Source organism: Pseudomonas sp. GL_135 (assembly GCF_057834665.1).
The window spans coordinates 5,053,700-5,169,042 of sequence record NZ_CM174408.1 but is presented as its reverse complement, the minus strand read 5'-3'; the positions used below and the strand labels follow the sequence as shown (position 1 = coordinate 5,169,042).

At 61.4% G+C, this 115,343-nt stretch carries 85 protein-coding genes (2 of these 85 running past the window's edge); 35 read left to right on the top strand and 50 right to left on the bottom strand.

All coding sequences use genetic code 11. The features are described 5' to 3' along the window. The 12 genes from AC3ISG_RS22800 to hemE form a co-directional block, all read left to right on the top strand. Positions 1-755 carry the 3' portion of a pilus assembly protein PilM gene (locus AC3ISG_RS22800; protein WP_074890782.1) on the top strand. Its footprint begins 310 nt before the window's first position, so only the last 755 of its 1,065 coding nucleotides appear in the window; its start codon lies beyond the left edge, outside the window; the stop codon is at positions 753-755. Beyond that, positions 755-1,324 carry a PilN domain-containing protein gene (locus AC3ISG_RS22795; RefSeq protein WP_122533931.1) on the top strand — a complete coding sequence of 190 codons (570 nt, stop codon included), beginning with the start codon at positions 755-757 and terminating at the stop codon, positions 1,322-1,324. The genes AC3ISG_RS22800 and AC3ISG_RS22795 overlap by 1 nt, the downstream gene beginning before the upstream one ends. Then, positions 1,321-1,968, top strand: a complete 648-nt coding sequence (gene pilO, locus AC3ISG_RS22790; protein ID WP_122533930.1) for a type 4a pilus biogenesis protein PilO — start codon at positions 1,321-1,323, stop codon at positions 1,966-1,968. The genes AC3ISG_RS22795 and pilO overlap by 4 nt, the downstream gene beginning before the upstream one ends. Further along, the gene (locus AC3ISG_RS22785) at positions 1,965-2,492 is read left to right on the top strand and encodes a pilus assembly protein PilP (RefSeq protein ID WP_122533929.1); all 528 of its coding nucleotides are present in this window, start codon (positions 1,965-1,967) and stop codon (positions 2,490-2,492) included. The genes pilO and AC3ISG_RS22785 overlap by 4 nt, the downstream gene beginning before the upstream one ends. Before the next feature lie 53 nt (positions 2,493-2,545). Then, entirely contained in the window at positions 2,546-4,630 is a 2,085-nt protein-coding gene (locus AC3ISG_RS22780; protein ID WP_122534361.1) for a type IV pilus secretin PilQ, read from the top strand. 4 nt (positions 4,631-4,634) lie between these two features. Then, positions 4,635-5,153 carry a shikimate kinase AroK gene (aroK, locus tag AC3ISG_RS22775; RefSeq protein WP_065986620.1) on the top strand — a complete coding sequence of 173 codons (519 nt, stop codon included), beginning with the start codon at positions 4,635-4,637 and terminating at the stop codon, positions 5,151-5,153. Positions 5,154-5,284: 131 nt separating this feature from the next. Next, positions 5,285-6,388 carry a 3-dehydroquinate synthase gene (gene aroB, locus AC3ISG_RS22770; protein WP_489298033.1) on the top strand — a complete coding sequence of 368 codons (1,104 nt, stop codon included), beginning with the start codon at positions 5,285-5,287 and terminating at the stop codon, positions 6,386-6,388. A gap of 10 nt (positions 6,389-6,398) precedes the next feature. Next, entirely contained in the window at positions 6,399-8,024 is a 1,626-nt protein-coding gene (locus AC3ISG_RS22765; RefSeq protein ID WP_122533927.1) for an AAA family ATPase, read from the top strand. Between the two features lie 358 nt (positions 8,025-8,382). Next, complete coding sequence (gene gltB / locus AC3ISG_RS22760) at positions 8,383-12,828, top strand: glutamate synthase large subunit (RefSeq protein WP_489298032.1); 4,446 nt, start codon at positions 8,383-8,385, stop codon at positions 12,826-12,828. 121 nt (positions 12,829-12,949) lie between these two features. After that, positions 12,950-14,368: an FAD-dependent oxidoreductase gene (locus tag AC3ISG_RS22755; protein ID WP_122533925.1), complete on the top strand. Its 1,419-nt coding sequence runs from the start codon at positions 12,950-12,952 to the stop codon at positions 14,366-14,368. A gap of 283 nt (positions 14,369-14,651) precedes the next feature. Then, entirely contained in the window at positions 14,652-15,416 is a 765-nt protein-coding gene (locus AC3ISG_RS22750; protein ID WP_489298031.1) for a S1 family peptidase, read from the top strand. A 132-nt stretch (positions 15,417-15,548) separates the two neighbouring features. Beyond that, positions 15,549-16,613 (top strand): uroporphyrinogen decarboxylase, encoded by a 1,065-nt coding sequence (gene hemE / locus AC3ISG_RS22745; RefSeq protein ID WP_489298030.1) that lies wholly within the window; start codon positions 15,549-15,551, stop codon positions 16,611-16,613. 251 nt (positions 16,614-16,864) lie between these two features. Here the strand turns inward: hemE and AC3ISG_RS22740 are convergent, their stop codons facing one another. Next, the gene (locus AC3ISG_RS22740) at positions 16,865-18,130 is read right to left on the bottom strand and encodes an MFS transporter (protein WP_489298029.1); all 1,266 of its coding nucleotides are present in this window, start codon (positions 18,128-18,130) and stop codon (positions 16,865-16,867) included. A gap of 115 nt (positions 18,131-18,245) precedes the next feature. Between AC3ISG_RS22740 and AC3ISG_RS22735 the strand changes: the two genes are divergently transcribed. Further along, entirely contained in the window at positions 18,246-19,136 is an 891-nt protein-coding gene (locus AC3ISG_RS22735; RefSeq protein WP_122625545.1) for a LysR family transcriptional regulator, read from the top strand. 356 nt (positions 19,137-19,492) lie between these two features. Here the strand turns inward: AC3ISG_RS22735 and AC3ISG_RS22730 are convergent, their stop codons facing one another. The 21 genes from AC3ISG_RS22730 to AC3ISG_RS22630 all read right to left on the bottom strand — a co-directional run bounded on the left by AC3ISG_RS22730 (position 19,493) and on the right by AC3ISG_RS22630 (position 38,095). Continuing rightward, the gene (locus AC3ISG_RS22730) at positions 19,493-19,939 is read right to left on the bottom strand and encodes an excinuclease (protein ID WP_122625546.1); all 447 of its coding nucleotides are present in this window, start codon (positions 19,937-19,939) and stop codon (positions 19,493-19,495) included. Between the two features lie 99 nt (positions 19,940-20,038). Further along, positions 20,039-21,265, bottom strand: coding sequence for a beta-ketoacyl-ACP synthase (locus AC3ISG_RS22725; protein ID WP_489298028.1), 1,227 nt, complete (start codon positions 21,263-21,265; stop codon positions 20,039-20,041). Further along, entirely contained in the window at positions 21,265-21,993 is a 729-nt protein-coding gene (gene fabG / locus AC3ISG_RS22720; RefSeq protein WP_489298027.1) for a 3-oxoacyl-ACP reductase FabG, read from the bottom strand. Before fabG ends, AC3ISG_RS22725 begins: the two co-directional genes overlap by 1 nt. Beyond that, entirely contained in the window at positions 21,986-22,459 is a 474-nt protein-coding gene (locus AC3ISG_RS22715; protein WP_205484997.1) for a hotdog family protein, read from the bottom strand. Before AC3ISG_RS22715 ends, fabG begins: the two co-directional genes overlap by 8 nt. Next, complete coding sequence (locus AC3ISG_RS22710; protein WP_489298026.1) at positions 22,456-23,652, bottom strand: beta-ketoacyl-[acyl-carrier-protein] synthase family protein; 1,197 nt, start codon at positions 23,650-23,652, stop codon at positions 22,456-22,458. The genes AC3ISG_RS22715 and AC3ISG_RS22710 overlap by 4 nt, the downstream gene beginning before the upstream one ends. After that, positions 23,649-24,137 carry a DUF3261 domain-containing protein gene (locus AC3ISG_RS22705; RefSeq protein ID WP_122533914.1) on the bottom strand — a complete coding sequence of 163 codons (489 nt, stop codon included), beginning with the start codon at positions 24,135-24,137 and terminating at the stop codon, positions 23,649-23,651. Before AC3ISG_RS22705 ends, AC3ISG_RS22710 begins: the two co-directional genes overlap by 4 nt. After that, positions 24,134-24,880, bottom strand: coding sequence for a class I SAM-dependent methyltransferase (locus AC3ISG_RS22700; RefSeq protein WP_489298025.1), 747 nt, complete (start codon positions 24,878-24,880; stop codon positions 24,134-24,136). Before AC3ISG_RS22700 ends, AC3ISG_RS22705 begins: the two co-directional genes overlap by 4 nt. Further along, entirely contained in the window at positions 24,877-26,124 is a 1,248-nt protein-coding gene (locus AC3ISG_RS22695) for an NAD(P)/FAD-dependent oxidoreductase (RefSeq protein WP_489298024.1), read from the bottom strand. The genes AC3ISG_RS22700 and AC3ISG_RS22695 overlap by 4 nt, the downstream gene beginning before the upstream one ends. Continuing rightward, a complete protein-coding gene (locus tag AC3ISG_RS22690) occupies positions 26,111-27,286 on the bottom strand; it encodes a cation:proton antiporter (protein WP_489298023.1) in 1,176 nt (391 codons plus the stop codon). Before AC3ISG_RS22690 ends, AC3ISG_RS22695 begins: the two co-directional genes overlap by 14 nt. Further along, positions 27,283-29,598, bottom strand: coding sequence for an MMPL family transporter (locus AC3ISG_RS22685; RefSeq protein ID WP_489298022.1), 2,316 nt, complete (start codon positions 29,596-29,598; stop codon positions 27,283-27,285). The genes AC3ISG_RS22690 and AC3ISG_RS22685 overlap by 4 nt, the downstream gene beginning before the upstream one ends. Next, positions 29,588-30,190, bottom strand: a complete 603-nt coding sequence (locus AC3ISG_RS22680; RefSeq protein ID WP_489298021.1) for an outer membrane lipoprotein carrier protein LolA — start codon at positions 30,188-30,190, stop codon at positions 29,588-29,590. The genes AC3ISG_RS22685 and AC3ISG_RS22680 overlap by 11 nt, the downstream gene beginning before the upstream one ends. Further along, positions 30,187-30,612: an acyl-CoA thioesterase gene (locus tag AC3ISG_RS22675; RefSeq protein ID WP_122533908.1), complete on the bottom strand. Its 426-nt coding sequence runs from the start codon at positions 30,610-30,612 to the stop codon at positions 30,187-30,189. The genes AC3ISG_RS22680 and AC3ISG_RS22675 overlap by 4 nt, the downstream gene beginning before the upstream one ends. Continuing rightward, positions 30,605-32,149 carry an HAL/PAL/TAL family ammonia-lyase gene (locus tag AC3ISG_RS22670; RefSeq protein ID WP_489298020.1) on the bottom strand — a complete coding sequence of 515 codons (1,545 nt, stop codon included), beginning with the start codon at positions 32,147-32,149 and terminating at the stop codon, positions 30,605-30,607. The genes AC3ISG_RS22675 and AC3ISG_RS22670 overlap by 8 nt, the downstream gene beginning before the upstream one ends. Next, positions 32,130-33,074, bottom strand: coding sequence for a lysophospholipid acyltransferase family protein (locus AC3ISG_RS22665; protein WP_489298019.1), 945 nt, complete (start codon positions 33,072-33,074; stop codon positions 32,130-32,132). The genes AC3ISG_RS22670 and AC3ISG_RS22665 overlap by 20 nt, the downstream gene beginning before the upstream one ends. Further along, positions 33,071-33,805: a glycosyltransferase family 2 protein gene (locus AC3ISG_RS22660; RefSeq protein ID WP_489298018.1), complete on the bottom strand. Its 735-nt coding sequence runs from the start codon at positions 33,803-33,805 to the stop codon at positions 33,071-33,073. Before AC3ISG_RS22660 ends, AC3ISG_RS22665 begins: the two co-directional genes overlap by 4 nt. 29 nt (positions 33,806-33,834) lie before the next feature. Further along, positions 33,835-35,514, bottom strand: coding sequence for an ApeI family dehydratase (locus AC3ISG_RS22655; RefSeq protein WP_489298017.1), 1,680 nt, complete (start codon positions 35,512-35,514; stop codon positions 33,835-33,837). After that, a complete protein-coding gene (locus AC3ISG_RS22650; RefSeq protein ID WP_122533903.1) occupies positions 35,511-36,056 on the bottom strand; it encodes a COG4648 family protein in 546 nt (181 codons plus the stop codon). The genes AC3ISG_RS22655 and AC3ISG_RS22650 overlap by 4 nt, the downstream gene beginning before the upstream one ends. Beyond that, complete coding sequence (locus tag AC3ISG_RS22645) at positions 36,053-36,307, bottom strand: acyl carrier protein (RefSeq protein WP_122533902.1); 255 nt, start codon at positions 36,305-36,307, stop codon at positions 36,053-36,055. The genes AC3ISG_RS22650 and AC3ISG_RS22645 overlap by 4 nt, the downstream gene beginning before the upstream one ends. 9 nt (positions 36,308-36,316) lie before the next feature. Further along, positions 36,317-36,577: a phosphopantetheine-binding protein gene (locus AC3ISG_RS22640; RefSeq protein ID WP_122533901.1), complete on the bottom strand. Its 261-nt coding sequence runs from the start codon at positions 36,575-36,577 to the stop codon at positions 36,317-36,319. Continuing rightward, the gene (locus AC3ISG_RS22635; RefSeq protein ID WP_489298016.1) at positions 36,552-37,364 is read right to left on the bottom strand and encodes a lysophospholipid acyltransferase family protein; all 813 of its coding nucleotides are present in this window, start codon (positions 37,362-37,364) and stop codon (positions 36,552-36,554) included. Before AC3ISG_RS22635 ends, AC3ISG_RS22640 begins: the two co-directional genes overlap by 26 nt. Further along, positions 37,340-38,095: a beta-ketoacyl synthase chain length factor gene (locus AC3ISG_RS22630; RefSeq protein ID WP_122625560.1), complete on the bottom strand. Its 756-nt coding sequence runs from the start codon at positions 38,093-38,095 to the stop codon at positions 37,340-37,342. The genes AC3ISG_RS22635 and AC3ISG_RS22630 overlap by 25 nt, the downstream gene beginning before the upstream one ends. Positions 38,096-38,415: 320 nt before the next feature. Between AC3ISG_RS22630 and AC3ISG_RS22625 the strand changes: the two genes are divergently transcribed. Next, positions 38,416-39,198: a ParA family protein gene (locus AC3ISG_RS22625; RefSeq protein ID WP_122533898.1), complete on the top strand. Its 783-nt coding sequence runs from the start codon at positions 38,416-38,418 to the stop codon at positions 39,196-39,198. A gap of 3 nt (positions 39,199-39,201) precedes the next feature. Here the strand turns inward: AC3ISG_RS22625 and AC3ISG_RS22620 are convergent, their stop codons facing one another. Continuing rightward, a complete protein-coding gene (locus tag AC3ISG_RS22620) occupies positions 39,202-39,579 on the bottom strand; it encodes a PAAR domain-containing protein (protein WP_122533897.1) in 378 nt (125 codons plus the stop codon). 136 nt (positions 39,580-39,715) lie between these two features. Continuing rightward, positions 39,716-40,150, bottom strand: a complete 435-nt coding sequence (gene trxC, locus AC3ISG_RS22615; RefSeq protein WP_122533896.1) for a thioredoxin TrxC — start codon at positions 40,148-40,150, stop codon at positions 39,716-39,718. A gap of 356 nt (positions 40,151-40,506) precedes the next feature. On the opposite strand from trxC, the gene AC3ISG_RS22610 reads away from it, so the two are divergent. The 3 genes from AC3ISG_RS22610 (at position 40,507) to AC3ISG_RS22600 (ending at position 42,263) form a co-directional block, all read left to right on the top strand. Then, positions 40,507-41,493 (top strand): hypothetical protein, encoded by a 987-nt coding sequence (locus AC3ISG_RS22610; protein WP_489298015.1) that lies wholly within the window; start codon positions 40,507-40,509, stop codon positions 41,491-41,493. 78 nt (positions 41,494-41,571) lie between these two features. Beyond that, positions 41,572-41,865: a type II toxin-antitoxin system HigB family toxin gene (locus AC3ISG_RS22605; RefSeq protein ID WP_489298014.1), complete on the top strand. Its 294-nt coding sequence runs from the start codon at positions 41,572-41,574 to the stop codon at positions 41,863-41,865. Then, entirely contained in the window at positions 41,862-42,263 is a 402-nt protein-coding gene (locus AC3ISG_RS22600; RefSeq protein WP_427683296.1) for a helix-turn-helix domain-containing protein, read from the top strand. Before AC3ISG_RS22605 ends, AC3ISG_RS22600 begins: the two co-directional genes overlap by 4 nt. A gap of 17 nt (positions 42,264-42,280) precedes the next feature. On the opposite strand, the gene selO is transcribed toward AC3ISG_RS22600, so the two are convergent. From selO to AC3ISG_RS22585, 3 genes are read right to left on the bottom strand one after another with little or no spacing between them, the layout of a single operon-like run. Next, positions 42,281-43,744 carry a protein adenylyltransferase SelO gene (selO, locus tag AC3ISG_RS22595; protein ID WP_489298013.1) on the bottom strand — a complete coding sequence of 488 codons (1,464 nt, stop codon included), beginning with the start codon at positions 43,742-43,744 and terminating at the stop codon, positions 42,281-42,283. 48 nt (positions 43,745-43,792) lie between these two features. Beyond that, positions 43,793-47,161 carry a mechanosensitive channel MscK gene (gene mscK / locus AC3ISG_RS22590; RefSeq protein WP_489298012.1) on the bottom strand — a complete coding sequence of 1,123 codons (3,369 nt, stop codon included), beginning with the start codon at positions 47,159-47,161 and terminating at the stop codon, positions 43,793-43,795. Between the two features lie 35 nt (positions 47,162-47,196). Continuing rightward, on the bottom strand, positions 47,197-48,939 hold the full coding sequence (locus tag AC3ISG_RS22585; RefSeq protein ID WP_122625568.1) for a potassium/proton antiporter: 1,743 nt from the start codon (positions 48,937-48,939) through the stop codon (positions 47,197-47,199). Between the two features lie 265 nt (positions 48,940-49,204). Here AC3ISG_RS22585 and AC3ISG_RS22580 point away from each other — a divergent pair, with 265 nt between their 5' ends. Together AC3ISG_RS22580 and AC3ISG_RS22575 are read left to right on the top strand one after the other, a co-directional pair. Beyond that, entirely contained in the window at positions 49,205-51,796 is a 2,592-nt protein-coding gene (locus tag AC3ISG_RS22580; protein WP_489298011.1) for a dermonecrotic toxin domain-containing protein, read from the top strand. A gap of 96 nt (positions 51,797-51,892) precedes the next feature. Continuing rightward, positions 51,893-55,276: a dermonecrotic toxin domain-containing protein gene (locus AC3ISG_RS22575; RefSeq protein WP_489298010.1), complete on the top strand. Its 3,384-nt coding sequence runs from the start codon at positions 51,893-51,895 to the stop codon at positions 55,274-55,276. A gap of 55 nt (positions 55,277-55,331) precedes the next feature. On the opposite strand, the gene AC3ISG_RS22570 is transcribed toward AC3ISG_RS22575, so the two are convergent. Both AC3ISG_RS22570 and putA read right to left on the bottom strand, forming a co-directional pair. Then, the gene (locus AC3ISG_RS22570; protein WP_489298009.1) at positions 55,332-57,134 is read right to left on the bottom strand and encodes an acyl-CoA dehydrogenase; all 1,803 of its coding nucleotides are present in this window, start codon (positions 57,132-57,134) and stop codon (positions 55,332-55,334) included. Between the two features lie 131 nt (positions 57,135-57,265). Then, entirely contained in the window at positions 57,266-61,219 is a 3,954-nt protein-coding gene (gene putA, locus AC3ISG_RS22565; protein WP_489298008.1) for a trifunctional transcriptional regulator/proline dehydrogenase/L-glutamate gamma-semialdehyde dehydrogenase, read from the bottom strand. A gap of 432 nt (positions 61,220-61,651) precedes the next feature. Here putA and putP point away from each other — a divergent pair, with 432 nt between their 5' ends. Further along, positions 61,652-63,136, top strand: a complete 1,485-nt coding sequence (putP, locus tag AC3ISG_RS22560; RefSeq protein ID WP_489298007.1) for a sodium/proline symporter PutP — start codon at positions 61,652-61,654, stop codon at positions 63,134-63,136. 61 nt (positions 63,137-63,197) lie between these two features. Here the strand turns inward: putP and AC3ISG_RS22555 are convergent, their stop codons facing one another. Further along, complete coding sequence (locus AC3ISG_RS22555) at positions 63,198-63,863, bottom strand: polysaccharide lyase family 7 protein (RefSeq protein ID WP_122533885.1); 666 nt, start codon at positions 63,861-63,863, stop codon at positions 63,198-63,200. Positions 63,864-64,179: 316 nt separating this feature from the next. Between AC3ISG_RS22555 and AC3ISG_RS22550 the strand changes: the two genes are divergently transcribed. Genes AC3ISG_RS22550 through AC3ISG_RS22540 form a run of 3 tightly spaced genes read left to right on the top strand, consistent with a single transcriptional unit; the run spans position 64,180 to position 67,206 of the window. Next, entirely contained in the window at positions 64,180-66,321 is a 2,142-nt protein-coding gene (locus tag AC3ISG_RS22550; protein ID WP_122625574.1) for a putative bifunctional diguanylate cyclase/phosphodiesterase, read from the top strand. Between the two features lie 39 nt (positions 66,322-66,360). After that, positions 66,361-66,879, top strand: a complete 519-nt coding sequence (locus AC3ISG_RS22545; RefSeq protein WP_122533883.1) for a YgjP-like metallopeptidase domain-containing protein — start codon at positions 66,361-66,363, stop codon at positions 66,877-66,879. Between the two features lie 30 nt (positions 66,880-66,909). Next, on the top strand, positions 66,910-67,206 hold the full coding sequence (locus tag AC3ISG_RS22540; protein WP_122533882.1) for a winged helix-turn-helix domain-containing protein: 297 nt from the start codon (positions 66,910-66,912) through the stop codon (positions 67,204-67,206). Between the two features lie 80 nt (positions 67,207-67,286). On the opposite strand, the gene AC3ISG_RS22535 is transcribed toward AC3ISG_RS22540, so the two are convergent. After that, on the bottom strand, positions 67,287-67,745 hold the full coding sequence (locus tag AC3ISG_RS22535) for a GNAT family N-acetyltransferase (protein ID WP_133774853.1): 459 nt from the start codon (positions 67,743-67,745) through the stop codon (positions 67,287-67,289). Positions 67,746-67,950: 205 nt separating this feature from the next. On the opposite strand from AC3ISG_RS22535, the gene AC3ISG_RS22530 reads away from it, so the two are divergent. Further along, positions 67,951-68,688 carry a substrate-binding periplasmic protein gene (locus AC3ISG_RS22530; RefSeq protein ID WP_489298006.1) on the top strand — a complete coding sequence of 246 codons (738 nt, stop codon included), beginning with the start codon at positions 67,951-67,953 and terminating at the stop codon, positions 68,686-68,688. Here the strand turns inward: AC3ISG_RS22530 and yccS are convergent. The 12 genes from yccS to AC3ISG_RS22470 form a co-directional block, all read right to left on the bottom strand. After that, entirely contained in the window at positions 68,669-70,876 is a 2,208-nt protein-coding gene (yccS, locus tag AC3ISG_RS22525) for a YccS family putative transporter (protein ID WP_122533880.1), read from the bottom strand. The genes AC3ISG_RS22530 and yccS overlap by 20 nt on opposite strands. Before the next feature lie 261 nt (positions 70,877-71,137). Then, on the bottom strand, positions 71,138-72,316 hold the full coding sequence (locus AC3ISG_RS22520) for a BaiN/RdsA family NAD(P)/FAD-dependent oxidoreductase (RefSeq protein WP_489298005.1): 1,179 nt from the start codon (positions 72,314-72,316) through the stop codon (positions 71,138-71,140). 216 nt (positions 72,317-72,532) lie between these two features. After that, positions 72,533-73,912 carry an ATP-dependent RNA helicase DbpA gene (gene dbpA, locus AC3ISG_RS22515; RefSeq protein WP_074893676.1) on the bottom strand — a complete coding sequence of 460 codons (1,380 nt, stop codon included), beginning with the start codon at positions 73,910-73,912 and terminating at the stop codon, positions 72,533-72,535. An 86-nt stretch (positions 73,913-73,998) separates the two neighbouring features. After that, positions 73,999-75,441: a multidrug transporter subunit MdtD gene (gene mdtD, locus AC3ISG_RS22510; protein ID WP_122533878.1), complete on the bottom strand. Its 1,443-nt coding sequence runs from the start codon at positions 75,439-75,441 to the stop codon at positions 73,999-74,001. A gap of 253 nt (positions 75,442-75,694) precedes the next feature. Beyond that, entirely contained in the window at positions 75,695-77,020 is a 1,326-nt protein-coding gene (locus AC3ISG_RS22505) for a TldD/PmbA family protein (protein WP_489299576.1), read from the bottom strand. Continuing rightward, positions 77,020-78,462: a TldD/PmbA family protein gene (locus AC3ISG_RS22500; protein WP_489298004.1), complete on the bottom strand. Its 1,443-nt coding sequence runs from the start codon at positions 78,460-78,462 to the stop codon at positions 77,020-77,022. The genes AC3ISG_RS22505 and AC3ISG_RS22500 overlap by 1 nt, the downstream gene beginning before the upstream one ends. A 394-nt stretch (positions 78,463-78,856) precedes the next feature. Next, on the bottom strand, positions 78,857-80,554 hold the full coding sequence (gene betA / locus AC3ISG_RS22495; protein ID WP_489298003.1) for a choline dehydrogenase: 1,698 nt from the start codon (positions 80,552-80,554) through the stop codon (positions 78,857-78,859). A 148-nt stretch (positions 80,555-80,702) separates the two neighbouring features. Continuing rightward, positions 80,703-82,175 carry a betaine-aldehyde dehydrogenase gene (gene betB / locus AC3ISG_RS22490; protein WP_489298002.1) on the bottom strand — a complete coding sequence of 491 codons (1,473 nt, stop codon included), beginning with the start codon at positions 82,173-82,175 and terminating at the stop codon, positions 80,703-80,705. Between the two features lie 74 nt (positions 82,176-82,249). Then, on the bottom strand, positions 82,250-82,843 hold the full coding sequence (betI, locus tag AC3ISG_RS22485; protein ID WP_122533875.1) for a transcriptional regulator BetI: 594 nt from the start codon (positions 82,841-82,843) through the stop codon (positions 82,250-82,252). Positions 82,844-83,041: 198 nt separating this feature from the next. Next, positions 83,042-84,223 (bottom strand): choline ABC transporter ATP-binding protein, encoded by a 1,182-nt coding sequence (gene choV / locus AC3ISG_RS22480; RefSeq protein ID WP_122625580.1) that lies wholly within the window; start codon positions 84,221-84,223, stop codon positions 83,042-83,044. Then, the gene (gene choW / locus AC3ISG_RS22475; protein WP_172613019.1) at positions 84,220-85,068 is read right to left on the bottom strand and encodes a choline ABC transporter permease subunit; all 849 of its coding nucleotides are present in this window, start codon (positions 85,066-85,068) and stop codon (positions 84,220-84,222) included. The genes choV and choW overlap by 4 nt, the downstream gene beginning before the upstream one ends. A gap of 65 nt (positions 85,069-85,133) precedes the next feature. Next, on the bottom strand, positions 85,134-86,081 hold the full coding sequence (locus tag AC3ISG_RS22470; RefSeq protein WP_122625581.1) for a choline ABC transporter substrate-binding protein: 948 nt from the start codon (positions 86,079-86,081) through the stop codon (positions 85,134-85,136). Between the two features lie 476 nt (positions 86,082-86,557). On the opposite strand from AC3ISG_RS22470, the gene AC3ISG_RS22465 reads away from it, so the two are divergent. Together AC3ISG_RS22465 and gbdR are read left to right on the top strand one after the other, a co-directional pair. Next, positions 86,558-87,934, top strand: coding sequence for an L-serine ammonia-lyase (locus AC3ISG_RS22465; RefSeq protein ID WP_489298001.1), 1,377 nt, complete (start codon positions 86,558-86,560; stop codon positions 87,932-87,934). Between the two features lie 457 nt (positions 87,935-88,391). Then, a complete protein-coding gene (gbdR, locus tag AC3ISG_RS22460; protein ID WP_122625583.1) occupies positions 88,392-89,495 on the top strand; it encodes a choline metabolism transcriptional regulator GbdR in 1,104 nt (367 codons plus the stop codon). Positions 89,496-89,615: 120 nt separating this feature from the next. On the opposite strand, the gene AC3ISG_RS22455 is transcribed toward gbdR, so the two are convergent. Continuing rightward, positions 89,616-89,873 carry a hypothetical protein gene (locus AC3ISG_RS22455; protein WP_489298000.1) on the bottom strand — a complete coding sequence of 86 codons (258 nt, stop codon included), beginning with the start codon at positions 89,871-89,873 and terminating at the stop codon, positions 89,616-89,618. 332 nt (positions 89,874-90,205) lie between these two features. Between AC3ISG_RS22455 and AC3ISG_RS22450 the strand changes: the two genes are divergently transcribed. Then, entirely contained in the window at positions 90,206-91,045 is an 840-nt protein-coding gene (locus tag AC3ISG_RS22450; protein ID WP_489297999.1) for a 23S rRNA (adenine(2030)-N(6))-methyltransferase RlmJ, read from the top strand. A 393-nt stretch (positions 91,046-91,438) separates the two neighbouring features. Here AC3ISG_RS22450 and AC3ISG_RS22445 read toward each other — a convergent pair whose 3' ends face one another. From AC3ISG_RS22445 to aceE, 5 genes are all read right to left on the bottom strand, one after another. After that, positions 91,439-91,903, bottom strand: a complete 465-nt coding sequence (locus tag AC3ISG_RS22445) for an REP-associated tyrosine transposase (RefSeq protein WP_489297998.1) — start codon at positions 91,901-91,903, stop codon at positions 91,439-91,441. A gap of 562 nt (positions 91,904-92,465) precedes the next feature. Further along, positions 92,466-93,128 (bottom strand): peptide-methionine (S)-S-oxide reductase MsrA, encoded by a 663-nt coding sequence (msrA, locus tag AC3ISG_RS22440; RefSeq protein WP_122625585.1) that lies wholly within the window; start codon positions 93,126-93,128, stop codon positions 92,466-92,468. Between the two features lie 130 nt (positions 93,129-93,258). After that, positions 93,259-95,952, bottom strand: coding sequence for a putative bifunctional diguanylate cyclase/phosphodiesterase (locus AC3ISG_RS22435; RefSeq protein ID WP_272633154.1), 2,694 nt, complete (start codon positions 95,950-95,952; stop codon positions 93,259-93,261). 367 nt (positions 95,953-96,319) lie between these two features. Then, positions 96,320-97,990: a dihydrolipoyllysine-residue acetyltransferase gene (gene aceF / locus AC3ISG_RS22430; protein WP_489297997.1), complete on the bottom strand. Its 1,671-nt coding sequence runs from the start codon at positions 97,988-97,990 to the stop codon at positions 96,320-96,322. Positions 97,991-98,136: 146 nt separating this feature from the next. Continuing rightward, positions 98,137-100,782: a pyruvate dehydrogenase (acetyl-transferring), homodimeric type gene (aceE, locus tag AC3ISG_RS22425; protein ID WP_108119093.1), complete on the bottom strand. Its 2,646-nt coding sequence runs from the start codon at positions 100,780-100,782 to the stop codon at positions 98,137-98,139. 384 nt (positions 100,783-101,166) lie between these two features. Here aceE and glnE point away from each other — a divergent pair, with 384 nt between their 5' ends. The 8 genes from glnE to AC3ISG_RS22385 all read left to right on the top strand — a co-directional run bounded on the left by glnE (position 101,167) and on the right by AC3ISG_RS22385 (position 111,288). Then, positions 101,167-104,118: a bifunctional [glutamate--ammonia ligase]-adenylyl-L-tyrosine phosphorylase/[glutamate--ammonia-ligase] adenylyltransferase gene (gene glnE / locus AC3ISG_RS22420; protein WP_489297996.1), complete on the top strand. Its 2,952-nt coding sequence runs from the start codon at positions 101,167-101,169 to the stop codon at positions 104,116-104,118. Positions 104,119-104,244: 126 nt separating this feature from the next. Further along, on the top strand, positions 104,245-105,279 hold the full coding sequence (waaF, locus tag AC3ISG_RS22415) for a lipopolysaccharide heptosyltransferase II (protein WP_489297995.1): 1,035 nt from the start codon (positions 104,245-104,247) through the stop codon (positions 105,277-105,279). A gap of 1 nt (position 105,280) precedes the next feature. Further along, on the top strand, positions 105,281-106,345 hold the full coding sequence (gene waaC / locus AC3ISG_RS22410) for a lipopolysaccharide heptosyltransferase I (RefSeq protein WP_489297994.1): 1,065 nt from the start codon (positions 105,281-105,283) through the stop codon (positions 106,343-106,345). After that, complete coding sequence (locus AC3ISG_RS22405) at positions 106,345-107,469, top strand: glycosyltransferase family 4 protein (RefSeq protein WP_489297993.1); 1,125 nt, start codon at positions 106,345-106,347, stop codon at positions 107,467-107,469. The genes waaC and AC3ISG_RS22405 overlap by 1 nt, the downstream gene beginning before the upstream one ends. Continuing rightward, positions 107,466-108,272, top strand: coding sequence for a lipopolysaccharide core heptose(I) kinase RfaP (gene rfaP / locus AC3ISG_RS22400; RefSeq protein WP_172610499.1), 807 nt, complete (start codon positions 107,466-107,468; stop codon positions 108,270-108,272). The genes AC3ISG_RS22405 and rfaP overlap by 4 nt, the downstream gene beginning before the upstream one ends. After that, on the top strand, positions 108,272-109,006 hold the full coding sequence (locus tag AC3ISG_RS22395; protein WP_122625592.1) for a lipopolysaccharide kinase InaA family protein: 735 nt from the start codon (positions 108,272-108,274) through the stop codon (positions 109,004-109,006). Before rfaP ends, AC3ISG_RS22395 begins: the two co-directional genes overlap by 1 nt. Beyond that, positions 109,003-109,758 carry a lipopolysaccharide kinase InaA family protein gene (locus AC3ISG_RS22390; RefSeq protein ID WP_122625593.1) on the top strand — a complete coding sequence of 252 codons (756 nt, stop codon included), beginning with the start codon at positions 109,003-109,005 and terminating at the stop codon, positions 109,756-109,758. The genes AC3ISG_RS22395 and AC3ISG_RS22390 overlap by 4 nt, the downstream gene beginning before the upstream one ends. A gap of 78 nt (positions 109,759-109,836) precedes the next feature. Further along, positions 109,837-111,288 (top strand): lipopolysaccharide kinase InaA family protein, encoded by a 1,452-nt coding sequence (locus tag AC3ISG_RS22385; RefSeq protein WP_489297992.1) that lies wholly within the window; start codon positions 109,837-109,839, stop codon positions 111,286-111,288. Positions 111,289-111,292: 4 nt separating this feature from the next. On the opposite strand, the gene AC3ISG_RS22380 is transcribed toward AC3ISG_RS22385, so the two are convergent. Next, positions 111,293-115,343, bottom strand: the 3' portion of a protein-coding gene (locus tag AC3ISG_RS22380) for a dermonecrotic toxin domain-containing protein (RefSeq protein ID WP_489297991.1). Its footprint extends 1,997 nt past the window's final position; only the last 4,051 of its 6,048 coding nucleotides appear in the window; its start codon lies beyond the right edge, outside the window; its stop codon occupies positions 111,293-111,295.

Sequence of the window (115,343 nt, the reverse complement as noted above, 5' to 3'; positions counted from 1 at the left end):
AAAACCAGCTCAAGATCGAGGCCGATCAGTACATTCCCTATCCGCTCGAAGAAGTCGCCATCGACTTCGAAGTCCAAGGCTATTCGGCGCGCAATCCCGAACGCGTTGAGGTATTGCTTGCCGCCTGCCGCAAGGAAAACGTAGAAGTGCGCGAAGCTGCGTTGGCACTGGCCGGGCTCACCGCTCGCGTGGTCGACGTCGAAGCCTATGCCTTGGAGCGCTCGTTCGGTCTGCTGTCGGCGCAATTGGGCCAGGACCACGAACAGTTGACCGTCGCCGTCATAGACATCGGCGCAACCATGACCACCCTCAGCGTGCTGCACAACGGCCGCATCATCTATACCCGCGAACAATTATTTGGCGGTCGCCAGTTAACCGAAGAAATCCAGCGCCGTTATGGCTTGTCGGTCAGCGAGGCCGGGCTTGCGAAAAAGCAGGGCGGACTCCCCGACGACTACGTTATGGAAGTCCTGCAGCCGTTCAAGGACGCCGTGGTGCAACAGGTGTCTCGTTCGCTGCAGTTTTTCTTCGCGGCCGGCCAGTACAACCGCGTCGACTACATCATGCTGGCCGGCGGCACCGCCTCTATTTCCGGTCTTGATCGGCTGATCCAGGAACGCCTGGGCACTCCGACGCTGGTGGCCAACCCCTTTGCTGACATGGCGCTGAGCGTCAAGGTCAACGCCGGCGCCCTCGCCAGCGATGCTCCCGCACTGATGATCGCTTGCGGTCTGGCCCTGAGGAGCTTCGACTAATGGCACGGATCAACTTACTTCCCTGGCGCGAGCAGCAACGCGAGGAGCGCAAGAAGCGCTTCATTCTGGCACTGGTTGGCGTGCTGGTGCTTGGCGTAGGCGCCATTCTTTTGGCTGATCAATATTTGAGCAGTGCCATCGCCCACCAAAACGCTCGCAATCAATTTGTCAGGACCGAAATCGTCCAGCTCGACGCGCGCATCAAAGAGATCAGCGAGCTCAAGGCACGTCGCAAGCAACTGCTGGAGCGGATGAAGATCATTCAGGACCTGCAAGGCAACCGGCCGATCATCGGGCGCATCTTCGATCAGATGGCCCGCACCCTTCCCGATGGCGTCTATTTCAACGACGTGAAGATGACCGGGCAGATGATCAGCATTTCCGGCGCTGCGGAATCCAATAACCGGGTGTCGGACCTGCTGCGGAATCTGGATGCGTCTGACTGGCTGGAGTCGCCGAGTCTGACCGAGGTCAAGGCAAACACTGCGGCGGGTGGCGTGGATCAGACCAATACCTTCCAGTTGACGGTGCGCCAGACGCAGCCAGCCGTTGAGGGGGTCAAGCCATGAACATGAATGACTGGCTCGATAGCCTGAAAAAGATCGACATCAACGACCTGGACGTCAATAACCTGGGTTCATGGCCTGCTGCGGTGAAGACCATTGCCGGCGCGCTGTTGCTGGCGCTGGTACTGGCCGGTGGGTACTTCTTCTATATCCAGGACATGCAGACTCAGCTCGATCAGGCCCGTGGCGAAGAGACGGCGCTGAAAGAGCAGTTCGCGACCAAGGCTTATCAGGCTGCCAACCTCGCGGCCTACAAGAGCCAGATGGTGGAGATGGAAAACACCTTCGGCGCCTTGTTGCGGCAGTTGCCCAGCGACACTGAGGTCCCCGGGCTGCTTGAAGACATTACCCGCACCGGACTGGGCAGTGGCCTGGAGTTCGAGGAAATCAAGCTGCTCCCCGAAGAGGCCCAGCAGTTTTATATCGAATTGCCGATCCAGATTACCGTGACAGGCAGTTACCACGACCTCGCGACCTTCGCCAGCGGCGTCGCCAGTCTGCCGCGAATCGTGACGCTGCATGACTTCGAGATCAAACCGCTGGACGTCAAGTCCCCCGGCAAGCTGCGCATGAGCATCCTTGCCAAGACCTATCGCTATAACGACAAAGGTCTTCAGAACGTCGACACGAAAGGGCCAGCGAAATGAGGGCGATGCGTTGGTTGTGCGTCGGCGTCACGCTGATGGGGCTCGCGGGCTGCGACAGCTCGAACGAATTTGACGATCTCAAGCAGTTCATGGCCGAGGTGCGCGCACGGCCTGTTGGCACTATCGAGCCGATGCCCAAGTTTCGGCCGTATGAAGCCTTTACGTATGCGGCGGCCAGTTTGCGCAGTCCGTTTCAGCCGCCGGTCAAGATCGATCTGGTCAACCGTCCAAAGGGCTCGCACCTGGTGCAGCCTGATCCGACGCGGGTGAAGCAGTTTCTCGAAGGCTTCAACATCGATTCCTTCGAAATGGTCGGCACGTTGAGCAATGAATCCGGCACGTTCGCGCTGCTTCGCGGGGCGGGTGGGGTGCATCGAGTGAAAGTGGGCGATTACCTGGGGCGTAACGATGGCCGGATCACGGCGATCACCGACTCGGCGGTGCAAGTGATGGAAATCGTTCCGGACGGAGAGGGGGCGTGGCTGGAGCGCCCGCTCAGCATCTCTCTCAAGGAGCGCTCATGAAGACGGCAAGCAAGCGAAGCACCTTCGGATCGGCACAGTGGTGGAATGTGAACATGAACAGGATTCTTTCGATTATCGGCCTGTCGCTAGGGATGGCGATGCTTTCACCGGTTATCCAGGCGGCTAACCTCAAGACGCTGGATGTCGCTGCATTGCCGGGGGATCGAGTCGAATTGAAACTGTCCTTCGACGGTCCGGTGGCGGCGCCGCGGGGCTACACCACCGAGCAGCCGGCGCGCATCGCGCTGGACTTGCCGGGCGTGACCAGCCAATTGGCGATCAAGAGCCGTGACCTGGGTTCAGGCAATGCCCACAGCGTAGTGGTCGTCGAAGCCAAGGATCGCACACGCGTGATCATCAACCTCACCACACTCGCGCCGTACAGCTCGCGTGTCGACGGCAACAACCTGTTTGTGGTCGTGGGGCAGGGCGCTGCCGCGGCTCAGGGCTCGCAGCCAAGTACTGCCACAGGCGCAGCGCGAGTGAGTGTGCCGAGCGGACCTGCAGCGCAATCGAAACCCGTTGCCCGCTCGTATGCGCCGGGCCCACGGTCGGTAAAAAACGTCGACTTCCAGCGTGGAGAGTTGGGTGAAGGCAACGTCATCATCGAATTGAGCGACACCGGCATTGCGCCCGATATTCAGGAGCAGGGGGGCAAGATCCGCGTTGATTTCGCCAAAACGCAACTGCCTGAACCGCTGCGCGTGCGCCTGGACGTGAAGGATTTCGCGACCCCGGTGCAGTTCGTCAATTCCAGCGCCACAGGTGACAAGGCCAGCATCTCCATCGAGCCGTCCGGTGCGTTTGATTACTCCGCGTACCAGACCGATAACAAGCTGACCATCAGCGTGCGTCCCCTCACCAACGAAGATCAGGAGCGCCGCAATTCGGAGAAACTGGTCTACACCGGCGAGAAACTGTCGCTGAACTTCCAGGACATCGACGTGCGTTCGGTGCTGCAACTGATCGCTGATTTCACCAACCTCAATCTGGTCGCCAGCGACACCGTTCAAGGCGGCATCACCCTGCGCCTGCAGAACGTGCCGTGGGATCAGGCGCTGGATCTGGTGCTCAAGACCAAAGGCCTGGATAAGCGCAAGATCGGTAACGTTTTGCTCGTCGGTCCTGCTGATGAGATCGCCGCCCGCGAGCGCCAGGAGCTGGAATCCCTGAAGCAGATTTCCGAGCTCGCCCCCCTGCGTCGCGAGTTGCTGCAAGTGAACTACGCGAAGGCTGCGGACATCGCCAAGCTGTTCCAGTCGGTGACCAGCGCTGAATCGAAGACCGACGAGCGCGGTTCGATCACCGTCGATGAGCGCACCAACAACATCATTGCCTACCAGACTCAGGATCGTCTCGACGAGTTGCGCCGCATCGTGTCGCAGTTGGACATCCCGGTGCGCCAGGTGATGATCGAGGCGCGTATCGTCGAAGCCAACGTCGATTACGACAAGGCCCTTGGCGTGCGCTGGGGCGGGTCGAGCAACAGAGGCAATTTCACCACCGGCGGCAGCGGCACCGTGACCGGCGCAGCAGCGACCAACGGTCCCTATGTCGACATGGGCGTGACCGATGCCACCTCGTCTATCGGTCTGGGCTTCCTGACCAACAACACGATTCTTGATCTTGAGCTGACCGCCATGGAGAAGAGCGGCAACGGCGAAGTAGTCTCGCAGCCGAAGGTCGTTACGTCGGACAAGGAAACCGCGAAAATTCTGAAAGGTACGGAAGTGCCTTACCAGGAAGCGAGTTCCAGCGGCGCGACGTCGGTGTCGTTCAAAGAGGCCTCGCTGTCGCTGGAAGTGACCCCGCAGATCACCCCTGACAACCGCATCATCATGGAGGTCAAGGTCACGAAGGATGAGCCGGACTACGTGAACACGGTGCTGGGTGTGCCGCCCATCAAGAAAAACGAAGTGAACGCCAAGGTGCTGGTGGCCGACGGCGAGACCATCGTAATTGGTGGCGTGTTCTCGAATACGCAGAGTAAAGTCGTCGACAAGGTGCCATTTTTAGGCGATGTGCCGTATGTTGGCCGCCTTTTCCGGCGCGATGTGGTTTCGGAGTCAAAATCCGAGCTGTTGGTGTTTCTCACTCCGCGTATCATGAATAACCAGGCGATTGCTGTGAGTCGTTGATTCTGTGCGAAATTTAATTCTTGTGGGGCCGATGGGGGCTGGCAAAAGCACCATCGGTCGCTTGCTGGCCAAAGAGCTTCGACTGCCGTTCAAGGATTCCGACAAGGAAATCGAGCTGCGTACGGGCGCCAATATTCCCTGGATCTTCGACAAGGAAGGCGAAGCGGGTTTTCGTGATCGAGAACAGGCGATGATCGCCGAGCTCTCTGCACTGGACGGCGTAGTTGTGGCCACCGGCGGCGGTGCAGTCATGCGCGAAGAGAACCGCCGCGCGCTCCACGCCGGTGGTCGGGTGGTGTATCTGCATGCATCCGTTGAGCAGCAGGTGGGCCGCACCTCGCGGGATCGCAATCGCCCCTTGCTGCGCACCGCTGACCCGGCGCGGGTGCTGCGCGAACTGTTGGCCATCCGCGATCCGCTGTACCGCGAGATCGCCGATGTCATCATCGAAACCGATGAGCGGCCGCCGCGAATGGTGGTTATCGACATCCTCGCCCTGCTGGCCGAGCTTCCTCCCCGTTAAAGCGCAGACGGAAATGCGCTATCCTCGGCGACCATAAAAAGTGGGGTCGCTACATGGCCTTGCGCCATAGCCGGTATCGGCGTTTTTTTCAGACGCCCGCAGGCAACCAATTGTTAACAGCGTGGGGACACATGCAGACACTCAAGGTCGAGCTTGGCGAACGCAGCTACCCGATCCATATCGGCGAAGGCTTGCTGGATCAGCCCGAGTTGCTCAAGCCGTACATTGCCGGAAAACAGGTGGCGATCGTTTCCAATGCCACCGTCGCGCCGCTGTACATGGACCGCCTCACCCGATCCCTTGCTGGTTACAGCGTTTTGCCGATCGTGCTTCCCGACGGTGAAGCCTTCAAGAACTGGGAAACCCTGCAAACCATCTTCGATGCGCTGCTCTCCGCACGCCACGACCGCCGCACCACTGTGATCGCATTGGGCGGAGGCGTTATCGGTGACATGGCCGGCTTTGCTGCGGCCTGTTACCAGCGCGGCGTTGAATTCATTCAAGTGCCGACCACGCTGCTGTCCCAGGTCGATTCGTCGGTCGGTGGCAAAACCGGCATCAATCATCCGTTGGGCAAAAACATGGTGGGCGCGTTCTACCAGCCCAATGCGGTGCTGATCGATACGTTGTCGCTGAACACCCTGCCTGAGCGCGAGCTGTCCGCCGGTCTAGCCGAGGTCATCAAATACGGTTTGATCTGTGACGAACCGTTCCTGACGTGGCTCGAAGAGAACGTGGACAAGCTGCGCGGGCTGGATCAGGCCGCCCTGACCACGGCGATCGAGCGTTCGTGCGCTGCCAAGGCTGCAGTCGTTGGCGCCGATGAGCGAGAGTCCGGCGTGCGTGCCACACTGAACCTAGGCCACACCTTCGGCCACGCCATCGAAACCCACATGGGCTACGGCGTGTGGCTGCACGGCGAGGCGGTGGCCGCAGGCACGGTGATGGCGCTGGAGATGTCGGCGCGTCTGGGCTGGATCAGCGAGCAGGAACGTGACCGCGGCATTCGTATTTTCCAGCGCGCCGGCTTGCCGGTGGTTCCGCCGGAAGACATGACGCCCGAGCACTTCCTCGAGCACATGGCGGTGGACAAGAAGGTCATTGACGGTCGACTGCGCCTGGTGCTGTTGCGTCGCATCGGTGAAGCAGTGGTAACTGACGAATATCCACAAGAAGTACTACAGGCCACACTGGTCGCGGACTACCGCGCCTTGGTGGATCAGCTTAGAGGTTAATGAGAAATCCATGACTAGTTTGCACGCCGATGAGGCCTTCCTCGGTCATTACCAGTTGAGTCATGACCCCTTTGCAACGCGGGTTCCCGGCTTCAAGTTCTTCCCGGCACAGCGCAAGCCCGTGCTGGGTCAGCTGCATCATCTCGCGCGCTACAGCCAGTTGCTGTTGGTCGTCACGGGGCCTCAGGGCAGCGGCAAGACGCTGTTGCGTCAGGCACTGGTGGCGAGCACCAACAAGCAGTCGGTGCAGAGCGTTGTGGTGTCCGCGCGTGGCGCAGGTGATGCGACGGGCGTGTTGCGTCAGGTTGCCCAGGCGCTGAACGTCGCTCAAGCGGAAATGCGCCCGATCCTGGCGCAAGTCGTGCAGTTGGCGCTGACCGGGCAGGAAGTCTACATCCTGGTGGACGATGCCGAACAACTGGGCGAATCCGCACTCGAAGCGTTGTTGGGATTGGCAGCAGGCACCCCGGAAGGGCGTCCGCATGTCTTCCTGTTCGGCGAGGCTTCGATCATTGATCGCCTGGATCAGCTGTGCGCCGAGAGCGGTACCGAGGAAGAGCGATTCCACGTTATCGAGCTGGCACCGTATACCGAAGAAGAAACCCGTGAGTATCTGGCTCAGCGTCTCGACGGCGCAGGGCAGGGCGTGGAGTTGTTCAGCGCCGCACAGATCACTGATATCCACGAGCAGTCCGGTGGATGGCCAGGTGCGATCAACCAGGTCGCGCGCGATTCGATGATCGAAGCCATGATTGCCAGCCGCTCTGCGGTCAAGCGTCCAAGTATGGGGTTCAAAATGCCTAAGAAACACGTGTTGGCTTTGGGTGGGGTTGTTGTTGCAGCCGTTCTCGCGGCTTGGCTGATTCCAGGCCGCAGCAACGCACCTGCCACTGCACCTGCCAACTCTCAGGCGCAACTGCCTCTGGGTCAGGGCCAGACGCCTGCGCAACAATCGAACAACGGTGGCCCGGCCATCGAGTTCGCGGGTAACTCGCAGCCTATGCCGTTGCCGATGAACGGCTCTCAACCCGCCACCCGCGCGCCGCTGGCTGAGGCCGCAGGCTCGGGCGAAGGTGATGGCGAAGATGGCGGCCCTGCGGCTAATCAGTCGCTGCAGCCACCGACCGTGACCACCACTGCGCCACCGGCGGGAGCGACGGCGAGTCCTGCTCCGACCATGGCTCAGCAGCCGGTTCCGGCAACGCGCCCTGCACCGGCGGCCAAGCCAACGCCTGCTCCGGCGCCTGCCGCGAAACCTGCGCCAGCGCCGACTCAGGTGGCCACCGCCAAACCTGCCCCGGCACCGGCGGCCAAACCAGCTGCGGCAGCTGCCGCGTCCGGCGCTGCGGGCAGTGGCTGGTACGCAGGTCAGGCACCGACGCATTATGTGGTGCAGATCCTCGGTACCAGCTCCGAAGCCACCGCGCAGAGCTACGTGAAAGAGCAGGGCGGTGAATACCGCTACTTCAAGAAAACCCTGCAGGGCAAGCCCCTGTTTGTGGTCACTTACGGCAGCTTCGCCGACCGCAACGCGGCACTGACCGCTATCAAGGCCTTGCCAGAGAAGGTTCAGGCTGGTAAACCTTGGCCTCGTACTGTCGGCAGCATCCAACAGGAACTCGCCGCCGCCCGCTGATGACGCAGGGACCTTATCCAGGTCCCTCGCTTGGCCCTCCCGATATCACGCATGAGCGTGCTGCCAATGAGCAGCGCGCCTTGCGGTGTCTGCGTCTCAGGCACGCATTGATCTTCGGGCTCTCGTTGGTCAGACTCGCAACAAAGCTCTGACTAGCACGAGAATCGATATAAAACCTTTCATGAATGCGACATAAATTTGCGACACTTCGTCGTCAAATTTGTGAGGACTTGTGTCGCTGTGTACAATGACCTCCCTTTTGCTCCCGCAAAGCCGGCATACGTTCGGCGTGGATGGTAAATGGTTGAATTGAAAAGAAATTTGTCCCGTTAAGGGGCAGCCTGGTGAGAATGTGTCTATGAAAGCAGGTCTGTACCATCCAGAAGAATTCAAGGATAACTGTGGTTTCGGCCTGATCGCCCATATGCAAGGCGAGCCCAGTCATCACCTGTTGCAGACGGCTATCGAAGCCCTGACCTGCATGACCCACCGTGGTGGTATCAACGCCGACGGCAAGACCGGTGACGGTTGCGGGCTGTTGATGCAAAAGCCTGACACCTTCCTGCGTGCGGTCGCCACCGAAGCTTTCGGCGTCGAGCTTCCGCGCCAGTATTGCGCAGGCATGGTCTTCCTCAATCAGGACGACGCGAAGGCTGAAGCCGCCCGCGAAAACATGAACCGTGAAATCCTCGCCGCCGGCCTGACCTTGATTGGCTGGCGCCAGGTGCCGATCGACACCAGCGTACTGGGCCGTCTGGCCCTTGAGCGCTTGCCGAAGATCGAACAGGTGTTCATCGGAGGCGAAGGCCTGAGCGATCAGGAATTCGCAATCAAGCTGTTTTGCGCACGTCGTCGCTCCTCGGTGGCCAACGCTGCCGACACCGACCACTACATCTGCAGCTTTTCCCACAAGACCATCATCTACAAAGGCCTGATGATGCCGCGTGACCTCACGGCATTCTTCCCGGACCTCAACGACGAACGCCTGCAAACCGCGATCTGCGTATTCCACCAGCGCTTCTCGACCAACACCCTGCCGAAATGGCCGCTGGCTCAGCCTTTCCGCTTCCTCGCCCACAACGGCGAAATCAACACCATCACCGGTAACCGCAATTGGGCCCAGGCCCGTCGCACCAAGTTCACCAATGATCTGATGGACCTCGACGAGCTGGGCCCGCTGGTCAACCGCGTGGGCTCTGACTCTTCGAGCATGGACAACATGCTCGAGCTGATGGTGACCGGCGGCATCGACCTGTTCCGTGGCGTACGTATGCTCGTGCCGCCGGCGTGGCAGAACGTCGAAACCATGGACCCGGATCTGCGCGCGTTCTACGAATTCAACTCCATGCACATGGAGCCGTGGGACGGCCCGGCCGGCATCGTCATGACCGAAGGTCGTCACGCCGTCTGCCTGCTTGACCGCAACGGCCTGCGTCCTGCGCGCTGGGTCACCACCAAGAACGGTTACATCACCCTCGCCTCGGAAATTGGCGTGTGGAACTACAAGCCGGAAGACGTGATTGCCAAGGGCCGTGTCGGTCCGGGTCAGATCTTCGCCGTGGACACCGAAACCGGCCAGATCCTCGACACCGATGCCATCGACAGCCGCTTGAAGTCGCGCCATCCGTACAAACAGTGGCTGCGCAAGAACGCCCTGCGTATTCAGGCGACGCTGGAAGACCACGACCACGGTTCGGCGTTCTACAACCCGGATCAGCTCAAGCAGTACATGAAGATGTTCCAAGTCACGTTCGAAGAGCGTGATCAGATCCTGCGCCCGCTGGGTGAGCAGGGTCAGGAAGCGGTCGGCTCCATGGGCGATGACACGCCGATGGCAGTGCTGTCCCGTCGTGTCCGCACGCCGTACGATTATTTCCGCCAGCAGTTCGCGCAGGTCACCAACCCGCCGATCGACCCGCTGCGTGAAGCCATCGTCATGTCGCTGGAAGTCTGCCTCGGCGCCGAGCGCAACATTTTCCAGGAGTCGCCAGAGCACGCTTCCCGCGTGATCCTCAGCTCGCCGGTCATTTCCCCGGCCAAGTGGCGCTCGCTGATGACCCTGGATCGTCCGGGCTTTGATCGTCAGATCATCGACCTGAACTACGACGAAGCCATGGGCCTGGAAGCGGCCGTGCGCAACATCGCCGATCAGGCTGAAGAGGCCGTGCGTTCGGGCAAGACCCAGATCGTCTTGAGCGACCGCCATATAGCGCCAGGCAAACTGCCGATTCACGCGTCGCTGGCCACCGGTGCGGTGCATCACCGTTTGACCGAAAAAGGCCTGCGCTGCGACAGCAACATTCTTGTCGAGACAGCAACGGCTCGCGACCCGCACCATTTCGCCGTGTTGATCGGCTTCGGTGCGTCGGCGGTGTACCCGTTCCTGGCCTACGAAGTGCTGGGCGACTTGATCCGTACCGGTGAAGTGCTGGGCGATCTGTACGAAGTCTTCAAGAACTACCGCAAGGGCATCACCAAAGGCCTGCTCAAGATCCTGTCGAAGATGGGCATTTCGACCGTCGCGTCCTACCGTGGCGCGCAGCTTTTCGAGGCCATCGGCCTGTCGGAAGAAGTCTGCGACCTGAGCTTCCGTGGCGTGCCGAGCCGCATCAAGGGCGCGCGTTTCGTCGACATCGAAGCCGAGCAAAAAGCCCTGGCCTTCGAAGCCTGGAGCGCACGCAAGCCGATCCAGCAGGGCGGTTTGCTGAAGTTTGTCTACGGCGGCGAATACCATGCGTACAACCCTGATGTGGTGGCGATGCTGCAAGCTGCCGTGCAACAGGGCGATTACAGCAAATTCAAGGAATACACGGCGCTGGTGGACAATCGTCCGGTGTCGATGATCCGTGACCTGTTGAAGGTGAAAGAGCTCGATACGCCGCTGGGCATCGATGAAATCGAGCCGCTGGAGGGCATTCTCAAGCGTTTTGACTCGGCGGGTATTTCACTCGGCGCGCTGTCGCCGGAAGCTCACGAAGCGCTGGCCGAGGCGATGAACCGTCTGGGTGCGCGCTCCAACTCCGGTGAGGGCGGCGAAGATCCGGCGCGCTACGGCACCATCCGCAGCTCCAAGATCAAACAGATCGCGACCGGCCGTTTTGGCGTGACGCCTGAGTACCTGGTCAACGCCGACGTGCTGCAGATCAAGGTCGCCCAGGGCGCCAAACCGGGCGAGGGCGGGCAACTGCCAGGCGGCAAGGTCAACGGCCTGATCGCTAAGCTGCGCTACGCAGTGCCGGGTGTGACGCTGATTTCGCCACCGCCGCACCACGACATCTACTCCATTGAAGACTTGTCGCAGCTGATCTTTGACCTCAAGCAGGTCAACCCGGCCGCGCTGGTCTCGGTCAAGCTGGTGGCCGAAGCGGGCGTGGGCACGATCGCAGCCGGTGTAGCCAAGGCCTACGCCGACCTGATTACGATTTCCGGCTATGACGGCGGCACCGGTGCGTCACCGCTGTCGTCGATCAAATACGCGGGCTCGCCATGGGAAATCGGCCTGGCCGAAACCCACCAGACCCTGCGTGGCAATGACCTGCGCGGCAAGGTTCGGGTGCAGACCGACGGTGGCCTGAAAACCGGGCTGGACGTGATCAAGGCGGCCATCCTCGGCGCCGAGAGCTTCGGTTTCGGCACCGCGCCGATGATCGCACTGGGCTGCAAATACCTGCGCATCTGCCACCTGAACAACTGCGCCACCGGCGTGGCGACCCAGAACGACAAGCTGCGCAAGGACCACTACATCGGCACCGTCGACATGGTGATCAACTTCTTCACCTACGTGGCTGAAGAAACCCGCGAGTGGCTGGCCAGGCTGGGCGTGCGTTCGCTGGAAGAACTGATCGGGCGTACCGATCTGCTGGACATCCTGCCGGGTGAAACCGCCAAGCAGCAGCATCTCGACCTGACGCCGTTGCTGGGCAGCGACCACATTCCGGCCGACAAACCGCAGTTCAGCCAGGTCGAGCGCAACCCGCCGTTCGACAAAGGCCTGCTGGCCGAGAAAATGGTTGAACTGGCGATCACCGCCATTCAGGCCAAGAGCGGCGGCGACTACGAACTGGACATCTGCAACTGCGACCGCTCCATCGGCGCGCGGATTTCCGGCGAGATCGCCAAGCTCCACGGCAACCAGGGCATGAACGACGCGCCGGTGACCTTCCGCTTCAAGGGCACGGCCGGGCAGAGCTTTGGCGTGTGGAACGCCGGCGGCCTGAACATGTACCTGGAAGGCGACGCCAACGACTACGTCGGCAAAGGCATGACCGCCGGCAAGCTGGTGATCGTGCCGCCCAAAGGCAGCCCTTTCAAAACCCAGGACAGTGCCATCATCGGCAACACCTGCCTGTACGGCGCGACCGGCGGCAAGCTGTTCGCGGCGGGCACGGCGGGCGAGCGTTTCGCGGTGCGTAACTCTGGCGCCCACACCGTTGTGGAAGGCACCGGCGACCACTGCTGCGAATACATGACCGGTGGTTTCGTCTGCGTGCTGGGCAAGACCGGCTACAACTTCGGCTCAGGCATGACCGGCGGCTTTGCTTACGTGCTCGATCAGGACAACACCTTCGTTGACCGGGTCAACCACGAGCTGGTCGAGATTCAGCGCATCAGCGGTGAAGCGATGGAAGCCTATCGCAGCCACCTCGAGCGTGTGCTGGCCGAATACGTGACCGAAACCGACAGCGAGTGGGGCCGCAATCTCTGGGAAAACCTCGACGACTACCTGCGCCGCTTCTGGCTGGTGAAGCCGAAGGCCGCGAGCTTGAAGTCGCTGTTGTCCAGCACCCGCGCGAATCCGCAGTAAAGCAGCTGCGAGCGGCAAGCTTCAAGCCGCAAGCTAACGGCAGCGCGCGAGTGCCTGCGAACATGATTTTCTTGCAGCTTCAAGCTTGGCGCTTGAGGCTGTAGTCAGGAGTTTTAACACCATGGCTGAACGTCTCAGTAACGACTTCCAGTTCATCGAAGTCGGGCGTAAAGATCCGAAGAAGAAACTGCTGCGTCAGCGCAAAAAAGAGTTCGTGGAAATCTACGAACCCTTCAAGCCTCAGCAGTCGGCCGATCAGGCGCACCGCTGCCTGGGTTGCGGCAACCCGTACTGTGAATGGAAATGCCCTGTGCATAACTTCATTCCCAACTGGCTGAAGCTGGTGGCCGAGGGCAACATCCTCGCGGCTGCCGAGCTGTCGCACCAGACCAACACCCTGCCGGAAGTCTGCGGCCGCGTGTGCCCGCAGGATCGTCTGTGTGAGGGCGCATGTACCCTGAACGACGGCTTTGGCGCCGTCACCATCGGCTCGGTCGAGAAGTACATCACCGACACGGCCTTCGCCATGGGCTGGCGCCCGGACATGTCCCGCGTGGTGCCAAACGGCAAGCGCGTGGCTATCATCGGCGCAGGCCCGGCAGGTCTGGGCTGCGCTGACATTCTGGTGCGCGGCGGCGTGAAGCCTGTGGTGTTCGACAAGAACCCGGAAATCGGCGGTCTGCTGACCTTCGGCATTCCCGAGTTCAAGCTTGAGAAGAGCGTGCTGAGCAATCGCCGCGAAGTGTTCACCGGCATGGGCATCGAGTTCCGCCTCAACACCGAGATCGGCAAGGACATCACCGTCGAGCAGTTGCTGGAAGAGTACGACGCGGTGTTCATGGGCATGGGCACGTACACGTACATGAAGGGCGGCTTCCCCGGTGAAGACCTGCCGGGTGTGCACGATGCGCTGGACTTCCTGATCGCCAACGTCAACCGCAACCTGGGCTTTGAAAAGTCGCCGGAAGATTTCGTCGACATGAAGGGCAAGAAGGTCGTGGTACTCGGCGGCGGCGATACGGCGATGGACTGCAACCGCACGTCGATCCGTCAGGGCGCCAAGTCAGTGACCTGCGCCTATCGCCGGGACGAAGAAAACATGCCGGGTTCGCGCAAGGAAGTGAAGAACGCCAAGGAAGAAGGCGTAAGGTTTCTGTACAACCGCCAGCCCATTGCCATCGTGGGTGAGGATCGTGTCGAAGGCGTGAAAGTCGTCGAAACGCGTCTGGGCGAGCCTGATGCGCGCGGCCGTCGCAGCCCCGAGCCGATTCCGGGCTCCGAAGAGATCATCCCGGCGGACGCCGTGGTCATCGCGTTCGGTTTCCGTCCAAGCCCGGCGTCGTGGTTCGATCCGCAAGGTATCCAGACCGACAGTCAGGGCCGCGTCGTGGCGCCGGAGCAGGGCCAGTTCAAGCACCAGACCAGCAACCCGAAGATCTTTGCCGGCGGCGACATGGTCCGCGGGTCCGATCTGGTGGTGACAGCCATCTTCGAAGGCCGCAATGCGGGTGAAGGGATTCTGGATTATCTAGGCGTCTAGTTGACGCCAGCGGCAAGCCTCAAGCTAGAAGCAGACGCAATCTGCTTCTAGCGGAAGCTTGCCGCTGCCCCATTCCGGCAACCTCTTTCTCATCTCTTTCGTTCCCTCCTCGACTCCTCCTTTTGTGAAGCGTCTGGCACTGCGTCGAGTGTCATTTCTGACAGTTCCCAATCCGACTCAATGGGCTTTTAATTCGGCAAGGTCTCGACGCTAGCGAGCCCTTCTCAAACCGAATGGAAGCCTGGGCCGGTGTCTGGCGGCCTGTTGGATCAGGGAGCGAAAAATGAACAGGTTAGTCTGCGGTCTTGGCCTCGCGGCTTTTTTGACCGGTTGCGGTGAATGGACCGGTGTGAATGAAAGCAAAAAAATCGTCGGAGGAGAGCCGGCGCCAAGTGGGCAGTACCCGTTCTATGCAGCGATCGTCGAAGAGGATGGCTCGCACCTCTGTGGCGCTGCATTGATTGCACCAAGGTGGGTACTGACTGCCGAACACTGCATCTACCGCCAGGCGCCTCACTCCGTCAGCATTGGCCTGGAACAATACCGGCCAACCGTCATCGAGAAGGACCGGGTCCAAATCCAGTCCACCTACGGGCATCCCCAGTTTGATGACAGCGGGCGGTACGATATTGCGTTGATCAAGCTGGAGCGTGCGGCGAACAGTGACGCTTTCCTGAAGCTCGACGGGGCGGAGTCTCAGATGGAGCCGGGCGTTGGCTACCCGGTGACGCTGATCGGATTCGGAAGAACCGAGACCGGATACGGGCCAGATGTGCTGTACGAAGGCCACGGCCAGACGCTGGAGGATAAGGCGTGCATCGAAGTGCCCCCCGGCTACCCGGAAACCCACTTCAATCCATTGGTCAACCTCTGCGCCGGATACAATCAGGCACCTGGCGATTCCGGAGGGCCGCTGCTCTACAAATCAGGCAGCGAATACCTGGAAATTGGACTGGTGAGCCGTTCGTTATGGATGAATGCCGGTCAGTACACCAGAGTGGCGTACTTTGCAGACTGGATTAAAGAGACGATGGCGGCCAACCCATAGGGTGCCGGTGTCAGAAAAACTGGCACGGCATTGATGCGACAAATCGCCCCGATAAATAAAAGGCACGGCACCGACCGTGCCTTTTAAGTTGGTGTCTGAGAAAATGCCCGCACTTTTTTTCCGGATGCCGACATGACTGCCCTGAAGAACGACCGTTTCCTTCGCGCCCTGCTCAAGCAGCCTGTTGACGTCACGCCTGTATGGATGATGCGCCAGGCAGGCCGCTATCTCCCGGAGTACCGCGCCAGTCGCGCCAAGGCCGGAGACTTCATGAGCTTGTGCATGAACCCGGCGTTCGCCTGTGAAGTTACCCTGCAGCCCCTTGAGCGCTATCCGCTCGACGCCGCCATTCTGTTCTCCGACATCCTCACCGTTCCCGACGCCATGGGCCTTGGCCTGTACTTCGAAACCGGCGAAGGCCCGCGCTTCCGCAAAACTGTCACCACCCTGGCTGACATCGAAGCGCTGCCGATCCCTGACGCCCAGAAAGACCTCGGCTATGTCATGGACGCGGTCAGCACCATTCGACGCGAACTTAACGGCCGCGTACCGCTGATCGGTTTCGCCGGGAGCCCGTGGACCCTCGCGACCTATATGGTTGAAGGCGGCTCGTCCAAGGACTTCCGCAAATCCAAGGCCATGCTCTACGACAACCCGCAGGCCATGCACTTGTTGCTCGACAAGCTCGCGCAATCAGTCACGGCGTACCTGAACGGCCAGATTCTCGCAGGCGCGCAAGCGGTGCAGATCTTCGACAGCTGGGGCGGGAGCCTTTCGGCCGCGGCGTATCAGGAATTCTCACTGACTTACATGCGCAAGATCGTCAACGGCCTGATCCGTGAGCGCGACGGGCGCAAAGTGCCGGTCATCCTGTTCACCAAGGGCGGCGGTATGTGGCTGGAAAGCATCGCCGACGCCGGCGCCGACGCGCTGGGCCTGGACTGGACCTGCGATATCGGCGAAGCCCGCCGTCGCGTTGGCAACAAAGTGGCGCTGCAGGGCAACATGGACCCAACCGTGCTCTACGCCAACCCAAACGCCATCCGCCAGGAAGTCTCGAACATCCTCGCCAGCTACGGCAGCGGCACCGGCCACGTCTTCAACCTCGGCCACGGCATCACCCCCGAAGTCGACCCGGCCAATGCCGGCGCTTTCATCGAAGCGGTGCACGAAATGTCGGCCAAGTACCACCAATAAGCGCTTTGCAGACATGAAAACGCCCGGCACATGCCGGGCGTTTTTGTGTGGGGTTCAGGCTGCGGTGAGCTTTGATCGCGAACAGATAGCGCTGCGGTCAGTGAGAGTGCCTGTGAACGCAGAGGTAGTACTGGCTTTAGCCGGGAAGACTTCAGGCGTCACGCTGCAAAATTGAGGGCGCACACAAGGTCGTCTTCCCGGCTGAAGCCAGTCCCACTAAAACAGCGGCGAATGCCCGATGTGCCCTTGGCTCAAACCTGCACATTCACTGCCAACGGCTTCACTTTCGCCAGTTTCAGCGCCACGGCGAGGGCTATCAGCAGTAGGGCGCCGATGAAGGCGCCGATGCCGTTCCAGCCGGCGTAGTGCCAGAACACACCGCCGCCGGTGCCAGCGACGCTGGAGCCTACGTAGTAACTGAACAGGTACAACGACGATGCCTGGCCTTTGGCTTTGATGGCGCGGCGGCCGATCCAGCTGCTGGCGACGGAGTGGGCGCCGAAGAAGCCGAAGGTGAACATCAATACGCCGACGATCACCACCACCAGTGGGGTGAAAATGGTCAGCGTCACGCCGACAAGCATCAGCACGATCACGGCCCACAACACGTTGCGTCGGCCCAGTTGGTCGGCCAGTGCGCCGATCTTCGCCGAGCTGTAGATGCCGGACAGGTACACCACCGAGAACAAGCCGACCACAGCCTGGCTCAAGTTGTATGGATCGGCCAACAGGCGGTAGCCGATGTAGTTGAACAGCGTCACGAACGCGCCCATCAGCAGGAAGCCTTCGAGGAACAGCCATGGCAGCCCGGCATCACGGAATTGCAGGACAAAACCTTCCAGCAGGCTGCGGCCATTGAGCGGACGGGCGCGGAAATTGCGCGACGGCGGCAGGATTTTCCAGAACACGCCGGCCGCGCCGAGCGCGATGATGCCCATGATCAACAGTGCCGTGTGCCAACTGACGTAATCGCTCAGGACCCCGGTGATCACCCGGCCGCTCATGCCGCCGATGGCATTGCCGCCGATGTACAGGCCCATCGCCAGGCCGATGTGCTGCGGGTGGATCTCCTCGCTGAGGTAGGTCATGGCGACGGCGGCGAGTCCGCTCAATGACAAGCCCACGAACGCCCGAGTGATCAGTACGCCCTCCCAAGTGGGCATCAGTGCGCTGGCGATGGTGAAAAGGGCAGCCGAGAACAACGAGAACACCATGACCGACTTGCGCCCGAGGCGGTCTGAGATGGGGCCGGTAATAAGCAATCCTATTGCCAGCATCGCAGTGGACACCGACAGGATCATGCTGCTCTGGGCGGCGTTGATGGCGAAGTCCCGCGACAGCACCGGCATCATCGGTTGCACGCAGTACAGCAGCGCAAACGTGGCGAAGCCGCCGGAGAACAGTGCCAGTACGGTACGGATGAAAGCGGGCGTGTCCTTCTCGATGTAGGTATCGCCCAAAGGGATGGCTGCTGTGGCGAACTCGGCAGGCGCGGCGGCGGATGCAGCAGTATTCACGATTGACCTCAGACGGGAGAGCGGACGCAGTGACGAAAGAATATAGCCGCCTAACGATTGCTTCCAATATATTGTTCGACCTGTTTGATAGGTTTAACGACCCAATGGAATCGCCATGGAATTGCGTCACCTGCGTTACTTCATCGCCGTTGCTGAGGAGCTGCATTTTGGACGCGCTGCGCAGGCGCTCGGTATCTCGCAACCGCCGTTGAGTCAGCAGATCCAGGCGCTGGAGCAAGAGCTCGGCGCGCGTCTGTTTGAACGCACCAATCGACGGGTGGAACTGAGCGAAGCGGGCCGGTTGTTCCTTGACGAAGCACGGCTGGTGCTGGCGCAGGTTGAGAAGGCTTCGGACGTGGCCCGGCGTGCGCAGCTGGGGGAGCTGGGCGAATTGAAGATCGGCTTCACGGCGTCCGCACCGTTCACCTCAAGCATCCCGCAGGCCATCTTCGCGTTTCGCCAGCGTTACCCCGCGGTGCATCTGGCGCTTCAGGAAATGAGCAGCCGGGAAGTTGCCGAGCGGCTTGAGAACGAGTCGATGCAAGTGGGCATCATGCGGCCCCTGCCGTTGCCGGATTCACTGGTCGCCGTGGAGCTGCTCCACGAACCGTTGGTGGCGATATTGCGCTCGGACCATCCACTGGCCGAAGGCTCGGAACGCGGCATTCATCTGCGTGAACTGGCCAGTGAGCCGTTTGTGTTCTTCCCGCGCAGCTACGGCAGCGGGCTTTACGCACAGTTGCTGGATCTGGCGCGGGAGGCGGGCTTCAGCCCGTTGTTTACTCAGGAGGCGGGTGAGGCGATGACCATCATTGGTCTGGTGGCAGCTGGGCTGGGCGTGACGGTGCTGCCGGCGTCGTATCAACGCATGCGCATCGACGGGGTGGTGTACCGAACCCTTCTGGATGCGCAGGCGACGTCAGCGGTATGGTTGGTGCAGCGCAAGGATCAGAAATCCCCGATGGCCAAGGCGTTTGTCGAACTGGTGACGCGCAAGGCGGGGTAACTGACCCAGAGCAAAGCAGATGGGTTGTGGGATTGTGCTTGCTGACGAACGTAGCCTTACAACTACTGAGGGATGGGTGAATGTACTGACCTCTTCGCGAGCAAGCTCGCTCCCACAGGGACTGCGTCGCCCAGTGATCCGTGACGAATGCAAATCTGATGACTCCCCATTGTTCTGACACCGCGCTGGGCTGCGGCAAACGGCGCTCATGTGGGAGTGAGCTTGCTCACGAAGACTCAGTTGGGTTCGCCGATGATTTGTCGGTTGAACGACCTCTTCGCAAGCAACCTCCGTTTCACAGCGCAGCCGTCCATGCCAGTGAGCGAGGCAAGACGCCTCAACTCACTGGCAAAAACTTACTGCACCTTCGCCAGATCACCCTTCAACGCAACGCCTGCCATGATGGCGCCGGCGTGGCACTCATAGGTGGCCGGGTCTTTGCGTTCGATCTTTTTGTAGTAGCTGGCGATGTTGACCACTGCGTTGGCGCCTGCGCCTTTTGCGGCCTCATTCAGTTGCAGGATCGCGGACTGCAAGACCCATTCGCAGGCGTCGTTGTCACTCTTGTTGAATGCGTTGGTTTTCTTGTTGGTCACCACATTCGGCGACAGCACGGACACCTTGCCTTTTGGCTGTACGCCAGCGAGGTAGAACTTCACGCTGCCGTCGAGTTTTTTCTCCTGGGTCATCTGCGCGACCACCTTGTCGAACGGTAGATACAGCGCCGTGTCCCGAGCCTGGCTGATGCCCGGCAGTGTGCACAAAACGACGGCGGCCGTTGCTGCCCAGACTTTCAATTTCATGGTTTCGCTCCTTGAGGTGGTTAACGGGTGTAGAAGATCAGTGATGTGCCCCGCCGGGAGCGTCTTCCGTTGCGCCGGCGGGTTGAACGAATTACGGGGTCAAGACCAACGCCGGAAGATCAGCGACGTGTTGACCCCGCCGAACGCAAAATTGTTGTTCATCACGAACTCGTGGCTCATGTGGCGGGGCTCGCCGCGCAGGTAGTCCAGCTCGCCGCAGCGACTGTCGACCTCGTCGAGGTTGAGCGTGTGGATGTAGCGGTCGCGGTTCATCATTTCGATGCTGAACCACGACTCCAGCGCACCGCAGGCGCCAAGGGTGTGGCCCAGGAAACTCTTCTGCGAACTGATCGGCATGCGCGAGCCGAACAGGCTCTGGGTGGCAAGCGTCTCGGCGATGTCGCCCTGTTCCGTCGCCGTACCGTGGCCGTTGACGTAACCGATGGCCTCGGGCTGCAGACCCGCGTCTTCCAGCGCCAGTTCCATGGCCCGGCGCATGGTGACCTGCTCGGGGCGGGTGGTGTGCACGCCATCGGCGTTGCTGCCGAAGCCGACGACCTCGGCGTGAATCTTCGCCCCCCGCGCCAGCGCATGTTCCAGCTCCTCAAGCACCAGCATGCCGCCGCCTTCGCCGATCACCAGGCCATCGCGCCCGCTGTCGTAAGGGCGAGGGCTGGTGTGCGGCGCATCGTTCTTCAGACTGGTCGCGTACAGCGCGTCGAACACCATGGCCTCGGTGGGACAAAGCTCTTCGGCACCGCCGGCCAGCATCAACGGCAGACGCCCGAACTTGATCGCTTCATAGGCATAGCCCACGCCCTGGCTGCCGCTGGTGCAGGCGCTGGAAGTCGGGATCAGGCGGCCGGTGAGGTTGAAGAAGATGCTGATATTCGCCGCCGTGGTGTGCGGCATCATGCGCACATACGAATTGGCATTGAGGCCTTCGGCCACGGAATTCAGCAGCATGTTGCCGAACGCCTTGATCTCGTCGGTGCTGCCGGTGGACGAGCCGCAGGCCACGCCCATGCGCCCGTCACGAATGTTCGGATCGCCCAGTAAGCCTGCGTCACGCAGTGCCTGTTCTGCGGCGCCGACCGCCAGTCGCGACACCCGGCCCATGCTGCGCAGCTGCTTGCGGGTCCAGTACGAAGGCACCGCGAAATCGTCGATGGGACCGGCCAGACGGGTGTTGAGTTCGGTGAAGCGATCCCATTCGTCCATGCGCCGGATGCCGCTGCGATTGCCGCTGAAATTGGCCTCGATGCTGGCCCAGTCGCTGCCCAGTGAGGTGATGCCGGCCATGCCGGTGACGACAACGCGTTTCATCAGCACAGGCCTCCATTGACGGCCAGCACCTGGCGGGTGATGTAGGACGCTTCCGCCGACATCAGGAAATTCACGGCGCCAGCGACTTCTTCCGGGGTGCCCATGCGCTGCGCGGGAATCATCTTCATCAGTTCATCGACCAGCACGTTTTCGTCGAGCATGGCCGTGTCGATCAGCCCCGGCGCGACGCAATTAACGGTGATCTTGCGTTTGCCCAGCTCGATGGCCAGCGCCTTGGCCGCGCCGATGACGCCAGCCTTCGAGGCGCTGTAGTTGACCTGGCCGCGATTGCCGATCAGCCCGGACACGGACGTGATACAGACGATGCGTCCGGCGGCGCGGCGACGGATCATCGGCATCATCACCGGGTGCAGCACGTTGTAGAAGCCGTCGAGGTTGGTGCGGATGACCATGTCCCAGTCGTCATCGGTGAGCGCCGGAAACGCGCCGTCCCGGGTCAGGCCGGCGTTGCAGACCACGCCGTAATAGGCGCCGTGGGTTTCGACGTCGGCTTCAAGGATGGCCTTGCACGCAGCACGGTCGGCGACGTCGAATTGCAGAACGCGCGCCTGACGCCCCAGCGCCTCGATTTCACGCTGCACGGCGTCAGCTTCGGCCCGGCCACTGCGGCAGTGCAGGACGATGTCGTAGCCGGCCCGGGCCAGGCGCAGCGCGATGGCGCGCCCGATACCGCGGCTTGAGCCTGTGACCAGAATTGAGTCAGTCATGTGCGGCTCCTTCGGCCAGATAGCTCGCCGATTGTGGCGGGCAGTAAACATTGAGTCGGGCGCTGAGCTGAATGCCGGCACCGCTCAGAGAACACTCGAACACGCCCATGCCGCTGTCATCCTGCAAGGACCGCCGCGCATGAATGGTCAGCTCGCTGCCGACCGGGAAGTGCTCGACATTGCATTCGAATTTGCGTGTGCCCAGCAGAAACCCCAGCTCAACCGGGTCACCCTTCACCCGGGCCTGACAGCCGGCAAACGCCGCGACGCTTTGCGCCATGAGTTCGATGCCGACCCAGGCCGGCATGCTCCCGTCAGGGCGATTGAACAGCCCGCCGGGCCGAACGATGACGCGGGTGTGAATCTGCTCTTCGTCGAACGACAGCACCTGGTCGATGAGTACCATGTCGCCGGCGTGGGGCAGTAAATCAGCCGGAGGCCACGGGCATGAAGGTGCAGCGGTCATGGGTGCTCCCCGATGATCAGGCTGACGTTGTTGCCGCCGAAGGCAAACGAGTTGCTCATCATCCGGCGCGGTGAATCAGGCTGAAGGGCTTCGTTTGACTTGACCCAGTTCAGCCCGGGCAGGCTTGTATCGGCCTCGCCATCCCACACATGAGGCGGCAGTTGCCCCTCGGTATTTTCAGGGGCGAGTGCCAGCCAGCAGAACGCCGCTTCCAAGGCCCCGGCGGCGCCCAGGGTGTGCCCGCTCATGGGTTTGGTGGACGAGCACGCCACGCCATCGGGGAAGACGGCGTTGACCGCGAGACTTTCCATCGCATCGTTGTGCTGGGTCGCGGTGCCGTGCAGATTGAGATACGCGATGTCCGTGGGCGCCAGGCCGGCGCTGGTCAGCGCCTTGGTCATGGCGTCTCGCGCACCGCGGCCGCTGGGCTCGGGGGCGGAAATATGGTGCGCATCCGAACTGGCCCCGGCGCCCAGCAAGGCAATGCGGTGGTCGTTCGCGGGCTCGCGGGTCATCAGAAACAGCACGGCCGCTTCGCCGATATTGATGCCGTTGCGATTGCGCGAGAACGGGTTGCAGCGCTCGTTCGCCACCGCTTCAAGGGACGAGAAGCCATTGATGGTCAGCTTGCACAGGCTGTCGACGCCCCCGCACAGAACCGCGTCGCACAGGTTCATGTCGAGCAGCCGACGCGCACTGAGCAGGGCGCGGGCGCTGGAGGTGCAGGCGGTGGAAATCACGTAGGCCGGGCTGCTGAGGTCCAGCCACGACGCGAGGAAGTTGGCCGGAGCGCTGAGCTCCTGCTGGCGATAGTCGTAGCTGTCCGGAAAGGTCTGATCGGCCAGGTAGCTGGCGATCCCGCGGCTCGCTTCGTCGATGCCCGAGGTGCTGGTGCCCAGAATCACGCCGATGCGGCCACGACCATAGCGGGTGATCGCCTGCTGAATGTCAGGCTCGATCTGGAGGGCGGCGGCGAGCAGCAGCTGGTTGTTGCGGCTGCTTTGTTGACCGAGGGTCGCAGGGATCGTCGGCAGCAGGCTTTTCACGCCGGCCACGGGCAGCGAGCGTTCGGGTATCCAGCCGCTTTCCGAGCGCATGCATGAGGTGTCCCCGGCGAACAGCGTCCGGGCCACGCTCTGGCGGTCGTCCCCTAGCGCGCAGATCAACCCCAGGGCATTGAGGTATGCCGTCATTGACTCGCCTTGCCTTCGAGCGGGCTGACGACGTATTTCAGTTCGCCGCTTTCCATGCTGATCTTGAACACGCCCTCGGAGGCGTAATCGACGAACCAGCGATCATCCAGGCTGCGCCCATACGGACGCAGCTCGACGCCGGGGTATTCAAAGCGCACTTCTTTCAGTGACGTCAGGGCAAACAGCACGGCCGCGAACAACTCGCGCGCTTCAGGATTCGGCGGCAGCAGACCGTCGGCCTTCCAGCGATCCTCGCGAAGCTGCTGGCGCGCAACGGGAATACCGAGAGGGTCCATCAACGAGAAGCGCAGGCCGTGGCGTTCCTTCTGGATCACCATCAGCCAGTCCTGGCGCTGGCCGGCCTGTTCGCGCTGCACATGCAGCTGCACCGGGAATTTGATGTGGGGCGTTTGCGCAGGGAGCGGCGCATGGCTGGCGCAGCCACTCACCAACAGGACGCAGAGCAGCAGAAAGGCGCGAATCATGAGGCGTTACCTTCTATGGGGGCCGAGAGAGGTTTGCGTGCGACGACATTGATCAGCGTCTCTTCACGTTCCCCAAAGGGCTTGGGTTTGACCAGTTTCAAACGTTCCAGCAGACCGAAGTCTTTGGCCCGGCTCCACCAGAGGTAGGGATACGAAACGTTGTGCGCAGTGAAATGAAAACCTTCATTGCCCAGCATGTCCAGGTATTGCGCGGCGCTTTTCTGCACATGCATCGGATGGCGGAAGAGCCAGCGAATCACCCATGTGTCGATGTAGGCCTCGGTGGACTCGGCAAACAGCAGATAACCCCCGGGCTTGAGCACCCGATAAAACTCGGCAAGGGATTTTTCCTGCTCGACCAGATGATGGAACGTCTGGTGGCAGAAAACCATGTCGACGCTCGCGTCCGCCAGGGGCAAGGCTGCGCAATCGCTGCCAATCAACTCGACGTTCAACCCGCGACGCCCCGCCTCTTCAGCGCTGAGTTGAAGACTGAGTGGGTCGGCGTCGATGCCAAAAATCTTCGCCGGGTTGAAAGCAGTGTGCAGGTACTGAAACGACTTGCCCTGCCCGCAACCGGCGTCCAGCAACACCGGACTCTGCGGCAGCGGCTCACCGAACAGGCTGCGCAGGTCGTCGATGGCCACCCGCAAAACGCGGTGCTGCCACGTGTGACTGCGCAGAAAAAGAAAGCCCAGGCGCGTCTCTTCGACGTAGCTGTCGCTGAAATACTGGCCGCTCATGGCTGTGGGCTCGCGCAGATTTCGGCAAGCATGCGCAGGCGACGCTTGGGCTCGGCGACGAACGGGTTGCGCTCATCCCACGCGTACCCGGCCAGGATCGAACTGATCATGCGGCGTATGTCGGGTCGGCTGTCCGGATAGAAAATCACGTCCTGAAAACTGCCCTCGTACCAGCCTTCGACGTAGGCGCGGAACGTGTCCACACCGCGTTTCAGCGGCGTGGCGAACTCGCGTTCCCAGTCAACGCTTTCGCCTTGCAGCTGACGATGCAAAACACCGGCCGCCATGCTCGCCGAGCGCATGGCGATGGTGACGCCAGACGAAAATACCGGATCAAGGAATTCAGCCGCATTGCCGAGCAGGGCGAAGCCTTTGCCGTGCAGGGTTTTGACGTTCGCCGAATACCCGCCGATGCTGCGAGCCGGGGTGTCCCAGACAGCATTTTGCAACACGCGGCTCAGGCTTGGGGTCTCGTCGATGAACGCGCGCAGACAGGCCTCGAGGTCATCGGGCTTGCCCACGAAGCGCTCGGCGGACGCCACGACGCCCACCGAGCAACGACCGTTGCTGAACGGAATAGACCAGAACCACACGTCCTTCAGGGTTGGGTGAACCGTCACCAGAATCTTTTCGCGATCAAATTGCGGGTCGTCGATGCGGTCTTCAACGTGGGTAAACACCGCCTGACGCAGGGGAAAGTTCGACGGCGCCTCCAGGTCCAGCAGGCGCGGCAGCACGCGGCCATAACCGCTGGCGTCGAGCACGAACGTCGCTTGCACGCGGTAGCCTGTGCCGTCTTCGCGCTGCACGTCGAGGGTCGGCCGCTCGCCGGAGAAGTCCGCGGCGGTGATGGTTTCTCGGTAGCGAACTTCAACGCCCTGGCGCTCGGCCTCGTCGGCCAGCAGTTTGTCGAAGTCGGCGCGCTGCACCTGAAAGGTCGTGGGCTTGCCGTTGCTGAAAGTGTCGCCGAAGTCGAAGGCGCTGTATTGCTCACCGCAGGCGAACGCCGCACCGTTTTTCATCTGGAAACCGGCGGCGTTGACCGCTTCCAGCATGCCCGCTTCTTCGACGAAATCCAGGCAATGGGACAGCAGGCTCTCGCCGATGGAGAAGCGCGGAAACTGCTGGCGCTCGATGATCAGCACATCGTGGCCCTGACGTTTGAGTAACGCAGCGGCGATGGCTCCGGCTGGACCGGCACCAATCACGACGATCTGGCGACATTCCATTTCAGCTATTGGCACAAGGTTTCCTTTTCGAGTGTTCGACGACATCGACGTCATGCAAATCAAGAGGGCGATTCATGCCCAGGAGGGCAGGCAGCAGGGTGGCGATCAGGCTCATGAGCATCAGCGCGAAATACAGCGACGGGCTGATCAGCCCTTGTTGCAACAGCAGATTGAGAAAGACGATTTCGCTGAGGCCACGGATGTTCAGCAGCAGGGCTTCCTTCCAGCGCACGGCACCCGCAAACGACGGCGCCGCCCAGCGCACGCCGATCCAGTTGCCCAGCAGTTTGCTGGCGATTGGCAGCACGATCAGCGCCAGCAGATTCAATCCGCCCAGTTCGCCGATGGCGCTGTGAATATTGATCTGGACGATGCCGAACGTGAGGATCAGCGGGATCGCCACGTAGTGCTGCAGCGCCTTGAACCAGGCGGCTTTCAGCGGCAGCGCAAAGGGTTGCTTGAGCGCGTTCATGCACAGCAGATAGCCGATGCCGACGATGAGCGCGTTGAGGCGGTAGTGCTCGGCGACCATCAGCAGCAGGAAGAAAACAGCCCCGTAAACCTGTGGCTGGCGAACCCGCAGCAGCCGTAACAGCAGCGGCAAGCCGGCGAGCAGCAGCGGGATAATCAGACTGGTCAGGCGAAGGCTGCCCTGGGCCAGCCCGAACAGCCCCCAGCAGGCCAGATCGATCAGGATCGCCGTCTGCACCAGACGTCGCGTGGCGTGCAGCGGGTAGCCGATGTGATTGAGATAGAGATACAGCACCGGAATGGCGGTGATGGCGAACACCAACCCCAGCGCCAGGCCGCTTAGCCAGCTCGATGCCGGCAAAAGCCACACGGCGCAGGCCATGCCGCAGAGAAAGGGTACACAGAAGCTGGGCAGCGCGACTTTCAGGCTATGCGGGTCGAGGCGCACATCGATCACATCGCTGAGGATGTGACCGAGCACGACCGCGAAGCTCACGCCGTACAGGGTTTTCAGCCAGACCGGCGCGACCAGTTGCGCGCCGGTGAGCTGCCACTGCGGTTCGACGAGGAACAGCATCAGCAGCGGGATGGCAAACGTCGCCAGCAGCAACTGGCTGACGATGGGAATCAGGTTCAGTCGAGCGCCGAGCCGGCCGGCCAGCGCGAACAGCCCAAGCACCAGCGCCCAGAACGCGACAATCATCACGAGCGTGCCCCGTGCTGCCGACCGGCCCAGGGCGCCAGAATGAAGCTGAAGGCCAAACCGAGGCTCACCGACAGCCCGAAATTGCTCACTGCCGGGGTGCTGGAGATCGCCAGCAGACCGAACGACAGCCACGTGGTCGCTGCAGCCAACAGCGTGCCCAGCAGGCTCACGGCCGCGCCGCCAATCTGCTCGCGCATGAGGATCGCGTAATCGACGCTGATCGCAGTGACCAGCAGCAGACCGAACAGGCTGAACAGCGTCAGCGGCTGACCCAGCCAGCCGAGGCTCGCCAGACTGCACACGGCCGCGAGCAGTGGCAGGGCGATCACCCTCAGTGCCCCGCGCAGACCAAATGGCAAAATCAACAGCAGAACGATCAGCACGCATGACGCCAGCTTCAGTTCGGCGGCGCTGATCTGGGTGGCGGCAAACACCTTGTTCAGGTCGCCAAGACGGTCCACCAACTGGACGCCCGGAAGGTCCTGCGCCTGCACGCGGAGCAGCGCCGCATCGTTCAGGCCCTGCAGGCTGACGATTCCGGCCACGCCTTGATCGTTGCTGCCCAGCCACAGTAGGCGCCAGGGTTCGCCCAACGGCCCGGCCAGTACATCGTCAATGCCTTGAACGGGCAGGGTGCGCAGGTTTGCCAGTTCGTTATCAAGCACCTCCGGCGGCACACCCAGCGCTAGCAGCGGCTGCCAGTGCGCAGGCAGCGTGTCGAGGGCGGCGCGCGCAGCCTGTTGTTCAGCGGGCGTCGCCACCAATTGGTTGAGTGACAGATAACCCTGCAGCTTGCCTTGAGTGACCAGTTGATCAAGTCGCTGGCTCAGCGCGGTCTGACGCTCCAGCAGTTGCTGCTGATCGGCGCCGCGCACCAGGAAGAACTGGCTGGTAGGTTGATAACCGGTGATGCGCGCCACGGATCTGGCCTCGTCGGTCAGGCTTTGTGGCGCGGCGATCCATTGGCGGATGTCGTTCCTGGTGGTCAGCTGTAGCAGGCCGGCTGCGCAAAAAATGAGCAGCAGGCCCAGCAGCACTGGCGTGCCCACGCGGGTGAGCAATCGGGCGCGCGCATTCATCAGGGCTTCGGCGATCTTCAGCGGCCATTGCGCAGGCCGCAACTCGACACCGTTGAGCAGCGCCGGCAGCAGGCACACCGCGGTCAGATAAGCGCCGACGAGACCGGCCGCCGAGAACACGGCGATCTGGGTCAGGGCCGGGAAGGGCGTCCAGGCGAGGGCCAGATAGCCAATGCAACTGGTGGCCAGACTCAGGCTCAGGCCCGACAGCGTCAGGCGCAACGCCGGCCAGCTGCGCCAGGGTTTCAGGCTCCAGCTTTTGGAGAGGTAGTGCAGCGGATAGTCCACCGCCACGCCGATCAGGCTTGAGCCCAGCACCAGCGTCATGACGTGCATCTTGCCGAACAGCGCGACGCAGGCCGTGGCGCCGAACAGCATGCCGACCATCACCGGAACGAACGCCAGCAACACGCGCCAGCGTTTGAACGCCAGCAGCAGCAGCAACAGGATGCCCAGCGTGGCACCGCCGCCGACCCAGGTGATTTCCCGAGTAGCCTGTTGCTGGCCGTGGGCGGCGTACAAGAGTCCGCTGGCCGCCAGTAATTGTGCGTCTCCGGCGCTCGCCTGTTGGCGCGCCTCGTCCAGCAGCGCGGAGACATCCAGCGGCAGGCGCATGTCGAAGGCGTCGGCGCGGGTGCGGGCGCGGAGCAGGACCCAGCTTTTGCCATCGGCTTTGGCGATCAGCGCGCCGCTGCCGATGTCCAGTTGCACCGAGCCGTGCACCGCCTGGCCGTTCTGAATGCGCCCCGTCAGCCCGAGCCAGTCTTCCTGGCTGGGCACCAGACTGAAACCGCCGAACGGATCAAACAGGCTTTGCACGCGCTGTTGAATAAACGCTTCCGGGTGCTCGATAAGTTCGGTGCGGTCCCTGGGCGGCAGCATCGCCAGACGACCGCGCAGCAGCTGTTCACGCAGCGCCGGAAGATCGGCCTGCACGTTCCACTGGACCTTTTCGAAGAGCCCGCTGGCCTGCCATTTCTCGCTCAACTGCCGCGCCAGCTCGACGGCCTGGGCCGGGTCGGCGTGACCGACCAGCACCAGCATCTCGCGGTTCATCGGTTCCTGAATGCGCTGTTCGGCTCGCAGCTCCAGAGCGTCGGGCGTGCTGCCGGGCACCAGTTCCATGAGGTTGGCCGACAGCGGCGCGCCATGACGCCATTGCCAGCCGGCGAGTGCGAGCACGGCCAGCAAGGCAATCAGGAACAGGCGCGGCAGCAGGCGTTCAATCGGCAAAGTCAGCGCGCTCCGAATCGCTCAGCGGCTTGTCGCTTGAGCTGTCGATCATCTTCAGCAGCGTGCTGTCGCCTTGGGTTTCAAGCAGCTCGATACGCTGCACCAGTGCGCCGCCATTGATGTTGATCTGGTTGAACACCTGTTTCAGCAACATCGAGCGCGGCACCAGGGTCAGTTGCCACGCCTGGGCGTCGCCACTCAACTGCACGTCGAAATCACGCTGCAGGCCGCTGCTGTCGCCTTGTAAAACGGCGAGAAACAGCCGGTTCTGCTCGGCGCCTGCGCTTTTGCCCGGCAGCATCTGCCAGCCGCCATCGGCGTCGCGACGGGCGATGCCGGCGGCGTTGATGCGATAGTCCTGCTTGAGCGGCGTCTCGAGCAGCCACAGCAGGCCTGAATCCTTGGCCAGCACGAAGTTGCCCTTGCTGGTCAGCGGCTGGGGCAGGGCACGCAGGTGCTTTTCCTGCACGAAGGCGCCGTGGATCACGCCGGGCTTGGCCAGTTGATCGCTCAGTTGCTGGAGGTCGAAGGCGTGGGCCAGCGGGGTGAGCACCAACAGCGCCAGCGCAACAAGGGTCTTAAAAGGATTCATGAAAGAGCTCTCTCGACCGCTTCAACAAACACCTTGGGGCAGGCCAATTGCATCTCGCGTGTATTCACGTCGACGGCCACTTGCACGGTGCTGGCGCGTGTCAGGCGCTCGCCGGTCGCGATGTCGGTGATCAGATAGTCGATCTTCAAGCGGTTCTCCCACTCGACGAGACTGGCGCGCACGTTGATGCGCTGGCCGAACACCGCGCCGCGCACATAGCGCAGTTGCAGATCGATCACCGGCCAGGCGTAACCCGAATCGAGCATGTGCGTGTAGTTGTGGCCGAGTTTGTCGAGCAGCGCGCAGCGCGCCACTTCCAGGTACTTCACGTAGTGCCCGTGCCAGACGACGTGCATGGTGTCGACGTCGAAAAATGGCACCAGGATTTCGGTGTCTTCGTGGATCACGCCTTTGCTACGCATGCAGCCTCCAGTGTTGTTCGGCGATGCGCTTCAGGCACAGCCGCAGCTCGCCCTCCAGTGCGCGGTCTTCGATCACCGGCGGGAAGTCCTCGCGCAGTTGTTCATGCATGGCCGCAAGCTGAGGTGGAAGCGGGCGCGCGTCGGCATCGCGGCTGCGCAACCAGACGCCCTGATTGGCGGCGATCAGCGTGGCGGCAGCGACCTGCTCGGTCAGCTCCAGCACGCGAATGGCGTCGCGGGCGGCGATGGTGCCCATGCTTACCTTGTCCTGGTTATGGCATTCGGTGGAGCGCGAAAACACGCTGGCCGGCATGGTGTTTTTCAGCGCTTCGGCAGTCCAGGCGCTGGTGCCGATCTGCACGGCCTTGAAGCCGTGGTTGATCATTGCGCGGTCCGCCGGGGCGCCGGACAGGTTGCTCGGCAGGCCATGGTTGTAACGCTCGTCCACCAGCAACGCGAGCTGGCGGTCCAGCAGGTCGGCGACGTTGGCGACCAGATTCTTCAGGCTGTCCATGGCGAAGGCGATGTGGCCGCCATAGAAGTGACCGCCGTGGAGCACGCGTTCGGCTTCGGCGTCGATGATCGGGTTGTCATTGGCGCTGTTCAGCTCGATTTCGATGAAGCTGCGCAGCCAGTTCAGGCTGTCTGCCAGCACGCCGAGCACGTGGGGGGCACAGCGCAGGGAATAACGGTCTTGCAGGCGATGCAGCGGAGCGGTCGGCGCGTCGATGGCCAGATCCTTGCGCAGCCAGGCGGCCACTTGCATCTGCCCCGGGTGCGGCTTGGCAGCAAACAGGCGCTCGTCGAAATGCTCAGGGTTGCCTTGCAGCGCCACGACGTTCATCGCGGTGATGCGGGTGGCCAGTTGCAGCAGATAATCGGCACGGGCGAAGGCCAGGCACGCCAGACCGGTCATGACCGCCGTACCGTTCATCAAGGCCAGCGCTTCTTTCGGCCGCAGCACCAGCGGATCCCAACCCAGTTGACGATGCACATCGGCGGACTGGCGGCGCTCGCCGTTGAACCGCACCTCGCGCTCGCCGGACAGGGTCGCCGCGACATAAGACAGCGGCGTCAGATCACCACTGGCGCCCACCGAGCCCTCTTCCGGAATCAGCGGCAGGATGTCGTGGTCAAGAAACGCCTGAAGACGCTCAAGCAACTCGACCCGAACGCCGGATACGCCGTGGCACAGCGAGCGCAAACGTGCGGCCAGCACTGCGCGGGTGGCCTGGGCATCGAGCAACTTGCCAAGCCCGCAACCATGAAAGGTGTACAGATGGCGAGGCAGCGCTTCGACGTGTTGCAGCGGCACCGCCACCACGCACGAATCGCCATAACCGGTGGTTACGCCGTAAATCACGCCTTCCTTGTCCAGCAACGAATCAAGAAACTGCGCGCCCTTGGCGATGCGCTGGCGGTAGGCGCTGTCGTCCTGCAACGCCGTCGGCCGCTGGCGGTTGGCCAGGGCCAGTACGTCTTCGATACGCAGGTGGCACTCGCCGAAAATGATGGGCTCAGGTGCGGGGTTCGTCATCGGATTTCCAGAACGGGTAGAAGTTGAACCACTGCTGCGGCGCTTGCACGCAGTAGTGCGCCAGACGGTCGGCGTAGCGTTGGGTCCATTGGGTGATCACTTGCTGGCGATCGCTGCGGCGCCATTCGATGGCAGCGGCAAACGGCTCCAGTATCACCCGGTAACCGCTCGCGGCCTTGAGGCAGAAAATCAGGTTGATCGGGCATTTCAGCAAGCCGGCCAGCAGCCACGGGCCCTGGGGGAACGCAGCCTGATGGCCAAGGAAATCGACCCGTGCATTGCGTCCGCCGTGCAGCGGAACCCGGTCGCCGGCGATGGCCAGCCATTCGCCGCGATCCAGACGCTGGCTCAGTTGCAGCATGATCGCCGGGTCCAGTTCGCTGACCTGGATGAGCCGCAGATTGGTCGCGCCAGCCTCACCCAGCAGACGGTTGAAACGCTCGGCGTGCTTGGTGTGCACCAGCACGTTCATGGTGACTTTTTCACCCAGCTCGGCCAGCGCCCGACAGACTTCAAGATTGCCCAGGTGCGCGCCGACCAGCATCTGCCCCCGTTCGCCGCGCAACTGGTCACGCAGCTGGGCGTCGTCGATGATTTCAATCTGCTCCAGACCGAGCTTGCCGTTCCACACGTCCAGCTTGTCGAGCAGGGCGTCGGCGAAGGCCATGAACTGCCCGAACACGCGCCAGTGCGTAGGTCGCAGTTCCGGCTGCTGGGTCCAGTCCGCCAGGTGCTCTTGGTACTGCCAGGCGCTGCGGCGAGCGCGGCGGCCGAACAGGAAAAAGTACAGCACGATGCCGTGCAGGATCGGGCTGAGCACCCGGCGACCAAGGACCTTCACGCCCCAGGCCGTAAGCTTCATCAGCAGGAAACTGCCGCGTTCTTCGTGGGCCGCCCAGTGCTGCTTTTGATCGGCGTCACTCATGGCAACCACCGCCGCCAGAGGATCAGCGGGAAGCGGCCGAGCATGCCGAAGAACAGCTTGGCGTGCATCTTCGAGATGAGGGCGTTGTCGTGAAACAGCCGAAAATGCGAGAGGCCGTCCTGGGGATAGTGAACCCTGGTCGGCAGCCAGCGCATCGGCTGATTGCGCCACGACAGGCGCACAAGGATTTCCGGGTCAAAGTCCATGCGCTTGCCCAGATTCACGGTGTCGATCAGGTGCAGCACCGGCTTGAGCGGGTAGACCCGAAAGCCGCACATGGAATCGGGAATCTGCAACGACAGGCTGTTGATCCAGACCCAGACGTGGGTCAGGTAGCGCGCATACAAGCGCCCTTTTGGCACGCTGGCGTCGTACTGCGGATAGCCGCAGATCAGCGCCGCCGGGTGTTCGCGGGAATGATCGAGAAACACCGCGATGTCGTTCAGATCGTGCTGGCCGTCGGCGTCGACTTGCAGAGCGTGGCTGAAACCCAATTTCGACGCTTCGCGCAGGCCGGCCATGACGGCGCCGCCCTTGCCCTGATTGACCGGCAGCTTCACCAGAAAAACATTGGCCTGCTGGGTAAGGGATTCAAGCACGGCGGCGCAGGCCGGGCTGCTGGCGTCGTCGACCAGCACGCAGGGCAACCCGGCGTGCAGCAACTCCTCAACCACAGCCGGTACCGCGAGTTCGTGGTTGTAGACCGGGATCACGGCGCAGGGGTTATGCATAAGCGATCTCTTCCTTGAATGTGCAGAGCTCATGCATCCGCGTTCACCAGTAAAATCCGCCCGCTGGAGCAGGCCGCTTCGCCGTTCCGATAGGCAAAATGCAGCTTGCTGCGCTCGGGGTCGAAACGCAGGGTCAGGCTGATGCGATCGCCGGGGCGCACCAGTTGTTGAAACTTCAGCACTTCCATGCCGGCAAAGCGCGGCGGCAGGTCCATCAGACGCTGGGACAGGTTCATCGCCCAGTCGACCTGAACCACGCCGGGCAAAATTGGCGTGCCCGGGAAGTGGCCGAGGAAATGCGCGAGGTCCAGAGGGACGATCAATTCCAGTCGCCACTCGTCGTCGTGTTGCTCCTGTGCGACCAGATCAGGGGCTTGAGTGCGCGGCGACACCAGCAATGTCTCGATCAGCGCTTGCGGCAACTTGCCCTGGGCATTGAGGGGCAGATGGCTCAGCAGTCGCCAGCGGCGGGGCAATGCCAGTGCTTCGCAATGCGGCACCAGATGCTGGCGCAGCGCCTGGGTCAACGCGCGCCGACCCTGATTGCGCAGCGCATGCACGCCGCTGGCGCTCAACACCACCAATGCGCCCAGCGATGCGCGGTTTTCCCGAACCACGCCCAAGCGTGCTTCGCTGACCCACTCATGGGTCGCGAGTGCTTGCTCCAGAAGCGGCAGGGAGATGCGTTTCTCTTCCAGTTTGACGATGCGGTCCAGCCGGCCTAGCAGCTCGAAACGACCGTCTTCCAGAAAGCGCACCGCGTCGGCTGTCTGTTCGACATGGCCGATCGGCAGGTACGGCGACTCGATCCGCAGGGCACCGCCGTCGTCCTGACCCAGCGTGACATCATCGAAAGCGCGCCACAGCGGGTCGCCGTGGCGCCAGGCGATGCCGCCGGTTTCAGAACTGCCGAGTATTTCGCTTGGCCACTGCCCGAGCCGTTGATGCAGCCACTCTGCCGCGTCGGTCGGCAGCGCGCCGCCGGACGAAAACACACGGCGCACGGCGCTCAGGTGATTCCAGTCGAGATTGTCGCCCATGCGTTTGAGCAGCGCGGGGCTCGCCACCCAGGCGAAGGATTCATGCTCACGGCTGACGCGCTGCAAGTCTTCGGGAAACGGCAGTTGTTGGCGCACGAAGCTGCGTCCGGCGCACAGCGGCCACAGCACCCGAAACAACAGGCCATAAATGTGCTGCGCCGCCACGCTGCCGATGATGCAGGCATCACCCAGGTCGGCGCCCCACAAGCGTTCAAGGGCAGACACCTCGTTGGCCAGCTGTCGCAGGCGCTTCTCGATCAGCTTGGGTTCGCCACTGGAGCCGGAGGTGCACAGGCTCAAGCTGCACTGATCCAGATCGAGCGCGGCAGGGGGCAGCGGATCGGCGTTCAGTTGATCGAGGCGGGTGTCGTCCGGCAGATCCGTCAGCCACAGGTCGACATGGCCGGCCCAGCGTAGCCTCGTTTGCGCCTGCAAATCGGCCGGCAGCAACACCGCCACGCCGGCGCGCCATGCCGCGAACAATGCGATGGCCAGTTCAGCGGCGTCTTCCAGATGGACTGCCAGGCGTATCACGCCACGTTGCTGCAGCGCGGCGGCAACACGCAGCGCGCGTTCCTGCAACGCGGCATGGCTCAGCGCGGGAGTATGGGCAACGGCGCGCTGTGGATGAGCATCAAGCAACAGGTGTTCGAGATCGATCCAGCTCATGCCCGACCCCGGACGCGCTGACGAACGATCCATTCACCGGCGAACAGCAGGCCCATCAAACCGTAGGCGATGAGCCCTGTGTATAACGTCCACCAGCTCAGCGGCGCCCAGAGGGTCAGGGCGGCGGCGACGAAACCGTTGAAAAGAAAAAACAGGCACCAGACCCGGGTGACCTGGCGCGTGTAGCGAACCGCAACGACCGGCAAATCGGGTTCTGTCAGGCGTGCCAGTCGCTCGATCAGCGGCATGCCGCGCATCAGGCTCAGCCCGAACAGGGTCAGCATGAAACCGCTGATCAGCACGGGGTACCAGCGTAGCAATTGCGGGCTGTTGAACAACCCGAGCAGCAGACAAAAGCCCATCGCCGTCAGCGCCATCGACACGCCGCCCGGACGTCCCTCGCTGGTCAGCGCACGCACCCCCCACAGCGCGCCGAGCAGCAGCGCGAATTGCCATGGGGCGAAATGGCCCATGCCGAAGTAGACGGCAAACGGGTACAGGACGCCTGCAAGCACCAGGACCAGGCCAATCAGTCGACTCATGCGGGGCTGTGGACCAGGCGATAGACCGCGTCGACGACATCGCCCACGGTGCGTACCGACTTGAATTCCTCGGCGGCGATCTTCTTGCCGGTCTTGCGCTTGATGTGGTCGATCAGGTCCACGGCATCGATGCTGTCGATTTCGAGGTCCTGATACAGGTTGGCTTCGAGGGTGACGCGCTCGGGTTCGAGCTCGAACAGCTCAACCATCGACGAGCGCAGGGTGTCGAAGATGTCTTCACGGGATTGCATGTTCTGTCCTCAGGCCACTTGGCGCGCGCTGACGAATGCCGCGAGGCTGTCGACGCTGGTGAAGTGATTGCGAGTATCTTTGGCGTCGGCGTCGATCTTGATGCCGTAGCGTTTCTGGATGGCCAGGCCCAACTCCAGGGCGTCGACCGAATCCAGCCCCAGGCCCTCGCCGAACAGCGTCTGGTCGTTGCCGATGTCCTGGGTGCTGATGTCTTCGAGGCCCAGGGCGTCGATGATCAGCTGTTTAATGTCCTGGTGCAGATCGCTCATCTGTGGCGAGCTCCTTGGTGAAGTGTTGATGCAGATAGTCGTTGAGCTTGCGCGACGCCACAGGGGCCGGGCCAAGCGCGGCAAATGCCGCTGGATCGATATCGTTGCCCACCCGCAGGTGAAAATGCGGGCGGCGCAGGGGAATGCGGTACCACGGCTCGGCCTTGGTCAGCGTGGTCGGCGACACATGGATGGTCACCGGCGTAATGACGTGGGCGCCACGCAGGGCAATGGCCGCAGCTCCGCGATGAAAGGCGGGCGCATGGCCTGGCTGGGTTCGCGTGCCTTCGGGAAAGATGATCAGGGTCTGGCCGGTCCTCAGCAGATGCGCGGCTTGCTCCAGCATGTCGGCGCTGCCGTCGTTGCTGACATACCCGGTGGCCCGGACCGGGCCTCGGGTGAATACGTTCTGCCACAGGCTCTGCTTGACCACGCAATTGGCGTCGCGCACCAGCCCGATGAGAAACACCACGTCGATCAGCGACGGATGGTTGGCGATGATCATTTGCCCGGGGCGGCCCAGACGCTCGGCGCCCTGGATCTCGTAAGTCAGCACGCCAGCGTTGCTCATGATCCGGATAAATGCCCGGAACAGGCGGCTGATGGTCCGGCGGGCGCGCCGTTGGTGGCTGCAGGCATCGCCGGGCAGCAGCGCCAGCAGGGGAAAGACGAACACGCGCAGGCACAACCCGCCCACACCGAAGAGGGCAAAGCTCAGGGCTGTGGCCAGCAGGCGCCAGCGATAGGCGTCGCGGCTTTTGCTCAGCGGTTGTGTTGCCAATTCCATAGCCGATTCTTCCAGGGATGTTGCAGAGCGCTCTGTTGTGTCGACAGCGCACGTAAAAGGTTGAGCGCGTGGGGCCATTGGCTGCGCTCGGAATCCGTCTCGGTCGGTTCGCGGGTCATCAACGAAAGCTGCCACTCATCCCCCGGCGTCAGCAGCAGGCCGAGCGCATAGGGAAACGGCACATCATCGATCCACGGCGCGTAGGCGGCAGGCGGCTGCTCCTCGGTGATCACCAGCAGCACTGCCGGCGCACCGTCTTCAAGGAGGGACGCGGCCTCGACGACGCCATGTTCGAGCCCGTCACCCGCGCAGGCCAGGGCCGTCATCTCGCTGGTCTCGCCGCGCAGGATCGACCACAGGCCGATAACGGCGTTGTGCACGGACAGGCTGAACTGAGTGGGCGACAGCGGCTCGTCGTTGGCCAGATCGCTAAGGATGTCGAAGGTTCGGGGCGTTTCGCCGTGCCGCGAGACGAACACCAGCGGCAATCGCTCCAGGCCCTCTGCCAGCGGCCAGCCTACGCTGAAGGCCATGCGGGCCAGACGACTCAACCGGCGGCGTTGCATGGCCGGCAAAAATGAAACGTCTGGCGCTGCGTCCGTCGGGGCGGGGATCACGGGTTCGTGGCTCCATTGACGCCACTCTTCGACCGATATCAGCCCCGGCGCCCACGCGCGCCACTGTGCAATGTTGAACTTGATCACAAAATCATCCTGCCCTGATACGGGCATACTTCCGGACTTCGAGTCTCCGAAGTGGCACCAGCCATGGCGCGGCGCTATCGCCGAGTGGCGGGCATTATCCGGATGCCACAGCGCCGAGGCAAACGTTGAAACAAAAGGTTTGTTTACTGACGATTATTCTTACTGGTATGGCGGCGACATCTGACACGGCTTTGTAGGAGCAATGGGCCTGTATGCGTTGCGGGCTTCGCCCTTACAGTCAGATTTTTCCAAGAGGCTCGCCCTACTCTTCGCGATTGCCTAGACTCGAGACCATTCATCGGGTCGCAGGCGATCCTTCACGGCTGGACAGCAACAGGGAGTCATACATGCGGCGTGTGGTATTCAATCAGAAGGGCGGCGTTGGCAAGTCCAGCATCGCCTGCAATCTGGCGGCTGTCAGTGCTCATGAAGGTTATCGGACGCTGTTGATCGATCTTGATGCCCAGGCCAACTCGACGCAGTACCTCACCGGTCTGACCGGCGACGAGATTCCCATGGGGATCGCGGATTTCTTCAAGCAGACCCTGTCATCCGGGCCTGGCGCCAAAAAGAATCAGGTCGACATCTACGAAACGCCCTTTGACAACCTCCATGTTGTGACTGCCACGGCCGAGTTGGCGGATCTGCAGCCCAAGCTGGAAGCCAAGCACAAGATCAACAAGCTGCGGAAACTGCTGGATGAGCTGAGTGAAGATTACGAGCGCATCTACCTGGACACGCCCCCGGCGCTGAATTTCTACGCGGTGTCGGCGTTGATCGCGGCGGATCGCGTGCTGATTCCGTTCGACTGTGACAGCTTCTCCCGTCAGGCGCTTTACGGCCTGCTCAAAGAAATCGAAGAACTCAAGGAAGATCACAACGAGGATCTGGAAGTGGAAGGCATTATCGTCAACCAGTTCCAGGCGCGGGCGAGCCTGCCCCAGCAGATCCTCGACGAACTCATCGCTGAAGGGTTGCCGGTGCTGCCGGTCTACCTCACCAGTTCAATCAAGATGCGTGAATCCCACCAGGCCAATATGCCGCTGATCCATCTGGAGCCGCGGCATAAACTGACTCAGCAATTTGTCGAGCTGCATCACTTGCTGGAAACGGGTGCGGGTAATCGCTGACTGCTAGGCGAGCGGTTCGTGGCTTTCCCGACGGGCTCGGGTCATGTGCTTGGCTCGCTTGCGCGCCTTTTCGGCCATGTCCTTGGGAATGTCGATGGTCGCTTCCATGTCGGCCTGAAGCTGATCCTGGCTGGCGATCAGATGGTGGGTGCCGTCCGCACAGCCGCAGCGCACGGCCTGTCCGTGGGTCGCCACGGCCACGAGCTCATCGATGAAGGTCGGATTGCCTTGGGCAATGAAGCCAACCTGTGCACACAACTCGCACCAGACCGGATCGCCCATGCGGGCCAGACGTCGGTCCTCCCATGTGTGCGAGCCTGAGGCGCTTAACACCACGCCGCCGGTTGTCGTTGAATCGCCCTCTCTGACCACGTATGTCATAGCTAACCACTCCAGGGTACCGATAGGAGTGGCGAAGCCTAGACGCAGAATTCGACGGATTCGGGGCCAAAAGGGGCTTTCAGAACCTGCCTACAGCGCTGGCTGTCATGCACTTCGATCGCTGAAGAAGCGTCTCTCAAATTCCCTGACTGGCCAGCCACGCGATCAGCTGTTGCAACGGCATTGCGCCACTCTGCCGGGCAACTTCACGACCGTCCTTAAACAGGATCAAACTCGGGATCGAGCGAATGCCCAGCTGCGCGGAAAGCTGCTGATTGGACTCGCTGTCCAGCTTCGCCAGTCGAACCCTACCGCTCAGCTGAGTGGCCGCTTGCTCGAACGTCGGCGCGAAGGATTTGCACGGCCCGCACCACTCCGCCCATACGTCCACCAGTAACGGCAGATCGCCCTTGATCTGACTGGCGTAATCGCCCTGCGTCAGGTTGAACGGCTTGCTCAGCAAAACCGGCTGCTTGCAACGCCCGCATTTCGGCTGGTCGGACACCCGCCCGGCAGGGATGCGATTGAGACCGTTGCAATGTGGGCAGGGGATCAGCAGGGAATCGGACATGGCAGAGGCCTGAGTAGGGTTGATGACTACTAGGTGGAGCCGGCGGGTTGAGTTATCAAGCTTTACAGGTTCATCTGAAGCGCCGAGCGGTAGAGAGTTGCGGTGACTTCATCGATTACCTCAAATAGGCGACGTGACTTGGTTCAAGTTTCACTATTCGTTTAAGCACACCACGCCGACAAACTCTCTAACCTGAAGACGCAACAAATTCCTCCTTCACCGTTCGTCCCAGCCCCTGACTACGGGCGTTAAGCCCAATCCTCGGTCGCTGATTCCCCGAAAGCATCCCCCGTTCGCCCAACTGTTCGCCCTGTCTGGCCGTCGCTAGTGTCGACGTGAGGGGCTGACTGACGAACATGCGCGTCGGCCCCTGTCATCTCATAGCCAGGGAGTCGCCCATGATCAGCCAGATCCAGGCCGCGGTTGCAGCGGTTGTCGCGAATAAAAAGCCAGTCGTTGACGCCGCTCCAAACAGCGCCCCCAAAACCGTCGATAAACCTGCAGCGACCGCGACCGACAAGGCGACGTTTTCGACACTGGCGGCACAACTGAACGAAAGCGCTGCGCGAGCCCAGAAGAGGGACGCGGTGATGACCCACGCCGAGCTGGGGCAATACGGGCGAAATCGCATCGATGAGTTTTTGATCGAAGGCCGCACAGTCAACAGCGGCACCCGGGCCATGGAAGTGCCCAAGACTAACGACCCTGAATTGCTGGACCGCGCGCGAGAGGCCAGTGCGTTCGTGACCCGGACACTGGCCGGTGACAAGAACGCCAAAAGCCCTTTCGAGAACCTGTCCCGTGAACAACTGAACCTGATTGCCTTTGACGACAGCGGAGCCTTCACACTCAACGAGCGGCGCGCGGCCTGGCAGGGCGTGCAGAAGATGGACGAGGACTGGCGCAAGGTGGCGATAAACGAGGGGGTGATCGAGCAAGCCCGGACGGGCAAGGCCTTCCGGTTCTATAACGACGCTCTGAGCTACCTCAAGTCGCTGCCGGCGATCGAAAAGGCGGTGAGCTATCCCAAGGGAGCAGAAGCCATTCTGGAGGCGCGAATCAAGAGCGACCTCACGCTGCCCAGCCTGCCGGGCGCTTTCGGACGTCAAGCGGCAGACCGCAAACTGACCCTTTACGACATCCTCGCCGGCATCGTCGACACCAGCAAAGACAAGAAAGCTGACCCAAACAACATCGCCTACACGAAGAAGTACGCGCCCCGTACCTCACCGGTGTCGACTACGGCGGCTGCGCAGGAGGTTGAAAATCCAGCAACTGTGGATGCGGATGCGCGAGTTGAGCAAGCGGGTGCTACGTCCAGGGATGAGAAGGCAGCGGGATAAAAGAATGCTTCGGCCATCGCAGAGTGTGATGGCCGTATGGGTGGCCAAGCTGGATATTGCACGCACAACGGTAGGGAAATGCACGTCATCACTGAAAAGCGAATCTGGGAGGCAAAGAAGAAATGGCCACAATCGTCAACGGCTCTTGACGCTTGGTACCGCTTAATCAAAGCATCCAGGCTGAACGATTTTAGTGCGATGAGAGCGATGTTGCCCTCGACAGATAAAGTGAGAAGATTTCATGTTTTTGATATCGGCGGGAACAAGATCCGGCTGATTGCGTCGGTTAACTACTCAGCACAGCGGCTGTACATAAAGCATGTGTTCGACCATCGTGAATACGACAAAGGTAAATGGAGGGATGAGCAATGAGCGCGCTCATTAAACAGGCTGCAGAGCACTGGCATCACTTGGCGCCATTACTGACTCGGCCTGAAACGGAAGCTGAATATGATCTGCTTGTCAGCGGGCTCGACGAGCTGTTGGAGATCATCGGGGAGGATGAGCAGCACCCTCTGAATCGTCTCGCCATTTTGGTCAGCGAAATGATTGAAGCCTATGACCATGAGCATCGGCCCATGCCTATGGCCTCAGGCGCGGAGACACTGCGTTACCTGATGCACGAGCACGACCTTGGCCAAGGCGACTTGCCTGAAGTGGGGACGCAGTCCGTCATTTCCGAAATACTCTCAGGCGAGCGTCAGTTGAGCCTCAAGCAGATCCGCAAGATTTCGGAACGTTTCGGCGTGCCGGTAGAGGTCTTTATCTGACCTTGACTCATTCGCACTCACGACGAACAACTGATCTCCAGATGCTTGCCCCAATCCGGCGGCCGCTGCGCATAACTCTCCATTCCAGGCTGCTCCTCGAACGGTGTGCACAGCACCTGATGCAGGCGGCGAACCTCGCTGTCGTCGCCTTGTTCGGCCGCTTCGATGGCGCGTTGGGCCAGGTAGTTGCGCAGGATGTACAGCGGATTGACGGCGTGCATGCGCGCGCGGCGATCTTGTTGGCTGGACTCGGGTTCGCGCGCGATGCGGGCTTTGTAGGCGTCGGCCCAGGTGTCGAAGCCGAGCATGTCGACGAAGTCGTCGCGCAACTTCCCTGCCGCGACTTCGGCTGATTCTTCCCCCAGATGGCGGAAAAACAGGGTGTAGTCGACGCCGCTGTTCTGCATCAGCTGGAGCAAGCGCGCGATCAGGTCAGCGTCATCCTCTTCGGCCGTCGTCAGGCCCAGACGTCGACGCATCAGGTCCAGGTAATGCGCCTGATACAGCGGCAGAAACAGGTCCAGCGCCTCACGCAATGCCTCGACGCTGATGAAGGGTGTCAGCGCCTGAGCCAGCGCGCTGAGGTTCCACTGGCCAATCGGCACCTGATTGCTGAAAGAGTAGCGGCCTTCGTGATCGGAATGGTTGCAGACGAAATGCTGGTCGAAGTCATCGAGGAACGCGAAGGGGCCGAAGTCGAAGGTAATGCCGAGGATCGACATGTTGTCGGTGTTCATCACTCCATGACAGAAACCATAGGCCTGCCATTTGGCAATCAGCTCGGCCTGACGCTCGACGATCACGCGAAACATCGCCAGGTACGGCTCGGTCTCTTCGAGACATTCGGGGTAGTGCAGGGACAGCACGTGATCGGCCAGTTGCTTCAGCTGTTCCGGCTGTTTGGTGTAGAAGAAATATTCGAGGCTGCCGAAGCGCACGTGGCTTTGCGCCAAGCGTAGAACCATCGCTGCGCGTTCCTGGGTTTCGCGCCACACCGGGGTGCTGGAGCCGATCACGCAGGCCGCGCGACTGGTCGGGATGCCCAAGGCATGCAGGGCTTCTGAAGCCAGAAACTCGCGGATCGACGAGCGCAATACAGCACGACCATCGCCCATGCGTGAATACGGTGTCTGCCCGGCGCCCTTGAGGTGCAGGTCCCAGTGTTCGCCGGCGTCGTTGTACACCTCGCCGAGCAGCAAGCCGCGGCCATCACCCAGGCGCGGGTTGTACGAACCGAATTGATGACCGGAGTAAACCATCGCGCGCGGATCGGCTTCGGCCCACAGTTTGTGACCGCTGAAGATTTCAGCAAAAAGAGGTTGTTCTGCCTGAGCAAGGTCCAGATCGAGCAACGCGAGGGCCGCTTTGCTGGCAACCACCAGCCGTGGATCGGCGATGGGCTCGGGCAGCACGGTGGTGGAAAACGCATCGCCCAGGCGGGCAAAACGATTATCGAAGGTCAGCTCGTCGAGGGCTTTCAAGGGATGCCTCCAGCAGAATGTCCGACCATTCTGCTGGGTTTTTCCGGGTCAGTCGAGCCTGACTTCGGGCGGCTCAGGTGCATCTTTTGGGGCTGGAGGCACAGCAGTGGGCGGCGTGATGGTTTTCTGCTCCGGCTCGATTGGCACCATTTTGTACTCCTGTCCCTGCATGTTCTTGAGGTAAACCTCCATTTGCCGGAACGAAATATTGATGTGCTGTTTCTTGAATTCTTTGTTGATGAACCGGTTGATCTCATCGAGCACCGGGTTGCGGTCGCCTAGATCACGCACATGCATGCGCAGTTCGTGATCGAGGGTACTTTCACCAAAATTGAGGAAGTAAACAATCGGCTCGGGGTCTTTCAACACCCTGGGATTGTCACGCGCGGCCTTGAGCAGCAGGCTGCGCACCAGGTCCAGATCCGACCCGTAATCCACCCCCAGTTTCAACGTCACGCGGGTGATCGTGTCGGTTAACGACCAGTTGATCAGTTGCCCGGTGATGAACGTCTTGTTAGGGACGATGATGTCCTTGCGGTCGAAATCGGTGATGGTGGTCGCGCGAATGCGGATTTTGCTCACCGTACCCGACAAGGCGCCGATGGTGATGGTGTCGCCGATCCGCACCGGGCGTTCGAACAGGATCATGATCCCGGAGATGAAGTTGGCGAAGATCTCCTGCATACCGAAGCCCAGGCCAACCGACAGCGCCGCCACCAGCCATTGCAGCTTGTCCCAACTCACGCCGAGCGCCGAGAGCGTCGAGACAAAACCGACGCCGGCGATGGTGTACGAAAGCAACGTCGTGGTTGCGTACGAACTGCCCTGTTTGAGGTTGAGTTTCGACAGCACAAGCACTTCCAGCAGACCCGGTAAGTTGCCCGCCAGCACGAAGGTGATGCCGATGATGACCAAGGCGCCGATCAAGTCGCCCAGGCTAATCGGCACCATGCTGATGTTGGCGCCGGTGCCGCTGGTGTACTCGTACAGCGTGATGTTATCGAGGTACGAGAACACCGAAATCAGGTCGGCCCAGACGAAGTAGAGCGCGCCGATGAAGCCTGCAATCAGCGCCAGACGAATCAATCGCAGCGACTGCTGGTTGACCTGTTCGATGTCCAGCGTCGGTTCCTCGATCAGCGTCTCGCCTTCGCCGGCTTCTTTTGCGGCCTGACGTTTGCTCAGCGCGCGCTGGTACGCCAGACGGCGCGCGGCGACGCTTAGTCCGCGCACGAAGGCGGCTTCGATCACCAGCCACAGCATTAGCAGATACAGCGTGTCGATCAGCCGATCGCTGAGTTTCAGCGCGGTGTAGTAATAGCCAAAGCACACGGCGACGAACAACGCGACGGGCAGGGCGGTGAAGGCCAGGCCCACCGCACGACGAAACAGCGACGCGCTGTGGTGGGTCGGGCTGGTGAGCAGCAGCCGCGCGAGCAGCCAGGCCATCAGGGCATAGCACGTCAGCACCACGGCGATGCCGATGACGTCGTCGGCCAATGCCGAGGGCTCGTGCTCGGCGACGGCGACCACCGTCACCAGCGCCAGCACGACAAGACCCAGACGACGGATCCAGCCGCGCAGGAATTCCACTTGTGGTTTTTCCCAGCGGAAGTGCAATTGCGCCACGCCGCCCGGCGCCAGAATGCGGTAAGCGGTGTAGAACACCAACCAGGCCAGCGCTACCTGCAGCAGCGCAGAACCGAGATTGACGTTTTGGCCGCGGGCGTCGATCTGCAGCGCGAACGCACACACCGTTAGCGTCAGCGACAACGGCATTGCCAGCAGCACGTTGATGAAAATCGCCAGCGGTGTCTGCCACTGCCGGTCCCGCTTGAAGTGGCCGATGTCGGCGTGCAACCGATTGAGCTTGTCGTACAGCGCCTTGCGTTTCCACATCAGCGCGCCGATCACCAGAAACAGCGGCAGGAAGATCAGCGGCCGCTGGGTCAGTCCGTCGTAGAGTTCGCTGACGCTGGACGTCCAGGGAAGGGTGGTCACCTGTTTGACGAGTCGTGGCTGTATGCGCTCGAACCACTCAAGATCCAGCGGCTTGTTGCTCGGAATCCAGAACATCTGCTCATCAAGGGTGGCCCGCAGGCTGTTGGCGGTGCTGACGAGCTGTTTCTGGTTGAGCTGGAGGGTGATGGATTCGTTGAGCAGCGCACTCAGCTCGCGGTTCAGCCGCTCCAGCAGGTCGCTGCGAGTGGTCGCCAGATCGAGCAGCGTCTTGCGCAGCGCGGGTGTGACGTCTTCCGGCTTCTGCGTCGCCAGTAACGTGTCGACGTATGCGCTCGGACTGCTCATCTGCTCGCGCTGCTGATTGACCTCGAATTGGTACAAGCGAATATCGGCAATTTCGTCGGCCAGACCGCTGTCGAGCTTGAGTTTGGGGAGCGACTGCTTCTGCTTGTAGAGAATTTTCGACAGCAGCAGGCTGCCGCTCAGCACGTTGATCTGCTCGTCCAGCGCCTGATCGGTTTGGGTGATGGCATCCAGCTGAGTCTTGGTCTTGAGGTTCTGCTGGGTCAGCTCATTGAGGCGGTCGGTGCCACGCAGCAGGTAGTCGGAGAGCTTGAGGTTGGCGGCGCTTTCGGTCGCCAGCAGGCTGCTGCCCCCGGCTTTCTGCGCTTCAAGGGACAACTGCGTCACGGTTTGCTGAGACTGGGCGCGGCGCTTCTCGTTGATCAGCGTCTGCAGGTCCTGGATTTCCTGATCCTGACGATTGACCTTTTCCGTGAGCAGGTCGCGCTGGCTGCCGCCCAAGTCCTGCAACTGGCTGTTGCCGGCGAGCTCCTGACGACGCAGGGCAATCAGCGCGTTGAGCGAGGTCTGCTCGGCGTTCAATGCGTTGCGCTGGTCGGCGTTGATGGCCTTGCCGCCATCCTTGCCGGACTTGAGCGTGCCGCTGATGGCCTGAATGCGCGTCTGGCTGCTGCTGATTTCGGCTTGGGCGCGCTCGGGCCGGGTCTGCGCGGTGATGGTCAGGCTGTTGGCGTCGTTGAGGGCTTTTTGCAGATCAGCCTGCTGGGCACTGCGCTGACTCAGTATTTGCTCAAGCTGCGGCACGTCCAGATTGGCGTAACGCTGAACGACCGGAATGACTTTGCTGGCCTTGAGCTTGGTCAGCTCGTGCTGGTTTTCGGTGGTCTGCCGGGGCGCGTCGGCGAGCTGCTTTTTCAGGTCATCCAGCTTTTGCTGGTTGTCCTTCTGGCTGGACAGGAATGTCAGCGTCTGTTCCAGGACCTGCTGCAGGGCTTTCTGGTCGTCAGCGGTCAGTTTGCGGTCGGCGATCTTGTCCAGACTGCGCTGGACGGCCTCGCTGGACAGGGGGGGCGTATCGGCGGCGTGCGCCGGTACGGACGACAGGCAAAGCCCAAGCAGGGCCGAGGCAAAAAGGTTACGCAGCGTGAGCATAGACACCGGGTCGAGCGAACAGAATGGGGGGCAGTTTAAAGGAACAGCGCGGGCCCCGGGCTGCTTCCTTCGGGAAATCTGACGCCCACTTTGAGGATCTTGTTCCCGTCCATAACTGCGACGGTCCAAATAGTTCCGTTCCATTCGACCTGGTCGCCCACGATCGGCGCGCCTCGATTCTTCTGAATGATGAACTGACTCAGCGGCATGCCCGGATCCAGCCCATCGAGTTTCAAACCGTAAAGTGCCGCGACAGCCCCCAGCTCAGCGTCTCCCTCAAGAACGAAGTCACCGAAGAAGCGCAGATCCAGACCGCGTTGCGGCGCCTGACTGAACAGCTTGCCGAGGGCGGGAAGGTCGTGTTCGTGGCCGATGACGCAGAGCAGATCGCCCACTTCCAGCACCGTACTACCCGACGGATGGAGCAGTTGTTGACCCCTGAACAAGGCGGCAATACGTGTGCCCTCTGGCATTTTCAGCTCGCGCAGTGCGGCACCGATGCACCACTTTTCGGCGCCAAGGCGATACACGAACAGTTCCCACTCGCTGGTGACATGCACTTCCAGCGCGGCGCGGGAAATCGGCGCCGGATCAGGCGGTACCGTCACTTTCAGCCATTTCGCCACCCACGGCAGGCTCGTGCCCTGAACCAGCAGCGACACCAGCACGATGAAGAACGCGAGATTGAAATACAGCTGCGCATGGGGCAGGCCGGCCATCAGCGGGAACACCGCCAGAATGATCGGTACCGCGCCGCGCAGACCGACCCAGGCAATAAAGGCTTTTTCACGGCGGTGGAACACCCGGAAAGGCAGCAGGCCGGCCAGCACCGACAGAGGGCGTGCCACCAGAATCATCCACAGCGCCAGGCCCAGGGCCGGCAGCGCAATCGGCAACAGGTCATGGGGCGTGACCAGCAGGCCGAGCACCAGGAACATGCCGATCTGCGCCAGCCACGCCATGCCGTCAAGCATGTGCAGAATGCCGTGGCGGCTGCGAATAGGCTTGTTGCCCAGTACCAGACCGCACAGATAAACCGCCAGGAAGCCGCTGCCGTGAATGGCGTTGGTCAGTGCGAAGACGACGAGACCGCCGGCGACCACCAGGATCGGGTACAGGCCGTTCGCCAGATTTATCCGGTTGACCAGTTGCAGCATGATCCAGCCGCCGCCCAGCCCGATGATCCCGCCAATGCCGAATTCCTGAACCAGATGGCCCAACAGGCTCCAGTGCAGGCCGGTCTGGCCGCTGGACAGCATGTCGATCAGCGTGACCGTTAGAAACACCGCCATCGGGTCGTTGCTGCCGGATTCGATCTCCAGGCTGGCGGTCACCCGCTCGTTCAGGCCTTTGCCGCCCAGCAGCGAGAACACAGCGGCGGCGTCTGTGGAACCGACGATGGCGCCGATCAGCAGGCCCTGAATAATGTTCAGGTCAAACAACCAGGCGGCAACCATGCCGGTCAGCCCCGTGGTGATCAGCACCCCGACCGTCGCCAGCGACAAGGCGGGCCAGAGTGCGACCCGGAAACTCGCCACCCGCGTGCGCAGGCCGCCGTCGAGAAGAATGACCGCCAGCGCGAGATTGCCGACCAGATAGGCCGTCGGGTAGTTATCGAAGATGATGCCGCCGCCATCGACGCCGGCGACCATGCCCACGGCAAGGATGATCACCAGAATCGGAATGCCGAGGCGGGAGGACAGCGAGCTGACCAGGATACTTGCACCCACCAGCAACGCGCCGATCAGGAACAGGCTGTTGATGGTCGTGGCATCCAAGGGCGGTACTCCAGAAAACGAATTCAAACAGACGAGGGCGCGAACTGACCATGCAGTCCGCGTGCCAAGGGATTTAACCTGTTGAATTGCTTGGCTGTCAAAGCGTAATTCCAGATGGGCAGGCTAATGGCCGTGCCAACGGGCCTGTTACTCACAGGCCGCTGATGACATCCGTTCCCGGATGACAGCAGCAATACATATTTATGCCAGCCAGCGCTGCGAACTCTGATCACTTCTGAATTCTATTTCAGGAGAAGTGATCACCATGAACGCACAAGCCCACCTATCACCCGAATCGGACGAACGTCAGCTCAAAAAAATGGCGAGCCGTTACGTCACCGATTACCCCGATCTCAATGCGCTGGCGAGGTCCGCCGCCCAGAGCATCATTTTCAGGCACACGGGTAAACACCTGGACCCCGATCATGTGTATTGGCATCGGTTCTCCAGCGCCAGCAGCAGTTCTCGGTCCTTTACCGGATGGCAGCACGCGGGCGCTACGGTGACGTCCATGACAATGACCGAACTGGTGATTCGTCGTTTCAATGCAAGCGAGCAGCAAGCCCCCGACGAGCTCACGGTGTATGGCGGTTTCTACACCGACGGCCCGCAGCATGGCTTTTATGACGAGCGCAATGAAGTGCGCATGCTTCCGGCAGAGGTGCTCAACGATTTCTGGACCCTCGATTTCAGCGCGGGCTACCGGCGCCAGATGGACAGGTTCTGGGCGCAGCACAGCGACAACTTCTGCGTGCTGGCCAAAGTTCGATACCTGGCCTCTGCTGGAGAAGCCCTGAGCGGAAACCATCTGTCGGCAACGGATTTCGGGATGCTGCGTAGCGTGCTGGCGAGCGGGCCGGGACCTGTAACCCTCGCCCAACTGCGCGGGCCAATGCCTGCGACGTCGGCCGTGTCAGTGTTTCATCTGGAGTTGGGCGGCTTCAAGGCTCGGGACATTCTGCGTATCGTCGATCAGAGCGGGCGTCAGATCCTTTATGTCTGCGGTGCGCAAGCGCCGTTCTACTGTTTCGATACCCACCACCAACTGTACGAATGGTTGAAGGCGCAGTTCCTTTCCATCAGGACTCGGGCGGCCTTCTGCGCCCGTTTTCTGCATTCGGCCAGTGACTGGGAAACGCACCGAGCTGAATTCCAGCGCGATGTGGCTCGGCTGCTGAGCAATGATCACGACGACCATGGCGCCAATCGCCTCGTCAATCGCGGGGCTGAGCCGATTTCGGGCGATGCGTTCGTCTATCTTCGTGATGTCGCCCGCCATGACATGACTTCCGACGCCACTACCTTGCTGACCGATAACAGCGATCTTCGCAAGCAGATCTGGCTCGGCTATCTGAATGCCTTTCTGTCGGTATTCGGCAATCTGGCGCCGCTGGGTTGGCCGCTGGCATTGGCTGTGGTGGGCGCGAGCCTGATCAGCACGGGATTGAATATCGATCAGGCGGTCAACGGTAAAAGCGCCGAACAACGCAGGCGGGGCATTCTGGGTGCCATCGCCAGCGCTATTTATCTGTTCGTGAACCTGCCGCTGCTGTCGCGCATGGGGGCTGATGTCAGGGAGCCCATGACGGCCCGAACCTCGGAGGGGCTGAGCGCAGGTGCCGATGCAATGCCGACCCCCGTGGCCACCGATCCGTTGTTGGGCATGAGCAACAACGTTGTCCTTGAATCGCTGACGCCGGTCTCGGAGCAAGGGCGCTACCAAGGGACATATGGGCTGAGCAATGGCGAGACATGGGCGGTCGTCGAAGGGCAGCCGCGTCGTTTGACCTTCGATGAAGGCCTGGGCAGCTGGGTCATGGTCGATCCGCAGAACCCGTTTGCGTTCAATGGCCGATGCCCGGTTCGATTCAATGGGCAAGACCGGTGGGAACGGCTTCCGATCCCGGGCCTTGCTGGCGGTGCACCCATGGAGACCGGCGCTCTGACGATCACGCCGCCGCCCGTGGCGCCCGTTGCCAGTGTGCAATCGGCATTCTGGGATCGCTTCATGCAACTCAACCTCTTCGATGAGCACCTTTATTCCGAGGCGGCGCTGGCCCGGCAAAAGGCAGTTGTCGAGGTGTTCTGCATGGAGCCGCAAGAAGTGGTCGCCACCGACTCCGAAGGTGAAGACGTACATTTTGATCAGTGGGGCGCCAAACATCGCGTGTTCAAGACCGCAGACGGTGAATACGTCGGCTCTACCATCAGGCATTACACCCACGAAGACGATGCGTATAACCAGTTTTTGCGAACCGGCGTGGCGATCTATTCCGATCAAGTCGCGCTGGTGCAAAAGCTCGTAGAGGACGTCAGCACGCTGGGGTACAACAATGACGTCGCGCTGTATCGCGGCGGCAGTGGGGCGCGTGGTACCTCGGGCGCCTTCTTCCGTACCGGTGACGTGACCGTAGGCGATGTGCTGGTCAACACCGACATCACCTCGTTCAGTGAAAACCCCTATCAGGCGCGCACTTTCGCCAGCACTCAGGCAGGCGCCCATGCCAGTGCCACGAATGCGCCGATCCGCTTTGACGACACCAGCGTGGTGTTCGTGCTGCCGGAAAAACAGTACTTGAGCGGAGCACCCATCGCGCCGTTTTCCGCGAGTCCGGACGAGGCCGAGGTTATTTTTTTACCCGGTCACTATTTTCAGATCGACAGCATCGAGCAAGTGGTCGGGACCTTCTACCGGTTCATGAAAGTACAACTGCGCGAAGTGAGCGGGCCGGTCTCGGGTCGGAAATTGCTCGAGATGCGCACCGCAGAGCCTTTCACTCGCCAGGGTTATGCGGCGCGACTGGGAGGCGCCGGGCGGGTGCTGATCGATCGTTTTTTCCCTTCTCAACAACCATGAACTGCCTGCTCATTTCGTAAACAATAATTATCTATTGCCACCCCGCGTGCCTGTTGGTGAACGCTACGGCTTCACTCACTGACAGGATGTCGGGTTATGAAAGACAGAAAGGATACGACCGCGCTGGAGCGCAGAGCTGACGAGCTTCGGCGCAGTCGCGACATTTCGCGAGTCTCGGGCTGGCATGGCCAGAGAGGCGAGGACTGGGATAACGATGGATGGACAAAGCCGTGGGAACTGCGGGATGAAAGCGGATGGCTGATTGAGCCGGCGCCCGGGAACGAAGTCGACGCTGACGCCACGCTGCTGAGCGACTGGCTCGGTCAGCAGCACGTGCGCTATGAATCGCCGCGAGAATACGCGCGCGCTCAGACACAGGGCTTCCTGTTCCAGCATTTGCTGGAGGATACCGATCCGGACGAATTGCTGATCACCACGTTGTACATCAACGGCCAGGACGCTGCGCCCCAAAGAGCCAATATCGCGTATTCCATGACGCTGACTGACGCGCTCATGTGCAATTGGCAGCAGAGCGGTAACGGGCAATTCCTCGATCACCTTTCGGCGCTGCGCCATTACCGCAAGGGTGGCTATCCGGTGCAGATTTCCTCTGCGCCGCTGGAGTTGTGGGATTGCTTTGCCTATGAAGCCATCTACCGCAAAACCAGCCCCCAGCGTTTCGACGCATCCACTCAGGTGGAATTGGACCCTGTGGCGTTCAAGGCTTATGTCTGGGACGCGGATCTGCAGGCGCACTATCAGGCCACACTCACGCGTTTCTGGACCGAGCACGGGGCTGACTACAATCTCTTGATCAAGGCTGCCTTGCTGAAGTCTGCGTATGTGCAGCAGGCCGAAGGGTCATTGAGCATTGAAGACAGGTCGCTGGTGTTGCGCGGCCTCGGCCTCGATCCTGCTCAGGCCTGGGAAGCGTTGACGTTCAAGCACTTCGCGGATGCGCCGCTTGCGCACGACGTCACGATCCGTGAACTGGTTCTGTACCGGTACGTCGCCACTGACATCATCGTACTGCGAGATGAGCGGACGGATCGGCTCGTGATGTACATCCCCGGCAATTCCTCGCCCCTGCACGGATTTGCAGACCTCCCGGCGCTTGCCGACTGGATCGCGCTGCAATGCAAAGATGCGCGTCGGCGAAAAGCACTGCAGCGCCACTTCAGGCTTGAAGACGACCCGGACGGACTGTTTTACAGCGGCATTCAGAAAACCCTCGCGGGCCTGGCGGCCTACCCGCACTTCCTTGACCAAGCCACCGGTTACTGGAACCCCTCCAGCGAGGTGCACCTTGGTGCAGCGCTTTCTCCCTGGCCGTTTTCGCACTTCAAACACAATTTGCAGACGCGTCTTGAGGCAGATGGCCGCCAATTGATTCGCAACCGTGCCGAGCACAACAAGGAGGTGGCAGCGCAAGCCCTGAGTAATGCCATTGCCGCCACGGGCGCAGTCGCGATGGTGGAGCCTTACTTGTGGGTGCCTTTGGCGGCGATGTCGCTGGCGTTGATGGGTCTGGGGGCAGATGAGGTCATTGAGGGCCGGACCCTTGAGGAGAAGAAAAACGGCACGGGCCGCATTGTCTTCGGCGTTTTGAATGCGGTACCGGCGCTTGCCGAGGGGGCTGGGACAGCAAGCCGTTTGCTGGGCGCAGCTGCGCGTATCGGGGATCAGGCAATACCGGGAGCCGCGGATGAGCTGGCAAGCGTGGTCGGAGCCCGCACCGAGGCCGAGCGAACTGTGGCGCTCGCCGGGCAACAACAGGCCCATGCCCAGGGGATTCAGGAGGTTCTTGAGCACGCCAGCCAGTCCCCTGAGGAAAGGGACGCGCGCCTGATCGTGGAAGAGCGCCAGAGGCTAGCCATCAAAAGCCAGCATGCCGCACGCTACGACAGCGCGATTGCCTTTGGGGTTGAGCCGCAAGGGCTGCGAGCACTGAGCCCGGAACTTCGCACGTCGCTCGCCCGGTTCGAATACAACGCGCCACTGGATCCGTCGGGCATCTGGACGACCGATGAACGTGGAGCGGTTTATAAGGTGAGCAACCCGGGAACCGGTAAACCCCTTTATTACGCTCGCGTGCATTCAAAGCTCTATCCCGTAGAGCCCGTCCAGGCGGCCGGCCAGTACCGCATTTACGCGCCTGACGATGCGCGGCTCAAGGGGCCATACGTCAAGCGGGTTAAAGGTTTTTACTCCGACATTGACCTGAGCCCCGGTCTGCGAGGCGGCGACAGCTTCATCGAAGAGTTGCCCGAGGTCGTATTGCCCGTCGGGAAGGATGAAATCGTGCTGACGCGCGCCCAGCCACCCGTCACGGTGGAGATCCCCATGGACGGCATCGAAACGAGGTGGGTAGAGGACGAGGGGGGAAAACAGAGCCCCCGGTACTTTGCCAACACCGCTCCTGGGGGGACGAAGGTCATTTACAACGCTGAGGTGGCCTGCTGGGAGTCAGGCAACGACACTTTTCTCTGGCTGGACAACAAGGGCCGCTGGCGTACAGGGACCGAGAAAGCCTATCTCAAAGTAAGGGACAGCTTGAAGCTGGACGTGCGTAACGTGTTTTACACGTTTCGGCGCTTGCCGGGCTTGCCTGCCAATCCGCAGCCCATTGAGCAAATCGTTCATCAGGTGTGGCTGGGTCGGCGTCTGCCGGGCGAAAAGATCATTGAAACGATCAAATCCAATATGCGCATGAGCCCCGAGCTCAGGTTCACGCTGCATGTTGATATCGACGACACGGCAGCCGTGGAAGGCCTGTCCCCCCACGCGCAACTGCACAATGCGTTCGCCGACTTTCCCAACATGACCATTTCCAGGCTGCAGGACGAGCCTTTCTTCGAGGGGTTTATGGGCGATCCGCACACATCGACAGCGTTTTCCTGCTTTCGCCGGGGGGAGTTTGAAAACTTCGCAGCGGCCTCGGATGTCTTGAGGTACCGCTTGATCAGGGAGTACGGCGGTATCTACGTGGACTGCGACGACGTCATCGGTCGCTCTTTCTCGGGCGCCGAGCTGCTGGCGGGGCCGCATGACGTGCTGGTGGGCAGCACACTGGAAAGCCCGACGCTGTCGTTCAAAGGCCCCGGTAACAGTCATTTCGCGAGCCGGCCCGGCAATCCAGTGTTCAGGCAAATGGAACAGGAAATTCATACCCGCTTCGCCACACAGCAGGCCAACCTGGAAGCGCTGGCGTCGGCACGGCATCAATCCAGCGCGGCGATGGCTGCCTACATGACGCAGATCTCGGAAGTCACCGGTCCCACGCTGTTTCTGGATGTGCTCAAGGAAACCCGCCCCGACTATGCAGACATCCTCGACGACGGATTCGAGATTGATACCAATGTTTACTCGTCCGAATACTACGAACGCCTGAATCAGGTGAAGGCGTTTTATCGCCCGTTCGCTTCACGGTTCAGGATTTTCCCGGGCACCGAAAACTCCTGGAAGGCACCGGGGGCGTGACCCGAACGTGATTGCAGGTGGGTGGTTTACGGTTTCGGCCCGGCATGCGGCGAGCTTAAAACCATTCGCCCTGCATCGACAGGCACGCATCATCCCGGCGCTCGAGAATCGCCAGTTCATGATGGCAACCCGGTACTTCCCATGTCAGGAAGTACCGGGCGGCCTGCAACTTGCCCTTGTAGAAGTCGGCATCGGCTTCGTTGTTCTTCTCCAACCCCTCTTGGGCGCGGATCGCTTGCTCCAGCCAGCGCCAGCCAATCACCGCATGCCCGAACGCTTTCATGTACAGCGCGGAGTTGGCCAGTGTTGCGTTGACCTTGCCCTGGGTCAGATCGGTCAGCAGGCCGAGGGTCACCGCTTGCAGACGGGCAACCAGTTGCTCCAACGGTTGTCGCAATGCCGTCAGCAATTCATGGGCCTGGGCCCGCTCGCAAGTGTCAGCGATCAGGCGAATCAGTTGCTTGAGACCGGCGCCACCGTTCTGCGCCAGTTTCCGTCCCAGCAGATCCAGCGACTGAATGCCGTGGGTGCCTTCATGAATCGGGTTCAGGCGATTGTCGCGGTAGTACTGCTCCACCGGGTAGTCGCGCGTATAGCCGTGGCCACCGAGAATCTGGATCGCCAGTTCATTGGCCTTCAGGCAAAACTCCGAGGGCCAGGACTTGACGATGGGCGTCAGCAGGTCAAGCAACTCGTGGGCATTTTTACGTACGTCCTCGCTCTCGCCCGTCTGCGTGTCGTCGAACAGCCGAGCGGCGTACAGGCCGAGGTCGAACGAGCCCTCGACGTAAGCCTTTTGCGTCAGCAGCATGCGTTTGACGTCGGCGTGCTGAATGATGGACACCGGCGAGCCGTCCGGTGATTTGCTGTCAGGCAGTCGGCCTTGCGGACGTTCGCGGGCGTATTCCAGCGAGTACAGGTAACCGGCGTAACCCAGCATGACTGCGCCCATGCCGACACCGATACGTGCCTCGTTCATCATCTGAAACATGCAGCTCAGGCCCTGATGCGGCTTCCCCACGAGATAGCCGACGCAATTGCCGTTATCCCCGAAGTTCAGTGCCGTGGACGTAGTGCCGCGCCAGCCCATCTTGTGAAACAGGCCGGCGAGGATGACGTCGTTGCGCTCGCCGAGGCTGCCGTCGTCGTTAATCAGAAACTTCGGGACGATGAACAGGGAAATGCCTTTCACGCCCGCCGGCGCGTCGGGCAGTTTGGCGAGGACCAGATGAACAATGTTTTCAGAGAGCGGGTGATCGCCGCCTGAGATAAAGATTTTGTTGCCGCGCAGACGGTAGCTGCCGTCTGCGGCGGGTTCGGCGCGGGTGCGGATGTCCGATAGCGACGAACCGGCGTGGGGCTCGGTCAACGCCATGGTGCCGAAGAAGCGGCCCTCGATCATCGGTTGCAGAAAGCGCTGCTTTTGCTCGTCGGTGCCGAAGTTTTCAATGAGATTGGCCGCGCCCATGGTCAGGAACGGGTACGAAGCCGTCGCGGCATTGGCGGACTGGAAATGGGCAAAGCAGGCCTGAGACAGCAGGGTCGGCAGCTGCATGCCCCCCGCGTCGAAATCGCGAGCGGCGTTGAGAAACCCGGCTTCCAGAAAGGCGTCCACGGCCGGTTTCACTTCCGGAATCAGCACCGCTGCGCCGTTCTCGTAGCGAGGTTCGTTCTCGTCGTTTTTGCGGTTGTGGGGCGCGAAGTATTTCTCCGCGATGTTGCGCGCCGTGCTGATCGCTGCATCGAAGGTTTCCCGGCTGTGCTCGGCGAAACGTTCGCGTTGGGTCAGCGCCTCGGCGTCCAGCACTTCATACAGCTCGAAAGCCAGGTTGCGGGAACTGAGCAGCGTCTCGGACATGGCGGCGTACCTTTCTTGAGAATGCCGTCGAGTCTAGGTGGGCGGGGAGGGGGTGAACAGGATGATTGATGCGGGTGATGGGGCGATCAAACGGGGGGAGACGCAGGTCGGATGACCTGCGCCCCCTGCGTTTATCCGATTGTCATGAGGCTCGCGTTACCGCCCGCTGCTGCGGTATTCACGCTCAGCGCACGCTCTATCACCAGGCGTTCCAGCGCGATGTTGGTTTCGCCTTTGGACAGACCGTGAACGCCGATGATAGTGCCGCTGCGTTGAGCGACCTGTTCGCAGATGGCGCGCAGTTGATCGGAATCACCGTGGTGCAATACCGCGTCGATGGCAACCTCGTCCTTGTTCCAGTCGGCGATCAGCTTGATGCGCGACTGAACGTCCTTCGGCAAGCGGTTACGCAGTGACTTGCCCGGCTCACCGTCCGGCACGATCGCTGTACTGCCTACCGCCATCACGGCGGCCAGTTGCGCCAACAGATCCGTCTCGTCCTCGGCCAGGCACAACACGTGTTCACGCGGCAGGATGCTGTAGCTGTTGCGCTCCCCGGTTGGGCCCATGAGCGTGCGGGTCACCCCGCTTTGGGATTGCTCGGCGAACTGACTGCACAGCGCTTCCAGTTCGCTGAGTTGTTGGCTGCCTGCCCAGGCCCTGAGCGCATTCAGTGGCTTGAGCATCGCCTCTTGCATTCGGGTGTCCGGCGCCTGTTGCGCATCGCGGGCGGCAAAGGATTTCTGCACGGCATCGGCGGGACGCGTCGACAGCAAACGGTACAGGTACAGCGGGCCACCGGCTTTCGGGCCGGTGCCCGACAAGCCTTCGCCACCGAACGGCTGCACACCCACCACGGCGCCAACGATGTTGCGGTTCACGTACATGTTGCCGGCGTTGACGTTGTCGATCACCTTGGCGATGGTCTCGTCAATGCGCGTGTGCACGCCCAGTGTCAGGCCGTACCCGGACGCGTTGATCTGCGCGATCAGTTGATCCAGTTCACGGCGCTTGTAGCGCACGACGTGCAGCACCGGGCCGAAGATCTCCCGTTGCAATTCGTCGAAGCTGTCCAGCTCGATCAGGGTCGGCATCACGTAGGTGCCGCGCTTGATCTCGTCGCTGTCTGCGATGGCGACCTGATACACAGTGCGGCCTTTGTCGCGCATGGCCTGAATGTGTTTCTCGATACCGGCCTTGGCTTCCTGGTCGATCACCGGGCCGATGTCTACCGACAGGCGCTCCGGGTTACCGAGGCGGCTTTCGGCCATTGCACCTTTAAGCATCTCGATGACGCGATCAGCGGAATCTTCCTGCAAGCACAGCACACGCAGCGCGGAGCAGCGTTGACCGGCGCTGTCGAACGCCGAGGACACCACATCGATGACCACTTGTTCGGTGAGCGCCGAGGAGTCGACGATCATCGCGTTCTGGCCACCGGTTTCGGCAATCAGCGGTATCGGCCGGCCCTGGGGGTCGAGACGGCCGGCGACGTTACGCTGCAGCAAGCGGGCGACTTCAGTGGAGCCGGTGAACATGACGCCCTTGACGCGATCATCGCCGACCAATCGTGCGCCGACGGTTTCACCGCGGCCCGGCAGCAGTTGCACCACGCCTTCGGGAATACCGGCTTCGAGCAGAATGCGGACGGCCTGCGCGGCAATCAGCGGGGTCTGTTCGGCGGGTTTGGCGAGCACCGGGTTGCCGGCCGCCAAGGCCGCGGCGACCTGACCGCTGAAAATCGCCAGCGGGAAGTTCCACGGGCTGATGCACACCACAGGGCCCAACGGACGGTGAGCGTCATTGCTGAAATCGTTGCGTGCCTGCACCGCGTAGTAGCGCAGGAAATCCACGGCTTCGCGCACTTCGGCGATGGCGTTGGCAAACGTCTTGCCGGCTTCGCGGGCGAGCAAGCCCATCAACGGTTGTATCTCGGCTTCCATCAGGTCCGCGGCGCGCTCAAGGATGGCGGCACGTTCGGCGGGCGGCGTCGCTTGCCAGATCGGTCCGGCGCTGAGGGCGCTGAGCAGGGCGTTATCGACGTCTTCCAGGCTGGCTTCCTGGACGTGGCCAACGACGTCACGCAAATCGGACGGGTTCAGGACCGGCGTTTCAGTGCCAGCGCTGACCGGGCTGCCCAGCATCGGCCCGGCTTTCCAGTCGTTATGCGCGGTGGCGAGCAGGGCCGAAGACAGCGATGCCAGACGGTGTTCGTTGGCCAGATCGATGCCGGCGGAGTTGGCGCGCGCGCTGCCGTACAGGTCGCGCGGCAATGGGATGCGTGGATGCGGCAGGCCGAAACCGCCTTCCTGGGTCGCCATGCGCTCGATGCTGGACACTGGATCGGCGACCAGTTCCTGTATCGAAATTGATTGATCGGCAATACGGTTGACGAAGGAGGTATTGGCGCCGTTTTCCAGCAGTCGACGCACCAGATACGCCAGCAGCGTTTCATGGGTGCCGACCGGGGCGTACACGCGGCACGGTCGATTCAGCTTGCCGTCGGCGACTTTGCCTACGACCTGTTCATACAAAGGCTCGCCCATGCCGTGCAGGCACTGAAATTCGTACTGACCTGGGTAATAGTTCTGACCGGCGATGTGGTAAATGGCCGACAACGTGTGGGCGTTGTGGGTCGCGAACTGAGGGTAGATGACTTCCGGCACCGACAGCAATTTGCGGGCGCAAGCGACGTAGGAAACGTCGGTGTAAACCTTGCGCGTGTAAACCGGATAGCCTTCCAGGCCCTCGACCTGAGCGCGCTTGATCTCGCTGTCCCAATACGCGCCTTTGACCAGACGGATCATCAGGCGATGGCGACTGCGGCGGGCCAGGTCGATCACGTAGTCGATCACGTACGGGCAGCGCTTCTGATACGCCTGAATGACAAAACCGATGCCGTTCCAGCCGGTCAATTGCGGCTCGAAGCACAGGCGTTCGAGCAGGTCCAGGGACAGCTCCAGGCGGTCGGCTTCTTCGGCGTCGATGTTCAGGCCTATGTCGTATTGCTTGGCCAGTAAGGTCAGCGACAGCAGACGCGGGTACAACTCGTCCATCACGCGCTCGTATTGCGCCCGGCTGTAACGCGGGTGCAGGGCGGACAACTTGATGGAAATGCCCGGGCCTTCGTAGATGCCACGGCCGTGGGAAGCTTTGCCAATCGAGTGGATGGCCTGCTCGTAGGACGCCAAGTATTTCTGCGCGTCATGCTCGGTCAGTGCCGCTTCACCGAGCATGTCGTAGGAATAACGGAAACCTTTCGCCTCGAACCTGCTGGCGTTGGCCAAGGCTTCGGCGATGGTTTCACCGGTGACGAACTGCTCGCCCATCAGGCGCATGGCCATGTCCACGCCTTTGCGGATCATCGGCTCGCCGGACTTGCCGATGATGCGGCTCAGCGAGGAGGTCAGGCCGGCCTCGTTGTGAGTGCTGACCAGCTTGCCGGTCAGCAGCAGGCCCCACGTGGCGGCGTTAACGAACAGCGACGGGCTGTTGCCCAGATGCGGGTGCCAGTTGCCAGTGCTGATCTTGTCGCGGATCAAGGCGTCGCGGGTGCCTTTGTCGGGGATGCGCAGCAGGGCTTCGGCCAGGCACATCAGCGCCACGCCTTCCTGGGATGACAGCGAGAATTCCTGGAGCAGGCCCTGGACGATACCAGCGCGGCCGCCGGCGCTCTTCTGGTTGCGCAGTTTCTCGGCAATTGACGCCGCGAGCTTATGGGTTGCATCGGCCATCGGGGCCGGCAGGCGCGCCTGCTCGATGAGCATGGGCACCACTTCAGGCTCGGGACGGCGGTAGGCGGAGGTGATCGCGGCGCGCAAGACCGATTGGGGAAGGATGCTTTCGGCGAATTCAAGGAACGCCTGATGGCCATTGTCGGCGGGCAGGTCACCTTGGTCATCGGCATCTTTGCCACCCTGACCACTGAGTTCATTCAGGGTCGCACCGCCCTCAAGCTTCTCCAGGTAATTGAAGATCGCCTGTTTGATCAGCCAGTGGGGCGTCCGGTCGATGGACTGCGCAGCTGTTTTCAAACGCTCGCGGGTGGGATCGTCGAGTTTGACGCCGAGGGTGGTGGTGGCCATTTCTTATCCTCATGACAGCCACGGTCATGTGGCTAAGCTGCGGCAAGATTAGCTGCGGGATCGAAAGGGTGCAACCGGGTGCAACCGCTTTTTTCGAAGTGTTTCCAAAGTGCACTGTGTTGAGTCGTAGTGGATTCTTTTTGCTCGGTTCGAGAGCCTGCCCGGCCGAGCCCCTAACCGGGGGCTGCCCTGCAAATGCGGGGCGTATGGCACTTTGATCTAAATTGTAAAAAAGCCTCGGAATGCCCCTTTTCAGGTTGCACCTGCGCCGAAGTGTCCTCTAGGATGCGCCGCTTTGGTGCATTCAAGCGGTGTGCAGCGGCAAGTCCTTTTGCCAGCCCGCGACGTACGCGAGCGTTTGAACGCGAACCTGATGCCTCAGGAGACCTTCGCCCTGCTCGCGCCTATAAAAACAACGCCGGAACCTAACCGATGAGTGTCAGCAACCCTACCTTGATCACCTTCGTGATCTACATCGCCGCGATGGTCCTCATAGGACTCATGGCCTACCGCTCCACCAATAATCTCTCGGACTACATCCTTGGCGGGCGCAGCCTCGGCAGTGTGGTCACGGCGCTTTCGGCCGGTGCATCGGACATGAGCGGCTGGCTGCTCATGGGCTTGCCGGGCGCGATCTACATGTCAGGTCTATCGGAAAGCTGGATCGCCATCGGGCTGATCATCGGCGCCTACCTGAACTGGCTGTTCGTTGCCGGCCGCCTGCGGGTTCAAACCGAGCACAACGGCGATGCGCTTACCCTTCCGGATTACTTCTCCAGCCGCTTTGAAGACCACAGCGGTTTGCTGCGGGTGATTTCGGCCATCGTGATTCTGGTGTTCTTCACGATCTACTGCGCATCCGGCATCGTCGCTGGCGCGCGTTTGTTCGAGAGCACCTTCGGCATGTCCTATGAAACCGCCTTGTGGGCAGGCGCTGCGGCGACGATTGCCTACACCTTCATCGGCGGCTTCCTGGCAGTCAGCTGGACAGACACGGTGCAAGCCACCCTGATGATCTTCGCGCTGATCCTCACGCCGATCATCGTGCTTTTGGCGACGGGCGGCATCGACACCACGTTCATGGCGATCGAAGCGCAGGACCCAAGCAACTTCGACATGCTCAAGAACACCACCTTCATCGGCGTCATTTCGCTGATGGGTTGGGGCCTGGGCTACTTTGGTCAGCCGCACATCCTGGCGCGCTTCATGGCCGCTGACTCGGTCAGGTCAATCGCCAAGGCGCGTCGCATTTCCATGACCTGGATGATTCTCTGCCTGGGCGGCACTGTCGCCGTGGGTTTCTTAGGCATCGCCTACTTTTCGGCGCACCCGGAGGTGGCGGGCCCAGTGACTGAAAACCACGAGCGCGTCTTCATCGAACTGGCCAAGATCCTGTTCAATCCATGGATCGCCGGCGTGCTGCTGTCAGCCATTCTTGCGGCGGTCATGAGCACGCTGAGCTGTCAGTTGCTGGTGTGTTCGAGTGCGCTGACCGAAGACTTCTACAAGGCCTTTCTGCGCAAAAGCGCGTCCCAGACAGAGTTGGTGTGGGTCGGCCGGGCGATGGTGCTGTTAGTGGCGCTGATTGCGATCGCCCTGGCCGCGAATCCTGAAAACCGCGTGCTGGGTCTGGTCAGCTATGCGTGGGCCGGATTTGGCGCAGCGTTCGGGCCGGTGGTGCTGATCTCGGTGATCTGGAAAGGCATGACCCGCAACGGCGCATTGGCAGGGATTCTGGTGGGTGCGATTACAGTCGTGGTGTGGAAGCATTTCGAACTGCTCGGCCTGTACGAAATCATCCCCGGCTTCATCTTTGCCAGTGTCGCCATCGTGGTCTTCAGCGCTGTGGGCAAAGGCCCGACGCCGGGCATGCTGACGCGCTTCGCAGCTGCAGAAAAAGAGTACAGGGCGGCATAAGGGCTGCCTGCTCATGAGCCCGGGCGAGGTAAGCGCCCGGGCCCTTGCGACCGCGTCCGCCTTAGTTGTGGTCGGCGTCCAGGTTGAAGAACATGGTCTTGCCGCCTTCGCTGGTATAGCCAGTGTGGTCCTGGGTGTAGACCCCGGCCTTGAAGTAAAGCTGCTGTTTGCTCCAGGTGGCGCTGATCCGGTCGTTCCAGCCCATGCCATGGGCGGTCACACTGAGCAACCCGGCCTTATTCAGGTGGATGACGTAGTTGAATGTCTCATTCAGGCTGACGTTTTCCGCAACAGTGATCACGCGCGCTTTTTTATCGCTGGGGCGATAGCGGACCTTGGCGACGATGTTGCCCATGTGCGTCGCTTCCAGGTACTGGTATTCGAGCTTCAGGAGCGGCTGAGTGCTGTCGTAAACGTGGATCTGCCCGATGACGACCCTGCCAGAGGATGGCACCTGCAGGACTTTAAGCTTTGCGTTCAGGTAATTGTCGGCGTCCTGGTAGTACCAGTTGTGCAGTGTGCCGTTGGACCAGGTCTCACGTAATTCGCTGCGCGGATAGATCGCATTGGCGGTCTTGGTGCCGGTGACCGGTGCCCAGAACGTGACGTTCGATGAGCCGGACTTGAAATACTTGCTGTCGTAACCTTTTAGCAATTGCTGCGTTTCGATCGTGGCGGGGGGCGAGCCCACTGGAATGCTCAGATTCCATGTTCCCAAATCAATCATGTCTAGTCGTCCGGTATGTCTCATTGCCAGCAAAGTCGCGGGCGCAAGGGGTTGTGGGGCGCTTTTTATACGGTTCAGCGCTGCGTTTGTTAATGCGATTCCGTCGAACGGTTGACGTCAAAGTGCCGCTACTTTTCCCCCAGCGCAGGGTGGTGCTGACATTGAGGGGTGTTACCGTTAGTCGGTTGGATGGCACTTTTGGGAGGGTGCTACTTAGGCCTGCCTTCTCTTTTCCCCAATCGAAGCTAGAGTAATGGCCAATCAGTCCATCGGCGGGGCCGTCCCCCGGGCAGTAAAGTGAATGATGAGTAGCAGCATGGAATGCGTGCAGTCCCCGCCATTAAGTGGCAAATCAGTATTGTTGGTTGTGGATGATTACCCGGAAAACCTGGTGACCATGTGCGCTGTCCTGCAGCGACAGGACCGGGAAATCATCACTGCCGCCTCGGGCATGGAAGCGTTGAGTATTTTGCTGGACCGAGATGTCGATCTGGTGCTGCTTGATGTGCAGATGCCGGACATGGATGGCTTTGAAGTCGCCCGCCTGATGCGTGGCAGTCTGCGAACGCGATTGACGCCGATCATATTCCTCACCGCCAACGAACAATCTCGCGACTCTGTCCACAAGGGCTATGCCAGCGGCGCAGTCGATTACCTGTTCAAGCCCTTCGACCCGAATATTCTCAGGCCCAAGGTTCAGGCGCTGCTGGAGCAGCAGCACAATCGGCGTGCTCTGCAAAAGCTGAGCCGCGAACTGGAGTCGGCGCGGGCGTTCAACGCCTCGGTGCTGGCGAACGTGGCCGAAGGCATTCTTGTCGTCACCGAAGATGGCGTCATCAGCTTCGCCAATCCGGCGATCTGCCGCTTGCTGGGCATGACCGACGGCGAGCTGCGCGGCACCGGGTTGTGCGCCTACCTGCACGAACCCAGTGTCGGCGAATGGGCCGATTCCGGTTTTTATCACCACTATCGCCGTGCCGACACCTACCGCGTCCACGACGCCGTGCTGCGAACGCCCGAGGGCCGACAGGTGCCGGTCGCGTTGTCCTGCGCGCCGCTGCCCGCCGAACAGCGCGCCATGGTGCTTAGCGTGCTCGACATGTCGGTGGTGCGTGACCTCTATCGTCAGTTGGAACATCAGGCCGTGACCGACTCCCTCACCGGTCTGCTCAACCGCCGCGGCTTCTATCAGACGGTCGAAGGCATGCTGCTGCGCAATGAACACGCGGGCAAGTATCTGGTGGTGTTGTACCTGGACCTCGACGGCTTCAAGGATGTGAATGACTCCCTGGGCCACGACGCCGGCGATCAGGTATTGCAGTGGGTCGGCGCACAACTGAAAGACTGCCTGCGCCCTTACGATGTGCTCGCGCGCATGGGTGGCGATGAGTTCGTGGTGGTCATCGACGGGCTGGACTTCCCCGAACACGCCGCGAAAGTCGCCGAGAAGCTGATCGAGAGGGTGTCTGCCCGGCGCATGATTGACGGGGTCGAAGCCACGTTGGGGGCGAGTATCGGCATCGCGGTTTACCCGGACTGCGGCACCAATCTGGATGGCTTGCTGCGCGCGGCAGACATCGCGATGTACGAAGCCAAGCGGGCAGGGCGTCAGCAATACCGCTTCTTCGATCAGTACATGAATGGCCGTGCACGCTCCCGTTTGATGCTGGAAGAGAGCGTGCGCACGGCCATCGATGGCAAAGACTTTTCCATGGTCTACCAGCCACAGGTCAACGTGGTCACCGGCAAGACCCGGGGCTTCGAGGCGCTGCTGCGGTGGCATCATCCGGACGCGGGCGATGTGCCGTCAGGGGTGTTTATTCCGCTGCTGGAAGAAACGCGGCTGATCAACAAACTCGGCAGCTGGATTTTCGAACAGGGTGCGGCCCAGCGCCAGCGCTGGAGCGACGTATTCCCGGATGATCTGGTGATGAGCGTCAGCGTGAGTCCTGCGCAATTCAGCCTGCCGAATCTGGCGGCCGAGCTGCAGCGCGCCATGCAGCTGCATGGCCTGAAACCCCGGCAACTGGAAGTTGAGATCACCGAGCCTTCGCTGGTTCACAATCTGGTGCACAGCCGCAAGCAGCTGCAGGATTTGCACAACATTGGCGTGCGCGTGTCGCTGGACGATTTCGGGGCAGGCGACAGCTCCCTTGCCCACCTGCGCAACCTTGATCTGGACACCCTGAAACTTGATCGGCACTTCATTGGCGGCATGCTGGGATCGTCCCGGGATCTGGCCGTCGCGCGCAGCATCATTGACCTGTGTCGCATGCTCGATATCGAGGTGATTGCCGAGGGCGTCGAGACCTACGAGCAATATGAGTGGCTGGTCGACAACGGCTGTCAGATCATTCAGGGCTTCCTGATTGCCCATCCGATGCCGCCATTGGAGGCCGAGCGTTTTGTCGAGCCGGTCGATCTGCCGGTCGCGTTACAGCTGCTCGGGCAGGACTGACGCGGTAGACTCGCGTTTTTCCCGCGACCCGATCCGACCATGACTGTCACCACGCCCATGCCGCTCAAATACCTGCAGGCCTACCCCGAGGGTCTGCAGGATCAGGTTCGGCAGCTCATCTCGCAGGACCGGCTGACGGATTATCTGCAGCAGCGCTATCCGGATCGCCACGAAATCCAGAGCGACAAGGCGCTGTACGCCTACGCGCTGGCGCTCAAACAGGAATACCTGCGCAACGCGCCGAACATCGACAAAGTGCTGTTCGACAACCGCCTGGACCTGACCCATCGCGCACTGGGCCTGCACACTACGGTGTCGCGGGTGCAGGGCGGCAAGCTCAAATCCAAGAAGGAAATCCGCGTGGCGGCGTTGTTCAAGGAGGCTGCGCCGCAGTTTCTGAAGATGATCGTGGTCCACGAACTGGCGCATTTCAAAGAGTCAGACCACAACAAGGCGTTTTATCAGTTGTGCGAGCACATGCAGCCCGGCTATCACCAGCTGGAATTCGACCTGCGCATCTACCTGACCTGGCGGGACATGCAGACGGCCGGGCGCTGAGAGGCGTTAACGCATTTCAAGGAAGTTTCGATGGAAGTCAGCAAGACCAAGAGCAGTTTCTATCGCCGCCTGTATGTGGCGTATTTGATCGACAGTGGCGTCGCCAGCAGCGTACCGGCCCTGACCGATGTCACCGGCATGCCCCGTCGCACCGCTCAGGACACCATCGCGGCGCTGGCCGATCTGGATATTGTCTGTGAGTTCGAACAGCTCGATGGCGCGCGCAATCATGCCGGCGGTTACCGGATCCGTGACTGGGGCGCGATTGACCGCCGCTGGATCGACGGCAATCTGCAAACCATCAAGACGGTGCTGGGGTATCCGTGACGTCGTGTCAGGGGCGTTGATTCAAGAGCTTCCCGGCTAAAGCCGGTCTTGCGAGGGACATCGGCGCCCCTGAGACGGAGTCAGTCCAGGTCCCGACGCATGCTGATGTGCGGAATGCCGTCCTCGACATACACCTCGCCCACTGGATTGAAGCCGTAACGGCTGTAATAGCCCTGCAAGTGCGCCTGGGCCGAGAGAAATATCGGCTGGTCCGGCCATTGGCGTTCCGCGTGCACCAGCGCCTGGACCATCAATTCATGGCCCATGCCCTTGTTGCGCATCGATGGTGCAGTCACCACACGGCCAATGGTCACGTCACCGTTCTGCTGAATCGGGTCCAGCAGGCGCAGGTAGGCGACCAGCTGATCATCCTGCCAAGCCATGAGATGGCAGGTATCGCCCAGCAAATCCTGGCCATCGACGTCCAGATACCAGCATTTCTGCTCCACCACGAACACCTGCGCCCTCAGTTGCAGAATGGCGTACAGCTGCTCTTTTCCAAGGTCGGTATGGTGTTTGCAAATCCAGTTGATAGACATGACGCCGGCCTGCGAGAAGAAGTGGATGCCGAATACTAAACGCATATCGGCGCAAGCCCAAATTCGCGGCGAGCAGGGCTCGGGACTGATTCAGTCGACGATGCGTCATTTTGTTGAACTGCGGCACAAACATCGCAGTGTTATGAGTTGTGCAATGCGCAAAATGCGTCTTCACTGAAGGCCAGTTGCCACAAGGAAGCTGAGCATGTCGCGTTTGCTGTGCGCCGCAGGGCTGTTGGGAGTGACGCTGATAGCCCAGGGCGCGGTCGCGCAGACATTGCGTCTCGCCGGCGATGCCTGGGCGCCCTATGCCGACGTGTCATTGCTGCACGACGGGCTTTCCACTGACCTGATTCGCACGGCGCTGGGCCGCGCCGGTTATGACACCGAATACGAGCAAGTGCCCTGGGCCCGGGCGATTCACGGGTTGAGCGAAGGGCGGTATGACATCGTCATCAACGCCTGGTACAGCGAATACCGCACGCGCCTCGGGGTTTTCTCCGCGCCGTATCTGATCAACCGCCTGCGCTTTCTGAAGCGCAAAGATGCCTCAGTCGACTACCAAACCCTGTCGCAATTGCACGGCTACTCCGTTGCAGTGGTGCGCGGCTATGCCTATTCGCCGGAATTCGACGCCGACGCCGAGCTGAAGAAAATCCCGGTGGCGAATTTTTCGACCGCTGCCAGGATGCTTGCTGCAGGCAGGGTCGATTTGACGGTGGAAGACGAGTACGCAGCGCGGTTTGCCCTCAACCGTGAGCCTGCAGACGTGCGGACCAACGTTGAATTCCTGCCCAAATCACTCAGCGAAAACAGTCTGCATATGCTGGTCAGCGTCAAGCGGGCGGATCATCAGCAGATCGTTCTGGATTTCGACAAGGCCATCGCTGACATGAAAGCCGACGGCACCTACGACAAGCTCATCAAGCTACACGGTCTGTGATCTCGGGCTCCTTGACCGGCTCTTTGATCAAGTGCGCTGCCAGCGTGCGCAATGGTCCAAGTTGACGGCAGATCAGCGCCAGTTGGGTTTGCACCAACCGTTGGCCTTCATCGATTTCTTCCGGCATCTGTTCCAGGCTGGTCGCCAGCGCTTCCTCGGTATCGCTTTGCACGGCCACCGGTTCACGCATCGCCAGGCTCCGGGCGATTTCGTCGATGCTGGCGGCAAGGCTGGCACCGGCGCCTTCGATCAGTTGCTCGCGCACTTCGGGGGGCAGCGGGGTCTCCCGGTGCGCGCCCAGGCCTGACAGGTAACTGAGCAGCGTGTGTGACAGCACCAGAAAACGGAAGCCCACATCGGCCTCTTTGCGGAAATGTCCGGGCTCCATGAGCATGTTGGCCAGCGTGGTGGACAGCGCTGCGTCAGCGTTGTGGGCATTGCGCCGCGCCAGTCGATAGGCCAGATCGTCGCTCTTGCCGTTCGCGTATTGCTGCATGATCTGGCGCAGGTAAATGCTGTTGCACGACAGCGTGTTGGCCAGGACCTTGTTCAGCCGGCGACCTTGCCAGTCCGGCAGGAACAGGAACACCGCCAGGCCGGCGATCAGGCTGCCCAGCAGCGTGTCCAGCAGGCGCGGCAGAAACACGCCGTAGCCGTCGCCGACCTGATTGAAGCAGAACAGGATCATCACCGTGATCGCCGCCGTCGACAGCGTGTAGCGCGTGGTGCGGTTGACGAAGAACACCACGCCGGCCAGCACCGCGCACATCGATTGCAGGACGGGTGTGGTGATCAGGTCAAACAGAATCCAGCCCGCCGTCAGGCCAATGGCCGTGCCGATGATGCGCTGCCCGAGTTTGCGCCGGGTGGCACCGTAGCTTGGTTGGCAGACAAACACCGTGGTGAGGATGATCCAGTATCCCTGGGACGGGTGGATCAGATGAACCATGATGTAGCCGATGACCAGCGCCAATGGCAGGCGCAGGGCGTGACGAAACAGCAGCGAGGTCGGCGTCAGTTGCAGGCGCAGGCGGGTCCAGACGTCCTTGAGGTTGCGCGGCGAGCGGTCGAGCAGGCTGCTGTCGGTGGCGTCGGCCAAGGCGTCGGGGTTGCTCGCGTCGCTGAGCAGCCGGTCGAGGGTGCCGAGGTTATTGGCCAGCGCTCGTAGCGAACGCAGCAGCCCGCGCCACGCCGGGTTGCTCTGGATGCGCAGGTGTTCGAGGGATGCGCGCAGATCGTTCAGCGCGTGGGCGAAGCTGTCGTCATAGATGAACGGCTGGCGCAGCTGGATCGACGCCGACAGGTCACGGCAGGCGCGACCTTGCTGGCGCAGCAGGCGCTGGCAGCGAAACAGCACATCGCTGTGGAAGAACGCCTCGGCCAGGGAGTTGTAGGGATAGTGCGATGAACTGGCGCGCTCGTGGATGTCCTGGGCCAGGAAGTACAGCTTCAGGTAACGACTGACCTTCGAGCCGGGACGACCGCTGCCGACGCGGTTAAGGATGATTTCCTTGGTGACGTTGAGCGCGCCGACGACCTTGCCGTTCTGCTTGGCAAGCTCCAGGCGCTTGGCTTCGATGTCCAAAGTGCGGATCGGCTCGAACAGCTCTGACTTGAGCTTCAAGTACAGGCCCAGCTCGCGAAACAGTCGGGCCAGCGCCTGCTGCACCGGCTGGTTGGAAAACAGCATCTGCCACAGCACCGACAGCAGGCCGTACCACGCAGCGCCGGCGACCAGCAGCATGGGTTCGTGCCAGAAGTCGGTGACTTCGCCGCCGCGCTGATCGACCCCAATCATGGTGTAGACCGAGAGAATCAACGTCGCGTAGGCAATGGCGCCATAGCGCTCGCCCAGGGCGCCGAGCATCGTCAGGCAGAAGGCCGCGAAGGCAAACGCGCAGATGAACACCACGGGGTAGGGGAAAAGCAACTCCACGGACAACGCCGCGATGCTGAAACACACCAGCGTCACGGCCAGCGCATTGAGGCGGCCTTGCCAGCTGTCATCGGTTTCCGAGAGGGCGCTGGCGATAATCCCGAGGAACAGCGGGATCAACTGGGACATCTCGTTCTGGTACCAGCACAGCGCCATGCTGCCGGTCAGCGCGATGAAAACCCGCACGCTGTAGGAAAACTTGTCCAGCGCCCAGAGACGGCGGAATGTGTTGCGCAACGATGTCGATGCCATGAACGCTGACGGCCTTGTTCGCGATTGATTTTGCTGAGGGATATGTACAGCGCCGGATGCGCGCTGTACATCCGGCAGGCAAAATTTATTCCGGGACGCCTCTGATCCTGCTGGCGGACACAAACCTGTGAGAGTGAGCTTGCTCACGAAGGCTGAGGACCGGTCACTGGAGATGTATCGACTGCACCGGCCTATTCGTGAGCAAGCTCACTCCCACAGATAGGGGGCGGCAGCTGTCGAAGCGGGCCTCCCTGATAAGTGTCAGACGTACTGCGCGGCCGCGTAAGCCGAGGCCCAGGCCCACTGGAAGTTGAAGCCGCCCAGATGCCCGCTGACATCCAGTACCTCGCCGACAAAGTACAGGCTTGGTGACTTCAGGGATTCCATCGTTTTTGACGACACTTCACGGGTGTCGATGCCGCCCAGGGTCACTTCGGCCGTGCGATACCCTTCGGTGCCCGCCGGTACCACTTGCCAGCTCGCCAGTTTGGCGGCGATGTCGGCCAGTTCGGCGTGGGTGTACTGCTTCATCGGCTTGGACACGAACCATTGCTCGGCAATCAGGTTGGCCATTTTCTTGGTGAACATCTCGCCGAGCAGCGTTTTCAGTTCGCTGTTCGGGCGTTCGGCCTGTTGCTCGGTCAGCCAGTTGTGGGCGTCGTGGTCGGGCATCAGATTGATTTCGACTGTGTCGCCGGGCTGCCAGAACGATGAGATCTGCAGAATCGCCGGCCCGCTCAGGCCGCGGTGGGTGAACAGGATGTTCTCGCGAAAGCTGACGTCGTTGCAGCTCACCAGGCAATCGACCGACGTGCCGGTCAGCTCGGTGCACAGCTCTTTCAACTGATCGGTGATGGTGAACGGCACCAGGCCCGCCCGCGTAGGCAGCAGCGTGTGGCCGAACTGCTTGCCGACCTGATAACCGAAACCGGTGGCGCCCAGCGTCGGAATTGACAGGCCGCCCGTGGCGATCACCAGCGACTCGCAGCGCAGTTCACCCAGAGTGGTTTTCAACAGGTAACCAGTTTCGGTTTTCTCGATGCTCTGCACCGAGGTGTCCATGTGCAGGCTCACGCCGGCGGTGTCGCATTCAGCGAGCAGCAGGTCGAGGATGTCGCTGGACTTGTTGTCGCAGAACAGTTGGCCGAGTTTCTTCTCGTGGTATGGCACGCCGTGCTTGCCCACCAGCTCGATGAAGTCCCACTGGGTGTAGCGGGCCAGCGCCGATTTGCAGAAATGCGGGTTCTGCGAGAGGAAGTTGGCAGGCTCGGTGTACATGTTGGTGAAGTTGCAGCGACCGCCCCCCGACATGAGGATTTTCTTGCCCGGCTTGTTGGCGTGATCGATCAGCATGACCTTGCGCCCACGCTGGGCGGCCGTGAATGCACACATCAAACCTGCGGCGCCGGCGCCGATGATCACAACGTCAGTAACGGGCAAAGCGGTGTCCTCGGAATATCGGGAAGAAGATCGTGCCAACGCTCTGCGCGTTGGTATGCATACCGTGACGCTTGGCGTCACCCTATGGCGCAGAGCGCCCGGCCCGGCGTTACCACGCAGAGCGTGGGAACGATCAGCTCACTTCTACAGGGGGTTGCGCGGCCTTGTCGGAGTGAGCTTGCTCGCGATCAGGGGGCGATGCGGTATTGCGGGTGTTTACAAGATCCGCACGCGCAACGATTTGCCCTTGATCTTGCCGTTGTTCAAACGCTCCAGTGCCTGCTTGGCCATGCTGCGTTCCACGGCCACGTAGGCCTGGAAATCAAAGATCGCGATCTTGCCGACCTGAGTGCCGGGAATGCCTGCTTCGCCCGTCAGCGCGCCCAGAATGTCGCCAGGGCGCAGCTTGTCTTTGCGGCCGGAACCGATGCACAGCGTGGTCATCGGTGGCAGCAGCTTGCCGCCTTCCTTGCGCTCCAGCTGGTCGTATTGCTGCCAGTTGAGCGGCGCTTTCTGCAGTTCTTCAACGGCGCGGGCGCGCTGGCTTTCGCCGGGCGCGACGAGGCTGACGGCAATGCCGGTCTCTCCCGCACGACCGGTACGGCCGACGCGGTGGATGTGGATTTCCGAATCCCGCGCCAGCTCGACGTTGAGCACCATGTCCAGACCATCGATGTCCAGACCGCGCGCGGCGACGTCAGTGGCCACCAGCACCGAGGTGCTGCGGTTGGCGAACATCGCCAGGACCTGATCGCGGTCACGCTGCTCCAGATCGCCATGCAGGCCGACGGCAGACATGCCCTTGGCGGTCAGGTGATCGACCACTTCCTGAACCTGCTGCTTGGTGAAGCAGAACGCCACGCAGGACTGCGGACGGAAATGATCGAGCACGCGGACCACCGCTTCGAGGCGTTGCTCGGGGGCGATTTCGTAGAAGATCTGCTCGATCTGGCTGTCGGCGTGGAGCGCTTCAACCTTGACGGTCTGCGGATCACGCATGAATTTCGAGGACAGCTGCTTGATACCGACCGGGTACGTGGCCGAGAACAGCAGGGTCTGGCGACGCTTGGGCGTCTGCTCGATGATGTCGGCGATGGCGTCGTAGAAACCCATGTCGAGCATGCGGTCGGCTTCGTCCAGCACCAGCGTGTTCAGGCCGTCCAGCACCAGCGAACCCTTGCGCAGGTGCTGCTGAATGCGCCCTGGCGTGCCGACGATGATGTGAGCGCCGTGCTCCAGCGAGCCGATTTGCGGGCCGAAAGACACGCCGCCGCAGAGGGTCAGGACCTTGATGTTGTCTTCGGAACGCGCCAGACGACGGATTTCCTTGGCCACCTGATCGGCCAGCTCACGGGTGGGGCAGAGCACCAGTGCCTGACAGCCGAAGTAGCGCGGATTGATCGGATTGAGCAGGCCGATGCCGAATGCAGCGGTCTTGCCAGAGCCCGTCTTGGCCTGGGCGATCAGGTCCATCCCTTTGACGATCACCGGCAGGCTCTGCGCCTGAATCGGCGTCATCTCGGCATAACCAAGGGACTCCAGGTTAGCCAGCATGGCGGCGGAAAGGGGCAGTGAGTTAAAAGCGGTGTTAGTCACGGGACGGGCCTGCAAAACAAAATGTCGCGCAGTGTATCAGGTCGCGACCCCTGCCTTGGGGCCGCGCGCGATAAATGGTGAGGGGGTCATGCCTCGATCTCGGGCTCCGGTTGCGGTTTGCGCGCCGGTGCCTCGGGGGCCATGCGCGGCGACAGCTGCAGGAAGATCGACGCCGCCAGCATTGCCAGCACGCCGACGCACAGGAAGGTCAGCTGAAACGCACCGAGCACGTCGCTGACTTCCCCCGTTGCCACATCGTCGCTGAATCCGCCCAGCAGCGCGGCCGCGCAGGCGACGCCGAGACTCAACGACAACTGCGCGACCACCGACAGCAAGCTGTTGCCGCTGGCGGCGCTGGCATCGTCCAGATCGATCAACGTCACTGCGTTCATCGCCGAGAACTGCAGCGAGTTGACCCCTCCCAGAAACGCCAGATGAACCAGCAGCAGCCAGTACGGCGTGTCGGCAGTGACCAGCGCCATGCTCGCCAGCAAAATGCCCAGCAGCAGCGTGTTGCCGGTCAGCACGATGCGATACCCCAGTCGCTCAATGGCTTTGGTCGCCAGCGGCTTGGCGAACATCGCCGCGAGCGCAAGGGGAATCATGCTCATGCCCGCATGTGAAGGCGAGTAACCCAGCGCGACTTGCAGCATCAGCGGTAGCAGGAACGGCAAGGCGCCGCTGCCCAGGCGGGCAAACAGGTTGCCCATGATGCCCACCGCGAAACTGCGGGTTTTGAACAACTGAGCGGAGAACAACGGCGCTTCTACGTGACTGGCGCGTAACCAGTACGCGGCGAGACAAGCCATGCCGCCGAACAGCAACATCACCACCCGCAAGTGCGGCAGGTTTAGCTCGCCGAGGCCTTCCATTGCAATGGTGATCAGCACCATCGACGCGCCGAACAAGCCGAACCCCACCAGATCAAAACGCGTACGTCCGCCACCCTGGAGATCGGGGATGAACTTGCGCACGGCGAAGCACCCGAGAATCCCCACCGGCAGGTTAATCAGGAAGATCCAGTGCCAGCTCAGGTATTCCACCAGCCAGCCGCCGACCGTCGGGCCCATCAGCGGGCCAAGCAGGGCGGGCATGGTGATGAAACTTAGAGTACGAACCAGCTCGGTCCGGGGGTAGGCGCGCAACACGATGAGCCGGCCGACCGGCATCATCAACGCACCGCCAAGGCCCTGAATCACCCGTGCGCCGACCAGCATGCCGAGGGAGTTGGACACCGCGCACAGCAACGAGCCAAAGCTGAACAGCAGGATGGCGCTGAAAAAGATGCGCTTGATGCCGAAGCGGTCGGAGATCCAGCCCGACGCCGGAATCAGCAGGGCGATGGTCAGCATGTAAGCGATGATCACCGACTGCATGCGCAGCGGGTTTTCCGCCAGTGAGCTGGCCATGGATGGCAGCGCGGTGTTAAGGATCGTGCCGTCCAGGCTTTGCATGAAAAAAGCGATGGCGATGACCCATGGCATCCAGCGCAGGGTGCGCGCGTCCAGCTGCGGGGTAGAGGTCGGCATGTGGATCGAGGGTCCTTGTGGGTTGCGGGAAACGGGCCAATTAATTCTCAGATGTAACTGCTGGGAGCGCGGCCTCGGCAGAAGCTCTCACTGCTTGGAACGCTCCGCCTGTGGGAGTGAGCTTGCTCACGAAGACGCCCTGACAACCGCCCCATTTCTGCAGCCTGATTGCCAGCATTCGCGAGCAAGCTCGCTTCCACACACACACACAGAGCTCAGTGTCTGCCCGCCAGCAGCCAGACAGCCCGATGCATTACAACGTCAGCGTCAACCCGCTCAGCAGCGCGCCGGGCAGCAGACTCGAGGCGGTCTGGCGCTGACTGTAGGTGCTCGTCGACAGCAGGAGTTCCCTTTCTGTGGTCAGTTGTTCCAGTGCCGTGCCCAGCAGGCTGAAGATACTGTCGTCGAAGCGCATGGTGTTGACCGGCGCCTTGATCTGCCCGTCTTCGACCCAGAACGTGGCGAAGCGGGTCATGCCGGTGATGCGCCCGGCGGTGCGGTCCGAGAAATTCAGGTACCACAGGTTGCTGATGTACAGGCCCGTGCCCAGCGCTTTCAGCACTTCATCCAGCGCCAGCGAACCGCTCGCCATGCTCAGCGCGCTCGGTGACTCGCCCCAGCCTGCGCCGTTGGCGACAAGGCCGTATTCGGCGGCGCTGCGCGAGTCGATCATGCGATCCCGGGCCACGCCTTCGGCCACCAGCGACAGGTCCATGCGCGGATAACCTTCACCGGAAAACGCAGGGGACAACGAGCCGCTGACCTGCTCGCTCAAACTCACCAACGGATTCAGCGTGGCGTGGCCGTCGTACAGCCGCTGCAAGGGACTGGTCTTGTCGGCCAGCGACTGTGCAGAGAAACCTCCCCAGCACAGCATGCCGATGACTTCCTCCAGCGCGGCAGGCGCCAGGTAAGCGCGGTATTGCCCGGGGGCGAGGGCGTGCGCCGGGCGACCAAGAAACGTCAGTTGCTCACGGGCCAGCGCAAAGCGCCGTGCGAAGCCTTCGTCAGTCCACGTGTGCCCGGCGTAGTTGGCTTTCACCGCCTGGCCGTTCTCGTGGAACAGGCTCCAGTCGAAATTGAAGCTGTTGGCCTGGTGCCAGCCCAGCGCCCCGCTTGAACTGGCGAAACCGCGATAGATCGGACCGGCCGCGTAGATGCCCACCAGATCCAGTCCCTCGCCCAGTTGTGCGATCTGCTCGACCACATGTGCACGGTCTGGCAATGGCGTCTCTTGCACGTTGCTGCTCTGCCAGGCCTCTTCGTTCAGTTGCAGATAAGGGTCTTCCGGCAGCAGCGTCAGGGTCTCGCGCAGTTGAAGCAGGGCGTCGCTCAGGCGTTGTTGATCCACCTCGCCATCGCCCGACAGCGTAAGGCTCAGGTTGGCGTGGCGGCCTGCGGCGATCAGCTTGAAGGTCACGCTGGCTTGCTGGACATGGCCGGCCTGACGCACCTTGGCGTGGTTGAAACGGATGAAGTCCGACGCTTCGGCGTCGTAGCTCAAGGTGTAACGCTCGTCGGCGGTAACCGCCCCGTGCAGCCATTCCGCCAGGGCCTTGAATTGCGCTTGATGGGACATCATGCGTCACCTCCGAAAACATCAACGCTCGCGAACACGCAAGCGGGCGAGGCGTGCCCCACGCGGATCACTTGATTGGGTTCGCCTTTGCCACAGTTGGGCGTGCCGAGGACCTTGAAGGTACTGGCGTCGCCGACCGCGCTGAGGTTGCGCCAGAACTGCGCGGAGATCGCGCGGTAATTCGGGTTTTTCACCACGCCCTTGAGCTCGCCGTTCTCGATCAACTGGCCCCACTCGCAGCCGAACTGGAATTTGTTGCGCGCATCATCGATCGACCAGGAGCGGTTGGTGCTCATCAAAATGCCGTGCTCGATGCCGCCAATGAGCTGCGCCATCGACTTGTCGCCTGGCTCGATATTGAGGTTGGCCATGCGGTCGATGGGCGCGCGGTTCCAGCTGGACGCGCGGCTGTTGGCGACGCCTTCCATGCCGCTGCGGTATTGCGACAGCGCGCCGCCCAGAGGCCTTACCAGTAAGCCGTCCTTGATCAGGAATTGCTTGCTCGCCGGCGTGCCGTCGTCATCAAAGCCGTAGCTCGCCAGTTGCTCGGGGATTTCAGGGTCGAAGGTCACGTTGAGCAGGCTTGAGCCGTATTGCAGGCTGCCGAAGTCGCTGGCTTTGACGAAGCTGGTCCCGGCGTAGTTGCGCTCATCGCCGAGGATGCGGTCCAGCTCCAGCGGGTGGCCGATGGATTCGTGGATTTGCAGGGTCATCTGGTCGGGCGTCAGCAGCAGATCCCGGGGGCCGGAGGGCGTGTTCGGCGCCATGACCAGTTGCAGCGCCTGATCGGCGACGTTGACCGCCGCACCGATGATCCCGCACGACGCGATGACTTCCGCGCCGCCCTGCTGGCCGAAATTCTCGCGGCCGAGGCTGCGGGTCTGGCTGTCCTGTCCGTCGTAGGCCGTGACGGTCAGGCCTGGGAAGACAAAGCGCTGGGCCTGACGGATTTCGGCACCGAAGTTGTTCAGGTAAATCTGCTCGACGTTCTCAAGCCCCAGGCTCACCTGCCAGTTGACCAGACGTTCGTCCCTCGGCACCGACGCCGACTCGGCATTGAGCAGGGCGTAGCAATCACTGAGCGATGGAAACGCATTTTGCAGATTGGGCGAAAGGTAATCGGCGTGGGCGGTGGCGACAGCATGGTCGCGCAGGTCAAGGAGCGAATGCGGGGCCAGTTGCCGCGCTTGAGTCTCCGCCTGTTCCAGCGCCGATTGAAGTCCGCGCTGGGAGATGTCGTTGGTGGCCGCGTAGGCTTCGACACCATTGACCCGCACGGTCAGCATCGCGCCCTCGTCGATGCTGAGCTGTGGCGGCTCGGCGACGTTCTTGCGCACCGACAGATGCTGGCTGGTCTGTTTGACGTAACGCAGGGAAAAAAACGGGGCGCTGCTCTGCAGGGCGGCGAACCGCTGTTTGAGCTGAGCGGAGAAGTCGAACATGCAGGAAGGCTCCTTGACGATTCGGACAGGCAACGGCCCGAATCATAGCGCGGATGGTCACTGCAGCGGGGGAGGGAAGGACAACGCGCGCGCAACGCGCCATTGTGGGACCGGCTTTAGCCGGGAATGCGTCGGGTGTCACACCGCAAAATCGAGGGTGTATCCACCGGCCTCTTCCCGGCTGAAGCCGGTCCCACTGACACATCGGCGCCGCAAATGTATCTGCTGGCAAATGGACTGTGGGAGTGAGCTTGCTCGCGAATAGGTCGGCACATCCACTGAATCTTCAGCGGCTGAAATGCCTTCTTCGCGAGCAAGCTCGCTCCCACATGGACCGGGTGTGCTGGACGATTGCACAGCACTCCCGGGGAGCCTGCTGCAGTAACGGCGGTGATTACTGCGCCAACGGGCCCACTTCGCGCATCGGCTTGCCACGCACCGGCGCATCGCCGGCGACGTAGTAATCAGCAGTGCTGCGCGGCAGCGGGGCACGACCGCGGATCTTGTCGGCAATTTTCTCGGCCATCATGATCGTTGGCGCGTTGAGGTTGCCGGTGGTAATCAGCGGCATGATCGACGCATCCACCACACGCAGCCCTTCCATCCCGTGCACACGGCCCTGACCGTCAACGACCGCCATTTCATCGGTGCCCATCTTGCATGAGCAGGACGGGTGATACGCCGTCTCGGCGTGCTCACGGATGAACGTGTCCAGCTGCTCGTCGCTCTGCACGTCGATGCCGGGGCTGATTTCGCGGCCACGGTATTGGTCCAGCGCTGGCTGCTGCATGATCTCGCGGGTCAAACGAATGCCGTCGCGGAATTCCTGCCAGTCCTGCTCGGACGCCATGTAGTTGAAAAGAATGCTCGGGTACTCGCGCGGGTTCTTCGACTTCACCTGCACGCGACCACGGCTTGGCGAGCGCATCGAACCGACGTGCGCCTGAAAACCGTGCTCTTGAACGCCTTTGCTGCCGTTGTAGTTAATCGCGACCGGCAGGAAGTGGTACTGAATGTTCGGCCACTCGAATTCCTCGCGTGAACGAATGAAACCGCCCGCCTCGAACTGATTGCTGGCGCCAATGCCCTTGCCCAGGAACATCCACTCGGCGCCGATGGCCGGCTGGTTCCACCACAGCAGCGACGGATACAACGAGACCGGCTCCTTGCACGCGTACTGCAAATACATCTCGAGGTGGTCTTGCAGGTTCTCGCCAACGCCCGGCAGGTCATGAACGACCGGAATGTCGAGCTTCTTCAGCAGCGGCGCGGGGCCGACGCCGGAACGCTGCAGGATCTGCGGCGAAGCAATGGCGCCGCCACACAACAGGACTTCCTTGCGAGCGCGGGCTTCAATGCGGGTGTCGCTGTCGCCCACCATGTAGGCCACGCCGACGGCGCGCTTGTTATCGAACAGAATCCGATCCGTCAGTGCGTGAGTGACGATGGTCAGGGTCGAGCGCTTCTTCGCTTCGTCCAGATAGCCCCGGGCGGTGCTGGCACGACGGCCGAACGGCGTAACGGTGCGGTCCATCGGGCCGAAACCTTCCTGCTGATAGCCGTTGAGGTCATCGGTGCGCGGATAACCGGCTTGCACGCCTGCTTCAACCATCGCGGCAAACAGCGGGTTGTTGCCGGCCTTTGGCGTGGTCACGCTGACCGGGCCTTCGCCGCCGTGGTAGTCGTTAGGGCCGATGTCGCGGGTTTCGGCCTTGCGGAAGTACGGCAGGCAATCGAGGTAAGACCAGTCTTCCAAGCCCGGGTTTTCCGCCCAGCCGTCGTAGTCCATGGCGTTGCCGCGGATGTAGCACATGCCGTTGATCAGCGAAGAGCCACCCAGGCCCTTGCCGCGACCGCACTCCATGCGCCGATTATTCATGTGCGGCTCTGGCTCGGTCTCGTAAGCCCAGTTGTAGCGACGGCCTTGCAGCGGGAACGCAAGCGCGGCTGGCATCTGCGTGCGGAAGTCGGCGCGATAGTCCGGGCCGCCTGCTTCAAGCAACAGTACGGTGACGCCTGCGTCCTCGGTGAGACGGGCTGCCAGAGTGTTACCGGCCGAACCGGCGCCGATGATGATGTAGTCGTATTCCAAGATAAATCTCCTTGGGAGTTGCAAGCGTCAAGCCTCAAGCTGCAAGAAAAAGCAGCGAGGCGGCGCCTGCGAGATTGATGGGGTGAGCGGCAAACCAGGACTGCAGTTGCTTTGTCTTGAGGCTTGCCGCTTGCCGCTTAAAGCTGCTTTAGAACACCGACGCGTAATCGCCCAGCTCGACCTGTACAGACTTGATCCGGGTGTACTGCGCCAGCGAGCTGATACCGTTTTCCCGGCCCACGCCCGACTGCTTGTAGCCACCGACCGGCATCTTCGCGTCGGACTCGCCCCAGGCGTTGATCCAGCAGATACCGGCTTCCAGTTGATGGATCACGCGGTGCGCGCGGTTCAGGTCCTTGGTCACGATGCCCGCAGCAAGACCCATCTCGGTGTCGTTGGCGCGGCGAATCACTTCTTCTTCGCTGTCGTAGCTGAGGATGCTCATCACCGGGCCAAAGATTTCCTCTTTGACGATGGTCATCTCGTCGGTGCAGTCGGTGAACACGGTCGGCGCGACGAACGCGCCCTTGCCCAGTTCGCCTTCGGTCAGACGGTCGCCGCCGATCAGCAGGCGCGCGCCTTCTTCCTTGCCCTTGTTGATGTAGCCGAGCACGTTTTCCATGTGCGCGAAGCTCACCAGCGGGCCGAAGTTGATGTTGTCGTCCTGGGGGTTGCCGACGCGGATGCGTTTGACGCGCTCAAGGATTTTCGCTTCGAAGTCAGCCTTCAGGGCGCTCGGCACGAACACGCGAGTACCGTTGGTGCAGACCTGACCCGAGCTGTAGAAGTTGGCCATCATCGCGATGTCGGCGGCGCGATCCAGATCGGCGTCGTCGAAAATGATCAGCGGGGACTTGCCGCCCAGCTCCATGGTCACTTCCTTGAGCGACGAGCTCGACGCGCTGGCCATGACTTTCTTGCCGGTCTGCACGCCGCCTGTGAACGAGATCTTCTCGATGCGCGGGTGCTCGGTCAGCCAGCTGCCGACGTCGCTGCCGGCGCCAGTCAGCACGTTGAACACGCCTTCCGGCACACCGGCTTCGGTGTAGATTTCCGCCAGCTTCAGCGTGGTCAGCGAGGTGACTTCGCTTGGCTTGAAGATCATCGCGTTGCCGGCTGCCAGCGCAGGGGCGGACTTCCACAGGGCGATCTGGATCGGGTAGTTCCACGCGCCGATGCCGACGGTGACGCCCAGCGGCTCGCGGCGGGTGTAGACGAATGAGGTGTCACGCAGCGGAATCTGCTCGCCTTCGATGGCAGGCACCAGGCCGGCGTAGTACTCCAGCACGTCGGCGCCGGTGACGATGTCGACGTATTTGGTTTCGGAGATCGCCTTGCCGGTGTCGAGGGTTTCAAGCTCGGCCAGCTCATCGTTGCGCTCACGCAGGATGTCGACGGCACGACGCAGAATGCGCGAGCGCTCCATGGCGGTCATGGCGGCCCAGATTTTCTGGCCCTTTTCAGCGCTGACAACGGCGCGTTCGACGTCGTCTTTGGTCGCGCGCTGCACCTGAGCCAGGACTTCGCCATTGGCCGGGTTGATGGCGTCGAAGGTCGCGTTGCCGCTGGCGTCCACGTAGCCGCCATCAATGTAGAGTTTTTGCAGTTCGAAACGGGCCATAAAATCCTCGAAGTAGTCTGGGTGGGTGACGACCGAGTGCGCCGTGCGCTGCCTTGGTCGTGGTGCCGGCTGCTTCAGCTCGGCGCTTTTGCCAGTTGAAAGTCCATGTACTCGTAGGCGATCCGTTGCGCTTGTTCGGTATCGAAGGCGTCGCCGGAAAGCGCGCCGCGCAGCCATAAGCCGTCGATCAAGGCCGCCAGCCCACGGGCTGCGCTGCGTGCTTCATCCAACGGCAATGCGCGACGGAACTGGCAGCAGAGGTTGGAATACAGACGGTGATCGTTGATCCGCTGCAGCCTGTGCAGCGAGGGCGAATGCATGCTGGTTGCCCAGAAGGCGAGCCAGGTTTTCATCGCCGGACCGTTGACCTGACTGGAATCGAAGTTGCCCTCGATGATCACTTTCAGGTGAGCCCGCGGGCTGTCGTCGTTCAATGCCCGGCGCCGCTCGGCGACGCTGGCGATCAGCGCATTCATCAAGTGGCGCATCGTCGCTGCGATCAGGCCGTTCTTGTCCTGAAAGTAGTGACTGATGATGCCGTTGGAGACCCCTGCCAGTTTGGCGATCAGCGCAATGCTGGCATCGCCCATCCCGACCTGATCGACCGCCGTCAGGGTGGCCTGGATCAACTGCTGACGCCGAATGGGTTGCATACCGACCTTGGGCATCTGTGGGGCTCCTTGATGTGCAGGGTGAACGTGAGTGGCTGGAAACGGCGTCCACTGTAAAGCTTTTTAATTGAACGTTCAATCAACAAAAAAGCGGGGGCGCAGAAAGGCAGCCACAAGCTTTAAGCTCCAAGCCGCAAGAGTCGAGGCGTGGCGGCCTTTTTCTTGCGGCTTGAAACTTGAAGCTTGCAGCTGCTATCAGCCGTGATTCTTGCCCAGCAACGCGTGGTACAGCTCGCTGTCGCCAAGGATGCCGACCAGTTGGTTGTTCTCCTGCAACACCAGTTTGTTGCCGGTGTGGTAGCGAATCTGCAGGGCATCGCGCATGCCGATGTCGGAGTGGACAACGGTGGGTTTGCGGCCGAGGGTTTCCACCGACTGGCCCGGTGCCCAGCTTTGCAGATCAAGGCTCGCGCCATGCTGATGGGCGCCGGTGATGGCGTTGCCATCAGTGAGATCAATCCATGTGTCGTCGCTCGGGTCCAGACAGACCTGAGACCCGTTGATGCGCGTGCACTGGGTGATCGGGCGCATCAGGCTGCGACCACACAGCACGTTGAGCGGATTGGTGTGAGCGACGAACGTGCGCACGTATTCATCGGCAGGGTTCAGCACGATCTCTTCCGGCACGCTGTACTGAATGATCCGGCCGTCCTTCATGATCGCGATACGGGTACCGAGCTTGAGCGCTTCGTCCAGGTCGTGACTCACGAAGACGATGGTCTTGTTCAGCTTCTTCTGAAGCGCCAGCAGCTCATCCTGCAAGCCCTGACGAATCAGCGGATCGAGTGCCGAAAACGGCTCATCCATCAGCAGAATGTCGGCGTCCATCGCCAGGGCGCGAGCCAGGCCGACACGCTGCTGCATGCCGCCCGACAGCTCGTCCGGCTTCTTGTTGCGCCACTGGGTCAGGCCGACCAGCTCCAGCTTTTCGTCCACCAGCGCGCGCCGCTCTTTCTCGGGGCGGCCCTGCATTTCCAGACCAAAACTGATGTTCTCGCGCACCGTCAGCCAGGGCATCAGGGCGAACTTCTGAAACACCATCGCGATGCGCTTGGTGCGCATCATTTTCAGCTCGGCGGGGGTGCAGGCAGCGATATTGATCTGCTGGCCTTCGTGCTCGACGAACAGCGAACCGCGGCTGACCGTGTTCAGGCCGTTTATGCAGCGCAGCAGGCTGGATTTGCCCGAGCCGGACAGGCCCATCAGCACGCAGATCTCTCCTTTGTTGATCTCCAGCGTGGCTTTTTCAACGCCGACGATCTGGCCGGTTTTCTTGAGGATTTCTGCCCGCGTAAGGCCCTGGTCCAACAGCTTGAGTGCCTCACGCGGGTCTTTGGAGAAGACGACGTCAACCTGATCGAATTTGATGATGCTCATGCGTCGGCCCTCACTTTGGCGTCCGGTTGTTTGCAGATCCGGTCGAGCATGATCGCCAGCAATACGATCGCCAGGCCCGCTTCGAAGCCCAGAGCGATATCAGCAGTGTTCAGTGCGTTGACCACAGGTTTGCCCAAGCCGTCAGCGCCCACCAGCGCGGCGATCACCACCATCGAGAGCGACAGCATGATGCACTGGGTGATGCCGGCCGCGATGCTCGGCATGGCGTGGGGCAGTTCGATACGGGAGAGCAGTTGACGGCGCGAGCAGCCGAAGGCTTTGCCGGCGTCGAGGAGTTCTTGCGGGACGTCACAGATGCCCAGGTAGGTCAGGCGGATCGGCGCGGCGATCGCGAACACCACCGTCGAAATCAGGCCCGGCACCACGCCGAGGCCGAACAGGGTCAGGGTCGGGATCAGGTAAACGAACGTAGGCACCGTCTGCATCAGGTCGAGCACGGGGCGCATGCAGGTGTAAAACATCGGCTTGTGCGCGGCAATGATGCCCAGCGGCACGCCGATCACCACACAGACCGCCGTGGCGAACAGCACCTGGGCCAGTGTCTCCATGGTTTCCTGCCAGTACCCCAGGTTGAGGATCAGCAGAAAGGAAATGATCACAAAGGCGGTCAGGCCCCATTTGCGCTGAATGAAGTGAGCGAGCAGGGCAACCAGGCCGATCAGCACGAAGGGGTTGAACCAGGTCAGGCCGCCGGTCAGGCCGTGAATCATGGTTTCCAGTGACGAAGCGATGGCGTCGAAGGTGCTGGCGCCGTGCTGCGTCAGCCATTCGACGAAGCCGGCGATGTACTCGCCCAGAGGGATTTTATGATCAGTCAGCATGATGTCGGTTGTCCGCGTGCGGGATGAAAAGAGGACAACAGGCGGGCGTTACCCGCCTGCCTGTCGAGTTACTTCGTCAGCTCGGCTTTTGCGGCTTCCAGGCCAGGTTTTCCGTCCACAGTGGTGACGCCCGCCAGCCAGGTGTCGAGTACTTGAGGATTGGCTTTCAGCCACGCTTTGGCGGCCACTTCAGGCTTTTTCTTGTCGTCGAGGATATTGCCCATCAGCGTGCTTTCCATCGGCAGCGTGAACGACAGGTTCTTCAACAGTTGACCGACGTTGCTGCACTCGGTGGTGTAGCCCTTGCGCACGTTGGTGTAGACGGTGGCTTTGCCGAAGTCGGGGCCGAAGAAGTCATCGCCACCGGTGAGGTATTTGATTTTGAAGCGGGTGTTCATCGGGTGCGGTTCCCAGCCCAGGAACACCACGTCGGTGTTGCGTCGCGAGGCGCGGTCGACCTGGGACAGCATGCCCGCTTCGCTCGACTCGACAACCTTGAAGCCTGCGTCTTTCAGGCCGAAGGCGTTCTTGTCGATCATGCTCTGGATCAGGCGGTTGCCGTCGTTGCCCGGCTCGATGCCGTAGATCTTGCCGTCGAGTTCTTTCTTGAATTTGACGATGTCGGCGAAGTCGTGAAGACCTTTGTCGTACAGAGCTTGAGGAACGGCGAGGGTGTACTTGGCGTTTTCGAGGTTGGCGCGGACGGTCTCGACGGTGCCTGCGTCGCGGTAGGCCTTGATGTCGTTTTCCATGGTCGGCATCCAGTTGCCGAGGAAAATGTCCATGTTCTTGCCATCGGCCAGCGACTTGTAAGTCACGGGCACGGAAATCATCGTGGTCTTGGTTTTGTAGCCCAGCGACTGCAGCACGACGCTGGTGACGGCGGTGGTCGCCGTGATGTCGGTCCAGCCCACATCGGAAAAATTGACCGTCTGGCAAGCGGCAGGCTCTGCAGCCTGGGCCAGGATCGGGAGACTCAGCGCAACGCCCAGTAACAGCCTGTGTGAACCTTTCATGTCGGACTCCTTTGGTGTTTTTTTCTCGGCATCAACCGCAGCTGATGCGTTTTCTGGTGTCGGCGAGTCAAGTTGGGAAAACAGCTCCATCACTGCGTCTGGCGATTGAGTCGACAACGATCATGTAACAGGGAAAAACAAACGCCTACAGGGGGCGTCGTATCCAGTACACAGGGAGTCGTATCCAGCATCAGTGACGTCGCTTACAGGTTTTTTCCCTGCTCGCCGAATGATTCCCGGGACAAAAGCAGAGTGACGATACGGCAAAAAGTGCCGAAATCGGCAGCCGATCGTGCTCAGGCACCGGTAAAAGCAGAGGCGACGTTGGTGGGCATGGGTGAGTCGGTGTGAGACGCCGCCCCGCAAAACAAAAGGCTGATGATGCCGCCATCTCGGTGGATTGCTGCTTGAGCGTAGCAGCTCCATCGCCGGCCGCGCGGCGCGCCGGGAGCCCTGTTTTCGGAGGTTTGCGGTTAATGGCTATCAGCGTGTTCGACCTGTTCAAGATCGGTATCGGCCCTTCCAGCTCACACACCGTCGGCCCCATGCGCGCGGCGGCGCTGTTCGTTCAGGGTCTGCGCGAACGCGAACAACTGGGGCAAGTGAACCGCGTTGAAGTGCGGCTTTACGGCTCGCTCTCGGCAACCGGCGTCGGTCATGGCAGTGACAGCGCGGTGATCATGGGCCTGATGGGCGAATGGCCCGACGCAATCGATCCTGCGCTGATCGGCCAGCGCATCGCCGAACTGCGTGAAACCGACACTTTGAAACTCAATGGCGATCACCCTATCCCTTTTATCTGGCAGCGTGACATGTTGCTCGTCGATGAAAACCTGCCGTTCCACCCCAATGCCATGACGCTGATCGTATCTAACGAGCACGGCGAGTTTCATCGCGACACTTACTACTCGGTGGGCGGAGGTTTTGTCGTCGACGAAGCCCAGGCCGCCAGTGGCGTGCTGGATCGCGACGAAACCGTGCTGCCCTATGATTTCTCCAGCGCCGACGAATTGTTGATGCTCTGCGAAACCCACGGCCTGCGGGTGTCGCAGCTGATGATGGAAAACGAGAAAGTCTGGCGCAGCGAAGACGAAATCCGTGCCGGGCTCATGCACCTCTGGCGGGCCATGCAGGCGTGCGTGGAACTGGGTTTGAAGCACGAAGGCATCCTGCCGGGCGGCCTGAACGTGCGTCGTCGTGCGGCGCGTCTGCATCGCAGCCTGCTGGAGCTGAACAAGCCGAACGTGATCGGCTCGACCCTAAGCGCGATGGAGTGGGTCAACCTGTTTGCGCTGGCGGTCAACGAAGAAAATGCCGCCGGAGGGCGCATGGTCACGGCGCCCACAAACGGCGCTGCGGGGATCATTCCGGCGGTGCTGCATTACTTCGTCAAATTCAGCGACGAAGTCAGCGAAGCCAACGTGGTCGATTACCTTTTGGGCGCGGCGGCTATCGGCATTCTGTGCAAAAAGAATGCGTCGATCTCCGGCGCCGAAGTGGGCTGTCAGGGCGAGGTCGGTTCCGCGTGCGCCATGGCGGCGGCCGGTCTGGCGGACATCCTGGGTGCCACCCCGGCGCAGCTGTGCAACGCGGCGGAAATCGGTCTGGAACACAACCTCGGCCTGACCTGCGATCCGGTGGGCGGACTGGTTCAGGTGCCGTGCATCGAGCGCAACGCCATCGCTGCGGTGAAAGCCATCAACGCCGCGCAAATGGCCCTGCGCGGCGACGGCCAGCACTTCATTTCGCTGGACCGGGTCATTCGCACCATGCGCGACACCGGCGCCGACATGCACGACAAATACAAAGAGACTTCGCGGGGCGGGCTGGCGGTCAGCGCCGTCGAATGTTGAGTCGGTAACGCCCGGTCTCCGAATAAGCACAGGTGGCCTGTAGCCGCCTGCTCGCTTTTCGCACACGTCCTACTGAGCTCGCTACCTTTTGGCGCGCGCTCACTCTTGAGCTGGCGGGATGCCATCTATATCCAAGGCCCATCACCGACCTCGATCACTCTGTGCATCGGGTGACACTCCCGGACCGCCTGCCGATTCGATGGTTCACACAAAGTGCTACGGAAGTGCTCATCCCTCCCGCAGCGCTTATGGCTCAGCCGTCACGAGGTCGCGATTTGAATCGTTGTGTCGCTCCCGAATAGACGCTTCGCGACGTCGCTATCGGGAGTTGTTGAATGCTCATTCAAATTTAGGCATGGCAATTGCGTTGCAATGACCAAGCTCTCCGCAGATGAGGGCGAGACAACGAGAGCCTCTGCTGAGGCCTTCAACCGTTTTACGCGTGAGGAGAAGTGTGATGACTACGTTCAACTCCGGGGCCCAACCCCAGAACCGTGCGCCCCAATCCATCGGCTTCCTGCTGCTGGACAACTTCACATTGATCTCCCTCGCGTCAGCGGTCGAGCCACTGCGTATGGCGAATCAGTTATCAGGTCGCGAGCTGTACCGCTGGACTACGCTGACCGCTGACGGCGGCCAGGTCTGGGCCAGCGACGGTCTGCAGATCACCCCGGACGCCGCGATGCACAAGGCGCCGGTGCTCGACACCGTGATTGTGTGCGGCGGCGTCGGCATCCAACGCAGCGTTACCCGCGAACACGTCAGCTGGCTGCAGAGCCAGGCGCGTCAATCCCGTCGTCTTGGCGCGGTGTGCACCGGCAGCTGGGCACTGGCCTGCGCGGGCTTGCTGGACGGTTTCGATTGCAGCGTGCACTGGGAATGTCTGGCCGCGATGCAGGAAGCTTTCCCCCGCGTCGCCATGAGCACGCGCCTGTTCACCCTTGACCGCAATCGCTTCACCAGTTCCGGCGGCACCGCGCCACTGGACATGATGCTGCACCTGATCAGCCGCGATCATGGCCGTGAGCTGTCCGCCGCGATCTCGGAAATGTTCGTCTACGAACGCATCCGCAACGAACAGGATCACCAGCGCGTGCCGCTTAAGCACATGCTTGGCACCAACCAGCCGAAGCTGCAGGAAATCGTCGCGCTGATGGAAGCCAACCTGGAGGAGCCGATCGATCTGGACGAACTCGCGGTGTATGTCGCCGTGTCCCGACGTCAGCTGGAGAGGCTGTTCCAGAAATACCTGCACTGCTCGCCGTCACGCTATTACCTCAAGCTGCGCCTGATCCGCGCGCGGCAATTACTCAAGCAGACACCGATGTCGATTATCGAAGTGGCTTCGGTCTGCGGCTTTGTGTCCACGCCGCACTTCTCCAAGTGCTATCGCGAGTACTTCGGCATCCCGCCGCGCGACGAACGCGTGGGCTCCAATACTACCCAGCAAGTGGCAATGCTGCCGATTCCGCAGTCGCTCGTCCTGGCACCGTTGTCCGGCCCACTGTCGGCGCTGAGTCAGGCGCGTAATGAGTCGACGTTTGCGAGTGTGCGGTTGTAAGAGCGCAACGGTCTCCTGTAGGAGTGAGCTTGCTCGCGATCAGTCGTATGGACGATAGATCTGTATCGGCTGTACCGGCTTCTCGCGAGCAAGCTCACTCCTACAAAATGCGTCACGCCTCTAGGCACTCTGCTTGTAAGCCGCCAGCGCCGGCAACAACTGCTGATCAATCGCCTGGCGCACGGCTGGCAAAATCGTCGCGCTGCCGCTTAGCAGTTCTTCTACCAGTTGCCGCAAGGCCCGAGCGCGGTCGTCATTGAGGCCGCGTACCGCTTGGGCACAGGCCTGTTCTGCGCTGAGGCCGGAGGGCACCTCGAGACCGATCGCTCTGAGTTGGCTGATCAAGTCGTCCTGGTCGATGAGGTCTGCGTGCATCATGACGTGCGCTCCGTTTGTTGAGATTGACCTGATTCTGGTGGTGCGCGCGTGAGCTCGGCAAGCGCTGGCGTCGCAGATGTCTGGCATACGCATCAGCGTGTCGTTTTCGGCTATGTAACCGTTTAGTTCATTTGGCATAATCGGCCCACTTACATTGCGCAGACTACGGTTTGGTCACCCTCTGGCTCGCGCAAATGCCTCACCCCCGGTTTTGTAACGGCTTAACCGGGGTTTTTTTTGCCTGTCGTTTAGGCGCCCTCGAGCGGCAGGGCATGAGCGGTCTGCGCAACGTCGGATGGTTTGATAAACTCCGCAGCCTTCCAGGAGCCGCCATGAACTACCGTCACGCCTTCCACGCCGGCAACCACGCCGACGTTTTCAAACACATCGTTCTGACTCGCTTGATCGCGCTGATGTCGCGCAAGGAGCAGCCACTCGCTTACCTCGACACCCACGCGGGCATCGGCCTGTATGACTTGCAGGGCGATCAGGCAACGCGCACTGGCGAATGGATCGAAGGCATTGGCCGCTTGTGGGATGCCGATGACGTGCCTGAAATGGCGGCCGGTTACATCGACGCGATTCGCCAGATGAACCGCAAGACCGGCGAACTGCGCTACTACCCCGGCTCGCCCGAACTGGCCCGCCGCCTCACCCGCGAACAGGACCGCGTGCTGCTCAACGAAAAGCACCCCGAAGACGGCGCGCTGCTCAAAGACAACATGAAATATGACCGCCGTGTCGCCGTGCACCTGGGCGAAGGCTGGCACGTGCCACGGGCGTTGTTGCCGGTTCACGAGAAGCGCGCGGTGATGCTGATCGATCCGCCGTTCGAGCAGCTCGACGAGATGAAGCGCTGCTCCATAGCCCTTAAGGAAACCATCGCGCGGATGCGCCAGACCGTTGCGGCCATCTGGTACCCGATCAAGGACCAGCGCGCCCTTAAGCGTTTCTATCAGGAACTGGCCGAGACTGGCGCACCGAAGCTGCTGCGGGTCGAGTTGTTCGTGCACCCGCTGGACACACCCAACAGCCTCAACGGCTCCGGCCTGGCGATCGCCAATCCGCCTTGGGGGTTGGAAGAAGAGCTGCGCGAGTTGATGCCATGGCTGGCGAAGAAGCTCCGCCAGACCCAGGGCGACTGGAAGATGGATTGGTTGATTGCGGAGTAACCGCTCTTGGTTCCTGCGGCGTGACGGCTTACGTCTTCCCGGCTAAAGCCAGTCCTACAAGGGATACGCGATCGGTCAGTAGGACCGGCTTCAGCCGGGAAGTGGCCAGTGTGGACACCCTCGATCCTGAGGCAAGATGACCGACGCTTTCCCGGCTAAAGCCAGTCCTACAAGGGGTACGCGATCGGTCGGTAGGACCGGCTTTAGCCGGGAAGGGGCCAGTGTGGACACCCTCAATTCTGCGGCGTGCCGCCCGACGTCTTGCCGGCTAAAGCCAGTCCTACAAGGGGTACGCGATCTGTCGGTAGGACCGGCTTCAGCCGGGAAGAGGCCGGTTGGAGCACCCTCAATTCTGCGGCGTGACATCCGACTTCTTCCCGGCTAAAGCCAGTCCTACTCGAGCACCCATTCACAACCCCACAATGGATAGTCCTCCCTCTGCCTCACCAAGCCTGCCCGTATTGGGTTGTTCACGACATAGCGAGCCATCTCCACGAGGTCCTCTTCGGCCCTGACCCCGTGATCGTGATAACCCTTCTGCCATGTGAGTATTGTCGTGCCGTGAGCCTTGTTCACTGCGAAGGCACTTCTACCCTTCAGAGTTTGCATGAGCGTAGGCAGCGATCCTGACTTGAGCTCGAACAGCCAATGTAGATGGTCGGGCATAACTACCCACGCCATCGAGTGCGCAAGGCCTGAGGAATGCAGGTGCTCAATTTCCGCGACGACCCTGTTGGCTATCTGAATATCACTAAATATAGGCAGGCGATTTTTGACCACAGAGGTCACGAGATAGACGTTCCCCGGCTGGGAAGATCGACCGATGCGTAGAGACCGTGCATGTTTGATTTCCTGCATCCCATTGTTCCTCCTCATGTGAGGGCAAGCAATAAAAGCAGAAAGCGGATTCAAGCATGGCGAGTGGTTGTCAGGAGATTTCTGGCGGACGCTGACGTTCAGTAGGACCGGCTTCAGCCGGGAAGGGGCCAGTGGTAACACCCTCAATTCTGCGGCGTGACATCCGACGTCTTCCGGGCTAAAGCCAGTCCTACAAGGGATACGCGATCGGTCGGTAGGACCGGATTCAGCTGGGAATATGTCAGTGGTAGCACCCTCAGTTCTGCGGCGTGCCGCCCGACGTCTTCCCGGCTAAAGCCAGTCCTACAAGGGGTACGTGATCGTTCAGTAGGACCGGCTTCAGCCGGGAAGAGGTCAGTGGCAGCACCCTCAATTCTGCGGCGTGACATCCGACGTCTTCCCGGCTAAAGCCAGTCCTACAAGGGATACGCGATCGGTTGGTAGGACCGGCTTCAGCCGGGAAGAGGCCGGTTGGAGCACCCTCAATTCTGCGGCGTGCCGCCCGACGTCTTCCCGGCTAAAGCCGGTCCCACTAAGTGCGCGGGGTGTCAGCGGTTCTGACTCAGTTACCCGCCAGACTCGGCGGCATGCAGACGCCGGTGCCGCCGATACCGCAGTAGCCCTGGGGATTCTTCGCCAGATATTGCTGGTGATACGCCTCGGCGAAGTACACGGTCGGCGCCTGGTCGATGTCGGTTGTGATTTCCCCGAGACCGGCCTTGGCCAGTTCGGCTTGATACACCTCGGCGCTGGCCTTGGCCGCCTGCAGTTGCTCAGGCGTTGTCGCGTAGATCACCGAGCGGTATTGGGTGCCGATGTCGTTGCCCTGACGCATGCCCTGGGTCGGGTTGTGCAATTCCCAGAACATCGCCAGCAGTTGCTCATAACTGACCTTCGCAGGCTCATACACCACGAGCACCACTTCGGCGTGGCCGGTCAGACCCGAGCAGACTTCTTCGTACGTCGGGTTCGGCGTGAAACCGCCCGCGTATCCCACGACGGTGCTGACCACACCCTCTTGCTGCCAGAAGCGACGTTCAGCTCCCCAGAAGCAACCCAAACCGAAAATGGCGAATTCGACGTCGTTGAAGAACGGCCCGAGGAGGGGAGTGCCGTTGACGAAATGAGTTTCAGGCAGAGCCATGGGGGTTTCGCGCCCGGGCAGTGCCTGCTGGGCTGTAGGGAGAGCGTTTTTATTCACAAGAATTTCCGAGCGCAAGACCATGAGGCACATCCTCTCTGGGGCAGGACAACCAACATGCGTTGTCAGTGAAAACCGTATATGGGGTCAGAATCGGCTGATGCAAATGCAGGGCGGCAGTGTGCCGCACTGATGTGATGCGGGGAAGGGGGGCTCAGGCCAGCGGGCCGCGGGGGTAGCGACGCAAGGTTTCGATCAGCGCTTCGCCCGGAATCGGCTTGTCGAACAGATAGCCCTGACCGACATCACAGCGATGACGACGCAGGAAGGCCAGCTGTGCCGCCGTCTCGATGCCTTCGGCGACCACGGTCAGCTTGAGGTTGTGAGCCATGGCGATGACCGCCGAGGTGATTTCCATGTCGTCCTGATCGTCCGGAATGTCCCGAATGAAGCTGCGGTCGATCTTGATCACGTCGATGGGGAATTTCTTCAGATAGCTGAATGACGAATAGCCTGTACCGAAGTCATCCATCGCCAGTGTCAGGCCCAGGGTCTTCAACGACTCCAGCTGCAGGCGTGTGTCTTCAGTTGCCTCCAGCAGCAGACCTTCAGTCAATTCCAGTTCCAGTAGCGACGGGTCGAGCTGTTCGTCACGCAGAATACCGGCCAGCGAAGAAACCAGCTCCGGATCGGAAAACTGTTTGGGCGACACGTTGATGGCCACATGCAGCTTGCCGTAGCCAGCCGCAGTCAATTGCTTGCTCATGCGGCAGGACTGGCGCGCGACCCATTTGCCGATCGGGATGATCAGGCCGGTCTCTTCGGCGACGCTGATGAACTGATCCGGGCGGATCATGCCTTTTTCCGGATGGTTCCAGCGCAACAACGCTTCCATGCCCAGCAAACGGCCACTGCGCAGGCACAGTTTGGGCTGGTAGAAGACCTCAAGTTCATTCTGCGTCAGGGCGCGGCGCAGGTTGTTCTCGACGAACAGCTTGTAGCTCGCCTCGGCGTTCAGTGCTTCGGTGAACACCTGCACCTGATGCTTGCCGTTGGCCTTGGCTTTGTGCAGCGCCAGGCCTGCGTTCTTCATCAGCGTCTGCGGGTCGCGGCCATGGATCGGCGCGCAGGCCAGCCCCACCGAGCCGGTGACGCTGATCAACTGATTGTCGACGAACATCGGCTTGTCCAGCGTACTCAGCACCTGGCTGGCCACACGTTGGCCTTCCTCGGGACTGGTGTCGTCGAGCAGCACGGCGAATTCGTTACTGGCGAATCGCGCCAGTATGCCGGTCGGGCTCAGGCTGTTGCGCAGCCGACGGGCGAGGCTGATCAGCAGTTTGTCCCCGGTGTGGTGGCCGAGGCTGTCGTTGATGCGCTTGAAGTTGTCGATGTCCACCAGCAACAGGCTGATCGGGGTTTCGACGTCGCGGGCGAAGTGCTCGTCCAGGGTTCGGATGAACGCCGGACGGTTGCCCAGATTGGTCAGATTATCCGTGTACGCCAGGCGCTCGATCCGCTGCTGGGAGAGCTTGGCCTGGGTGATGTCCTCGTAGATGCCGATGTAATGGGTCAGCTCGCGGTTGTCCCCGTACACCTTGGAAATCGACAGCTGGCCCCAATAGGGTTCCAGGTTTTTGCGCCGGCTCTTGAACTCGCCCTGCCAGCTGTTTCCGTTGACCAGACTGGAGTTCGCGTCGAGCAGCAGCGCGCTGAGGTTTTCAAGCGCAGGCAGCTCCGAGAGTTGCTGTCCGTGGACCTCGTCGGCGGGGTATTGAGTGATCTCGGTGAAACTCGGGTTGACGTACTCGACCACGCCGTCGCGGTTGACCAGCAAAAACGCATTGGCGCTCTGCTCCACGGCACGCTGGAACAGGTGCAGGGCGCTGGTGGCGGTGCGGCGGTTGTGGTTGTTGATGGCGTGGGCAAACTGATCGGCCAGCTCACCGGCAAAGGCGATCTCATCAGACTGCCATTCCCGGGGGGCACCCGTCTGCTCAAGGCACAGCACGCCGACCACTTGGCCATCGATGCGCACGGCGGCATCGAGGATGGCGGTGATGTCCTGGGTACGCAGTCGCTGAACCAGCTCTTTGGTGCGCGGATCCTGCTCGACGTCGTTGACGTCGATGGCGCGGCTGGTATGCAACACATCCAGGTAGCTGGGGAATTCGCTGATATCGATCGCGTTGGTTTTGGGGAACGTGCTGGTATCGCGGCGATACTCTGCAATCGGCTCCAGGGTCTTGCCGTTCAGGTTCCACAGGCTGGCGCAGGAGATGTTGTAGATCTCGCAGGCGCTTTTGGTGATCAGCTCTGCCGCTTCCTGCAGCGAATTGTTCGAGCTGTAGCGATGGCGTGCCAGGCGCAGAATCAAACTTTGCTGGCCGCGGACCCGTTCCAGATGATGCAACTGTTCGTGCTGGGCGCGCTGATTGAGCTCCAGCGCGATCTGCAGACGGGAGTTCTGCACTTCCAGATCCGGGCTGATCACCAGTTCGCCGGACTCGACCTGCTCATTGACGACCATCAGATAGCCGCGCAGCAAGTGCCGATTGTGTTGCTTGTAAGCCTCACCAATCTCCACCAGACCCAACGGGCCGCGCGTCGTGTGCAAGGTGTAGCGAATCAGGTAATGGGCGCCGCCCGCCAGTTGCAGCTGCACGGCGTCGTGCAGTTGATAGCGCGCTTCGGGCTCCATGAGGCTGGCATACGGCGTGCCCACCAGCGCGCAGAGTTCGACGGCGGGCATGCTGAATTGTTTCTCGCAATTCGGATCCAGATAGAGCATGGCCCAGCTGGGTTCATTCAGCCGCTCGAAACGCAGCATGCCGAGCCGCGAGGGCACCGGTAATTGCGTCACGACCTCGGCCGCCGGTCTACCGGCAGCATCAGGTTGGCTTTTCATGAAGGAACTCGCTTTCAGGGTGCTGTCGCGCACGGGCAAGGAGCCCGTCTTTAAGTCGCGTGCCGCAAGGTTGCATCATGGCGCACGGGCTGACAAGTGAGCGCGATGGCTTAGTGCTATAAATCTGTCGGCAGACGGTTGATTTACTGGAGGTAATTGATCGGATTGTCTGGGTGAGGGTCGAGCGGTTGGTATGTGTGCATGATCAGCTATCGGCCGAAGAATTAAATACTGTAGGCGCTTGTGGCCGCGCTGCGTCCTCTTTTTAAGGGCAAAAAAAGCCCCGCCAGTCAGCGGGGTTGAGGTACGAGCGTGGCAGCTCGAAAAAAGCGAAGGCCCGTTTCGCGAAAAACGGGCCTTGTACGGCTTACAGCAGAATCGTGCGGATGTCCGCCAGCAATTCGCTCAGACGCTTGGTGAATCGTGCAGCTGCGGCGCCGTTGATCACGCGGTGATCGTAGGAAAGCGACAGCGGCAGCATCAGGCGAGGCTGGAAAGCCTTGCCGTCCCAGACCGGTTGCATGGTGGCTTTGGAGACACCAAGGATCGCCACTTCCGGGGCATTGACGATCGGCGTGAAGCCGGTGCCGCCAATGTGGCCCAGGCTGGAGATGGTGAAGCAGGCGCCTTGCATGTCGTTGGCCGACAGCTTTTTGGAGCGTGCCTTTTCCGCCAACTCAGCTGCTTCGGCCGCCAACTGCAGCAGGCTCTTCTGGTCGACGTTCTTGATCACCGGGACCAGCAGGCCTTCCGGCGTATCCACCGCGAAGCCGATGTTGAAGTACTTCTTGCGAATGATCGCTTTGCCGCTTGGCGCCAGCGAACTGTTGAAGTCCGGCAGCTCCTTGAGCATGTGCGCGCTGGCCTTGAGCAGCAGCGGCAGAATGGTCAGCTTGACGCCGGCCTTTTCAGCCACGGCTTTCTGCGCGATACGGAAAGCTTCCAGGTCGGTGATGTCAGCCTGGTCGAATTGCGTGACGTGCGGAATGTTCAGCCAGCTGCGGTGCAGGCCGGTTGCGCCCAGCTGCATCAGACGCGTCATCGGCACTTCTTCGGTTTCGCCGAAACGGCTGAAATCGACTTCCGGAATCGGCGGGATGCCCATGCCGCCGGCAGCGCCGCCAGCAGCAGGCGCGTCCTTGGACTTGGTCATGATCGATTTGACGTACGCCTGCACGTCTTCTTTCAACACGCGACCGTGGGGGCCGGTTGCCGAAACAGCGTTCAGCTCGACGCCGAACTCTCGCGCCAGTTGACGAACAGCCGGGCCAGCGTGAACCTTGGCGCCGTTGTTCGCAGGTGCAGCGGCGGGCGCGGCTGCAGGCGCCGGGGCGCTTTCAGCTTTCGCCGCCGGAGCAGCAGCGGCCGCCGGAGCAGCCGCTTCAGCCTTGGCCGGAGCCGGGGCAGCAGCCTGAGCAGGGGCGGCAGCCGGTGCAGCACCCGCCACTTTCAATTTCAGGATCAGGTCGCCGGTGCCGACTTCGTCTTCGACCTTGACGCTGATGCTTTCGACGACGCCAGCGGCTGGAGACGGGATCTCCATCGAGGCTTTGTCGGATTCCAGAGTGATCAAGGATTGATCAGCTTCGATGCTGTCGCCCACTTTGACCATCAGCTCGATGATGCGAGCCTTGCCCGACGAACCGATGTCCGGAACGTGAATGTCCTGAATGGTATCGGAAGCCGCAGGTGCAGTCGCTGCAGCAGGCGCAGGTTCGGCTTCGGCTGGCTTCTCGGCAGGTTTTTCAGCGGCAGGGGCAGGCGCGGCAGCAGCAGGTGCTGCAGCAGGCTCGGCCGCCGCTTCGCCTTCCACTTCCAGCTCAAACAGCTCGTCGCCTTCTTTCAGGCGGTCGCCCAGCTTCACTTTCATCGCCTTGATGACACCGGCTTTGGGCGCAGGTATTTCCATGCTTGCCTTGTCCGACTCCAGCGTCAGCACGCTCTGGTCAGCTTCGATGCGATCACCGACCTTGACCATCAACTCAATGACTTCACCTTCACCGTTGCCGATGTCGGGTACACGAATTAACTCACTCACAATGTCTCTCCTTAGGAGAACCTGTTCCTCGACTGCGCTGATTCATCTGCGACGAAACAGCCTTGATGCTCATTTACCGAAGTAAATTCCGCATTGGCGGCTGTTTCGCGCACATTTCAGCGCTCTATTCGATCGTTACGCAGACCTTAGCAGTCCAGCGGGTTGCGCTTTTCAGGATCGATGCCGAACTTGGCAATGGCTTCCGCCACGACTTTAGGTTCGATGTCGCCGCGATCGGCCAAGGCTTCCAGGGCGGCCAGCACTACGAAGTGACGGTCAACTTCGAAGAAGTTGCGCAGCTTCTTGCGGCTGTCGCTACGGCCGAAACCGTCGGTGCCCAGAACCTTGTATTCCTTGGTCGGAACCCACTGACGGATCTGGTCAGCGAACAGTTTCATGTAGTCGGTCGAAGCGATCACCGGACCTTTACGGCCGTTCAGGCATTCTTCAACGTAGCTCAACTGTGGCTTCTGACCCGGCTTCAGGCGGTTGCTGCGTTCTACGGCCAGGCCGTCGCGACGCAATTCGTTGAAGCTGGTGACGCTCCAGACGTCCGCGCCAATGTTGAACTGCTCGCGCAGGATCTTCGCCGCCTCGCGTACTTCACGCAGGATGGTGCCCGAACCGAGCAGCTGCACGTGATGCGCGGCTTCCTTGGTGTCTTCTTCCAGCAGGTACATGCCCTTGATGATGCCTTCCTCGGAACCGGCCGGCATGGCAGGTTGCGTGTAGGACTCGTTCATCACGGTCAGGTAGTAGAAGACGTCCTGTTGTTCTTCGAACATCTTCTTCATGCCGTCCTGAATGATCACCGCCAGCTCGTAGCCGTAGGTGGGATCGAAGGTGCGGCAGTTCGGAATGGTCGAGGCCAGGATGTGGCTGTGGCCGTCTTCGTGCTGCAGACCTTCACCGTTCAGGGTGGTACGACCGGCGGTGCCGCCGATCAGGAAGCCACGGGTGCGGCTGTCGCCAGCGGCCCATGCCAGGTCGCCGATACGCTGGAAACCGAACATCGAGTAGAAGATGTAGAACGGAATCATCGGCTGGTTGTGGCTGCTGTACGAAGTACCTGCCGCGATGAACGAAGACATTGCGCCGGCTTCGTTGATGCCTTCCTCGAGGATCTGACCTTTCTTGTCCTCGCGGTAGAACATCACTTGTTCTTTGTCGACTGGCTCGTACAGCTGGCCTACGGAAGAGTAGATGCCGAGCTGGCGGAACATGCCTTCCATGCCGAAAGTACGGGCTTCGTCCGGAATGATCGGAACGATGCGCTGACCCACTTCCTTGTCCTTGACCAGTTGGGTCAGGATGCGGACGAAGGCCATGGTGGTGGAGATTTCGCGATCGCCGGAGCCGTCAAGGATGGCCTTGAGGGTTTCCAGTGGCGGAGTCGGCAGGCTGAAGCTCTGCGCGCGACGCTGTGGAACGAAGCCGCCCAGTGCAGCGCGACGCTCGGCCAGGTAACGCGCTTCGGCGCTGCCTTCTTCCGGCTTGAAGAACGGCAGGGCTTCTAGCTGATCGTCTTTGATCGGGATGTCGAAGCGGTCACGGAAGTGACGCAGGCTGTCGACGTCGACCTTCTTGGTGTTGTGCGCGGTGTTTTTCGCTTCACCGGCGCCGGTGCCATAACCCTTAATGGTCTTGGCCAGAACCACGGTCGGCTGACCCTTGTGGTTCACCGCTGCGTGGTACGCCGCGTAGACCTTGTACGGGTCGTGGCCGCCACGGTTCAGCTTCCAGATTTCGTCGTCGGACATATCCGCAACCATCGCCTTGAGTTCTGGCGAGTTGAAGAAGTGTTCGCGCACGAAAGCGCCGTCTTTGGCTTTGTAGTTCTGGTATTCGCCGTCGATGACTTCGTCCATGCGACGTTGCAGGATGCCGTCAACGTCTTTGGCCAGCAGTGGGTCCCAGAAACGGCCCCAGATGACTTTGGTCACGTTCCACTGAGCACCGCGGAACACGCCTTCCAGTTCCTGGATGATCTTGGCGTTGCCGCGAACCGGACCGTCCAGACGCTGCAGGTTGCAGTTCACGACGAAGATCAGGTTGTCGAGCTTCTCGCGACCGGCCAGGGCGATGGCGCCCAGGGATTCCGGCTCGTCGGTCTCGCCGTCGCCCAGGAAGCACCAGACTTTCTGCTTGCCTTCAGGGATATAACCGCGGTGCTCCAGGTACTTCATGAAACGCGCCTGGTAGATCGCCTGAATCGGACCCAGACCCATGGAAACGGTCGGGAACTGCCAGAAGTCTTTCATCAGCCACGGGTGTGGATAGGACGACAGACCGTTGCCATCGACTTCCTGACGGAAGTTGTTCATCTGGTCTTCGGTGATGCGACCTTCCATGAACGCACGGGCGTAGACGCCTGGCGATGCGTGACCCTGGAAGTAGATCAGGTCGCCGCCGTGTTCGTCGGTCGGGGCCTGGAAGAAGTAGTTGAAGCCAATGTCGTACAGGGTTGCACTGGAAGCGAAGCTGGAGATGTGGCCGCCCAGATCCGGGTCGCCGATGTTGGTCTTGACCACCATCGCCAAAGCGTTCCAACGTACCAGCGAGCGAATGCGGCGTTCCATGAACAGGTCGCCGGGCATGCGTGCTTCGTGGGTAACGGGGATGGTGTTGCGATAAGGCGTGGTGATGGCGTAAGGCAGCTGCGAACCACTTCGTGTGGCCAGCTCACCCATACGGGTCATCAGATAATGAGCACGGTCTTCGCCTTCTTTGTCGAGAACCGATTCCAGGGCGTCCAGCCATTCCTGGGTTTCGACGGGATCGAGGTCTTGCATGGCTTGCTCCAGGGCGGAAAGGCTTCCAGAATCGGTTGCCTGAGTTTGTTGCGACTGGCCTTGTGGGCAGACGATATAAATTCTTGGATGACCGGATGGGTCCCCGGTGTTGTGTAGTTTTACTACAAATCTCGGGCTAATTCAGCTTTTTGACTTGTATATACAGTAGTAAAACTACAGCTGAGCGACGTTTTCACTCGTGGTGCAGTGTCCATTAAAGCGATGTTCTCGGTGTAAAAATCTGACGAATCACTTGGCGGAACATGCTGGCAATCAAGATTTGTCAGCCATGAGCAATTTTTAACCTTTGTTCGACAGTCTGTCCGTGCCGTGTATGCAACCGCCAGGGCAGCCTGACATTTGAACGCCGATCAAGGATAGACCATGAGCCTTCCCCTGCCGGCCGAGCTGCCGGCTGTCCTTCTGCCGTTGGTCACTCGCGCGGGCCAGTCCTGGCGTACCGCTCTCGATTCCCTGGCAGATGAAGCCAGGCATCAATTTCAGGCCTGGCCCGAAGCGCGGCTGTCGGCGTTTGATCGTGTGTGTGCGGCCAGCGACTTCGTCGCTGATCAGGTTTCACGGGATCCGCTGATGCTGCTCGACCTCGCTGAGTCCGGTGAGCTGGAGCGCAGTTTTGCGCCCGGCGAGCTGCTTGGGCAGATCGCCAATGCAGTCATCCAGGCTGCCAGCGACGATGAGCTGGGGCGTAATCTACGTCGTCAACGCACGCGCCAGCAAGTGCGAATTATCTGGCGGGACCTGACCCGGCAGGCCGATCTGGTGGAAACCTGCCGTGATCTCTCGGACATGGCAGATGGCTGCATCGATCTGGCTTACAAGTGGCTGTACGAGCGGCATTGCCAGCAGTTCGGCACGCCGACCGGCCGTCGGACTGGCGAGCCGCAACAGATGGTGATCCTCGGCATGGGCAAGCTGGGCGCCGTCGAGCTGAACCTGTCGTCCGACATCGACCTCATCTTTGCCTACCCCGAAGGTGGCGAAACCCAAGGCGTCAAACGCCCGCTGGACAACCAGGAGTTTTTCATCCGCCTGGGTCAGCGATTGATCAAGGCGCTGGACCCGGTCACCGTCGACGGCTTTGTTTTCCGAGTCGACATGCGCCTGCGCCCGTACGGGTCTTCCGGTGCACTGGTGCTCAGCTTCAACGCGTTGGAGCAGTACTACCAGGATCAGGGCCGCGACTGGGAGCGCTACGCGATGATCAAGGCGCGGGTGGTGGGCGGTGATCAGGAGAAGGGCAGCGAGTTGCTCGACATGCTGCGGCCGTTCGTCTATCGCCGCTATCTGGACTTCTCCGCCATTGAAGCGCTGCGCACCATGAAGCAGTTGATCCAGCAGGAAGTCCGTCGCAAGGGCATGGCCGAGAACATCAAGCTGGGATCCGGCGGCATTCGCGAAGTGGAGTTCATCGCCCAGGCGTTTCAGCTGATCCACGGCGGTCGCGATTTGAGTCTGCAGCAGCGACCACTGCTCAAGGTGCTGAAAACCCTTGAAGGCCAGGGCTATCTGCCCGCTGCGGTGATTGATGAGCTGCGTGAGGGCTATCAGTTTCTGCGCTATACCGAGCACGCCATTCAGGCGATTGCCGATCGGCAAACGCAAATGCTCCCCGACGACCCGCAGGATAAAGCCCGCATCGCCTTCATGATGGGCTTTGCCGATTGGGCGAGCTTTCATGAGCAGTTGATGCATTGGCGCGAGCGGGTCGGGTGGCACTTCCGGCAGGTCATCGCCGACCCCGACGAGGAAGAAGGCCAGGAGGACCACGGTGAAGAAATCGTCGGCGGCGAGTGGCTGCCGCTGTGGGAAGAGTCCCAGAACGAAGAAAGCGCCTGCCTCCAATTGCAAGAGGGCGGATTCGCCGACGCGCAGAAGGCGCTGAAAAATCTGAGCAACCTGCGCAACAGTTCACAGCTGCGTTCGATGCAGCGTCTGGGGCGCGAACGGCTTGATGCCTTTATTCCGCGCCTGCTCGCCCAGGCGGTCGAGCACGACAATCCCGATCTGGTGCTGGAGCGGGTGCTGCCGCTGGTGGAAGCGGTGGCGCGTCGCTCGGCGTATCTGGTGTTGCTCACCGAGAACCCCGGCGCGCTGCGTCGATTGCTGACCCTGTGCGCGGCCAGCCCCTGGATTGCCGAGCAGATCGCCCGCTTCCCGTTGTTGCTCGATGAGCTGCTCAACGAAGGTCGGCTGTTCAGCCCGCCCCAGGCGCCCGAGCTCGCTGCCGAGCTGCGCGAGCGTCTGACGCGCATTCCCGAGGACGATCTCGAACAGCAAATGGAAGCGCTGCGGCATTTCAAACTGGCACACCGTCTGCGGGTTGCCGCTTCTGAAATTACCGGCAGCCTGCCGCTGATGAAAGTCAGTGATTACCTGACCTGGCTGGCCGAGGCGATTCTGGAACAAGTACTGGCGCTCGCCTGGCGCCATACAGTCGCCCGTCATGGTGCGCCGCGCCGTCCGGATGGCACGTTGTGTGATCCCGGTTTTGTCATCGTCGGCTACGGCAAGGTCGGCGGCATCGAGCTGGGGCACGGCTCGGATCTGGACCTGGTGTTCATCCACGATGGCGATCCCCAGGCTGAAACCGACGGCGCCAAGCCGATCGATGGCGCGCAGTTCTTCACCCGGCTCGGTCAGCGGATCATTCATTTGATCACCACCCAGACCAACTCCGGCCAGTTGTACGAAGTCGACATGCGGTTGCGTCCTTCTGGCGCGGCGGGTTTGCTGGTGAGTTCGCTCGGGGCGTTTGCCCGCTATCAGGAGAACGAGGCGTGGACGTGGGAGCATCAGGCGTTGGTGCGCGCGCGGGTGCTGGTGGGCAGCACCGATGTCGGCCGGCAGTTCGAGGCCGTGCGCGCTTCGGTACTGGGCCGCGAGCGTGATCTGACAAAGTTGCGCCAGGAAGTCAGCGAGATGCGCGCCAAGATGCGCGACAACCTCGGCACCCGCGCAACGGCGGCGGGAAAGGGAGCGAGTGCATTTGAGCCGACGTCGCGGTTCGACCTCAAGCAGGACGCCGGAGGTATCGTCGATATTGAATTTATGGTGCAATACGCGGCCCTGGCGTGGTCCAGAGAGCACCCCTCGCTGCTTCGTTACACCGATAACATCCGTATTCTCGAAGGCCTTGAAGAGGTCGGTCTGATGGCCGCCGCTGATGCCGGTCTGCTGCGTGAGGCGTACAAGGCCTACCGCTCGGCCGCTCATCGACAGGCGTTGCAGAACGATCCGGGTGTTGTGGCTGGCGACCAGTTCGCCACCGAACGGCGCGAAGTGATGCGGATCTGGGCACAGTTGGGGCTGAGTTGATTGCTGGCAGGGTTCGGATCTAACGGATCTATATAAAGCTATGACAGGGAGGCGTCAGGCGGCGTGTGCATGCATCACGCTGTTTGGTGGGCCTCCCTGCTCGTTTCTGGTCGTTTTTGGAAGAGCATGAGAATTCTGATCGTAGGGCCCAGCTGGGTCGGTGACATGGTGATGGCGCAGACGCTGTTCCAGTGCCTGAAGCAGCGTCACCCGCAGTGCGAGATCGATGTGCTGGCGCCCGAGTGGAGCCGGCCGATCCTTGAGCGCATGCCTGAAGTGCGCACGGCCTTGAGCTTCCCGCTCGGCCATGGCGCGCTGGAGCTGGCCACGCGCCGGCGCATCGGCAAATCCCTCAAGGGTCAGTACGATCAGGCGATTCTGCTGCCCAACTCGCTGAAGTCGGCGCTGGTGCCGTTCTTCGCCGGTATTCCCAAACGCACCGGCTGGCGTGGCGAATTTCGCTATGGCCTGCTCAACGACGTGCGCACCCTCGACAAACAGCGTTACCCGCTGATGATCGAGCGCTTCATGGCGCTGGCCTACGACAAAGGCGCCGAGCTGCCGCGCCCGTATCCCAAACCCAGCCTGCAAATCGAAACCGCCAGCCGCGACGCGGCGTTGGTCAAGTTCGGGCTGAGCCTTGATCGGCCGGTGCTCGCGCTGTGCCCGGGCGCTGAGTTCGGTGAATCCAAGCGCTGGCCGTCCGAGCATTACGCCATGGTCGCCGAAGCGAAGATCCGTGAAGGCTGGCAAGTCTGGCTGTTCGGCTCGAAGAACGACCATGCAGTGGGTGAAAGCATCCGCGAGCGGCTGATTCCAGGCCTGCGCGAAGAGTCCATGAACCTCAGCGGCGGCACCTCACTGGCTGAAGCCATTGATCTGCTGTCCTGCGCGGACGCCGTGGTCTCCAACGATTCCGGGCTGATGCACGTGGCCGCTGCGCTGAATCGCCCGCTGGTGGCGGTGTACGGCTCGACCTCGCCGGGGTTCACGCCGCCGCTGGCCGATGAAGTCGAGATCGTCCGCCTCGGCATCGAGTGCAGCCCGTGCTTCGACCGCACCTGCCGCTTCGGCCATTACAACTGCCTGCGACTGCTGGAGCCGGATTCGGTGATCCAGGCCCTCGGCCGTATTGGCGCCGCCCCGGTCGAGGTCGCCTGACTTGCGGGTACTGCTGATCAAAACCTCGTCACTGGGCGACGTGATCCACACCCTGCCCGCGCTGACCGACGCCATGGGCGCGCTGCCGGGCATCCAGTTCGACTGGGTGGTGGAAGAGGGCTTCGCCGAGATTCCGACCTGGCATCCGGCGGTCGCCAAGGTGATCCCGGTGGCCATCCGTCGCTGGCGCAAGAACCTCTGGCAGACCCTCAAAAATGGCGAATGGCGCCAGTTCAAGCAGCGCCTGCGCGACACCCGCTACGACCTGGTGATCGACGCCCAGGGCCTGCTGAAAAGCGCCTGGCTGACCCGCTACGTCAAGGCGCCCATCGCCGGCCTGGACAAGACTTCCGCGCGCGAGCCCATGGCCGCTCGTTTCTATGATCGCCCCTATGCCGTTGCCCGCGGCCAGCATGCGGTCGAGCGTTTGCGTCAGCTGTTCGCCCAGGCATTGGGCTATCAGGTGCCTGCGGGATTGGGTAATTACGGCCTCGATCGCAGCCGCCTGCTCACTGCTACAAACGACGCGCCCTTCGTACTGTTTCTGCACGGCACCACGTGGGACACCAAACATTGGCCCGAGCTGTACTGGCGCCAATTGGCCGAGCGCATGATCGGCCAGGGACTTGAAGTGCGACTGCCGTGGGGCAATCCGGCCGAGAAGGCTCGGGCCGAGCGTATTGCCGATGGCCTTGATAATGCCGTCGTGTTACCCAAACTCAATCTGGCAGGGGTTGCTCGCGTACTGGCGAGCGCCCAGGGTTGCGTCGCGGTGGACACCGGTCTTGGTCATCTGGCCGCCGCGCTGGACGTGCCGACCCTGTCGCTGTTCGGCCCGACCAATCCGGGCCTGACCGGCGCGTACGGCCGGTCGCAGGTTCATCTGGCGGCCGATTACCCCGCTTGCGCGCCGTGCCTGCAAAAGAAATGCACCTACCGACCGACGCCTGAAGATCAGCGTCAGGTCGATACCGAGCGCGAGTGGCCCATGTGCTTTACTCGCTTGAATCCCGAGCGGGTAGCGAACCAGTTAGGCGCGCTATTGCTGGCAAAGGAACATCCCTGATGCAACTGGCATTCGTGCTTTATAAATACTTCCCGTTCGGCGGCCTGCAGCGTGACTTCATGCGCATCGCCCTGGAGTGTCAGCAGCGCGGTCATAAAATCCGCGTCTACACGCTGATCTGGGAGGGTGACATGCCGCCCGGTTTCGAAGTGCTGGTGGCGCCGGTCAAGGCGATCTTCAATCACCGCCGCAACGAAAAGCTCACCGACTGGATGAACGCCGACCTGGCCAAGCGTCCAGTAGACCGGCTGATCGGCTTCAACAAGATGCCCGGCCTGGACGTGTATTACGCCGCCGACGGCTGCTACGAAGACAAAGCGCAGAACCTGCGCCACGGCCTGTACAAATACTGGGGCCGCTACCGTCACTTCGCCGACTACGAGCGCGCGGTGTTCGCCAAAGACGCGAAGACCGAAGTCCTGATGATTTCCGAAGTGCAGCAGCCGCTGTTCATCAAGCATTACGACACGCCGCTTGCGCGCTTTCATCTGTTGCCGCCGGGGATCTCCCTGGACCGGCGCGCGCCGGCCAATGCGGCCGAGATTCGCGCCGAGTTCCGTCGCGAATTCAAGCTCGCCGACGATGACTTGCTGCTTGTGCAGATCGGTTCCGGCTTCAAGACAAAAGGCGTCGATCGCACCCTCAAGGCACTCGCGGCGCTGCCTGCTGAATTGAAAAAACGCACACGCCTGTTTGTAATCGGCCAGGACGACCCCAAGGTATTCCAGCTGCAGAGCACGGCGCTGGGCCTGGATGATAACGTCACCTTCATGAAGGGACGGAGCGATATTCCCCGTTTTCTGTTGGGCGCCGACCTGTTGATACATCCGGCGTACAACGAAAACACCGGCACTGTGCTGCTTGAAGCGCTGGTGGCAGGACTCCCGGTGCTGGTCAGCGCGGTGTGTGGGTACGCCCATTACATTACCGAAGCCGACAGCGGCCTGGTGCTTGATGAGCCGTTCGACCAGAACCAGCTCAATCAGTACCTGGCCCGCATGCTCAGGGACGACGCCGCGCGCAGCACCTGGAGCCGCAACGGGCTGGCATTCGCCGACACGGCTGATCTTTACAGCATGCCGCAGCACGCTGCGGATGTGATTCTGGCGGAGCACCACGGATGAAACTGATCCTTGCTGAACCCTTCAAGCGCCTCTGGGCGGGGCGCGATGCGTTCGAGGCCGTTGAGGCGCTGCAAGGCCAGGTCTATCGAGAACTCGAGAACCGGCGGACGCTGCGCACCGAAGTCGACGGGCGCGGTTATTTCGTCAAGATCCATCGCGGCATTGGCTGGGGTGAAGTGGCGAAAAACCTGCTGACCGCCAAATTGCCGGTGCTCGGCGCGGGGCAGGAGTGGGACGCGGTCAACCGTCTGCATGAAGTCGGCGTCCCGACCATGACTGCCGTGGCCTACGGCGAGCGCGGCAATAATCCGGCCATGCAGCACTCGTTCATCATCACCGAAGAGCTGGCGCCGACCGAGAGCCTGGAAGACGTCAGCCTGAACTGGCGCAACGAGCCGCCCGAGCCCCGCATGAAGCGCGCGTACATCGCTGAAGTGGCGCGGCTGGTCGGGATGATGCACCGTGCCGGGGTCAACCACCGCGACTGCTACATCTGCCATTTTCTGCTGCACACCGACAAGCCGGTCACACCTGAAGATTTCAAGCTTTCGGTGATCGACCTGCACCGCGCCCAGACGCGCCCGGCGATTACCCAGCGCTGGCGCAACAAGGACCTGGCCGCGCTGTATTTCTCGGCGATGGACATCGGCCTGACCCGGCGCGACAAACTGCGGTTTCTCAAAGGCTATTTCCAGCAGCCGCTGCGGCAGATTCTGGCGCAGGAATCGGCGCTGTTGAGCTGGCTTGAAGGCAAGGCCGAGAAGCTCTATCAGCGTAAATTGCGCTACGGGGACGCGCTCTGATGGCGGGCTGGAAGCTGGAGTCTGGCTACGCCGCGCTGACGGAAGACTTCGGCACCCTCGATGCGGTGTTCGCCCTCAAAGGCGAGCGCCTGACCCGGGACCCACTGTCCGAAGTCATCCGCGTCGAACGCGGTGGCGTGAACTACTACGTCAAGCGCTACGTCGCGGCCGGCAAGGGTTTGCGTCGTTATTTGGGGCGCCCACGGGTCAAGTCCGAATGGCAGAATCTCAAGCGCTTCGCCAAGTGGGGCATACCGACGGCAGAAGTCGTCGCCTGGGGCCTGGAGCGCAATGGCGCTGCGTATGATCGCGGCGCGTTGATCACCCGCGAACTGCCGCGCACCGAAGACCTGTCGGAACTGGCACGGGCCAACGACACGCGCCTGGACAGCCGCGCGTGGGTCAACGGCGTCAGCCAGCAGGTCGCGCGCTACACCCGGACCATGCACGATCATCACTTCACCCATAACGATCTGAAGTGGCGCAACTTGCTGGTGGACGATCAGGCGACGGTGTTTCTGATCGACTGCCCCAACGGCGCGTTCTGGGTCAGCTTCATGCTGCGCTACCGGATCACCAAGGACCTCGCCTGCCTGGACAAGGTTGCCAAATATCACCTGTCGGCCACTCAGCGCCTGCGGTTCTACCTGCAATACCGTGGTCGTGAACGCTTGAATGATTCTGACAAGAAGCGCATCCGCCACATCGTCAGTTTTTTTGAGGGTCGCGAATGAGTGTTTTCATTGCTGACGCCGACCGGGGCCTGCTGGAGCGGCACGGTCTGGCGGACTTCGATGCGTTGTGGAACGTCGAGCTCGACGCGGTGGATGAGCCCAACACCGGTCGCGGTGGCTGGAGCAGTGTGTTTCGCCTGGAGCTGGAAGGCTCCGGTTATTACCTCAAGCGCCAGAGCAATTACCTGACGTACACCCTGCATCACCCGTTTGGCGAGCCTTCGTTTTCCCGGGAGTTTCGCAACATCAGCCTGTATCAGAAGCTGGGCATTCCGGCGCTGCATGCGGTGTTTTACGCGGACCGAAAAGTCGACGGCGAGCGCCGCGCGATTCTGATGACCCGCGCCCTGGATGGCTGGACCGATCTGGACACGCTGTTGCAGGACTGGCACGAGCGGCCGGCGACCGAGCGGCTGGCGATTCTGCAAGCGTGCGGGCAACTGGCGCGCACGCTGCACAAGGCCGGGCAGGTGCATGGCTGTTTCTACCCCAAGCATATTTTCATGCGGGCGCGCGGCGGAGAGTATCTGGCCCAGTTGATCGACCTTGAGAAGACGCGCAAGTCGATCTTCGGCCAACGCGACCGGGTAAAGGACATCGAGCCCTTGCTGCGCCGCGCACCGGTCTGGAACGAAACGGAAATCCGTGAGCTGCTTGCAACGTATCTGCACGCCCCGACCGACAGCGGGCTTGTCGACGCCTGGTGGCAGCGTGTCGCCAAACGGGGCAGTCACAAGCGCCGTGACCGGTGATTTCTGATTTTTGATGCACACGAGATTCACTGCCTGCCAGATCTGCGATCTGGACCGGCTTGATCAAAGAGGGCGCCGATGCGTTTGTCTGAACTGAAAAACGCCGGTCGCACCCCGGCGCTGCCGATGAACATTGCGCTGGAGGATGCGGCCGGCCCTGCCGAACTGCAATTGCTCAGCCTGCTGCGCGTCCTGCCCGGTCAGCGGTACGTCGGCGCCGGCATCTGGCGCGGGCGGACGGTGCTGGCCAAATTGCTGGTCGGTCCCAAAGCCCCTCGGCATTTCCAGCGTGAACGTGACGGCGTACAGGCGCTGGCGAAGCAAGGCCTGCCAACGCCGTTGCTGTTGGCCGATGGGCTGCAGGAAGGCGAGGGCGGCTGGTTGCTGTTCGAGTTTCTGGATCAGGCCGAAAGCCTGGGCGATGCCTGGAAATCGGTGGAAGATCTGCCACCGCTGGCCGATGAACAGCAGTCAGTGCTCGGCGATGCGCTGGCTGCTGTGGGCCAGATGCACGCCAAAGGCCTGTGGCAGGAAGACCTGCACCTGGACAACCTGCTGCGTCAGGGCTCCATGTTGTATCTGATCGATGGCGCGGGCATTCGCGTCGAAGAAGCGGGCAAGCCGCTGTCCCGTCAGAAAGTGCTGGAAAACCTCGGCGTGTTCTTCGCCCAGTTGCCCAAGGCGCTGGAGCCGTTCACCGAAGAATTACTCGTCTATTACCTGCTGAGCAACGGCGAGCACGGCTTGCCGGTCGAAGCGCTGCAAAAGCAGATCGACAAGGTGCGCAGTTGGCGCTTGCGGGATTACCTGATCAAGATCGGCCGTGAATGCAGCCTGTTCAGCGTCCAGGACGGGCCGTTTGCCCTGCGTGCGATTCGTCGCGAGGAAGTCACCGGAATGCTGCCGGTGTTGGAGCAGGCCGACGCGCTGGTCGATGGCGGTCATCTGTACAAGACCGGTGGTGCGGCCAGCGTCGCCAAGGTAGACGTCGCCGGCCGCGAACTGGTGATCAAGCGCTACAACATCAAGAACCTGGCTCACTGGCTCAAGCGCTTTTGGCGTCCGTCCCGTGCCTGGCACTCGTGGCGCGAAGGCAATCGGTTGCGGTTCCTCGGCATCGCAACGCCCACACCGCTGGCGCTGCTGGAAAAACGCTTCATGTGGCTGCGCCGTGAAGCGTTTCTGGTCACCGAGTTCCTGCCGGGGCCCGACATCATTGAGCGCTTCGCGCCCTATGTAGCGTCTGGCGATGCGCCCGAAGTTGAGTTGCAGGCGCTGGACACTCTGTTTGCGCAGATGATCCGCGAGCGCATCAGCCACGGCGATCTCAAAGGCCACAACGTGTTCTGGCACAACGACCGCTGGTCGCTCATCGATCTGGACGCCATGTGTCAGCACAGTTCCCAGAGCTCGTTCGCGGCGGCGTTCGCTAGAGATCGCGCACGCTTCATGCGCAACTGGCCAGCCGACAGCGCGCTGCACCAGTTGCTGGAACAGCGCATCCCGACGGTTTTAAAAACACCGGAGTGACCCGTCAGTCCGCGTGCTTAAGGTTCATCTCCACCAGTGCGTCGATCAGTGCCTGCACGTTGTCGAACGGCTGACGATGAACCTGCGGCCATGACTCGCGCTCGACGTAGGCTTTGCCCGCGGTATTGAACCGCACAGGCGTGTGCTTGAGGGTGCGGTCCCTTGAGCGATGCACGATCGTTGGGCGCAGGGGTGCGGACTCGTCGAGCATGAACATGCCCGGACTGTGCAGCCTAACGCCGACGGGCGCGGCCAACTGAGGGCGTGGCGCCAGTTCGATCTCCACGCGGAAGTCATTCTTCACCCGCACGGCCTCGTGCCCCAGCCCCGCCGGCACCTGCTCGCCCGGGTCAATCATGATGCCGTGGCCTTTGCCCGGCGCCACATCCATCACGCGCACGCCAATCCCCTGTTCCAGCTCGGCAAGGCCCGGCACGCTGTTCTTGAAGGTATTGGCATGGGTTTCACCCACCAGCGCCATCCACTTGTGCGACCCCATCACCTCCTGATGCTTGCGTATGGTGCGAGACGCAAAATAGCTGAGCACCTGCTGGCGCGTGGTGCCGGAGTGAGTTGGCAGATGACGGATGAAGTAACTGGCGGCGCAGTCGATCGCGCGGATTTCAATGCCGTACCGCCTGGCCTGGACCACCAGCCTTTCAAACGAGTAGAGGCCTGTCGGGTCAGTTCGGAACGTGTGGTCCATGCGCTTGAGGTCGTGCAGCAGACGCTTGCTCATCAGCCCCGTCTCGGCGAAGCGGTCAAGATCGGCCTGGTGTACATCCGTCAGCAAATGCTCCATGTACAGCGTCTTCACGTCCTGGCGCGCCAGATGCTCCATGTTGTCGAGGATGAAGCGCTTGCTGGCGCGTGCCGAATGGGATTCGCCGATGACCACACCGGATGTGTTTTCGTATAGCTCCTCGATGAACATGCTCAACGGCGTGTCGGCCTTTACCTCGGGCAGAATCACGCGTTCAGGGAGGGCGAGGTTGAGCACCGAACGCGCATCGTTCTGCAGCGTGTTCGCCAGCTCGAAGAACTTCTCACGCACGTCCACGAGATGACTTTCGAGGAAAAAGTAATCAGGGTTGAGGCCTCTGTGACGAAAGTTGGCCAGGTCATGAAAGATGCTCTGCATGTCGGCAGGCATCTGGTAGCGGTTATCGATCAGCGACTGCTGAATGGCGCCCAGGGGGTAGTCGTTGCTCCAGGCGGCCGCATCGGCGCGGGTCCAATAGCCGGCCGGATTCCATTCAAAACCGTGATCGCCGACATAGGGGTTCCCTTCGCTTCTGCGGTGGGAAACGATGGCGCGGCGGTTAGGGTCCAGGCCCCACTCCATGGGCGAACGTCGTTCGAAGAAGCCATACAGCGCATCGTCCATTGATGTGCCGGATGGACTGACGGGTGAGGATGCCCCGGCACCATTGTCGATGTTCGGGTTGCCGATCTGCATCTTGAAATCCGCGCGCGAGGCAGCGCTGCTGATCACGGCATCGCTGTCCACGGATATCTGAATCGGCGCGCCCGATGGCACGTCTTCGACGCGCAGGCTGAGTACGCCCTGCAGTTCGCTGATGCCTGGCTGCTGCTGCCAGGTGTTGGCGGTGCGGTGGTCGAGCAGCGCGATCCAGCGTCTGCCGGGGTGCATCTGCACATCGCCGCTGATGACTTTGTTGCCGAAGAAAACCGCCATCTTCTGCGGCGCGAGTGCGTCACCTGCAGCGGATGCCACCTCGTTGCCAGCGTAGTCATAGCTGACCGAGGAGCTGAACGGCCGAACGTCGATGCCGTGTCGGTGGGCCGCCTTGATCAGGTGGTAGTAATCGTATTTGTCGCTGCCGTTTTTGAGCGCGCCCTCGTTCACGGTATCCAGGTAGTGCTTGATCATGTGCGAGCCGCTGCGCGTCTTGCTGCCGAGTGCCCTGTATTTCTGCAGCTTGTGCGTGTGCTGGTCGGTTTGCAGATGCTCGATGTACAGCACCTCAACCTTGCGCTGCGCCAGCAACGGCATGTTGTCGATGAGCAGCTGCTTGCTGGCGATGGACGTGGGTGCTTCGCCAATCACCAGGCCGTTGGATTTTTCCAGTACGGCGTCGAAGAAGCCTTGGGCTGTCACGCCCTCTTCCAGCACCGGCAACTCGGGTTTGCCCGGGAGAGACGGCTGATCGAAGAATGCCTTCGCATCGCGGTAAAGGTTCTGGCGCAATGTCCTGTAAGTCGACCGCCCGCCCTTGAAAATGTCCTCGAAAAACTCATGCAGACCAAACGGGCCTTCTTCAAAGTGCTCGGCCTGCCTTGGGCTGACGATGCCGAAGACGTAGGGCTGCAGCGATTCCGGCATTTCGTAATCGCTCAAGTCGCCCACCGCCGTGGCGGGGCCGGCTGGGGTTTCGTCCAGCCGGCTGAACGAAGGCAGAACGCCGCCTTGCAACCGCGCGGGCTCAAGTAGCTGCCATTGCCCCTGGCTGTTGAGGTGTACCGTTTGCCGGCCAAAGAAGGCGAACGGGTTATGCGGATCGACGATCTGCCATACGGCCAGCCGGACGTCGTACTGGGCCTGGTAGGTCTGGCCCTGCATGACAACGTAACAATTGCCACGAACCACGCTGATCCCTTGCCCATGCGGGCGATTCAACGGGAGGGCGTCCGCCAAAGACACATCCACGGCGTGCAACGGATGGACAGGGGTATTCCCGACCGGCACTGGCGCGGTGTCCTGCTGCAATGCCCTCCATACACCGGTGATATCGGTTTGCGCATAGCGCCCGGTGGGCTGAAGGGTTTCCGGTATCAGCGCGCGGGTCCGGTACAGCGGAACATGTCGGTTGGCGGCTTGAGGCGCGGCCCAGAAGAGTTCGTTCTCTACCGCGACGGGCTGCAGCGTCTCGTCGGTGGCATGGGCAACCGAGCGGGCGTACCGGCCGGCCGTTTTTCGGCCCGTCAGGTCCTTCAGCGCACCGCCCAGTCCTTTCACTCCCGAGTGCAGATCGCCCGCAGCCCCCGCTGTGTTCAGCCAGGCGCTGAGCACGTAGAAGCTGGCGGTTGCGTGATCCCGCTCGTCGAGGGCCTTTAGCGCGTGATAACCCTCTGCGCTCGCGATGATCATACCGACAGCAAAGCTCGCGGGCGGGAAGGGCAATGTGACGGCAGTGGCGATCAGCTCGAGGCTGCTCCAGACCTGTCGGCGGAGCATGTCTGCGCGGCCGGTCTGGGTGTCCGCGACATCCTGGATCTTGCGCTCGATCACCTGGTCGAAGCACACGTCGTACAGATTGCTGAATGGCTCCCTTGGCAGCGCAGGTTTGCGGCCCCCGCCTTTCTTCAATTCAGCCAGGGCAAATGCCAGCGGCATGCCCGCCTTGACCCGGGCGCGGCTCAGGTAGTAATCGCCCATGCCGGCACTCAGCAGCGTGTTACTGAACGCGCCGAGTGATCGGAAGGCGCGGCCGTCCGGCGCCTGCGGCGTATACAGCAGAACCTGCTCCAGGGTACTCGCGTCAGGTGGCGCGAGCAGGAAACAGCCGTGAATGACCTCTGCACGGGAGGCGATGGCCATTACGTCCACGTTCAATTGCAGTGGATAGATGGGATAGCGCAGGCGGTCCGCCGGGCTGCTCTGGTGCATGTTGACGATGGAGAGGGTGAGCCAGTGCAATTGCGAGGCGTCGATGTGGCCTTCAAGGAAGCTGCGCAAGGCGTCGGCGCGCATTTGCAATTGCGTCAGTAGCAGGCTCTGTTGACGGCGCCAATTGTAGTCCTCGCTTCCAGGCGCCAGCAGTTGCCCGCGAATCATCGCGATGTACTGATCGGCGACCCATTGACCGCGGACCGAGCCGGCGACGTTCTCCGGGGTCAGTGGTGTGAGATCGACGCCCTCGGGGCCGCTGAAGGTGGCGGTGGTATCGGCTGCCGCGTTGAGCAGGCCAAGTGTGTCGTCGTAGCCGTCGCGCAGCATGTGCGTGTAGGACAGGGTTTCGCGGGGCGTGTGAACGATAATCCGGTCAGGCTCCACCGTTCCCGGAGGCAGGCCGAGCAGCGCGTTGATCTTG

Excerpts from the sequence above, each read along its gene's own strand:
- AC3ISG_RS22795 (WP_122533931.1), top strand. The coding sequence starts at position 755 with ATGGCACGGATCAACTTACTTCCCTGGCGCGAGCAGCAACGCGAGGAG.
- pilO (WP_122533930.1), top strand. The coding sequence starts at position 1,321 with ATGAACATGAATGACTGGCTCGATAGCCTGAAAAAGATCGACATCAAC.
- AC3ISG_RS22785 (WP_122533929.1), top strand. The coding sequence starts at position 1,965 with ATGAGGGCGATGCGTTGGTTGTGCGTCGGCGTCACGCTGATGGGGCTC.
- AC3ISG_RS22780 (WP_122534361.1), top strand. The coding sequence starts at position 2,546 with ATGAACAGGATTCTTTCGATTATCGGCCTGTCGCTAGGGATGGCGATG.
- aroB (WP_489298033.1), top strand. The coding sequence starts at position 5,285 with ATGCAGACACTCAAGGTCGAGCTTGGCGAACGCAGCTACCCGATCCAT.
- AC3ISG_RS22765 (WP_122533927.1), top strand. The coding sequence starts at position 6,399 with ATGACTAGTTTGCACGCCGATGAGGCCTTCCTCGGTCATTACCAGTTG.
- gltB (WP_489298032.1), top strand. The coding sequence starts at position 8,383 with ATGAAAGCAGGTCTGTACCATCCAGAAGAATTCAAGGATAACTGTGGT.
- AC3ISG_RS22755 (WP_122533925.1), top strand. The coding sequence starts at position 12,950 with ATGGCTGAACGTCTCAGTAACGACTTCCAGTTCATCGAAGTCGGGCGT.
- AC3ISG_RS22750 (WP_489298031.1), top strand. The coding sequence starts at position 14,652 with ATGAACAGGTTAGTCTGCGGTCTTGGCCTCGCGGCTTTTTTGACCGGT.
- hemE (WP_489298030.1), top strand. The coding sequence starts at position 15,549 with ATGACTGCCCTGAAGAACGACCGTTTCCTTCGCGCCCTGCTCAAGCAG.
- AC3ISG_RS22735 (WP_122625545.1), top strand. The coding sequence starts at position 18,246 with ATGGAATTGCGTCACCTGCGTTACTTCATCGCCGTTGCTGAGGAGCTG.
- AC3ISG_RS22730 (WP_122625546.1), bottom strand. The coding sequence starts at position 19,939 with ATGAAATTGAAAGTCTGGGCAGCAACGGCCGCCGTCGTTTTGTGCACA.
- AC3ISG_RS22725 (WP_489298028.1), bottom strand. The coding sequence starts at position 21,265 with ATGAAACGCGTTGTCGTCACCGGCATGGCCGGCATCACCTCACTGGGC.
- fabG (WP_489298027.1), bottom strand. The coding sequence starts at position 21,993 with ATGACTGACTCAATTCTGGTCACAGGCTCAAGCCGCGGTATCGGGCGC.
- AC3ISG_RS22715 (WP_205484997.1), bottom strand. The coding sequence starts at position 22,459 with ATGACCGCTGCACCTTCATGCCCGTGGCCTCCGGCTGATTTACTGCCC.
- AC3ISG_RS22710 (WP_489298026.1), bottom strand. The coding sequence starts at position 23,652 with ATGACGGCATACCTCAATGCCCTGGGGTTGATCTGCGCGCTAGGGGAC.
- AC3ISG_RS22705 (WP_122533914.1), bottom strand. The coding sequence starts at position 24,137 with ATGATTCGCGCCTTTCTGCTGCTCTGCGTCCTGTTGGTGAGTGGCTGC.
- AC3ISG_RS22700 (WP_489298025.1), bottom strand. The coding sequence starts at position 24,880 with ATGAGCGGCCAGTATTTCAGCGACAGCTACGTCGAAGAGACGCGCCTG.
- AC3ISG_RS22680 (WP_489298021.1), bottom strand. The coding sequence starts at position 30,190 with ATGAATCCTTTTAAGACCCTTGTTGCGCTGGCGCTGTTGGTGCTCACC.
- AC3ISG_RS22675 (WP_122533908.1), bottom strand. The coding sequence starts at position 30,612 with ATGCGTAGCAAAGGCGTGATCCACGAAGACACCGAAATCCTGGTGCCA.
- AC3ISG_RS22670 (WP_489298020.1), bottom strand. The coding sequence starts at position 32,149 with ATGACGAACCCCGCACCTGAGCCCATCATTTTCGGCGAGTGCCACCTG.
- AC3ISG_RS22665 (WP_489298019.1), bottom strand. The coding sequence starts at position 33,074 with ATGAGTGACGCCGATCAAAAGCAGCACTGGGCGGCCCACGAAGAACGC.
- AC3ISG_RS22660 (WP_489298018.1), bottom strand. The coding sequence starts at position 33,805 with ATGCATAACCCCTGCGCCGTGATCCCGGTCTACAACCACGAACTCGCG.
- AC3ISG_RS22655 (WP_489298017.1), bottom strand. The coding sequence starts at position 35,514 with ATGAGCTGGATCGATCTCGAACACCTGTTGCTTGATGCTCATCCACAG.
- AC3ISG_RS22650 (WP_122533903.1), bottom strand. The coding sequence starts at position 36,056 with ATGAGTCGACTGATTGGCCTGGTCCTGGTGCTTGCAGGCGTCCTGTAC.
- AC3ISG_RS22645 (WP_122533902.1), bottom strand. The coding sequence starts at position 36,307 with ATGCAATCCCGTGAAGACATCTTCGACACCCTGCGCTCGTCGATGGTT.
- AC3ISG_RS22640 (WP_122533901.1), bottom strand. The coding sequence starts at position 36,577 with ATGAGCGATCTGCACCAGGACATTAAACAGCTGATCATCGACGCCCTG.
- AC3ISG_RS22635 (WP_489298016.1), bottom strand. The coding sequence starts at position 37,364 with ATGGAATTGGCAACACAACCGCTGAGCAAAAGCCGCGACGCCTATCGC.
- AC3ISG_RS22630 (WP_122625560.1), bottom strand. The coding sequence starts at position 38,095 with ATGCCCGTATCAGGGCAGGATGATTTTGTGATCAAGTTCAACATTGCA.
- AC3ISG_RS22625 (WP_122533898.1), top strand. The coding sequence starts at position 38,416 with ATGCGGCGTGTGGTATTCAATCAGAAGGGCGGCGTTGGCAAGTCCAGC.
- AC3ISG_RS22620 (WP_122533897.1), bottom strand. The coding sequence starts at position 39,579 with ATGACATACGTGGTCAGAGAGGGCGATTCAACGACAACCGGCGGCGTG.
- trxC (WP_122533896.1), bottom strand. The coding sequence starts at position 40,150 with ATGTCCGATTCCCTGCTGATCCCCTGCCCACATTGCAACGGTCTCAAT.
- AC3ISG_RS22610 (WP_489298015.1), top strand. The coding sequence starts at position 40,507 with ATGCGCGTCGGCCCCTGTCATCTCATAGCCAGGGAGTCGCCCATGATC.
- AC3ISG_RS22605 (WP_489298014.1), top strand. The coding sequence starts at position 41,572 with ATGCACGTCATCACTGAAAAGCGAATCTGGGAGGCAAAGAAGAAATGG.
- AC3ISG_RS22600 (WP_427683296.1), top strand. The coding sequence starts at position 41,862 with ATGAGCGCGCTCATTAAACAGGCTGCAGAGCACTGGCATCACTTGGCG.
- mscK (WP_489298012.1), bottom strand. The coding sequence starts at position 47,161 with ATGCTCACGCTGCGTAACCTTTTTGCCTCGGCCCTGCTTGGGCTTTGC.
- AC3ISG_RS22580 (WP_489298011.1), top strand. The coding sequence starts at position 49,205 with ATGAACGCACAAGCCCACCTATCACCCGAATCGGACGAACGTCAGCTC.
- AC3ISG_RS22575 (WP_489298010.1), top strand. The coding sequence starts at position 51,893 with ATGAAAGACAGAAAGGATACGACCGCGCTGGAGCGCAGAGCTGACGAG.
- AC3ISG_RS22570 (WP_489298009.1), bottom strand. The coding sequence starts at position 57,134 with ATGTCCGAGACGCTGCTCAGTTCCCGCAACCTGGCTTTCGAGCTGTAT.
- putA (WP_489298008.1), bottom strand. The coding sequence starts at position 61,219 with ATGGCCACCACCACCCTCGGCGTCAAACTCGACGATCCCACCCGCGAG.
- putP (WP_489298007.1), top strand. The coding sequence starts at position 61,652 with ATGAGTGTCAGCAACCCTACCTTGATCACCTTCGTGATCTACATCGCC.
- AC3ISG_RS22555 (WP_122533885.1), bottom strand. The coding sequence starts at position 63,863 with ATGATTGATTTGGGAACATGGAATCTGAGCATTCCAGTGGGCTCGCCC.
- AC3ISG_RS22550 (WP_122625574.1), top strand. The coding sequence starts at position 64,180 with ATGGAATGCGTGCAGTCCCCGCCATTAAGTGGCAAATCAGTATTGTTG.
- AC3ISG_RS22545 (WP_122533883.1), top strand. The coding sequence starts at position 66,361 with ATGACTGTCACCACGCCCATGCCGCTCAAATACCTGCAGGCCTACCCC.
- AC3ISG_RS22540 (WP_122533882.1), top strand. The coding sequence starts at position 66,910 with ATGGAAGTCAGCAAGACCAAGAGCAGTTTCTATCGCCGCCTGTATGTG.
- AC3ISG_RS22535 (WP_133774853.1), bottom strand. The coding sequence starts at position 67,745 with ATGTCTATCAACTGGATTTGCAAACACCATACCGACCTTGGAAAAGAG.
- AC3ISG_RS22530 (WP_489298006.1), top strand. The coding sequence starts at position 67,951 with ATGTCGCGTTTGCTGTGCGCCGCAGGGCTGTTGGGAGTGACGCTGATA.
- yccS (WP_122533880.1), bottom strand. The coding sequence starts at position 70,876 with ATGGCATCGACATCGTTGCGCAACACATTCCGCCGTCTCTGGGCGCTG.
- mdtD (WP_122533878.1), bottom strand. The coding sequence starts at position 75,441 with ATGCCGACCTCTACCCCGCAGCTGGACGCGCGCACCCTGCGCTGGATG.
- AC3ISG_RS22505 (WP_489299576.1), bottom strand. The coding sequence starts at position 77,020 with ATGTCCCATCAAGCGCAATTCAAGGCCCTGGCGGAATGGCTGCACGGG.
- AC3ISG_RS22500 (WP_489298004.1), bottom strand. The coding sequence starts at position 78,462 with ATGTTCGACTTCTCCGCTCAGCTCAAACAGCGGTTCGCCGCCCTGCAG.
- betB (WP_489298002.1), bottom strand. The coding sequence starts at position 82,175 with ATGGCCCGTTTCGAACTGCAAAAACTCTACATTGATGGCGGCTACGTG.
- betI (WP_122533875.1), bottom strand. The coding sequence starts at position 82,843 with ATGCCCAAGGTCGGTATGCAACCCATTCGGCGTCAGCAGTTGATCCAG.
- choV (WP_122625580.1), bottom strand. The coding sequence starts at position 84,223 with ATGAGCATCATCAAATTCGATCAGGTTGACGTCGTCTTCTCCAAAGAC.
- AC3ISG_RS22470 (WP_122625581.1), bottom strand. The coding sequence starts at position 86,081 with ATGAAAGGTTCACACAGGCTGTTACTGGGCGTTGCGCTGAGTCTCCCG.
- AC3ISG_RS22465 (WP_489298001.1), top strand. The coding sequence starts at position 86,558 with ATGGCTATCAGCGTGTTCGACCTGTTCAAGATCGGTATCGGCCCTTCC.
- gbdR (WP_122625583.1), top strand. The coding sequence starts at position 88,392 with ATGACTACGTTCAACTCCGGGGCCCAACCCCAGAACCGTGCGCCCCAA.
- AC3ISG_RS22455 (WP_489298000.1), bottom strand. The coding sequence starts at position 89,873 with ATGATGCACGCAGACCTCATCGACCAGGACGACTTGATCAGCCAACTC.
- AC3ISG_RS22450 (WP_489297999.1), top strand. The coding sequence starts at position 90,206 with ATGAACTACCGTCACGCCTTCCACGCCGGCAACCACGCCGACGTTTTC.
- AC3ISG_RS22445 (WP_489297998.1), bottom strand. The coding sequence starts at position 91,903 with ATGCAGGAAATCAAACATGCACGGTCTCTACGCATCGGTCGATCTTCC.
- msrA (WP_122625585.1), bottom strand. The coding sequence starts at position 93,128 with ATGGTCTTGCGCTCGGAAATTCTTGTGAATAAAAACGCTCTCCCTACA.
- AC3ISG_RS22435 (WP_272633154.1), bottom strand. The coding sequence starts at position 95,952 with ATGAAAAGCCAACCTGATGCTGCCGGTAGACCGGCGGCCGAGGTCGTG.
- aceE (WP_108119093.1), bottom strand. The coding sequence starts at position 100,782 with ATGCAAGACCTCGATCCCGTCGAAACCCAGGAATGGCTGGACGCCCTG.
- glnE (WP_489297996.1), top strand. The coding sequence starts at position 101,167 with ATGAGCCTTCCCCTGCCGGCCGAGCTGCCGGCTGTCCTTCTGCCGTTG.
- waaF (WP_489297995.1), top strand. The coding sequence starts at position 104,245 with ATGAGAATTCTGATCGTAGGGCCCAGCTGGGTCGGTGACATGGTGATG.
- AC3ISG_RS22405 (WP_489297993.1), top strand. The coding sequence starts at position 106,345 with ATGCAACTGGCATTCGTGCTTTATAAATACTTCCCGTTCGGCGGCCTG.
- rfaP (WP_172610499.1), top strand. The coding sequence starts at position 107,466 with ATGAAACTGATCCTTGCTGAACCCTTCAAGCGCCTCTGGGCGGGGCGC.
- AC3ISG_RS22395 (WP_122625592.1), top strand. The coding sequence starts at position 108,272 with ATGGCGGGCTGGAAGCTGGAGTCTGGCTACGCCGCGCTGACGGAAGAC.
- AC3ISG_RS22390 (WP_122625593.1), top strand. The coding sequence starts at position 109,003 with ATGAGTGTTTTCATTGCTGACGCCGACCGGGGCCTGCTGGAGCGGCAC.
- AC3ISG_RS22385 (WP_489297992.1), top strand. The coding sequence starts at position 109,837 with ATGCGTTTGTCTGAACTGAAAAACGCCGGTCGCACCCCGGCGCTGCCG.